Origin of the sequence: Oscillibacter sp. MSJ-31, from assembly GCF_018918025.1 — a bacterium.
Taxonomy (GTDB): Bacteria; Bacillota; Clostridia; order Oscillospirales; family Oscillospiraceae; genus Hominicoprocola.
This window is the reverse complement of the sequence record NZ_JAHLPT010000002.1, coordinates 1-110,553: the sequence shown is the minus strand read 5'-3', so window position 1 is coordinate 110,553 and position 110,553 is coordinate 1. Positions and strand designations below refer to the sequence as shown.

The 110,553-nt window shown below is 60.8% G+C and carries 115 protein-coding genes, 1 tRNA gene, 2 pseudogenes and 1 other annotated feature (1 of these 119 only partly in view); of the genes and pseudogenes, 70 read left to right on the top strand and 48 right to left on the bottom strand.

Annotation, left to right across the window (positions count from 1 at the left end; translation table 11 throughout):
• The 12 genes and pseudogenes from KQI17_RS02360 to KQI17_RS02305 all read right to left on the bottom strand — a co-directional run.
• A protein-coding gene (locus KQI17_RS02360) for a hypothetical protein (RefSeq protein WP_253285647.1) crosses the window boundary here: on the bottom strand, positions 1–427 show its 5' portion. It extends 119 nt beyond the left edge of the window; 427 of the gene's 546 nt are visible here — the first part of the coding sequence; the start codon lies at positions 425–427; its stop codon lies beyond the left edge, outside the window.
• Positions 428–542: 115 nt separating this feature from the next.
• Positions 543–707 carry a cysteine-rich KTR domain-containing protein gene (locus KQI17_RS02355; RefSeq protein ID WP_216494782.1) on the bottom strand — a complete coding sequence of 55 codons (165 nt, stop codon included), beginning with the start codon at positions 705–707 and terminating at the stop codon, positions 543–545.
• Between the two features lie 25 nt (positions 708–732).
• Entirely contained in the window at positions 733–1,365 is a 633-nt protein-coding gene (locus tag KQI17_RS02350) for a TetR/AcrR family transcriptional regulator (protein WP_216494628.1), read from the bottom strand.
• A 133-nt stretch (positions 1,366–1,498) separates the two neighbouring features.
• Positions 1,499–2,071 carry a TetR/AcrR family transcriptional regulator gene (locus tag KQI17_RS02345; RefSeq protein WP_216494627.1) on the bottom strand — a complete coding sequence of 191 codons (573 nt, stop codon included), beginning with the start codon at positions 2,069–2,071 and terminating at the stop codon, positions 1,499–1,501.
• 300 nt (positions 2,072–2,371) lie between these two features.
• Positions 2,372–2,473: pseudogene (locus KQI17_RS13840) on the bottom strand (nucleotidyl transferase AbiEii/AbiGii toxin family protein); the annotation flags it as partial.
• Positions 2,470–3,063, bottom strand: coding sequence for a type IV toxin-antitoxin system AbiEi family antitoxin domain-containing protein (locus tag KQI17_RS02335; protein WP_186908355.1), 594 nt, complete (start codon positions 3,061–3,063; stop codon positions 2,470–2,472). The gene KQI17_RS02335 and the pseudogene KQI17_RS13840, both read right to left, overlap by 4 nt.
• A gap of 211 nt (positions 3,064–3,274) precedes the next feature.
• Positions 3,275–3,592 (bottom strand): hypothetical protein, encoded by a 318-nt coding sequence (locus KQI17_RS02330; RefSeq protein ID WP_253285646.1) that lies wholly within the window; start codon positions 3,590–3,592, stop codon positions 3,275–3,277.
• A gap of 113 nt (positions 3,593–3,705) precedes the next feature.
• The gene (locus KQI17_RS02325) at positions 3,706–3,858 is read right to left on the bottom strand and encodes a hypothetical protein (protein ID WP_216494626.1); all 153 of its coding nucleotides are present in this window, start codon (positions 3,856–3,858) and stop codon (positions 3,706–3,708) included.
• Between the two features lie 342 nt (positions 3,859–4,200).
• Positions 4,201–4,515: a type II toxin-antitoxin system RelE/ParE family toxin gene (locus KQI17_RS02320; RefSeq protein ID WP_216494625.1), complete on the bottom strand. Its 315-nt coding sequence runs from the start codon at positions 4,513–4,515 to the stop codon at positions 4,201–4,203.
• Positions 4,499–4,771: a type II toxin-antitoxin system Phd/YefM family antitoxin gene (locus KQI17_RS02315; protein WP_118603933.1), complete on the bottom strand. Its 273-nt coding sequence runs from the start codon at positions 4,769–4,771 to the stop codon at positions 4,499–4,501. Before KQI17_RS02315 ends, KQI17_RS02320 begins: the two co-directional genes overlap by 17 nt.
• A gap of 418 nt (positions 4,772–5,189) precedes the next feature.
• Positions 5,190–5,265 (bottom strand) — tRNA-Pro (locus tag KQI17_RS02310).
• Positions 5,266–5,494: 229 nt separating this feature from the next.
• The gene (locus KQI17_RS02305) at positions 5,495–5,671 is read right to left on the bottom strand and encodes a hypothetical protein (RefSeq protein ID WP_216494624.1); all 177 of its coding nucleotides are present in this window, start codon (positions 5,669–5,671) and stop codon (positions 5,495–5,497) included.
• A 228-nt stretch (positions 5,672–5,899) separates the two neighbouring features.
• Between KQI17_RS02305 and KQI17_RS02300 the strand changes: the two genes are divergently transcribed.
• The 4 genes from KQI17_RS02300 (at position 5,900) to KQI17_RS02285 (ending at position 10,585) form a co-directional block, all read left to right on the top strand.
• Positions 5,900–6,613, top strand: coding sequence for a response regulator transcription factor (locus KQI17_RS02300; RefSeq protein ID WP_216494623.1), 714 nt, complete (start codon positions 5,900–5,902; stop codon positions 6,611–6,613).
• A complete protein-coding gene (locus tag KQI17_RS02295; RefSeq protein ID WP_216494622.1) occupies positions 6,600–8,486 on the top strand; it encodes a sensor histidine kinase KdpD in 1,887 nt (628 codons plus the stop codon). Before KQI17_RS02300 ends, KQI17_RS02295 begins: the two co-directional genes overlap by 14 nt.
• A gap of 106 nt (positions 8,487–8,592) precedes the next feature.
• Entirely contained in the window at positions 8,593–9,825 is a 1,233-nt protein-coding gene (locus tag KQI17_RS02290; protein ID WP_216494621.1) for a glycosyltransferase family 2 protein, read from the top strand.
• Positions 9,826–9,916: 91 nt separating this feature from the next.
• A complete protein-coding gene (locus tag KQI17_RS02285) occupies positions 9,917–10,585 on the top strand; it encodes a hypothetical protein (RefSeq protein ID WP_022018063.1) in 669 nt (222 codons plus the stop codon).
• Between the two features lie 65 nt (positions 10,586–10,650).
• Here KQI17_RS02285 and KQI17_RS02280 read toward each other — a convergent pair whose 3' ends face one another.
• On the bottom strand, positions 10,651–11,826 hold the full coding sequence (locus KQI17_RS02280; protein WP_216494620.1) for a macrolide family glycosyltransferase: 1,176 nt from the start codon (positions 11,824–11,826) through the stop codon (positions 10,651–10,653).
• Positions 11,823–12,032 carry an AbrB/MazE/SpoVT family DNA-binding domain-containing protein gene (locus KQI17_RS02275; RefSeq protein WP_216494619.1) on the bottom strand — a complete coding sequence of 70 codons (210 nt, stop codon included), beginning with the start codon at positions 12,030–12,032 and terminating at the stop codon, positions 11,823–11,825. Before KQI17_RS02275 ends, KQI17_RS02280 begins: the two co-directional genes overlap by 4 nt.
• A 157-nt stretch (positions 12,033–12,189) precedes the next feature.
• Here KQI17_RS02275 and KQI17_RS02270 point away from each other — a divergent pair, with 157 nt between their 5' ends.
• Positions 12,190–12,804, top strand: coding sequence for a DUF1643 domain-containing protein (locus KQI17_RS02270; protein ID WP_216494618.1), 615 nt, complete (start codon positions 12,190–12,192; stop codon positions 12,802–12,804).
• Positions 12,805–12,868: 64 nt separating this feature from the next.
• On the opposite strand, the gene KQI17_RS02265 is transcribed toward KQI17_RS02270, so the two are convergent.
• The 6 genes from KQI17_RS02265 to KQI17_RS02240 form a co-directional block, all read right to left on the bottom strand.
• On the bottom strand, positions 12,869–13,315 hold the full coding sequence (locus KQI17_RS02265) for a hypothetical protein (protein ID WP_216494617.1): 447 nt from the start codon (positions 13,313–13,315) through the stop codon (positions 12,869–12,871).
• Positions 13,316–13,461: 146 nt separating this feature from the next.
• Entirely contained in the window at positions 13,462–14,823 is a 1,362-nt protein-coding gene (locus KQI17_RS02260; RefSeq protein ID WP_216494616.1) for an MATE family efflux transporter, read from the bottom strand.
• A gap of 165 nt (positions 14,824–14,988) precedes the next feature.
• Positions 14,989–16,908: an ABC transporter ATP-binding protein gene (locus tag KQI17_RS02255; RefSeq protein WP_216494615.1), complete on the bottom strand. Its 1,920-nt coding sequence runs from the start codon at positions 16,906–16,908 to the stop codon at positions 14,989–14,991.
• Complete coding sequence (locus KQI17_RS02250) at positions 16,901–18,643, bottom strand: ABC transporter ATP-binding protein (RefSeq protein ID WP_216494614.1); 1,743 nt, start codon at positions 18,641–18,643, stop codon at positions 16,901–16,903. The genes KQI17_RS02255 and KQI17_RS02250 overlap by 8 nt, the downstream gene beginning before the upstream one ends.
• Positions 18,640–19,131, bottom strand: coding sequence for a MarR family winged helix-turn-helix transcriptional regulator (locus KQI17_RS02245; protein ID WP_216494613.1), 492 nt, complete (start codon positions 19,129–19,131; stop codon positions 18,640–18,642). Before KQI17_RS02245 ends, KQI17_RS02250 begins: the two co-directional genes overlap by 4 nt.
• A gap of 162 nt (positions 19,132–19,293) precedes the next feature.
• The gene (locus KQI17_RS02240; RefSeq protein ID WP_216494612.1) at positions 19,294–20,031 is read right to left on the bottom strand and encodes a YwaF family protein; all 738 of its coding nucleotides are present in this window, start codon (positions 20,029–20,031) and stop codon (positions 19,294–19,296) included.
• 244 nt (positions 20,032–20,275) lie between these two features.
• On the opposite strand from KQI17_RS02240, the gene yvcK reads away from it, so the two are divergent.
• The 3 genes from yvcK (at position 20,276) to KQI17_RS02225 (ending at position 22,617) form a co-directional block, all read left to right on the top strand.
• A complete protein-coding gene (gene yvcK, locus KQI17_RS02235) occupies positions 20,276–21,316 on the top strand; it encodes a gluconeogenesis factor YvcK family protein (RefSeq protein WP_253285644.1) in 1,041 nt (346 codons plus the stop codon).
• Positions 21,317–21,610: 294 nt separating this feature from the next.
• Positions 21,611–22,162 (top strand): DUF3793 family protein, encoded by a 552-nt coding sequence (locus tag KQI17_RS02230; protein ID WP_022017779.1) that lies wholly within the window; start codon positions 21,611–21,613, stop codon positions 22,160–22,162.
• A 32-nt stretch (positions 22,163–22,194) separates the two neighbouring features.
• Positions 22,195–22,617 carry a flavodoxin gene (locus KQI17_RS02225; RefSeq protein ID WP_216494611.1) on the top strand — a complete coding sequence of 141 codons (423 nt, stop codon included), beginning with the start codon at positions 22,195–22,197 and terminating at the stop codon, positions 22,615–22,617.
• A gap of 195 nt (positions 22,618–22,812) precedes the next feature.
• On the opposite strand, the gene rpoD is transcribed toward KQI17_RS02225, so the two are convergent.
• Positions 22,813–24,195 (bottom strand): RNA polymerase sigma factor RpoD, encoded by a 1,383-nt coding sequence (gene rpoD, locus KQI17_RS02220; protein ID WP_253285643.1) that lies wholly within the window; start codon positions 24,193–24,195, stop codon positions 22,813–22,815.
• Positions 24,188–25,975, bottom strand: coding sequence for a DNA primase (dnaG, locus tag KQI17_RS02215; RefSeq protein WP_216494610.1), 1,788 nt, complete (start codon positions 25,973–25,975; stop codon positions 24,188–24,190). The genes rpoD and dnaG overlap by 8 nt, the downstream gene beginning before the upstream one ends.
• Before the next feature lie 191 nt (positions 25,976–26,166).
• Between dnaG and KQI17_RS02210 the strand changes: the two genes are divergently transcribed.
• A complete protein-coding gene (locus KQI17_RS02210; RefSeq protein ID WP_216494609.1) occupies positions 26,167–26,766 on the top strand; it encodes a 4'-phosphopantetheinyl transferase superfamily protein in 600 nt (199 codons plus the stop codon).
• Positions 26,767–26,806: 40 nt separating this feature from the next.
• Here the strand turns inward: KQI17_RS02210 and KQI17_RS02205 are convergent, their stop codons facing one another.
• Both KQI17_RS02205 and murC read right to left on the bottom strand, forming a co-directional pair.
• Entirely contained in the window at positions 26,807–27,349 is a 543-nt protein-coding gene (locus KQI17_RS02205; RefSeq protein ID WP_216494608.1) for a prolyl-tRNA synthetase associated domain-containing protein, read from the bottom strand.
• Positions 27,350–27,372: 23 nt separating this feature from the next.
• Positions 27,373–28,743 (bottom strand): UDP-N-acetylmuramate--L-alanine ligase, encoded by a 1,371-nt coding sequence (gene murC / locus KQI17_RS02200; protein WP_253285642.1) that lies wholly within the window; start codon positions 28,741–28,743, stop codon positions 27,373–27,375.
• A gap of 189 nt (positions 28,744–28,932) precedes the next feature.
• Here murC and KQI17_RS02195 point away from each other — a divergent pair, with 189 nt between their 5' ends.
• The 4 genes from KQI17_RS02195 (at position 28,933) to csaB (ending at position 36,495) form a co-directional block, all read left to right on the top strand.
• Entirely contained in the window at positions 28,933–30,297 is a 1,365-nt protein-coding gene (locus tag KQI17_RS02195; protein WP_253285641.1) for a CCA tRNA nucleotidyltransferase, read from the top strand.
• 6 nt (positions 30,298–30,303) lie between these two features.
• Positions 30,304–31,488 (top strand): Mbeg1-like protein, encoded by a 1,185-nt coding sequence (locus tag KQI17_RS02190; protein ID WP_216494606.1) that lies wholly within the window; start codon positions 30,304–30,306, stop codon positions 31,486–31,488.
• Positions 31,489–31,673: 185 nt separating this feature from the next.
• Positions 31,674–33,860, top strand: a complete 2,187-nt coding sequence (locus KQI17_RS02185) for a DUF5693 family protein (RefSeq protein ID WP_216494605.1) — start codon at positions 31,674–31,676, stop codon at positions 33,858–33,860.
• The gene (gene csaB / locus KQI17_RS02180; RefSeq protein ID WP_216494604.1) at positions 33,853–36,495 is read left to right on the top strand and encodes a polysaccharide pyruvyl transferase CsaB; all 2,643 of its coding nucleotides are present in this window, start codon (positions 33,853–33,855) and stop codon (positions 36,493–36,495) included. The genes KQI17_RS02185 and csaB overlap by 8 nt, the downstream gene beginning before the upstream one ends.
• Before the next feature lie 72 nt (positions 36,496–36,567).
• Here csaB and ruvX read toward each other — a convergent pair whose 3' ends face one another.
• The gene (gene ruvX, locus KQI17_RS02175) at positions 36,568–36,987 is read right to left on the bottom strand and encodes a Holliday junction resolvase RuvX (RefSeq protein WP_022019310.1); all 420 of its coding nucleotides are present in this window, start codon (positions 36,985–36,987) and stop codon (positions 36,568–36,570) included.
• Positions 36,988–37,230: 243 nt separating this feature from the next.
• Between ruvX and rpmG the strand changes: the two genes are divergently transcribed.
• The 9 genes and pseudogenes from rpmG to KQI17_RS02130 form a co-directional block, all read left to right on the top strand.
• Complete coding sequence (rpmG, locus tag KQI17_RS02170) at positions 37,231–37,380, top strand: 50S ribosomal protein L33 (protein ID WP_022019311.1); 150 nt, start codon at positions 37,231–37,233, stop codon at positions 37,378–37,380.
• A gap of 21 nt (positions 37,381–37,401) precedes the next feature.
• A complete protein-coding gene (gene secE / locus KQI17_RS02165) occupies positions 37,402–37,611 on the top strand; it encodes a preprotein translocase subunit SecE (protein WP_216494603.1) in 210 nt (69 codons plus the stop codon).
• A 13-nt stretch (positions 37,612–37,624) separates the two neighbouring features.
• Complete coding sequence (nusG, locus tag KQI17_RS02160) at positions 37,625–38,152, top strand: transcription termination/antitermination protein NusG (protein ID WP_022019313.1); 528 nt, start codon at positions 37,625–37,627, stop codon at positions 38,150–38,152.
• Between the two features lie 125 nt (positions 38,153–38,277).
• Positions 38,278–38,703 (top strand): 50S ribosomal protein L11, encoded by a 426-nt coding sequence (gene rplK / locus KQI17_RS02155; protein ID WP_022019314.1) that lies wholly within the window; start codon positions 38,278–38,280, stop codon positions 38,701–38,703.
• 15 nt (positions 38,704–38,718) lie between these two features.
• A complete protein-coding gene (rplA, locus tag KQI17_RS02150) occupies positions 38,719–39,408 on the top strand; it encodes a 50S ribosomal protein L1 (protein ID WP_216494602.1) in 690 nt (229 codons plus the stop codon).
• A gap of 48 nt (positions 39,409–39,456) precedes the next feature.
• Positions 39,457–39,590 (top strand) — a sequence feature (ribosomal protein L10 leader region).
• Between the two features lie 59 nt (positions 39,591–39,649).
• Complete coding sequence (gene rplJ / locus KQI17_RS02145) at positions 39,650–40,177, top strand: 50S ribosomal protein L10 (RefSeq protein WP_216494601.1); 528 nt, start codon at positions 39,650–39,652, stop codon at positions 40,175–40,177.
• 54 nt (positions 40,178–40,231) lie between these two features.
• The gene (gene rplL / locus KQI17_RS02140; RefSeq protein WP_022019317.1) at positions 40,232–40,603 is read left to right on the top strand and encodes a 50S ribosomal protein L7/L12; all 372 of its coding nucleotides are present in this window, start codon (positions 40,232–40,234) and stop codon (positions 40,601–40,603) included.
• Positions 40,604–40,748: 145 nt separating this feature from the next.
• Entirely contained in the window at positions 40,749–41,636 is an 888-nt protein-coding gene (locus tag KQI17_RS02135; protein WP_216494600.1) for a DMT family transporter, read from the top strand.
• 106 nt (positions 41,637–41,742) lie between these two features.
• Positions 41,743–41,862, top strand: a pseudogene (locus tag KQI17_RS02130) (helix-turn-helix transcriptional regulator); the annotation flags it as partial.
• Positions 41,863–41,981: 119 nt separating this feature from the next.
• Here the strand turns inward: KQI17_RS02130 and KQI17_RS02125 are convergent.
• Entirely contained in the window at positions 41,982–42,830 is an 849-nt protein-coding gene (locus KQI17_RS02125) for a helix-turn-helix domain-containing protein (protein WP_216494598.1), read from the bottom strand.
• A 602-nt stretch (positions 42,831–43,432) separates the two neighbouring features.
• Here KQI17_RS02125 and KQI17_RS02120 point away from each other — a divergent pair.
• From KQI17_RS02120 to KQI17_RS02060, 13 genes are all read left to right on the top strand, one after another.
• Positions 43,433–43,654: an LLM class flavin-dependent oxidoreductase gene (locus KQI17_RS02120; RefSeq protein ID WP_216494597.1), complete on the top strand. Its 222-nt coding sequence runs from the start codon at positions 43,433–43,435 to the stop codon at positions 43,652–43,654.
• 70 nt (positions 43,655–43,724) lie between these two features.
• On the top strand, positions 43,725–44,606 hold the full coding sequence (locus KQI17_RS02115; protein ID WP_216494596.1) for a hypothetical protein: 882 nt from the start codon (positions 43,725–43,727) through the stop codon (positions 44,604–44,606).
• Between the two features lie 69 nt (positions 44,607–44,675).
• Positions 44,676–45,005, top strand: a complete 330-nt coding sequence (locus KQI17_RS02110; RefSeq protein ID WP_216494595.1) for a hypothetical protein — start codon at positions 44,676–44,678, stop codon at positions 45,003–45,005.
• The gene (locus tag KQI17_RS02105; RefSeq protein WP_216494594.1) at positions 45,002–45,610 is read left to right on the top strand and encodes a winged helix-turn-helix transcriptional regulator; all 609 of its coding nucleotides are present in this window, start codon (positions 45,002–45,004) and stop codon (positions 45,608–45,610) included. Before KQI17_RS02110 ends, KQI17_RS02105 begins: the two co-directional genes overlap by 4 nt.
• Complete coding sequence (locus KQI17_RS02100) at positions 45,607–46,791, top strand: MBL fold metallo-hydrolase (protein ID WP_216494593.1); 1,185 nt, start codon at positions 45,607–45,609, stop codon at positions 46,789–46,791. The genes KQI17_RS02105 and KQI17_RS02100 overlap by 4 nt, the downstream gene beginning before the upstream one ends.
• Positions 46,788–47,789, top strand: coding sequence for a PolC-type DNA polymerase III (locus KQI17_RS02095; protein WP_216494592.1), 1,002 nt, complete (start codon positions 46,788–46,790; stop codon positions 47,787–47,789). The genes KQI17_RS02100 and KQI17_RS02095 overlap by 4 nt, the downstream gene beginning before the upstream one ends.
• A 311-nt stretch (positions 47,790–48,100) precedes the next feature.
• The gene (locus KQI17_RS02090; protein WP_216494591.1) at positions 48,101–48,400 is read left to right on the top strand and encodes a DUF3847 domain-containing protein; all 300 of its coding nucleotides are present in this window, start codon (positions 48,101–48,103) and stop codon (positions 48,398–48,400) included.
• 2 nt (positions 48,401–48,402) lie between these two features.
• Positions 48,403–49,878 carry a MobQ family relaxase gene (gene mobQ / locus KQI17_RS02085; RefSeq protein ID WP_216494778.1) on the top strand — a complete coding sequence of 492 codons (1,476 nt, stop codon included), beginning with the start codon at positions 48,403–48,405 and terminating at the stop codon, positions 49,876–49,878.
• 14 nt (positions 49,879–49,892) lie between these two features.
• The gene (locus tag KQI17_RS13505; protein ID WP_253285640.1) at positions 49,893–50,279 is read left to right on the top strand and encodes a hypothetical protein; all 387 of its coding nucleotides are present in this window, start codon (positions 49,893–49,895) and stop codon (positions 50,277–50,279) included.
• Between the two features lie 99 nt (positions 50,280–50,378).
• Positions 50,379–51,995, top strand: coding sequence for a recombinase family protein (locus tag KQI17_RS02075; RefSeq protein ID WP_216494590.1), 1,617 nt, complete (start codon positions 50,379–50,381; stop codon positions 51,993–51,995).
• Between the two features lie 9 nt (positions 51,996–52,004).
• Positions 52,005–52,448 carry a helix-turn-helix domain-containing protein gene (locus KQI17_RS02070; protein WP_216494589.1) on the top strand — a complete coding sequence of 148 codons (444 nt, stop codon included), beginning with the start codon at positions 52,005–52,007 and terminating at the stop codon, positions 52,446–52,448.
• A complete protein-coding gene (locus KQI17_RS02065; RefSeq protein WP_216494588.1) occupies positions 52,435–52,758 on the top strand; it encodes an MGMT family protein in 324 nt (107 codons plus the stop codon). The genes KQI17_RS02070 and KQI17_RS02065 overlap by 14 nt, the downstream gene beginning before the upstream one ends.
• A gap of 128 nt (positions 52,759–52,886) precedes the next feature.
• Positions 52,887–53,774 carry a helix-turn-helix transcriptional regulator gene (locus tag KQI17_RS02060; RefSeq protein ID WP_216494587.1) on the top strand — a complete coding sequence of 296 codons (888 nt, stop codon included), beginning with the start codon at positions 52,887–52,889 and terminating at the stop codon, positions 53,772–53,774.
• 42 nt (positions 53,775–53,816) lie between these two features.
• Here the strand turns inward: KQI17_RS02060 and KQI17_RS02055 are convergent, their stop codons facing one another.
• From KQI17_RS02055 to tsaE, 6 genes are all read right to left on the bottom strand, one after another.
• Positions 53,817–54,503 carry a DUF554 domain-containing protein gene (locus KQI17_RS02055; protein WP_371821938.1) on the bottom strand — a complete coding sequence of 229 codons (687 nt, stop codon included), beginning with the start codon at positions 54,501–54,503 and terminating at the stop codon, positions 53,817–53,819.
• A complete protein-coding gene (locus KQI17_RS02050; protein ID WP_216494586.1) occupies positions 54,500–55,228 on the bottom strand; it encodes a ThiF family adenylyltransferase in 729 nt (242 codons plus the stop codon). Before KQI17_RS02050 ends, KQI17_RS02055 begins: the two co-directional genes overlap by 4 nt.
• Positions 55,229–55,293: 65 nt before the next feature.
• Positions 55,294–56,742 carry a peptidylprolyl isomerase gene (locus KQI17_RS02045; RefSeq protein ID WP_216494585.1) on the bottom strand — a complete coding sequence of 483 codons (1,449 nt, stop codon included), beginning with the start codon at positions 56,740–56,742 and terminating at the stop codon, positions 55,294–55,296.
• 251 nt (positions 56,743–56,993) lie between these two features.
• Entirely contained in the window at positions 56,994–57,638 is a 645-nt protein-coding gene (gene upp / locus KQI17_RS02040) for a uracil phosphoribosyltransferase (RefSeq protein WP_022019325.1), read from the bottom strand.
• Between the two features lie 26 nt (positions 57,639–57,664).
• A complete protein-coding gene (gene tsaB, locus KQI17_RS02035) occupies positions 57,665–58,369 on the bottom strand; it encodes a tRNA (adenosine(37)-N6)-threonylcarbamoyltransferase complex dimerization subunit type 1 TsaB (RefSeq protein WP_216494584.1) in 705 nt (234 codons plus the stop codon).
• On the bottom strand, positions 58,366–58,794 hold the full coding sequence (gene tsaE / locus KQI17_RS02030; protein WP_216494583.1) for a tRNA (adenosine(37)-N6)-threonylcarbamoyltransferase complex ATPase subunit type 1 TsaE: 429 nt from the start codon (positions 58,792–58,794) through the stop codon (positions 58,366–58,368). Before tsaE ends, tsaB begins: the two co-directional genes overlap by 4 nt.
• 188 nt (positions 58,795–58,982) lie before the next feature.
• On the opposite strand from tsaE, the gene KQI17_RS02025 reads away from it, so the two are divergent.
• The 23 genes from KQI17_RS02025 to KQI17_RS01915 all read left to right on the top strand — a co-directional run bounded on the left by KQI17_RS02025 (position 58,983) and on the right by KQI17_RS01915 (position 85,717).
• Positions 58,983–60,167: an FtsW/RodA/SpoVE family cell cycle protein gene (locus tag KQI17_RS02025; RefSeq protein WP_216494582.1), complete on the top strand. Its 1,185-nt coding sequence runs from the start codon at positions 58,983–58,985 to the stop codon at positions 60,165–60,167.
• 108 nt (positions 60,168–60,275) lie between these two features.
• Positions 60,276–61,280: an Ig-like domain-containing protein gene (locus KQI17_RS02020; protein ID WP_216494581.1), complete on the top strand. Its 1,005-nt coding sequence runs from the start codon at positions 60,276–60,278 to the stop codon at positions 61,278–61,280.
• A gap of 310 nt (positions 61,281–61,590) precedes the next feature.
• The gene (locus KQI17_RS02015) at positions 61,591–62,649 is read left to right on the top strand and encodes a D-alanine--D-alanine ligase (protein WP_216494580.1); all 1,059 of its coding nucleotides are present in this window, start codon (positions 61,591–61,593) and stop codon (positions 62,647–62,649) included.
• On the top strand, positions 62,646–64,001 hold the full coding sequence (gene murF, locus KQI17_RS02010) for a UDP-N-acetylmuramoyl-tripeptide--D-alanyl-D-alanine ligase (RefSeq protein WP_216494579.1): 1,356 nt from the start codon (positions 62,646–62,648) through the stop codon (positions 63,999–64,001). The genes KQI17_RS02015 and murF overlap by 4 nt, the downstream gene beginning before the upstream one ends.
• Complete coding sequence (gene abc-f, locus KQI17_RS02005) at positions 63,998–65,899, top strand: ribosomal protection-like ABC-F family protein (protein ID WP_216494578.1); 1,902 nt, start codon at positions 63,998–64,000, stop codon at positions 65,897–65,899. Before murF ends, abc-f begins: the two co-directional genes overlap by 4 nt.
• 50 nt (positions 65,900–65,949) lie before the next feature.
• A complete protein-coding gene (locus tag KQI17_RS02000) occupies positions 65,950–66,735 on the top strand; it encodes a YdcF family protein (protein ID WP_216494577.1) in 786 nt (261 codons plus the stop codon).
• Between the two features lie 2 nt (positions 66,736–66,737).
• Positions 66,738–67,232, top strand: a complete 495-nt coding sequence (locus tag KQI17_RS01995) for a flavodoxin domain-containing protein (RefSeq protein ID WP_216494576.1) — start codon at positions 66,738–66,740, stop codon at positions 67,230–67,232.
• 4 nt (positions 67,233–67,236) lie between these two features.
• A complete protein-coding gene (gene prfA / locus KQI17_RS01990; protein ID WP_216494575.1) occupies positions 67,237–68,307 on the top strand; it encodes a peptide chain release factor 1 in 1,071 nt (356 codons plus the stop codon).
• A 31-nt stretch (positions 68,308–68,338) separates the two neighbouring features.
• The gene (locus KQI17_RS01985) at positions 68,339–69,976 is read left to right on the top strand and encodes an L-threonylcarbamoyladenylate synthase (protein ID WP_253285639.1); all 1,638 of its coding nucleotides are present in this window, start codon (positions 68,339–68,341) and stop codon (positions 69,974–69,976) included.
• A 3-nt stretch (positions 69,977–69,979) separates the two neighbouring features.
• Positions 69,980–71,380: an aminopeptidase gene (locus tag KQI17_RS01980; protein WP_216494574.1), complete on the top strand. Its 1,401-nt coding sequence runs from the start codon at positions 69,980–69,982 to the stop codon at positions 71,378–71,380.
• Positions 71,381–71,515: 135 nt separating this feature from the next.
• Positions 71,516–72,376, top strand: a complete 861-nt coding sequence (locus KQI17_RS01975; RefSeq protein WP_216494573.1) for a DegV family protein — start codon at positions 71,516–71,518, stop codon at positions 72,374–72,376.
• Positions 72,377–72,467: 91 nt separating this feature from the next.
• On the top strand, positions 72,468–73,217 hold the full coding sequence (locus KQI17_RS01970; protein ID WP_216494572.1) for a ClpP family protease: 750 nt from the start codon (positions 72,468–72,470) through the stop codon (positions 73,215–73,217).
• Between the two features lie 145 nt (positions 73,218–73,362).
• Positions 73,363–76,938: a chromosome segregation protein SMC gene (gene smc, locus KQI17_RS01965; RefSeq protein WP_216494571.1), complete on the top strand. Its 3,576-nt coding sequence runs from the start codon at positions 73,363–73,365 to the stop codon at positions 76,936–76,938.
• Between the two features lie 4 nt (positions 76,939–76,942).
• On the top strand, positions 76,943–77,812 hold the full coding sequence (ftsY, locus tag KQI17_RS01960) for a signal recognition particle-docking protein FtsY (protein WP_216494570.1): 870 nt from the start codon (positions 76,943–76,945) through the stop codon (positions 77,810–77,812).
• Positions 77,813–77,839: 27 nt separating this feature from the next.
• On the top strand, positions 77,840–78,211 hold the full coding sequence (locus KQI17_RS01955) for a PF20097 family protein (RefSeq protein ID WP_216494569.1): 372 nt from the start codon (positions 77,840–77,842) through the stop codon (positions 78,209–78,211).
• A 1-nt stretch (position 78,212) separates the two neighbouring features.
• Complete coding sequence (locus KQI17_RS01950; RefSeq protein ID WP_216494568.1) at positions 78,213–78,809, top strand: XTP/dITP diphosphatase; 597 nt, start codon at positions 78,213–78,215, stop codon at positions 78,807–78,809.
• Positions 78,810–79,136, top strand: a complete 327-nt coding sequence (yhbY, locus tag KQI17_RS01945) for a ribosome assembly RNA-binding protein YhbY (protein WP_022018950.1) — start codon at positions 78,810–78,812, stop codon at positions 79,134–79,136.
• Positions 79,137–79,161: 25 nt separating this feature from the next.
• Positions 79,162–80,394: a nicotinate (nicotinamide) nucleotide adenylyltransferase gene (nadD, locus tag KQI17_RS01940; protein ID WP_216494567.1), complete on the top strand. Its 1,233-nt coding sequence runs from the start codon at positions 79,162–79,164 to the stop codon at positions 80,392–80,394.
• Complete coding sequence (locus KQI17_RS01935; RefSeq protein WP_216494566.1) at positions 80,360–81,763, top strand: LCP family protein; 1,404 nt, start codon at positions 80,360–80,362, stop codon at positions 81,761–81,763. The genes nadD and KQI17_RS01935 overlap by 35 nt, the downstream gene beginning before the upstream one ends.
• Before the next feature lie 19 nt (positions 81,764–81,782).
• Positions 81,783–82,154 (top strand): ribosome silencing factor, encoded by a 372-nt coding sequence (gene rsfS / locus KQI17_RS01930; RefSeq protein WP_216494565.1) that lies wholly within the window; start codon positions 81,783–81,785, stop codon positions 82,152–82,154.
• 46 nt (positions 82,155–82,200) lie between these two features.
• The gene (gene leuS / locus KQI17_RS01925; protein ID WP_216494564.1) at positions 82,201–84,705 is read left to right on the top strand and encodes a leucine--tRNA ligase; all 2,505 of its coding nucleotides are present in this window, start codon (positions 82,201–82,203) and stop codon (positions 84,703–84,705) included.
• A gap of 138 nt (positions 84,706–84,843) precedes the next feature.
• Positions 84,844–85,029 (top strand): 30S ribosomal protein S21, encoded by a 186-nt coding sequence (gene rpsU / locus KQI17_RS01920; protein ID WP_021859008.1) that lies wholly within the window; start codon positions 84,844–84,846, stop codon positions 85,027–85,029.
• Positions 85,030–85,345: 316 nt separating this feature from the next.
• Complete coding sequence (locus KQI17_RS01915; protein ID WP_216494563.1) at positions 85,346–85,717, top strand: DUF3783 domain-containing protein; 372 nt, start codon at positions 85,346–85,348, stop codon at positions 85,715–85,717.
• On the opposite strand, the gene KQI17_RS01910 is transcribed toward KQI17_RS01915, so the two are convergent.
• Positions 85,707–86,465: a hypothetical protein gene (locus KQI17_RS01910; RefSeq protein WP_216494562.1), complete on the bottom strand. Its 759-nt coding sequence runs from the start codon at positions 86,463–86,465 to the stop codon at positions 85,707–85,709. The two genes, KQI17_RS01915 and KQI17_RS01910, sit on opposite strands and share 11 nt — an antisense overlap.
• Before the next feature lie 80 nt (positions 86,466–86,545).
• On the opposite strand from KQI17_RS01910, the gene KQI17_RS01905 reads away from it, so the two are divergent.
• The 3 genes from KQI17_RS01905 (at position 86,546) to KQI17_RS01895 (ending at position 88,250) form a co-directional block, all read left to right on the top strand.
• Positions 86,546–87,055, top strand: coding sequence for a YqeG family HAD IIIA-type phosphatase (locus KQI17_RS01905; RefSeq protein ID WP_253285638.1), 510 nt, complete (start codon positions 86,546–86,548; stop codon positions 87,053–87,055).
• A 142-nt stretch (positions 87,056–87,197) separates the two neighbouring features.
• Positions 87,198–87,764 carry an elongation factor P gene (gene efp, locus KQI17_RS01900; RefSeq protein WP_022018612.1) on the top strand — a complete coding sequence of 189 codons (567 nt, stop codon included), beginning with the start codon at positions 87,198–87,200 and terminating at the stop codon, positions 87,762–87,764.
• A gap of 51 nt (positions 87,765–87,815) precedes the next feature.
• On the top strand, positions 87,816–88,250 hold the full coding sequence (locus KQI17_RS01895; protein WP_216494560.1) for a CD1247 N-terminal domain-containing protein: 435 nt from the start codon (positions 87,816–87,818) through the stop codon (positions 88,248–88,250).
• A gap of 53 nt (positions 88,251–88,303) precedes the next feature.
• On the opposite strand, the gene KQI17_RS01890 is transcribed toward KQI17_RS01895, so the two are convergent.
• The 7 genes from KQI17_RS01890 to serC form a co-directional block, all read right to left on the bottom strand.
• A complete protein-coding gene (locus tag KQI17_RS01890; protein WP_022018614.1) occupies positions 88,304–89,200 on the bottom strand; it encodes a LysR family transcriptional regulator in 897 nt (298 codons plus the stop codon).
• 114 nt (positions 89,201–89,314) lie between these two features.
• Positions 89,315–89,503 carry a DUF6472 family protein gene (locus KQI17_RS01885; RefSeq protein WP_022018615.1) on the bottom strand — a complete coding sequence of 63 codons (189 nt, stop codon included), beginning with the start codon at positions 89,501–89,503 and terminating at the stop codon, positions 89,315–89,317.
• 12 nt (positions 89,504–89,515) lie between these two features.
• Positions 89,516–91,216 (bottom strand): [FeFe] hydrogenase, group A, encoded by a 1,701-nt coding sequence (locus tag KQI17_RS01880; protein WP_216494559.1) that lies wholly within the window; start codon positions 91,214–91,216, stop codon positions 89,516–89,518.
• Positions 91,209–92,003 carry an NADH-ubiquinone oxidoreductase-F iron-sulfur binding region domain-containing protein gene (locus KQI17_RS01875; protein ID WP_216494558.1) on the bottom strand — a complete coding sequence of 265 codons (795 nt, stop codon included), beginning with the start codon at positions 92,001–92,003 and terminating at the stop codon, positions 91,209–91,211. The genes KQI17_RS01880 and KQI17_RS01875 overlap by 8 nt, the downstream gene beginning before the upstream one ends.
• A gap of 241 nt (positions 92,004–92,244) precedes the next feature.
• Positions 92,245–92,862 carry a single-stranded DNA-binding protein gene (locus KQI17_RS01870; protein ID WP_216494557.1) on the bottom strand — a complete coding sequence of 206 codons (618 nt, stop codon included), beginning with the start codon at positions 92,860–92,862 and terminating at the stop codon, positions 92,245–92,247.
• Positions 92,863–92,972: 110 nt separating this feature from the next.
• Positions 92,973–93,878, bottom strand: coding sequence for a D-2-hydroxyacid dehydrogenase (locus tag KQI17_RS01865; RefSeq protein ID WP_253285637.1), 906 nt, complete (start codon positions 93,876–93,878; stop codon positions 92,973–92,975).
• 35 nt (positions 93,879–93,913) lie between these two features.
• Positions 93,914–95,002, bottom strand: a complete 1,089-nt coding sequence (gene serC, locus KQI17_RS01860; protein ID WP_216494556.1) for a 3-phosphoserine/phosphohydroxythreonine transaminase — start codon at positions 95,000–95,002, stop codon at positions 93,914–93,916.
• 290 nt (positions 95,003–95,292) lie between these two features.
• Here serC and KQI17_RS01855 point away from each other — a divergent pair, with 290 nt between their 5' ends.
• Together KQI17_RS01855 and KQI17_RS01850 are read left to right on the top strand one after the other, a co-directional pair.
• Positions 95,293–96,141 (top strand): hypothetical protein, encoded by an 849-nt coding sequence (locus KQI17_RS01855; RefSeq protein WP_216494555.1) that lies wholly within the window; start codon positions 95,293–95,295, stop codon positions 96,139–96,141.
• A 69-nt stretch (positions 96,142–96,210) separates the two neighbouring features.
• A complete protein-coding gene (locus KQI17_RS01850) occupies positions 96,211–96,657 on the top strand; it encodes a zinc ribbon domain-containing protein (protein ID WP_216494554.1) in 447 nt (148 codons plus the stop codon).
• 40 nt (positions 96,658–96,697) lie between these two features.
• Here the strand turns inward: KQI17_RS01850 and KQI17_RS01845 are convergent, their stop codons facing one another.
• Positions 96,698–98,155: an FAD-dependent oxidoreductase gene (locus KQI17_RS01845; RefSeq protein ID WP_216494553.1), complete on the bottom strand. Its 1,458-nt coding sequence runs from the start codon at positions 98,153–98,155 to the stop codon at positions 96,698–96,700.
• Between the two features lie 162 nt (positions 98,156–98,317).
• On the opposite strand from KQI17_RS01845, the gene safA reads away from it, so the two are divergent.
• The 3 genes from safA (at position 98,318) to KQI17_RS01830 (ending at position 101,087) form a co-directional block, all read left to right on the top strand.
• Positions 98,318–98,917: a SafA/ExsA family spore coat assembly protein gene (safA, locus tag KQI17_RS01840; RefSeq protein WP_216494552.1), complete on the top strand. Its 600-nt coding sequence runs from the start codon at positions 98,318–98,320 to the stop codon at positions 98,915–98,917.
• Positions 98,918–99,048: 131 nt separating this feature from the next.
• On the top strand, positions 99,049–100,299 hold the full coding sequence (locus KQI17_RS01835) for a chloride channel protein (RefSeq protein WP_216494551.1): 1,251 nt from the start codon (positions 99,049–99,051) through the stop codon (positions 100,297–100,299).
• Positions 100,300–100,352: 53 nt separating this feature from the next.
• The gene (locus KQI17_RS01830; RefSeq protein WP_216494550.1) at positions 100,353–101,087 is read left to right on the top strand and encodes a DUF421 domain-containing protein; all 735 of its coding nucleotides are present in this window, start codon (positions 100,353–100,355) and stop codon (positions 101,085–101,087) included.
• Between the two features lie 37 nt (positions 101,088–101,124).
• Here the strand turns inward: KQI17_RS01830 and obgE are convergent, their stop codons facing one another.
• From obgE to KQI17_RS01800, 6 genes are all read right to left on the bottom strand, one after another.
• A complete protein-coding gene (gene obgE / locus KQI17_RS01825) occupies positions 101,125–102,405 on the bottom strand; it encodes a GTPase ObgE (RefSeq protein ID WP_216494549.1) in 1,281 nt (426 codons plus the stop codon).
• Positions 102,406–102,538: 133 nt separating this feature from the next.
• Positions 102,539–102,820, bottom strand: coding sequence for a 50S ribosomal protein L27 (rpmA, locus tag KQI17_RS01820; RefSeq protein WP_022018285.1), 282 nt, complete (start codon positions 102,818–102,820; stop codon positions 102,539–102,541).
• Positions 102,821–102,872: 52 nt separating this feature from the next.
• Positions 102,873–103,202 (bottom strand): ribosomal-processing cysteine protease Prp, encoded by a 330-nt coding sequence (locus tag KQI17_RS01815; protein WP_022018286.1) that lies wholly within the window; start codon positions 103,200–103,202, stop codon positions 102,873–102,875.
• Between the two features lie 3 nt (positions 103,203–103,205).
• Complete coding sequence (gene rplU, locus KQI17_RS01810) at positions 103,206–103,517, bottom strand: 50S ribosomal protein L21 (RefSeq protein ID WP_216494548.1); 312 nt, start codon at positions 103,515–103,517, stop codon at positions 103,206–103,208.
• A 157-nt stretch (positions 103,518–103,674) separates the two neighbouring features.
• A complete protein-coding gene (locus KQI17_RS01805; protein WP_216494547.1) occupies positions 103,675–104,358 on the bottom strand; it encodes a CPBP family intramembrane glutamic endopeptidase in 684 nt (227 codons plus the stop codon).
• Positions 104,359–104,367: 9 nt separating this feature from the next.
• Positions 104,368–105,201, bottom strand: a complete 834-nt coding sequence (locus tag KQI17_RS01800; protein WP_216494546.1) for a pantothenate kinase — start codon at positions 105,199–105,201, stop codon at positions 104,368–104,370.
• 167 nt (positions 105,202–105,368) lie between these two features.
• Between KQI17_RS01800 and KQI17_RS01795 the strand changes: the two genes are divergently transcribed.
• From KQI17_RS01795 to KQI17_RS01785, 3 genes are all read left to right on the top strand, one after another.
• Positions 105,369–106,823, top strand: coding sequence for a nicotinate phosphoribosyltransferase (locus tag KQI17_RS01795; RefSeq protein ID WP_216494545.1), 1,455 nt, complete (start codon positions 105,369–105,371; stop codon positions 106,821–106,823).
• Between the two features lie 30 nt (positions 106,824–106,853).
• Positions 106,854–108,413, top strand: coding sequence for a cardiolipin synthase (gene cls / locus KQI17_RS01790; RefSeq protein ID WP_216494544.1), 1,560 nt, complete (start codon positions 106,854–106,856; stop codon positions 108,411–108,413).
• 295 nt (positions 108,414–108,708) lie between these two features.
• A complete protein-coding gene (locus tag KQI17_RS01785) occupies positions 108,709–109,080 on the top strand; it encodes a TnpV protein (protein WP_253285636.1) in 372 nt (123 codons plus the stop codon).
• Between the two features lie 783 nt (positions 109,081–109,863).
• Here the strand turns inward: KQI17_RS01785 and KQI17_RS13500 are convergent.
• Positions 109,864–110,052 carry a hypothetical protein gene (locus KQI17_RS13500; protein ID WP_253285666.1) on the bottom strand — a complete coding sequence of 63 codons (189 nt, stop codon included), beginning with the start codon at positions 110,050–110,052 and terminating at the stop codon, positions 109,864–109,866.
• Here KQI17_RS13500 and KQI17_RS01780 point away from each other — a divergent pair.
• Positions 110,005–110,553, top strand: a 549-nt coding sequence (locus KQI17_RS01780) for an IS110 family transposase (protein WP_253285658.1), incomplete at its 3' end; no start/stop codon positions are given. The genes KQI17_RS13500 and KQI17_RS01780 overlap by 48 nt on opposite strands.

Sequence of the window (110,553 nt, the reverse complement as noted above, 5' to 3'; positions counted from 1 at the left end):
AAACAAGTACGATTCCAGTGCCAATGATTTTAGGAAACAATCCCCACTCTTTTGTCATCCATGCGAAATACGCCATGACCGGCGACAGAAAGGCGAATATCGTCCAGCCGATAACAAACGTCCAGCCGTAGACACCTTGGGTAAGCATGGCTGTCGCATAATAGGTGAGCAACATCCCGATGCAAAACGGAAGGATGTTCCGCATTGCGGCTTTCTTTGTCGGGCTGTAAATAGCGATCAGCGTCCCCAACAGAATCCAAACCGACATCTGAGAAAAGATTTCTCCCAAATTCGGATAATACATATCGAATAATCTTGACAGCGCGCCGAGGAAAAGGCCGACGAAGAACAGAGAGAGCGGGTTCAGAAGTTTATTTTCAACGCAGTGCTTTGTGTTTCCGGTTCCACTCAGATATATCCCCATCATTTATGCTTTTTCTCCCTGTAAATCCCAATATCGGCTTGTGGTTCGGTCGGTCAATTCCCATTCCCCTAAAACAAAAAGACGCAGCACAAACCGATCATCTCGGATTGCACTGCGTCTAAGCGTCTGGCATTTTGATTTCTTCAATTTTCCCGTCCTTGAAACGGATCACACAGGTATATTTGCACTTCGGGCAGAATAGCGGAAAATCCTCCAACACCGTATGTGGCCGTATCTGTGTCCTTGTTTTGCCGCCGCATCTGGGGCAGCAAAGCCAGTCCATTTTTGATTTCAGAGCTTCTACCAATTTATATCACCTCTGTTTCCTTGCTGACCAATGCTCGAAACTCAGCATCACGGTCAAAGGTACCTGCCGCAAATCCGGGGATTTCTTTGATGGATTTGCAAATGCTGATACTGAAGCCCGTTAGGATATGCCCAATCTCTTGGTCGGAGTAGGGGCAATCGCCGGTCACGATCAGCGTGGACAGGCTATGAACAACGAACCATAAATTGCGGAAATAAAGGTCTGCTTCTTCGGCGGTGATATGGTAAATGTTCATCAGGGTCGGACGGACAAGTAACTGTAAATGCTGCATCGAATTTATGGCGCTGTACTCCGGTGACCGAGTCAGGAACAGGAGCCAATAAAGCTCCGGTTCTTCACGCGCAAAACGGATATAGCTCTTTCCGACGCCGAGAAACGGGATTTTCTCTTTTAAGCCCGCTTTGGTGTAGCTGTCATATACACGCACCGCAGCAGCATAGACCGCCTGCTTAACTTCGTCCATAGAGCCAAAGTAAGTAAAGATCGGGCGCGTGGATGTCCCAAGTTCATCCGCTATTGCCTTTGCCGTCAGACAGCCGATCCCTTTCGCCTGCACGACCCGCAGTGCCGTCTCTACCATTTCTTCCTTTGTGAATTTGTTTTTCGGAGCCATATCCCGCATCCTTTCATTATAAAGTGCATTTCCTGATGTGCATTATCCAATGCATATCAGGCGTCAGTATGTTATGATTTTCGGACGGAGCGACATGGGGAAAAAGCGGATTACATTGCCCTGTATTGCTCTTTCATGTCGCTTCTTCCTGCGCGGCCAATATTGCGCCTCTGTATGCCCGCTCCAAATGGGAATTGATCGTGTCCTCATCGTATTTCAACGAATTGTTGGCGATCATGCTTGCATACCCGTGGGCAAACAGAAACACCGTGATAAAAACCGTTTTCGTCTGCTCCATGCCAATTTCTAAGGATCTCTGCATCGCTGAAAGAACGGGGATAAGTTCCTCCGCATCGATCAGTTCAAGCAAAGTCTTTCCGTTAAAATAATCCGACTGGAAAAGGAAGCGGAACAGGTGGGGTTCTTCGATGGCAAAGCGGATATAATTCATTCCGATTCCAAGGGCAGCACCCTTTGGCGGTTTCTTCATGGTCATAAGGTATTCCGAATGATAAAGGTCTGCCTTCGCATAGACCGTCCTTTTCAGTTCTTCAATCGTTGCAAAATGATACATGACGGGCTGTGTGGAGCAATGTAGCCTTTCCGAAACAGTTCTTGCGTTAATATTTTCCACACCGGTTTCGCGTGCGACCGCAAAGGCTGCGTCAACAATCATTTCTTTTGTGACTTTTGCTTTTGCGGGCATACGCACACCTCCAATTTATAACTTGCATTATGTATAATCAAGATTATACAACGTGCAATGCACATTGTCAATCCGTCTGGAGTAAAATTTTCAAATAAATACCTCAACTGGTTTCGCTGCCTTGGCCTTGAAGATCACGGTTTTGGTGGGGCTGCGAACGGGGGCAAGAAAGCGGCAAGCAATGCAAAGCGGTACCCACTTTGCGAAAACAGGCGGATTCCGTTTACACGGAGCCCGCCTGTTTCATGCTTGTTGGGGCGCTGCCCCAATCCCCGCAGAACACAAAAACTGTGTTCTGGAACGATGGATCATGTAATTGCGCATCAGGATTTGCGCATCTGCGGATTTGTCCTTGGAGAGATTGCGGATCAAGTCTTTGAGCTGTCGTGCAGTTTTTATCACAAGAGTACCTCCAAATACTGCCGAAGGAGTTTTTCAACACGGAACATCTGTGCATAGCGCATCAGCTTCCGTAAGTCCTTGTCTTTTCGTTTTGCGTATTGCTTGAGTGCATCCTGAAAGGTCTGCATCTCGATCCCACTGCGGCTGCGGATCAGATCGCAGATGGTGCGATCCATATCATAGACGGGAACGGGATTCCCGAACGGCGTGTTCATCGTGACGATCCCCACATCATGCAATTCCTTCTTGATGGTGTAGACCTTGATGCCATCCGCTTGCAGGCTGGCAGGATTGTAGCCGGTCTTGACGGTGATGGAATACGGACTCGGCTCCCGGTCGGTCAGGTCATGGAAAAACAATGCGCTTTCATGGGAGAATACGGCCTGCGCACAGCGAAGGTGCAGCAGGTACATGGCGTCCGTCCATGCGTCGGGCGAAACATAAACGCCGTGCGCTACCTGCTCCACGCCGCGCTGCTTGGCATAAGCGTAAAACGTGGACTTGGCAATACCGATTTCCAAAACCTGCGCGGTCTTGACGATCCCATTGTTTTGCTGAAAAAGCAGGTCAAGCCGTTCATAGGCGGTCATGTTATCACTTCCTTCTTGCTAATATTATATTCGATATTAGCAAGAAAGTAAACAACGATTTTAGGAAAGCAAGCCGAGGCGTTCGCCCCGGCTTGCGCTTTAACTATGGATGAAGTTTTTCATAGCGGTGTTCACGCCTTGCAGTTTGCCCAGCCCCTGCACAGCCAAACGAACAGGGACAGGATAAGCGACAGCGGCGCAAAGAGAATTTTCAGGATGAACATTTTGCGGCCTCCTTTTCACAAAGTGCGGTCAGCGCGTCACGCTCTTTGGCAAGCGTTGCTTCTTCCTTTTCGGTCAAATCACGATCACCACCCGTGATCTCCAGCTCGCGGAAGCTCTCATAGGCGTTCAACAGAGAGTCCCGCAGCGCTTCGGGCGTAGGGCAATAGTCCACGGTGTTCCAGTCCTGACGGTGGTTGTCAAAACCCATGACCGTGTAGCCTCTGCTGGTCAGGATAACTTCAAAATCCGCATCGCGGTTGAGGTAGTCAGAAAATACCTTCAGCACAATTTCGTTTGTCAGCATACGTTCCGCAGCTCCTTTCATTACACAACAAATCATTAACGCATTGGTAATGCTAAGACACTGTCAGGCATTCTTGGTCATACCAATGCTTCTTTTACGCTGGACACCTATACTCATGTTACAGGAGATATGCATCGTCCTGCGTCGGTCTGCGTTGTGGTACATGCAAGGAACTCCCGGTCCTCCTCTGTCATCGGTGCAACCCAGCCGTTTTCGGCACCATGGGCTTCGATTTTCTCTAACTCTGCCATACGCTCTTTATCCATGTCAGTTGCTCCTTTCAAAGTAATCGATCAGTTCTCGCGCAGCATCCTCCCAAATCACCAAGCGGAAAGGATCATAGGAACCCGCATGACTTGCGCCGAACTCGCGGATATGGATAGTATACCACCAATTCCTACATTTTTGCCTTAAAAAAGCGTCGATAAAAAGTGACGATAAGAAAAACGACGATAAAATCTGTGCTACAAAAAAACCATCACTTGTAGGCTATTGCCTGAGTATCTTTTGGGGTTGCTGAATTCACCTCCGGAGACGCAGAAAGCCGCCGCCCAGATGGGCGACGGCCTTTCATATAGAGTATTTTGTTTTGCATCTGACTGCAGCGCTTACTTGAGCAGCCGCGGATAATCTGTTGTGCCATTGACGATCGCATAAATGTAGACGGTGTCCCCAATCAATTTGTAGATGGCAACATAAGTCTTCGTCAGCACAAGTTTACGGTAACCGCTTGCCGCAAGGATTGGGTCCGGATGCGTTTGCCCCATCAGCGGAAAATCTCGCAGACGGTTAATGGTCGTTTTCATCGTACTGTAGATTTTCCGCGCGTAGGGAGTTCCTGCCTCGGTAATGTGATACTTTACGATCTCCTCGAAGTCGTGTTGAGCAGGAGGAAGATAGACCAGTTTACTTTTCGTAGGCACGGAACAGCTCCTCCATTCTTTCGTCAAGCTCCTCCGGCGTGCAGACAGGCTCTCCGCTCAGTCTGCTGAGTTCCGCAGCATAAATTTTGTCGCGGTGTCGGAACATTTTTTCCCGTTCCTCGTATGCTGCCATGCTCATATAAACACCATCATCTTCACCCTTATTCGTGATGAAGATCGGTTCACCGGATGCCTTTGCCAGCTCAGAGATCTGCGTGTACTCATTCCGCAGGGCGGAGGATGGTCTGATTTGCATAGAAAGCCCTCCTTATCAATTTCTTGATAGTATTATATCAAGATAACGCCTTTTATGCAAGCCTATCTTTGTGAGGCGTGAAGGTGACTTTATAGGCCTATATCATTCGCCGGCAAAGCAACCATAGGTGAACAGAGAACGGGATTCCTATGTGAATGCGATGCATAATATCTCGATTAAACAAACGGTAATCACTGGTGGAAGAGTGATTATAATTGTGGTCAAGCTATATTTGATAAAAAATTATTAAAGTAGTTGAAAGTGCGAAAAAAACGAGCGTGATTATATACAAAAAGTACTGACAATAGCATTAAATGGAATTGATTCAAATGTGGTATGCTAAAAGAAAGTGCAGAGCGAATATGGTGGAAAAAGTTGCAAAAACAGGCTATTTTCTAATAAAATAGCCTGTTTTTGGTGGTCGGAGTGCAGGGACTCGAACCCTGGGCCTCCTGCTCCCAAAGCAGGCGCGCTACCAACTGCGCAACACCCCGATATTCAATAAAACCCCATTATATTATAGCATTATGGGGCGGTTTCGTAAAGCATTTCTAGTTATGGTCAAAATTGTGGGTTGGCTTCAAAAACGTGTAAATTTCAGAAAAACAGAAACCCGCAAACCCTTGTGCCGCAAGGCTTTGCGGCGATTTCAAAAAATGGGTTTAACAAAGTCCTACTATGTCCCAAACCAGGCGCGATACCAACTTCGCTATACCCGGATATTCATTTTTCTGCCATGATACCATGGCGAGGGGTAAAAATAAAGATTTTTCTGTCTGTGGTCATTCCTGTGGTCAAAGCCACTTTTATGCCGTTTTCGGCAACCGGGGGAAATCCCGAAAATGCAGGCGTTGCAAGGCTTTGTGGCGTTTCGCCTTGTCCCGTCCCGGATACCGCCACGGCACTCCCAAACCAGGCGCGATACCAGCTTCGCTATACCCGGATATGCGCGTGAGTGCGGATAAGCACTTTGCTATTATAGCGAAAGCGGCGGAGGAGTGCAAGCATTTTCTGATATTAAAGAAAAATTAAGGCTTTCCCCCTTTTCCTTTTAAGGCTGCGGTGGTAGAGTAAGCTCAGGAAAGCCCGAGAGGCGGCGCCGCGTCGGGCAGGGAGGGAAGGAAAGCAATGCACAACATTTTAGTCTGCGACGACGACCGCGATATTGTCGCCGCGCTGAAGATTTATTTATCCGGCGGAGAGTACCGCGTCTTTGAAGCCTACAACGGCGCGGAGGCGGTCGAGGCCGTGCGGAAGAATGACATCCACCTTGTCCTCATGGACATCATGATGCCGGAGCTGGACGGCATTGCCGCGACGGCGGCGATCCGGCGCGAGAGCAACGCGCCCATCATCCTGCTCACGGCGAAGAGCGAGAGCAGCGACAAGGTGCTCGGACTGAACGTCGGCGCGGACGATTACATCACCAAGCCCTTTGACCCTGTGGAGGTGCTGGCCCGCGTGAAATCACAGCTTCGGCGCTATACGCTGCTCGGCGCAAAGCCGGAGACCGCGCCGGAGCGCGGCATCTACACCGTCGGCGGCGTGACGCTCAACGAGGACGCCAAGAGCGTGACGGTGGACGGCGAGAGCGTTTCGCTGACGCCGCTGGAATTCAACATCCTGCAGCTCCTTATCCGGTCGCCCGGGCGCATCTATTCGAGCAGCCAGATCTACGAGCTGGTGTGGAACGAAAATTCCCTCGGCGCCGAAACGAGCGTGGCGGTACACATCCGCCACCTGCGTCAGAAGATCGAGATCAACCCCTCCGAGCCGCGCTACCTGAAGGTCGTGTGGGGCCTGGGGTATAAAATGGAGGACCTTCGACATGAAAAGGAATGATTGGGCGGGCGGCTTCTGGGCCAAGGCGGCGGCCTTTTTCCTCGCCGTCGCGCTCGTGCCGGTGCTTTTGAGCTACGGCGCAGCGCTCGCATTCAACTACAGCGGCGATCTGCGCGGAGACTTTTATGAAAGCAGCATCTGCTCGAGCGCGGTCTACCGCGAGATGAGCCATGTTTACGACAGCTACCACTATTATGCAGAGAACGGGCAGGCGGAGGTGCTGGCGAAGTATGACAGCTGGTATCCTGCCGACGACCGCTCCACAAATGTCCGTTTTTCGATCGAGGACGAGGCGGGCACCATCCTCTTCGATAACCACCGCACAGGCGACGTTCCCGTGACGGGCTGGTGGGGTGAGATGGCGCAGGACGGCGTTGTGTTCCGCAGCTACATCGCCGTGGACTATCCCGCGCAGGACAGCGTCTACCGGGCGCGGGACTTCTACTACACAATGACACGCCTTGCGCCGCACGCAGCGGCGGTCGTAATTGCCTGCGCAGCTGCGGAGCTGTTCCTCTTCATCTTCCTCGCCCGTGCCGCGGGCCGCAGGCCGGGGCGCGAGGAGGCGGTCGCCGGCTGGCAGGAGAAGCTCCCCTTTGATCTCTATGCGCTGCTCCTTCTCGGCGGAGGCGGGGTGCTCATTGTTGCTGCGGTGGAGAGCGCGGAGAGCCGCGTTGACCGCTATGATCCGATCGTGCTCGCCCTTTTGCTTGCCTTTGCCGCGCTCGCCTATGCGCTTTTCCTTGCGTTCTGGACGACGCTCTGCGCCCGTATCAAACTGGGGAAGTGGTGGGAGAATACCGTCTGCTGTTGGCTCCTCCGGCTCTGCCGACGGATTTTGAGGTGGTGCTGGCGCGTGCTCTGCCGCGCGTGGGGAGCGCTGGCCGGCTTCGTGCGCGGTATTCCGCTCGTGTGGCGCACAGCGGTCGGCTGCTGCGTGATCGGCGTGCTGCTCTTTGCGCTTGAGAGCAATCACGCGGACGGGCTGCTGCTGATGCTGATCGCGGTGCTGTCTGTCGCGGCGTGCCTGCTTTCGATGCAGCTGCGGCGGCTGCAGAAGGGCGGCGAAGCCCTCGCTGCGGGCGACCTCACCTCGCAGGTCGATACCTCGCATATGTACTTCGATCTCAAGCGCCACGGCGAAAACCTCAATGCCATCAGCCGCGGCATGAGCATCGCGGTGGAGCAGAGGCTCAAGAGCGAACGGCTCAAGACGGAGCTGATCACCAACGTATCGCACGACATCAAAACGCCGCTCACGAGCATTGTGAACTACGTCGATCTGCTTCAGCGCGAGCACACGCCGGAGCAGGAGCGGGAATACCTCGCCGTGCTCGACCGGCAGGCGCACAAGCTCAAGAAGCTGACGGTGGACCTGGTGGAAATGTCCAAGGCGTCGACGGGCAACATTCCCTGTCACATCGCGCGGCGGAGCGTGCGCGAGCTGATCGACCAGACGGTGGGCGAGTACGCCGAAAAGCTGTCCGCCGCGCGGCTCGAGCCGGTGGTGACGCTGCCGGACGAGGAGCTTTACTGCCTGTGCGACGGCGCGCTGATGTGGCGCGTGCTGGACAATCTCCTCTCAAACGCCTGCAAGTATGCCTGCGCGGGCACGCGGCTTTACATCGCAGCGAGGCGCGAGGGCGAGACGGTGGCGTTCTCGTTCAAGAACATCTCGCGCGATGCGCTCAACATCGACCCCGACGAGCTGCTGGAGCGCTTCGTGCGCGGGGACAGCTCACGCACGACCGAGGGCAGCGGACTTGGGCTGAACATCGCCAAGAGCCTTGTCGAGCTGCAGAAGGGCACGTTCTCCATCGCCATCGACGGCGACCTGTTCAAGGTCGGCTTCGCCCTGCCGCGCACGGAGTAACGATTTCGACACAAAGTCTTAAAAAACGCTTAAAGAAAATCAAAGCACAAAACAAAAGACCGTCTGCTATGCTTGGCTCATCCCAAGAGAGAGGCGGTCTTTTCTTATGCTTAATATGTGGATCGTGATTTTAACGCTGCTGCTGAAGGCGGCGAGCCTGTGGTTCCTCGCCGTGGCGCTCTTTGGGCTGCGAAAGCCAAAGCGCTATGCAGTGTGCGCGCCGCGCACGCGCTTTGCCTGCCTCGTTGCCGCGCGCAACGAGGAGGCTGTCATCGGCGCGCTCGTGGAGAGCCTGAAAAAGCAGGACTATCCCGACGCGCTCTACGATATTTTTGTGATCCCCAACAACTGCACGGATGACACCGAGTCGGAGGCTCTCTGCGCGGGCGCGAAGATCTTCCGCTGCTTTGAGCCGGTGCGCTGCAAGGGCGACGCGCTGCACGAGGCGGTCGCGTGGCTGCTGCCGCAGCGCTATGACGCCTTCTGCGTCTTTGACGCGGACAACGTCGCGGACGAGCAGTTCCTCGCCCGCATGAACGACGCCTTCTGCGCGGGCGCGCAGGTGTGCAAGGGCGCGATGCGCGCGAAGAATCCCTACGACTCCTGGCTCTCCGGCTGCTATGGGCTGTACTTCACGCTCTTCGACACCTTCTTCTCCCGCGCCCGCATGAGCTGCGGTCTTTCCTCCAAGCTGGTCGGCACGGGCTTTGCCGTCCACCGCGCGGTGCTTGAGCGCTTCGGCGGCTGGAACACCTCGACCATCGCCGAGGACGCGGAGTTTGCCGCGCAGTGCGCGGCAAACGGCGTGCGCGTCTGCTTTGTCCCTGGCGCGCTGACCTACGACGAAGCGCCGAACGACTTCGCCGTATCGCTTCGCCAGCGCCGCCGCTGGTGCAGCGGCATCATGGACGTGGCGGTGAGGATGGACGCGCCGCTTGTCTCTGCGCTGCGGGGGAATGCGCCCCTGCGCGCGCTCGACGCGCTGCTGATTGTCAACGCGCCGTTTTTGCAGGCGCTGACGCTCCTGCCGCTCACGCTCACAATTCTCTCTTCGCTCGTGCAGGGGACGGCGGGGACTCTTGCGCTGACCGGCGCGGTCTCGCTGACCCTGAGTACGCTCGGCCTGATGGCGCTTGCCGCGCTGCTGGCCTACCTCGGCGGCTACCGCGACCGCCGCATTGTGCGGACGGTCGCGGGCTTCCCGCTCTTCATGGCGGCGTGGCTGCCGCTGCAGCTCGTTTCGCTCGTCAGCCGCACGCGGAGCTGGCAGCCCATCGCGCACACCCGCGCCGTCCACGCGGAGAGCCTGCGCGGCGCAGGTTTCTTGACGACGATTTAACAAAAGTTCACAATTTATTCATGGCCTCCCATACGGATTTTTGTATAATATAATCCTATCATAAAGCAAAGAACGGTATGGGAGGTGCAGCATGAGAAAATATGTGCCGAGCTACAGCGGAACGCTGCGCAGCCATGGGCTGACGCTGCCACACTGCATCAGCGAGTGCAGCGGCATCCGCATTTTCGGAAAGCGCATCAAGTCGATCGCCTTTTCCACGGACGCTGCCATCATCAAAAACATCAATGCCGACGCGATCATTGCGGTCTATCCTTTCACGCCGCAGGCGTCGATCTCACAGGCGGTCATCAACGTGGCCGACGTGCCGGTGTTCGTCGGCGTAGGCGGCGGGTACACCAACGGCAGCCGCAGCGTGCGTCTTGCCATGCAGGCCGAGCATCAGGGCGCCTACGGCGTGGTCGTCAACGCGCCGATGCCGAACGAGGTCATCGCGGAGATCAAATCCGTGGTGGATATTCCGGTCATCGCGACGGTCGTGTCCGACCGGTCGGACATTAAGGGCCGCATCGAGGCGGGGACGGATATCTTCAATGTTTCCGGCGCGGCGGAGACCGCGAGCATCGTCCGCCACATCCGCGAGCAGTACCCGCACGCAGCCATCATCGCTACCGGCGGGCCGACGGAGGAGAGCATTTTAGAGACCATCCGCGCGGGCGCGAACGCCATCACCATCACGCCGCCGACCACCGGCGAGCTGTTTGCGGGCATCATGCACGACTACCGCGAGAAGAAGCTGTAAGAGTTTACATAACATAAAAAACACGCTCCCGCTGTCGGCGGGAGCGTGTTTTTGCATGGAATCACTTAGTTCGCCGCGTGCTCGATGGCATCGGCTGCCTCGACCGCGCCGCCGCAGCGGCGGAAGCCGTCGGCGAGCTTCTGCGCGTTTTCGCGGTAAGAGGGATTGGTGAGCGCGGTCTCGACCGCGCGGCGGATGCCGTCTGCGGAGGGGTCCGTGAGCGGAACGCCCGCGCCGAGCGCGGCGACGCGGTTCGCCACGCCGTGCTGCTCCGGCGTCTGCGGGTAGAGGACGAGCGGCAGACCGTGCCACAGCCCTTCGCTCGCGCTGTTCATGCCGCAGTGGGTGAGAAAGACGTCGGCGCAGTCGAGCACCGCCATCTGGTCCACGCTCGCGCGGACGGTGCAGCTTTCCGGAATGGGGCCGAGCGCCGCGAGGTCTGTCTGCGTGCCGGCGGAGAGCACGAGCTGAAAGCGCGGATCGCCGCCGAAGGCGGCAAGACAGGCACAGTAGAAGGGGAGCGCATCGTTGTTGACCGTGCCGAGCGAGATGTAGATGAGGGAGCGTCCCGGCAGCTTTTCAAAGGACGACTGCGCGGGGCGCAGGAGGGGACCGACGAAGTGGTATTTTTCCGAAAAGGTGTCGGCGCAGGGCTGGAACTCCGGCGAGGTGTAGACGACAGTTTCCGTCTCGTTGTCGTTGGCGATGATGTCAAACACGCTCTTGACCGCGTAGCCCGCCGCGCGCAGGCGCTTGAGCTGGCGGTTGATCCTCGGCTGTGCGAGCAGGAATTGCAGGAAGCCCGCGCCGTTCTGCCCGATGACCTTGGCGCTGAAGCGGTTGAAGGCAAAGGTCGTGGTGGAGCTGACAAAGGGGATGCCGTGCTTTTTCGCGGCGAGCTTCGCCCAGAACGCCATCGAATCGCCCACGATGACGTCGGGGCGGTGGACGGTCAGCTCACGGCTGAGCCAGTCGTCGGCGGCGAGCGTGAGGTCGACGATGAGCTTGGTGGAAAAGGTGAGGTCGCTGCCCAGACGTGCGCCGTCGGCGGCGGTCATGCCGGGGCGCGCGGCCTCGGCATCAAAGGGGACAAAGACCGCGCCTGCGGCCTCGACCTTCGCGCGGAAGGCTTCGGTCGTGTAGTAGCGGACGGTGTGCCCGCGCGCGGTCAGCTCGCGCACGACGGCGAGCGTCGGGTTCGTGTGCCCGTGAGCGGGGATGCAGAAAAAGGCAATGTTCATTCCGCTTTCCCTCCGAAAATGAGATCAAACAGGCGGGCGAAGTCGGCCTTGGGCGGGATCGCCATGCCTTGCGCCTCGTCGGCGAGGAAAAGCAGCGTATCGCCGGGCTGAATGTGGAAAAGGTCGCGCGCCTCCTTGGGGATGACGATCTGACCCTTGGCGCCGACCGTTACGGTCCATGCGTGTCTGCCGTTCGGAGCGTTCATATTATTCACCTCAAAAGTATGATTTGTTATACAAATCATACCATTGAGACGAAAAAAGTCAAGCCCCCAAATGCGGGCTTGCCGAACGGCGCCGGATGAGGTAAAATGTCGGAAAACGGTTGCCGCCCCGCGGGCGCGGCAGAACGGAGGAACGACCATGCCGCACATCCCGAGCGCTCCGACCGCGGAGCTTTCCATCCTGCCCTTTGCCGAGGCGATGGCGCGCAGCGGACAGTCCGGCGGCTACGACGCGGAGAAATGGCTCTATGTGCCGGATTTTTACACGGAGTACCGATATCTTCTCGGCACGCGCGGGGAAAAGCCGCTCGTGTGCATCGGCATCAATCCCTCGACCGCCGAGCCGGATCGGCTCGACCCTACGCTTCAGTCGGTGGAGCGCGTGGCGAAAAACAACGGCTACGACAGCTTCCTCATGTTCAACGTCTATGCCCAGCGGGCGACGCGCCCGAACGACATGGAGCGCGTGTGCAACGAGGCGCTCCACCGCGCAAACATGGAGGCGTTCGACTACATCCTCTCGCTGTCCGAGCAGCCCGCCGTGTGGGCGGCGTGGGGAAACATCATCGAGCAGCGCGCGTATCTCAAGGACTGCCTTGCCGACATGATCGCCATCGGCGAGCGGCACGGCGCGCAGTGGTACACGGCGGGGCGGCGCTCGGTCAAGGGACACCCGCACCACCCGCTCTACCTCAAGGCGACCAGCCCGCTGGACGCGTTCGACATCCGCGCCTACTGTGCCGAATGCCTGTAGGCGAAAACGCAAAAAATGTCCGTCCTCTCGGAGAACGGACATTTTTCTATGTACCGCGCGGCGGTCACTTTCTCCTTGCGATGAGCTTTACCACCAGCATGACCGCGCCGAAGAGCACGCCCGCGACCGCCCAGATGAACCAGCTGTATTTCGGCTGTCCGTTGCCCATGGGGCCGAAGGTGCAGAAGAGGTAAACGGCGGTGACGAGCAGCCAGTAGATGCCGCTGACCGCGCCGACGATGGGGCTTTTCGCCTTGTTCTCGCGGGTGTAGTCCTCCTCTTCCAGAAGCGCCTGCATGGTGCTGTGGTTCACGCCGCCGAGCACGAAGGCGAAGCAGCCGACGCTGACGATGGCGAGCAGCAGGCAGACCGCGCCGATGTAGAAGAGTCCGGAGGCGGAGACGCACATGGCGGCGAAGAGCGGCACGGCGGCAAGAATGCACAGCACGGTGCCGGTGATGTTCAGGCGGGCATAGGTGGGGGCGTACTCCCTCTGCCGCTCACGCACCATGCCGGCGACGCCGTACTCCGTTTCAAAGGCGCCTGTTTGATGGGCAGAGCATACCGCTTTTTGCGGTTGCGGACAAGAAAGACGGGCAGGAAATTTGTCAATCGACGGTTGCGCGCAGGGCCGAAAACGGCTCTGCGCGCAGTTTTTCAGAAATGGAAGCCCTTGGGCATCCATTTGCGGGACTTATAGTAAAGGAGAAAGGCGATGCTGGTGAGCACCCAGGAGATGGGGTAGATGACGGCAATGGTGAGGTTGGAGTTGTGCGAGAAGGCGTAGCCCCAGAGGTAGATGAGACGCACGATGCAGGTAAAGACCATCGTGATGGCGGCGGGGACCACCGCGTCGCCGACGCCGCGCATGGTGGCGGAGAGGACCTCGACGAGCGTGAAGAGCACATAGCAGGGAGCGATGAGCGCCGTCACCTGCGCGCCGATGGCGATGACCGTCGGATCGTCGCCGACGAAGAGGTGCATCATCGGGTAACGACCCGAGAAGATGATGACGGAGAAGAGCGCGGAGGTCGTCAGGTGGATGAGCAGCCCCTTGTGGATCGACTCGTGCACGCGCTCGCGGTCGCCCGCGCCGAAGTTCTGCCCGACGTAGGTCATGACGGCGATGCCGATGGCGTTGGAGATGGGCCAGTAGTAGTCGTCGAACTTGTTGAAGGCGGTCCAGCCCGCCATGGAGTCCGTGCCGAGCATATTGATGCCGACCTGCAGGACGATGTTGGCGACGCCATACATCGAGCTTTGAAGGGCAGCGGGGATGCCGACGTGGAGCATCCGGCGGAGAATGCCGCGGTCAAGCTCCTCACGGTCGTAGAGCAGACGCTGCTCCTCGGGCAGCCGCCGCAGGGCGCGCACGACCAGCGCCGCGCACACGACCTGCGAAAGAGCGGTCGCGGCGGCGGCTCCCTCGATGCCCCATTGGAAAACGATCACAAAGAGCAGGTCGAGCGCAATGTTGGCTACGACGCAGACGAAAAGGTAGTAAAGCGGACGCTTGGAGTCTCCCATCGCGCGCAGGATGCCGCTGCCCATGTTGTAGAGCATGGTCGGCACCATGCCGAGGAAGAAGATGCGCAGATAGGAGGCGGAGGCGTCGAGTGTCTCGGGGGTGGTCTGCATCCACACGAGCAGCTGCCGCGCGGAGGTAATGCCGAGGACCGTGAGAAGAATGCCACAGACTACCGAGAGCAGCATGGCGGTGCAGATGCTCCGGCGCACGCGCTGCGTGTCCCTTGCGCCGAAGTGCTGCGCGACGATGACGCTCGCGCCCGACGAGAGCGCGACAAAGGCGTTGACGAGCAGATTCGTGATGCGGCCCGACGAGCCGCCGACCGAGGCGAGCGCGGCCTTGCCGAGCGCGCGGCCGACGATGACGGCGTCGGCGGTGTTGTAGAGCTGCTGGAGCAGCGAGCCGAGCATGATCGGCAGCGCGAAGAGCAGCATTCCCTTCCAGATGCAGCCCTCCGTGATGGGATTGCGGGCGGTGACTTTATTTTCCATAAGCGTAGCAGGCTCCTTATTCCGTGAGAGAAAGCAGCGCCCCGACAGAGAGCCTGACGGGACGTTCGTAGAAGTCATTATAGCGTATCCGCGTGAAAAAGCAAGAGCCTTTCGGGCAAAGAAACGAAAAAACGGGGGCGGCCCGTGCCACCCCCGATTTTCTGCTTATTCCAGCTCGAATGCGCCGGTGTAGAGCTGATAGTAGGTGCCCCTTTCGGCGATGAGCTTTTCGTGGCTTCCGCGCTCGATGATGCGGCCGTGGTCGAGGACCATGATGACGTCGGAGTTCTTGACGGTGGACAGGCGGTGCGCGATGACGAACACCGTGCGGCCCTCCATCAGCTGATCCATGCCGCGCTGCACGATGGCCTCGGTGCGCGTGTCGATGGAGCTGGTCGCCTCGTCGAGGATCATCACCGGCGGGTCGGCGACCGCCGCACGGGCAATGGCGATGAGCTGGCGCTGGCCCTGCGAGAGGTTCGCGCCGTTGTTGGTCAGCAGCGTGTCGTAGCCCTGCGGCAGGCGCGTGATGAAGTCGTCCGCGCCGGCGAGCCTTGCCGCCGCGCGGCACTCCTCGTCCGTCGCGTCCAGACGGCCGTAGCGGATGTTCTCCATCACCGTGCCGGTGAAGAGGTTCGTCTCCTGCAAAACAAGACCGAGGGAGCGGCGCAGATCCGCCTTCTTGATCTTGTTGATGTTGATGCCGTCGTAGCGGATCTTGCCGTCGGCAATGTCGTAAAAGCGGTTGATGAGGTTCGTGATGGTCGTTTTGCCCGCGCCGGTCGCGCCGACAAAGGCGACCTTCTGGCCCGGCTCGGCGTAAACGGATACGTCGTGCAGCACGTCCTTGCCCTCGGTGTAGGCAAAGTCCACATCGGTGAGGCGCACGTCGCCGCGCAGCTCGGTGTAGGTGAGGGTGCCGTCGCCGTGCGGGTGCTTCCACGCCCAATGACCGGTGCGGCGGTCAGATTCGGTCACGGTGCCGTCGGGCGCGACCGCGGCGTTCACAAGCGTCACATAGCCGTCGTCCGTCTCGGGCTTTTCGTCGATGAGGGCGAACACGCGCTGCGCGCCCGCGCCCGCCATGACGACCGCGTTGATCTGCTGGGAGAGCTGGTTGACGTTGCCGGTGAACTGGCGCGCCATGTTGAGGAAGGGCACAAGGATGGAGATGTCCAGCGCCTTGCCGGAGAGCGACACGTTCGGCAGCCCGATGAGCAGGAACACGCCGCCGACGAGCGCGAGCGTCACATAGAGGATGTTGCCGATGTTGCCGATGATGGGGCCGAGGACGCTGGCATAGGCCTGCGCGCGGAAGCTGTCCTCAAAGAGGGCGTCGTTGAGCCGGTCGAAGTCCTCGATGCTCTTCTGCTCGTGGCAGAAGACCTTGACGACCTTCTGACCCGCCATCATCTCCTGAATGAAGCCCTCGGTGGAGGCGACCGCCTTCTGCTGGCGGACGAAGTATTTCGCGCTGCCGCCGCCGATCTTCTTCGTGACCGCGACCATGGCGATGATGCCGAGCACGAGCACCAGCGTCAGCCAAAGGCTGAAGTAGAGCATGATGGAGAACACCACGAGCACGATCGCGCCGGACTGAATGAGCGCGGGCAGCGCCTGCGAGACGAGCTGGCGGAGCGTGTCGATGTCGTTCGTGTAGTGGCTCATGATGTCGCCGTGCTGGTGGCTGTCAAAGTAACGGATGGGCAGCTTCTGCATCCCGCCGAACATCTCGCAGCGCAGCTTATGCAGAAAACCCTGCGTCATATACGCCATGAGCTGCGTGTAGACCGTCATGGAGAGAATGGAGAGCGCGTAGAGCACGACGAGCAGCGTGAGATAGGGCACGATCTCCGCCTTGGCGGCGGCCCAGTCGCGGCTGACATACCACTTTTCGATGATCTGGATGATGTTCTGCGTGAAGAGCGAGGGAACGGAGGATACGATGGAGGAGAACAGAATGCAGACAAAGGTGACGGGGGCGAGCACGGGATAATAGGAAAAGAGCTTCTTCACCGTGCGCCCCAGCGCGGCGGGGCCGAGATCGCGCCGCGTGGGATCGGCGTGCGGATTCACTTTAGGCATTCTCGTCGCCTCCGTTCGTCTGGGATTCGTAGACCTCGCGGTAAATCCCGGAGGTCTTGAGCAGCTCCTCGTGCGTGCCGGAGGCGGCAATGGCGCCGCCGTCCATCACGAGGATGAGGTCGGCGTCCTGCACGGACGCGACGCGCTGGGCAATGATGATCTTGGTCGTCTCGGGGATATAGGACTTGAAGCCCTCGCGGATGAGCGCGTCGGTGCGCGTATCGACCGCGGAGGTCGAGTCGTCGAGGATCAGGATCTTCGGCTTCTTGAGCAGCGCGCGGGCGATGCACAGGCGCTGCTTCTGTCCGCCGGAGACGTTCGTGCCGCCCTGCTCGATGTGGGTGTCGTAGCCGTCGGGGAAGGAGCGGATGAAGTCGTCCGCCTGCGCGAGGCGGCAGGCCTCCTCAAGCTCCGCGTCCGTGGCGTTCTCATTGCCCCAGCGGAGATTTTCTTTGATGCTGCCGGAAAACAGCTCGTTCTTCTGCAGCACCATGCTTACGGCGCTGCGCAGCGCGTCGAGATCGTACTCACGCACGTCCACGCCGCCGACCTTCACGCTGCCATCCGTCACGTCGTAGAGGCGGGGGATGAGCTGCACAAGGGTCGATTTGCTTGAGCCGGTGCCGCCGAGGATGCCGACGGTCTGGCCCGAGGCGATGTGGAGGTCGATGTCCCGCAGCGCGTATTTCTCCGCGCCGGCGGAATACTTGAAGCTCACGCCGTTGAAGTCGATGGAGCCGTCCGCGACGGTCGTGACCGGCGCGGCGGGATCGGTGAGCGCGGACTCCTCGCTCAAGACCTCGCAGATACGCTTGACGGATTCGGCGGACATGGTGAGCATCACATAGATCATGGAGACCATCATCAGCGACATGAGCACCTGAATGCCGTAGGTGAGCATGGCGGAGAGCTGGCCGACGTCGATGGTCGTGCCGCCGTTCGTGATGATGAGCTTCGAGCCGACGAAGAGCACGAACACCATATTGAAGTACACGCACAGCTGCATGAGCGGGGAGTTGAGCGCGACCACGCGCTCGGCGTGCGTGAAGTCGCCGCGGATGTTGTCGCTTGCGGCGGTGAACTTCTTCGTCTCGTAGCTCTCACGCGCGAAGCCCTTCACCACGCGCACCGCGCGCACGTTTTCCTCCACGGATTCGTTGAGCTTATCGTACTTGCGGAACACCGCGCGGAACGCGGGCATGGCCTCGCGCGCGATGAAGAACAGCCCGACGACCAGCACCGGCACGATGACCACGAAGGTCAGCGCGAGTCTTCCACCCATGATAAACGCCATGATGATGGAGAAGATCATCATCAACGGCGCGCGCACGGCGATGCGGATGCACATCATGTACGCCATCTGCACATTCTGAATGTCGGTGGTCATGCGCGTGACGAGCGAGGCGGACGAGAACTTGTCAATGTTCTCGAACGAAAAGCTCTGTACCTTGGTGAAGAGGTCATGGCGCACGTTTTTGGCAAAGCCGGACGCTGCCTTGGAGCCGGTAAAGCCCGCCGCGCCGCCGCACACGAGCGAGATCATCGCCAGCAGCACGAGCACAAGACCCACGCGCATGATGCCGCCGAGCTCCGCGCCGGCCTTGACCTCGTTGATGAGGTTGGCGGTCTCAAAGGGAATGATAACGTCGATGGCGACCTCGGCTAAAATGAGCACGAGCGTCCAGATCGTCGGGGCTTTGTATTCGCGGATACATTTTGTGAGCTGTCGGATCATTCGGCATCACATCCTCTCCCGCACGGGAAAGGCTCCCGCGCGTCGTTCATATTTTTTGCGTTTTCCAGCATCACATCGGTGATGCGTAAAAATTCCGCAATCTCGCCCTCGCTCAGTCCGCGGCAGAGCGCCGTGAACACGCGATCGTCGAAAACACCGATGGCATGATGCAGCTCGTGCGCCCTCTCGGTGGCGGAGACGACCTTGCAGCGGTGGTCCTTTTCGCTGGTGCGGCAGGTGACAAAGCCCTTTTTCTCCAGCTTTTTCAGAAGCTCCGTCATCGTCGGATGCGTGACGTGCGCCGCCGCCTCCAGCGCCTTCTGCGTCACCTCACCCGCGCTCTCGCGCTCCAGACGGCCAAGCTCGCCGAGCACGCCGACCTGCGTGCCGGTCAGCCCCGTCCCGCGGACGTATTCGTCCATCTGCCGGCGTATGGTTTTTTGCAGGATCGCAAAGCGCAGTCCCCTGGGGACGGATCGTTTGCACATGGTTCCTCACCTCGGAAATAAAATTACGTCGTATGCGACCTATTGACCTGCGTATTGTAGCCGAAACATTTTTTCTTGTCAAGCGGGAAAATGAAATGATACAGAAAGTTCACAAATGAAACAACCCGTCCCCTGCGGGACGGGTCGGATCGGCGGAGGGCTTTATTTGCCGGCGGGCACGGCGGTGCGGCGGCGCAGCGCGCGCAGCAGCAGATACATCACGGCAAAGACCGCGGCGAGGAGCACGGGGTAGCCGAGCAGATGGCTGCCGAAGCGCTCAAAGAGCTTGAGCGGGTTGCCCTCGTCGGCGCGCATGAGGAACATGAAGTTCGTGCCGAACGCACGGTTGAAAAACCAGATCGGCACAGCCATCGCCGCGAGCAGGGCAAAGCAGCGCGGGAACGCGCGCGGCTGCGGGTCCATGTCGCCGCAGAGGGTCAGCGCAAGGGGATAGAGCGCGAGCAGGAAATGCACGGTGAAGCTGTGGATCACCATGAAGTTGAGCGGCGGCAGCGGGGCCCACGTCGGAAAGAGCAGCGCCGCGCAGGCGGCGGGCAGGCAGACGAAATACAAAAAGGTGTCGAGCAGCTTCGGCCGCCGCCAGGCGTGCAGGGCGATGAGAAAGATATTGATGGAGCACAGGTGCAGCGGCAGGTAATCGAGGCTGAAATTGCCGCCGTAGAGCAGCCCGAAGTCCTTGAAAAGCTCGTCCGCGACGAGCAGCAGCGCGACCGTGCGCCGCCAGCGGCGCCGCTTGTCCGTGTCCATGCCGCAATAGCCGCGGCAGAGCACGGCGCCGAGCAGAAGAAAAACGGCGAGCACGGCGAGATGGAAGGGGCCGAAATGCGGCCAGCCGAGGCCAGGCGCGATGGTGTCAACGGTTTCCCAGAAATAGGTCATAGCACAGCGATCTGCCTTTCTTTGCGACTTCTGAACAGTACGCCCTGAGTGTAGCACGCGGCGGTGAAAAAAACAAGGGTGCTTGTGCAGTCTTAAAGAAAGTGGTATAATCTTAAGGCATCGCCGCGCAATTGCGTCTGCGCGCTTCGCCGGATCGGCTTGCCAAATTGTGCGGTGCTGCCTTAAAAATCGAAAAGTCTTTTGCGCCGGTCCGCTGTGGGCGGCGCGGAAACGAGGACTGCGTATGAGCGCGATGCTTCCGAGCCGTCAGCTGTGGGCGCAGGGACCGCATATCGTCGCCATCGGCGGCGGCACGGGCCTTTCCACCATGCTGCGCGGGCTGAAAAAATACACGAAAAATCTGACCGCCATCGTCACCGTGTCGGACGACGGCGGCGGCAGCGGTATGCTGCGGCGGGACATCGGGATGCTGCCGCCCGGCGACATCCGCCACTGCATGGAGTCGCTCGCGAACACCGAGCCGGTCATGCAGCAGCTCCTGACCTATCGCTTTGAGAGCGGAACGCTGCGCGGGCAGTGCTTCGGCAATCTCCTGCTCGCGGCGCTCAACGGCGTCACCGGCTCGTTTGACGAGGCGGTGCGCAGCATGGGGCAGGTGCTTGCCATCAGCGGCACGGTCATTCCGGTCACGACGACGGACGTGCGATTGACGGCGACCTTTGAAAACGGCGCCTACGTTGTCGGCGAGAGCAATATCTTCGGCTTCAAAAAGCAGCAGGACTGCCGCATCGACCACGTCGAGCTTCTGCCGGCGCACCCGAAGGCGCTCCCCGATGCGCTCGACGCCATCGCGGCGGCGGACCTCATCCTCCTCGGGCCGGGGAGTCTGTACACGAGCATCATCCCGAACCTGCTGGTGGACGGCGTGGCGGAGGCCATCGCCGCGTCCGACGCGCAGAAGATCTATGTCTGCAACATCATGACACAGGACGGTGAGACCGAGGGCTACACCGCCGCCGACCATCTGGCGGCGCTGCTGCGCCACGGTACGGCGGACATGGTGGAGCTGTGCCTTGCCAATTCCTCTCCCATCCCGCCGGAGTTGGCGGAGCGCTACCGCGCCGAGGGCGCGGAGGCGCTGACGGTCGACCGTGAACGCATCGCGCAGATGGGCGTCGAGCTGGTCGAGCGGCCGCTGGCGTCGCCGTCCGGCGACTTTGCCCGCCACGATCCCGACGCGCTGGCGAGCGCCGTTCTGGACATCTACCGCGCCCGCGCGGTACACATCTACGGCGGAAGGGAAAGCTACCGCATCGAAAAATAACAGAACTGCCCGGAGCGGGACTGCCGAAGCGGCGGTCCTGCTCCGCCTGCCGGCAGGAATAATTTTCTCATCCGCGAAAAAAAGACTTGCAAAGGCGGCGGGAGTATGCTATGGTATAGCTGTAAACCGCCGGTGCGGTTTTTCAAAAGAACATTGGTTAGAGCGCCTTAACCAACAAAACGTGAAAGAGGTCGGAATCGACGCCTTTTCTTTTTTACCATACGGTTAGAGTGGCTTAACTGATGGAATGAAAGCAGCCGTCGTGTGAAATACTACCGGAGGAGGCGAGAGCAAATGTCTGAAGAAATTCTGATCCGTCAGGGCGCGCCGACGCTCGCTGGCATCAAGACGGGGAGTCTTTTTCCCTGTCCCTGTGAGGACCGCGAGGACCTGCTGGCTGACATCCGGCGGCTGAACCGGCTGCTGGTGCCGAAGGGCCTGTGCCTGCTGCCGATCCGCTTTCTGGAGGGGCAGGCGCTCCTTTACCTCTACCGTCCCGCCGAGCTGCGGCGCGACCTGCAGGACGCGCTGGCGTCCGAGCTGCTGCGCCAGGCGGGCTACGCCAATGAGAGCTGTGCGCGCTGCGTGGCGCAGCTCATCCGCCGCTTCCGCGAGAGCGGAGAGTTCCCGCACGAGGTCGGACTGTTCCTCAGCTATCCGCCCGAGGACGTCAAGGGCTTCATCGACCACCGCGCGAACGGCTTCAAATGCGCGGGGCTGTGGAAGGTCTACGGCGACGAGGCCAAGGCGCAGGCCCTGTTCGCGAAATTCAAGAAATGCACGGAGATCTACTGCGCACTCTGGCAGACCGGCTCGAAGCTCGAGCAGCTTGCCGTCGCAGTTTGATACTATATCATCATCGAAAGGAACATACGAATATGAAAACTGCTGTTGTTTACTGGAGCGGTACGGGCAATACGGAGGCCATGGCGAAGGCTGTGGCCGAGGCCATGACCGCCGCAGGCGCGGAGGCTGTGCTGCTCACGCCCGACAAGGTACAGCCCGGCGATCTGAACGCCTACGACGCCATCGCCTTCGGCTGTCCCGCCATGGGCAGCGAGGTGCTGGAGGAAATGGAATTCCAGCCGATGTTCGACGCGTGCAAGCGCAGCCTCGGCGGCAAGCGCGCGGCGCTGTTCGGCTCCTACGGCTGGGGCGACGGTGAGTGGATGCGCAGCTGGGAGAAGGACTGCGGCGACGCGGGACTGAACCTCGTGTGCGAGAGCGTCACCTGCTGCGACGCGCCCGACGATGCGGCGCTCGAGGCCTGCCGCGAGCTCGGCAGGGCGCTGGCGAAGTAAGGAAGCGGCAATGGACAGCGCGCGCAAAAGGCTTCGGCGCAAGCTGCCGGTCCTTATGCTGACTGCGGCCGTTCTGCTGCGTCTTGCCATCGGCGGATCGGTCGGATAAAGCCCGCAGAGCACGCGGGCAGGGGAAAGAAAATACCGTCGGGGATCGCTCCCCGACGGTATTTTTTCGCTGTTTGATTCAGTTTCTTAATTCAGGAAGTCCTTGAGCTTCTTGCTGCGGCTGGGATGGCGCAGCTTGCGCAGCGCCTTGGCCTCAATCTGGCGGATGCGTTCGCGCGTGACGTTGAACTCCTTGCCGACCTCCTCGAGCGTGCGGGGACGGCCGTCCTCGATGCCGAAGCGGAGCTTGAGGACCTTCTCCTCGCGCGGGGTGAGGGTGGAGAGCACGTCCACGAGCTGCTCCTGCAGCAGCGTGAACGACGCGGCCTCGCTCGGCTCGCTCGCGCCCTCATCGGGAATGAAGTCGCCGAGATGGCTGTCCTCCTCCTCGCCGATGGGCGTTTCGAGGGAGACGGGCTCCTGTGCGATCTTCAAAATCTCGCGCACCTTGTCCACGGGCATCCCCATCTCGGCGGAGATCTCCTCCGGCGAGGGGTCGTGGCCGAGGGACTGGAGCAGCTGGCGGGAGACGCGGATGACCTTGTTGATGGTCTCGACCATGTGGACGGGAATGCGGATGGTGCGCGCCTGGTCGGCGATGGCGCGGGTGATGGCCTGACGGATCCACCACGTCGCGTAGGTGGAGAACTTGTAGCCCTTGGTGTAGTCGAACTTCTCGACCGCCTTGATGAGACCCAAATTGCCCTCTTGAATGAGGTCAAGGAAGAGCATTCCGCGCCCGACGTAGCGCTTGGCGATGGAGACGACCAGACGCAGGTTCGCCTCGGCGAGCTTCTGCTTGGCCTTTTCGCCGTCCTTGATTGTCTTTTTGAGCGCGGTCATTTCCTCCTCGGGAATGGTCTCGCCGGACTCCTCGGCGGCCTTGATGCGCGCCTCGGCGTCGTTCTTTGCGTTCATCCTGGTCGCGAGCGCGATCTCCTCGTCAGCGGAGAGCAGGGGCACCTTGCCGATCTCCTTGAGGTACATACGCACCGGATCGTCGATGGAGAAGCTGTCCACCAGATCATTGGGGTCGACCAGCTCCTCCTCCTCGATCTCGGCGATGGCCTCCAGCGGCGGCTCGTCCAGATCGTCCGGCTCGATGACGCCGCTGATGTAGTCGACGCCGAGAGCGTCGAGCGAGTTGTAGACGCGCTCGCGCCCGTCGTCGTCGAGGTCGAGCTCGTCGAGGACCTCGGTGATCTCGTCGGAGTCGAGCTTGCCCTTCTGCTTGCCCTTGGCAAAGAGGTCGCGGAGCTTTTCGCTCTTTTGCAGCTGCTCGGCGGCGGGCAGTCCAGCGAGGACCTTTTCGTCCAGCGGCGGGGCCTTCTTCTCGGGGGCCTCGTCCTCGGCCTTCTTGCGCTTGCTCTTGCCCGTGTCCGCGGGCAGCAGCTCCTCCATCTCGTCGGCTGCGGCGAGCAGGGCGTCGGCCTGCGCTTCGAGATCCTGAATGGTGAGTTCCTTATCCATGTTGCTTTCCTCCGTGACCCAGTTGGGCTTTGTATTTTTCGGTGGCGGCAGCAAGGGGATCGAGCCCCGCGCCGCTGCGCTTTTGGTATTCTTCCTGAATGATGCGGATGTAGTCGCGCAGGGCCTGCGGCGCGTTTTTCAGCGACTCCGGCTTCTGCACGATGGTGGAGAGGTGGCTGACCTCGTCGGGCGTAAAGCTCTCGGCGAGGAGGGGGAGAGAAATGCGGCCCGACTCCTGCCGCTGCTGCCACAGCCGCGCGAAAAGGCGTCCGAGCAGGGGAGAGGAAAATTCCTCCTCCCGCAGCGGCGGCGCATCGCCGAACACGCTGTCGTCCGTGCAGAGGAGCCGCAGCACGCCCTCCTCCGCCATGGCGGAGCGGAGATTGTCGTAGCGGATGGCGCGCTCCTTCGGCTGGACCTGCGCGGCGACGTTGAGGTCGCGCTTTTCCTGCTCCCGCCGCTGGCGGTAGCCGCGGCGCTTGATGCTGCGCTGCACCTCCAGCTTGAGGGCGTCGGGCGAGATGCCTGCGGACGCCGCGGCGCGGGTGGTGTAAATTTCACGCTCCACCGCGTTCGGCAGCTCCGCAAGGAGATCTGCCGCTGCGGCGGCGTAGTCGATGCGGCCCTGGTCGCTCGTGAGGTCAAAGCCCGCCGCAAGCCGCGCCATGCGGAAGTCCATGCCCGTTTCGCTGCCGCTGAGCAGCCGCTCGAAGGCGTCGGGCCCCTGATTCTTGATAAAGTCGTCCGCGTCCTGCTTGACCGGCTGCCCGTCCACGATGCGGTTGGGAAGCTCGAGCACGCGCACGGAAAAATCGGTGTCGTTGAGCAGCTCCAGCGCCTTCTGCGTGGCGATGCGTCCGGCGTTGTCGTTGTCGTAGCAGAGAATGAGCTCCTTCGTGTAGCGCGAGAGCAGGCGGATCTGCTCGGTCGTGAGCGCCGTGCCCATCGAGGCGCAGGCGTTGTCGAAGCCCGCCTGATGGAGCATCACCACGTCGATGTTGCCCTCGACAAGGATGATGTTCTCCCGCTTGCTCTTCTTGGCGAGGTTCAGCCCGTAGAGTACGCGGCGCTTGCTGTAAATGATGGTCTCGGGCGAGTTCATATATTTTGCGCCTGGGTCGTTTTTATCCACGATGCGCCCGCCGAAGGCGACCACGTCGCCGCGTACGTCGATGACGGGGAAAATAAGACGCTTGCGGAATTTGTCGTACACGCTGCCGCCCTTGCCCTGCACGACCAGTCCCGCGGCGAGCAGCTCGGCTTTGGAGTAGCCCTTTCTGGCCATCGCCGTGAGCAGACCGTCCCACTCATCGGCGCTTGCGCCGAGCCCGAAGTTGACCGCCGTCCTGCGCGTGATCCGCCGCTGGTTCAGGTATTCCGCGCAGGCCTCGCCGCGCTTATCGTGCAGCAGCTCGTAGTAGAAGCGCGCCGCGTCGCGGTTGAGCTCCAAAAGCCGCGCGCGCAGGCGGCTGCCCTCGCCCTGCTCCTCCTCGGGAACGGGCAGATTCGCGCGCTTGGCGAGAAAGCGGACTGCGTCGGGGAAGGACAGGTTCTCCTCCTCCATGATGAAGCTGATGACGCCGCCGCCCTTCTTGCAGCCGAAGCAGTGATAGATCTGCTTGTCCGGCGAGACGGAGAACGAGCCCGTCTTTTCGTTGTGAAAGGGGCATAGCCCGAAGTAGTTCGCGCCCTTTTTCGTCAGCGCCACATAGCTGCCGACTACGTCCACGATGTCGCTGCGAGCGACCAGCTCGTCCAGAAAGCTCTGGGGAAACGCCATGGCTCGTCCTCCTTTCCGGCAAAATAGCACGATCTCGTACAACTCTATTTATACGCCGCCGATCGGTCCGTTCCTCTTTTTGCGGCAAAAAATTTGCGATGTGCAAAAAACCGCGCAAAAGGTGTCCTTCGCGGTTTGACAGGATGGAACCGCCGCGCTATACTGGATAAAAATGGGAGGGGGACGCGGCGATGCAGATACAGCTTATTTCCATTCGTCTGGAGCGCCCCTTTACCGATGCGGAGGTCGAGCGGCTGCTGCGCCTTGTCCCGCCGGAGCGGCGGCAGCGCCTTGCACACCTGAAGGACCCCATGGTCGGTCATGAGCCGATCTGCGCCTACGCGGCGCTTTGGCTCGGGCTCAACGCTCTTTACGGCTGGCGTGAGCTGCCGGCGCTGACCTATAATAAGTATGGCAAGCCCGAGTTTGCGGAGCATCCCGAGGTGCAGTTCAACCTCAGCCACACGCGCGGCGCGGTGCTCGTGGGCATCCACGACCGGCCCATCGGCGTGGATATCGAGCGTATCCGGCCCGTAAGCGAGCGGACGATGCAGCGTCTTGCGGGTGCTGTGACCGAGCGCGAATTTTTCGAGAGCTGGACGCGGCGCGAGAGCCGTGCGAAGTGGGGCGGCGCCGGCCTTGCCGCGATGAAGCGGGAGGCCTCGCCCACGATGCTCGGCGAGCGCTTTGAGTACATCGAGACCTTCCCCGGCTACGTCGCCTGCGTCTGCACACACACGGACGACGCGCTCGCTCCGGTGCGCCGCTTCACGCTGGGAGACATCACATAACAGAAAAAACGTCTGCCGGCGGCAGACGTTTTTTGCTTGCTTATTCCCTCGGCAGGTCCACGACGATGGGCTCGTGGCCGACGTGGGGAAGAAATTTTGTGAGCAGGTCGCTCGTTTTGATCTTCAGCGAGCCGTGGTTGTCGCAGGGGTGACAGCAGAAATACTCTGCGTCGTACACGTCGCGGTCCATCACGAGCTGCACCCGATGCTCCGTGTCGAACAGCAGCCCCATCACCGAGGCGGAGCCGGGGTGCGTGTTGAGCAGCTCCTCCATCTTCTCCGGCGGGGCGAAGGACAGGCGGGACGAGCCGATCTGCGCGGAGAGATCCTTTGTGTGGAACGGCTTGTCGCCGGGCATGGTGAGCAGATAAAACGCCGTCTGCTGGCGGTTGCAGAGAAAGAGGTTCTTGCAGATGGTGCCGTGGAGTGCTTCGCCGACGGCGGCGCAGTCCTCCATCGTGGCGGTGGCGTCGTGCTCAAAGCGGATGTAGGGGATACCGAGGGAGTCGAGCGCGGCAAAGACCGCGCCGACGCGCTCGTCGGCAACGGCGGGAGCAGCCGTGTAGACGGGGGAGAGGTACATGAGGAAGCCTTCTTTCTGTCTCGTTAGTTCTCACGCAGCAGCTTTTCGCCGGCCTTGTAAATGTCGCCCGCGCCGACAGTAATGATCAGGTCGCCGGGCTGCGCGGCGGCGCGCAGCGCCTCCGTCACCTTGTCGAGCGTTGGGCAGTAGATCGCGCCGGGGATGCGCCTGGCAAGGTCGTTGGACGAAATGCCGATGTCGTTCTGCTCGCGCGCGGCGTAAATTTCCGCGAGAATGAGCACATCGGGGAGCTTGAGCTCCTGCACGAACTCCTCAAAGAGCGCCTTTGTGCGCGTGTAGGTGTGCGGCTGGAAGGCGCAGACGATGCGCCGGTAGGGCAGCGCCTTCGCCATCGTCAGCAGGGCGTGCAGCTCGCCGGGATGGTGGGCGTAGTCGTCGTAAACGTCCGCGCCGTGATAGCTGCCCTTTTTCTCGAAGCGGCGGCCCGCGCCGGTGAAGGTGGCAAGGCCGCGCTCCACGGCTTCGCCGCGGATGCCGAGGACGTAGGCGGCGCTCGCCGCGGCGAGCGCGTTCATCACATTGTGCTCGCCGCCGACCTCGAGGGCGACGTGGGCATATTTTTGCCCCATGCAGATGACGTCGAACGAGGGCAGGCCGTTGGTGTAGACAAGGTTTTCCGCGTGGCAGTGCGCGTCCGCGCTGCGCTCGCTGAACGTGAAGAGCGAGCCGGTGTAGCCCGCGAGCGTCTCGCGCACGCCGGCGTCGTCCCAGTTGGCGACCACATGGCCGTCGGCGGGAACGAGCTCCGCGAAGCGGCGGAAGGAGTGCTCAACGTCGTGCAGGTCCTTGAAAAAGTCCAGATGGTCGGCCTCGACGTTGAGAATGACCGCGACGGTGGGGAAGAAGCTCAGAAACGAGTTGCAGTATTCGCAGCTCTCGGCGATGATGGTGTCGCCGTGGCCGACGCGGTAGCCGGAGTGGAGCAGCGGCAGCGTGCCGCCGATCATCACGGTGGGGTCGGTGTCCGCAGCCATGAAGATGTGCGTCGCCATGCTGGTGGTGGTCGTTTTGCCGTGCGTGCCGGAGATGCACAGGGCGTTGCGGTAGCCGTGCATGATCGCGCCCCACGCCTGCGCCCGCTCAAAGACCGGGATGCCGCGCGCGACCGCGCCGGAGATCTCGGGATTGTCGTCGTGGATGGCGGCGGTGCGGACGACAAAATCGGCATCGCCGAGATTGTCCGCCGCGTGACCGATGGCGACGGGAATGCCCAGCGCGCGCAGGTGCTCCACGGCGGGGGAGTCGTTCATGTCGCTGCCCTGCACGGAGAGTCCCATGGAATGCAGGACCTCGGCGAGAGGGCTCATCGACACACCGCCGATGCCGGCGAGGTGCGCCCGCTTGCCGGGTACGAGATAGGAATTGATATCCATAGCGTTTTCCTTCCCAAAAGCACACATTCCGACAGCCTTCGGCATTTGCTGAAATCGGCGCGGAAGTGAATTGCAAAAATTTATCCCATATAGTATAATACGAACCGGCGTAAAGTACAATGCTGATTTTTGAGCGGCGAAAAAATTTTTTCGCCGGCTTTTGACCGATTTTTTCGGGGAGGTGGGCGCATGATGGAAAGGGCCCCGCAGCCGGTGCGGGAAATGCTGGCGCTGCTGCGCGAAAGCGGCCATACGCCCTACCTCGTCGGCGGCTGCGTGCGCGACCTGCTGCGCGGCGCGGAGCCGGACGACTACGACATGACGAGCGATGCGCGGCCGGAGGAGGTCATGGCCCTCTTCGGCGCGGACGCGCACCCGACCGGGCTGATGCACGGAACGGTGACGCTCGTGCGCGGCGGGTTTGCCGTCGAGCACACGACCGAGCGCTGCGACGGAGCCTACCGCGACAGCCGTCACCCCGAGAGCGTGCGCTTTACAAGCAGCATCGAAGAGGACCTTGCCCGCCGCGATTTTACAGTGAACGCCATCGCGCTCTCACCGGAGGGAACGCTCGTCGATCCCTTCGGCGGGCAGGCGGACCTGAGAGCCAGCGTCCTGCGCTGCGTCGGCGACCCGGCGCGGCGCTTTGCCGAGGATGCGCTGCGCATTCTGCGCCTGCTGCGCTTCGCGTCCGTGCTGGGCTTTTCGGTCGAGGAAAACACGGCGCGTGCCGCGCGGGAACAGAGGGACGGCCTGCGCGCCATCGCGCACGAGCGTGTGTATGCGGAGCTGAATAAGCTGTTGTGCGGGGAGTACGCCGCGGCGGTGCTGCTGGAGTACCCGGATATCCTCGGCGTGGTGCTGCCGGAGATCCTGCCCTGCGTGGGCTTTGACCAGCGCAATCCGCACCATTGCTACAATGTGTGGGAGCACACGGCGCGCGCGGTCGGCGCGGCGCCGCCGACGACGCGGGTGCTGCGCTGGACGATGCTCCTACACGATCTTGGCAAGCCAAAATGCTTTACACAGGATGCAAACGGCATCGGACACTTTTACGGACACACCGCCGCTTCCGCGGAAATGGCGGAGGAGATCATGGCGCGGCTGCGCTTCGAGCACGCGCTCGCGCAGGGCGTGCGGGCGCAGCTTGCCTGCTTCGACGAGATGTTTCCGCCCGAGCGCGCGGCGGTGCACCGCATGATGGCGCGCTATGGGCGCGAGACGATGTGGAACCTTTTGCAGACCAAGCTCGCGGACAACGCCGCTAAGGCGCCCGACGGACTGGAGCGGGCACAGAAGCCTTGGTGTGAAGCACTTTTGCTTTACAATGAATTGCTGGCGGAAAACGCCTGCTGCTCGCTCGCAGAGCTGCACATCGGCGGCGGGGAGCTGCTGGCGATCGGCTTTTCGGGCCGCGCGGTCGGGCGGGCAAAGCAGCGCCTGCTCGACGAGGTGGCCTCGGAGAGGCTGGCGAATGAACACGGCGCTCTTGTGCGCCGCGCGGAGCGGCTGTACCGCAGCGGCTGGCGCGGAGAGACAGACGGAAGGGAGTAAGAAACGATGGCGAACATCATGGATTATCTGGACTGGCGCGGCGACCTGCCGCTGACGGTCTCACCGTTCAACGAGGTGGACGGCCTGATCCTGGCGGAGCTGAGCTTCATCAACTTCGAGGGCATCGTGCCGCCGCCGGAGCTGGGGCGCGGCGTGCCGCTGCGCGACGCGGCGGGAACCTACTTCGCCCGCCATAACGGGCAGGAGATCGACATGGGCGTGCTGGTCCCGGGGCGCATCCCCGACCTCATGTGCCGCATGGCGCACTCCGTGCGCTTCGGCGGGATGCTGCTGAACGGCTACTGCGAGCTGATGGACGACGCGCGCGAGCAGCAGTTCGCGGCGCTGACGGTCGAGCTGGGCGACGGCAGCATCTATCTTTCCTACCGCGGCACGGACGATACCATCGTCGGCTGGAAGGAGGACCTGAACATGGGCTACCTCGAGGTCATCCCCTCCCAGACGCGCGCGCTTGAATACCTTGGCCGCATGACGCGGCAGTATCCGGACGCGAAGCTGCGCATCGGCGGACACTCCAAGGGCGGCAACCTTTCGGTCTATGCCGCGGTAAAGGCCCCGGCCGCCGTGCAGGACCGCATTCTTCGGGTCTACAACAACGACGGCCCCGGCTTCGCCAAGCCGCTCGTCGGCACGCCGGAGCACACGCGCGTGGCCGACCGCATCCTGACGGTCGTGCCGCAGTCGAGCGTGGTCGGGCAGCTTCTGGAGCATGAGCAGAATGTGGAGATCGTGCGCTCGGACGCCGAGGGGATGCTGCAGCACGACGGCTTTTCCTGGCAGGTCGTGGGCGATCATTTCATCCATCTCGACGGCTTCTCCCGCGAGGGAAAGGTCATCGACGAAACGCTCGAGTCGTGGGAGGGATCGCTCAGCCCCAAACAGCGCGAGGCGTTTGCCGACGCGCTCTATACGGTGCTCACCGCCTCGGGCGCGAAAACGCTCTCCGACCTCAACGGCGACAAGCTCAAAAGCGCGGTGACGATGCTCAAGACCTACTCGAACCTCGACCGCGAGACGCGTCAGCTCCTCTCCGGCTCGCTGCGGGCGCTCGTGGGCTCGTACGCGAAGAACGTGGCGGACGACGTGCAGAAAAACGATCTCGAGCCGCTGCGCCGCAAGCTCGAGCGGCAGCGCAAAAAGGCGGAAAAGCGCGGCGCGAAAAAGAAATGAGGAAGCAACGGCGGCTCCGGCCGCCGTTGTTTTTATGTTTACAAAACGCCGCACGCGTGTTATAGTAGAGGATATTCTGGCGCAGTATGCGAACGGAAAGCAAAGCCTGCGGCTGCGGGAACGCAGCTCCCGAGCGGGAAGGACCCGACGGAGCGTGCACGCCGCCGCGTAAAGGAGAAGCACAGATGAAGAGCATATTGAAGAAAGACCGTATTCTTGTGTTTGTTGCCCTGCTCGGGCTGCTGGCCTCGCTGGCGCCGCTTGCGGCGCGCACGAAGGCGGAGCAGAGCAACCGGTATTACGATTACATCCTCGATTATTCGAGCCTGCGCTATATGGCGAGCCAGTCCACGCAGTCGGAGGGCGAGTGGCTGGACCGGTTCGCCTCGCTCGGCATCGACAAGGCCACGGTCGCGGAGGCGACCGCGCTCGGCCTGAGCGGAAGCGCCGGCATCCCCATCCACGCCATGACGGTCAAGACTGCGACGGGCGTGTTCGGCTGGGAGTCGGACTATCCCGACGAGGTCATCGGCTGGATGCGCGCGAGCAAGGATGTAAGCGACGCGATCATCTGCACCGATACGGCGGAGGCGTTTGACTGGGTCATGGACGCCTTCAACGCCCGCGTGGAGAATTTTACCGCCAAGACCTGCTGCGACGGGGAAAAGGGCTTCATCTTCCTTTCCCAGCAGCCCGACGGCCTGAAGGGCGAGAAGCTGCTGAACCTGCGCCTCGGCATCTGGCCGGACATCACGGCGCTGCTGGAGGAGCACGGCTATCAGATCGTGCCGCGCACCGAGACGATGAAGGACATGAACGGCACGCGCTTCGCGCAGGCGTACATCGAGGTACTCGAGCAGTATGCTTCGCCGTACTTTATGAACAACGGCGACGAGCTGATCGGTTATGAGAGCGACGAGGGCAGAGAGCTGCTCACGCAGTACCTCCGCGAGAGCGGCGCGAGCCTTGCGATGGTCGAGCAGAACGACCAGAGCCAGAACATCACCTGGCCCGGCACGGTGGAGCTGCTCAACAGCATTGATTACCACGGCATCCGCGTGTTTAATGAGTGGGGCTACATCCAGAACCGCTACGCCTACTGCGGCTATACCGGCCCCGAGGAGATCACCAACTCCTTCTTCCGCGCCATCGTGGAGCGCAACTGCAAGGTGATCTGGCTCAAGATGATCCTGGAGCCGGACAATGACGTGAGCTGGGACGCGGATCAGACGGAGTGGACCTACATCACCGATCCCGCAGCCTATGAAAAGATGATCCTGGATCTCGACGCGCGGCTCGAGCCGATGGGCTATACGCGCACCACGGTCCCGCCGATGGAGATGGAGACGCCCTCCGCGGCTCTGCACATCGTGCAGGGCATCGGCACGGCGGCGCTTCTGGTGCTGCTCTTTGACCTGTTCTTCCTCGTCAGCCGCCGCACGAGCCTGCTCCTGCTGGTGCTGGCCGCGCTCGGCATGACGGGTCTTGCGGTGCTCAAGCCCGCATCCTACCCGCTGCTGCTGTCGATGGCGGGCGGCATTGTGATGCCGTCCATCGCGGCGGTCGGCCTTTGCCGCGTGATGCTGGAAAAGCGCCGGCAGGCGCCGCGCCCGGGGCTTGGACGGCTGCTGGGCGATGCCGCGGTCACGGCGCTGGCTGCCATCGCGACGGCGCTCTGCGGCTCGCTGCTTGCCTCCGCCGCGCTCTCGCAGCTTTCCTACATTCTGGAGATCGACCTCTACCGCGGCGTGAAGCTCATGCAGCTCATTCCCATCGGATTGTTTGCGCTGGCCTATCTGCTGGTCTTCGCCTATGAGGAGACCGGCGCGCGCGACGCCGTGCTTGCCCACGTCGGGCCGCGCGGGGAAAAGGGACGCATCAAGCGCTTCAATGCCTACTTTGCGGAGCTGATGAAAACGCCGATGCAGCTCGGCTGGTTCCTCGCGGTCGTGGTCATCGCCGTCGCGGCGGTGTTCCTGCTGGCGGTGTTCGTCTACTATATTTACCGCACCGGCAATTCCGCCACGACCTCCAGCGCCGAGCTGGCGTTCCGCAATTTCCTGGAAAATACGCTCGTCATCCGCCCACGCACCAAGGAGATGATCGTCGGCTGGCCGATGCTGCTGCTGTTCATCTGGTCGCTGCGCCGCGGCATGAAATTCCTGCCGATGGTGTTCGGCCTCGGCATGACCATCGGCCTGGTCAGCGTCGTCAATACCTTCCTGCACATCCGCACGCCGTTCCTCATCAGTCTCCTGCGCACCGGCTGGGGCGTGCTGTTCGGTCTGCTCATCGGCCTTGCGTTCGTGCTGCTCGGCGAGCTCATTTATCGCGCTGTGCGCCATTTCTGCGGGGTGGAGAAGCATGTATAACATTCTCATTTCCGGCTATTACGGCTTTGATAACATCGGCGACGAGTCCATCCTGCGCACGCTCGTCACCTCGCTGCGCGAGCGCATTCCGGACTGCTCGCTGACGGTCCTCTCGCACGATCCCGCCGCCACCCGCGAAAAATACGGCGTGGAGGCGGTGGAGCGTATGTCGCCCCTTGCCATCGCGCGGGCGGTGCGGCGCTGCGATATGCTCATCTCGGGCGGCGGCAGCCTGCTGCAGGACGTGACGAGCAGCAAGAGCCTGCACTACTACCTTGCCATCATCCGCTTCGCGCAGCTACTGGGCAAGAAGGTTTTCATCTATTCGCAGGGCATCGGCCCGATCGAGAAGGACGCCGACCGCCGCGCCACGGCGCGCGCGCTCAGGCGCGCGGACGGCATCGTGGTGCGCGACGAGCGCTCGGCGGCGCTGCTTGCGGAGATCGGCGTTCCGGCGGAGCGGGTCGTCATCACGGCGGACCCGGTCATCCGCATGAAAAAGACGGACAAGGCGGTGGGGGAGACCATCCTCCGCCGCGCGGGCGTGACGCAGGACGGCCGCCCCGTGGTCGGCTGGGCCATCCGCGAGCGGAACCGGGACAGCCGCTTTGTCGCGGAGGTCCTGCGCTCGATCCGATGGCTGAAGGAGACCTACAACGCGCAGTCGGTGCTCATCCCATTCCACTATGAGGAGGACGGCGAGGTCTGCCGCCACATCGCCTCGCAGCTTCCCGACGATACGGCGGTCTGTCTGGATGAAAAGTATCTTTCCGAGGATATGCTCTCGATCATCGGCTGCATGGATCTGCTCGTGGGCGTGCGGCTCCATTCGCTGATTTACGCCGCCATCATGGGCGTGCCGCTCATCGGCATCTCCTACGACCCCAAGTGTACGGCGTTCCTCAACTCCGTGGGGCTCGACAAGCTCAGCACGCGGGACGGCTACACAGCCGAGGCGTTTGAGACGGAGGCTGCGCGCGTGCTGGAAAGCGGAGCGGAGCAGACCGCCTGCGTGAAGCGGCACATGGACGAGCTGTCCCGAAAGCTCGACACGAATGAGGAGATGATCTGCGCGATCATGAAGGACGAAAAGAAAACACAGCCGTCCGCACCGCAGAAGAACGAGAAGTCCGGCGTGCGCACGGCGGGCGCGATCAGCATCGTGTTCCTGCTGACGCTCTTTGCCAAGCTCCTCGGCGTGGTGCGCGAGATGGTGCAGGCGAACATCTTCGGCACCGGTGTGGACGCGAACCTCTATACCGCGTCCTACAACTCCACGCTCTACCTTTTCACGACCGTCTGCTACGCGCTGTGCATCGCGGCGGTGCCGATCCTCACCAAGGAATTTGCCGCCGACCGCCGGCGTGGCGAGCGCGCGGCGAACAACCTGATGACCGTGACGCTGCTCGGTGCGCTGGTCGTGGTCGCGCTCTGGCAGATCCTGGCCTCTACGCCGCTCGTCGGCGTGCTCTGGGACACCGACGCATCGGAGCTTCCGCGGCTGGTGAGCTATATCCGCATCATGACCTGCGCCCTGCCGGTCGTGGCGGCGGCGTATCTGAACGTCGCCATCTTTCAGGCGACCGACCACTACGAGCTGCAAGGCAGCATGAGCATCCCCTACAACGCCTTCCTCGCCGTGTTCCTGCTGACACTCGGCGCAAGGTGGGGCATTCTGGGCGTCGTCATCGCGAGCTCCTGCGCGTGGCTGCTCCAGCTCGGCATGAGCATTCCATACGCGAGGAAGGAGCATTATGTCTACCGACCGGTGCTCGACCGCGGGGCAGACTACGTCGGCACCTATTTCAAAACGGCGCTTGTCACCGTCCTCACGACCTCGGTGTTCCTCTTCTGCTACCTCATCGACACCTCGACCGCCGCCTCGTTCAACGACAGCGCGGTGAGCGCCTTCTACTATGCCGACAAGCTCTTCACCCCGCTCACGACGAGCGTGCTCTACAGCATCAGCGCGGTCATGTTCCCGCGCTTCAACCGCGAGTTCACCCGTGAGGACGCGAAGGGCTACCTCGGCTATATCTGGAATGTGACGGAGAATACGCTGCTCTTTATCTTCCCCGTCTGCGCGATGATGTGCGCCTTCGGCACCGACATCATCCGCGTGATCTTCGAGGGCGGCAGCTTCACCGCCGCGTCCACGGAGATGACGGGCAGCATCTTCGCCCGCTACGCCCTCGGCATGAGCGCGTTCGCCGTGCTCGACCTTTTGAACAAGGCGTACTACGCGATGAAGAAAACGCTCGTGCCGCTGCTCATCAACCTCGGCGTACTGGCGCTGAACATCGTGCTCAACCGCGTGTTCCGCACCGATACCGGCGTTGCGGCGGCGACCTCCATCGCGCTGACGATCGGCGCGCTGGCGATGATCGCCCAGCTCTTCCGCGGCACGGGCATCGTCCGTCTCATGCCGCTTCTGAAAGGGCTTGCCGCCACGGCGGCGATGTCGCTCGTGCTCTACGGCGGGCACGCGCTGCTCGTCACGGCGGACGAGAGCAAGCTGATGCTGGTCGTCAAGTGCGGCCTGACCGGCGTGGCAGGCTGCGCGGTCTATCTCGGCGTGAGCCTGCTGCTGCGTCAGACGATCATGGCGGAGACGATCCGCAAATTCAAAAAGTGATCGGAAATTCCGATAAATAACAAGAGAAAAAACGATGAAAAAAAGGAAGCGCGCCTGCGCTTCCTTTTTCCGCTATTTCTGCCGCTTTTTGAAGGTGAGATAGCCCTCGAGCATCAGGCTCGCGGCTACGGCGTCCACCGTCTTTTTGCGCTGCTTCGCGTTCTTTCCGCCGGCCATGAGGATATTGTGCGCGTCCACAGTCGTGCGCCGCTCGTCCCAAAGCGTGACGGGGAGGCCGGTCGTCTCGCGCAGCAGCGCCGCGAAGCCCTCCGCCTTTTCCGCCCGCGGGCCGCGTGTGCCGTCCATATTCAGCGGGTGGCCGAGCACCAGCTCGGTGACGCCGTGCTCGGCGATGAGATTTTGGACCTCCGCCGCGACCGCCTCGGGGCGGTAGGCGGTGATGACGGTGGTGAAGCCTGCGAGCGTCAAAAGCGCGTCGGAGACGGCGATGCCGGTATGCGCGTCGCCGTAGTCAATGGCCATAATTTTCATGCAACAACCTCTCAGCATTTGTAGTGACACCATTATAGCGAAAATTTCTCATTTTTCAAGCAATTTGTGCTTGACGGGACGCTTGCCTTGTGCTACTATTTTACTTACCTGTGAAAGAGGGCTTTCTTTTTGTGCGCTTTTTCGCTTTTCGCGCCGCGAAGGAGAGCCGCTCTTAATTCAAGAGCAGGGAGGCAATCGGCAGTCCCGCAGGACGGGAAGCTGCCATAATAAGGAGGTGCCGTTATGCGCGTGAAGGTCACTCTGAGATGTAACGAGTGCAAGCAGAGAAACTACAATACGATGAAGAACAAGAAGAATACCCCGGACAAGCTTGAGCTGAACAAGTATTGCCGCTTCTGCAAAAAGCACACCGTTCATACCGAAACCAAGTAAGTTAGGAAAGGTAGTGTAACAATGGCAGAAGAGAAGAAAAAGGATCGCGGCAAGTGGTTCCGCGAAATGAAAAGCGAGCTGAAAAAGGTCGTTTGGCCCACCGGCAAGGATACGGCGAAGAACACCGGCACGGTGCTTCTGTGCTCCCTGTGCGTGGGCGCCTGCATCTGGGTCTTTGACGCCGTGGCTATGCTGGCCGTCAAGTCTCTGCTCGGCGTGTTCGCCGGCTAAGAGGGCGCAGGAAATGGCTGATAACGCGAAGTGGTATGTTGTCCATACCTATTCCGGTTATGAAAACGCCGTCAAGACCGCCATCGAGAAGTTCGTGGCGAACCGCCATCTGGAGGATATGATCCTCGACATCCAGATCCCCATGGAAACGGTGACCGAGGTCACGGAATCCGGCGCGGTGAAGGAGGTCGAGCGCAAGACCTTCCCGGGCTATGTGATGGTCAAGATGGTCATGACGGACGACACCTGGCATCTGATCCGCAATATCCGCGGCGTGACCGGCTTTGTCGGCAGCGCCACCAACGCCATCCCCCTGACGGAGGATGAGGTCCTGGCCCTCGGCATGGAGCGCCGCGAGATCGTCGTGGCCTACAACGTCGGCGACCAGGTCAAGATCACGGACGGCCCTCTGGCCACCTTCCTCGGCACGGTCGAGGAGATCGAGCCGGAGAAGAACCGCGTGTGCGTGGTCGTTTCCATGTTTGGCCGCGAAACGCCCGTCGAGCTCGAGCTCGATCAGGTCGAAGTGGTCGAAAGATAAGCAAGAATCGCCAGAAGCGATGAGCCGGTATCCCGGCAAAGTGGGAGAGACGCTGTGCGTCTCGCCAAGGGCGGCCCGCCTCCGGGGCGGCCGTTACCACATTTATAATCAAGGAGGTGCCTAAAATGGCACAGAAAGTAGTCGGCTACGTTAAGCTGCAGATCCCCGCTGGTAAAGCAACTCCCGCGCCCCCTGTCGGCCCCGCGCTCGGTCAGCACGGCGTCAACATCGCGGCCTTCACGAAGGAATTCAACGAGCGCACCAAGAACGACATGGGTCTTATCATCCCCGTCGTCATCACGGTGTATGCCGACCGTTCCTTCAGCTTCATCACCAAGACTCCTCCCGCTGCGGTCCTGATCAAGAAGGAGTGCAACATCGAGTCCGGTTCCGGCGTCCCCAACAAGACCAAGGTCGCCACCATTTCCAAGGCCTCCGTTCAGAAGATCGCCGAGATGAAGATGCGCGACCTCAACGCCGCGTCTCTCGAGTCCGCGATGAGCATGATCGCCGGCACCGCGCGCTCCATGGGCGTCGTGGTCGAAGAGTAAGGGAGGTAAACGGAAATGTTCAGAGGTAAAAAGTATCAGGATGCTGCCAAGCAGATCGAAAAGAATACACAGTATGACGCCGCAGAGGGCTTCGGCCTGATCTGCAAGACCGCTTCCGCGAAGTTCGACGAGACCGTCGAGCTGCACGTCAAGCTGGGCGTCGACTCCCGTCACGCCGACCAGCAGGTCCGCGGCGCGATCGTCCTGCCCAACGGTACCGGTAAGACCGCGCGCGTTCTCGTCTTTGCCAAGGGCGACAAGGCGGACGCTGCCCGCGAGGCCGGCGCCGATTACGTCGGCGAGATGGACATGGTCGAGAAGATCCAGAAGGAAAACTGGTTCGATTTCGACGTCGTCGTCGCTTCCCCCGACATGATGGGTGTTGTCGGCCGTCTCGGTAAGGTCCTCGGCCCCAAGGGCCTGATGCCCTCTCCCAAGGCCGGCACCGTCACGCCCGATGTTGCCAAGGCTGTCAAGGAAGTCAAGGCCGGTAAGGTCGAGTACCGTCTCGACAAGACCAACATCATCCACTGCCCCATCGGCAAGGTCTCCTTCGGTCCCGAGAAGCTCACTGAGAACTTCAACGCTCTCATGGGCGCCATCGTCAAGGCCAAGCCCGCCGCCGCCAAGGGCCAGTATATCAAGTCCTGCGTCGCCGCCTCCACCATGGGCCCCGGCGTGAAGATGAACACCGCGAAGCTCTAAGAGCGCGCAAATGTGATATTTAGGGCTTGACATTTGTGCAGGCTCTGAATATAATAATGGAGCGTTCCAAAGACAGCAGGGGAGGGTCACACCTCGTAAGTCCTGCCGAGGATGGCAAATCGTTATGATTGCTTACACCGTCCTTGTGTCTTTCGGCATGAGGACGGTTTCCTTTTTAGAACGCCTCTTTTCCCCGGGCATAGGGAGCTATGCCGCAAATCTAACGGAGGTGAAAACAAGAATGCCTAACGCAAAAGTCCTGTCTGAAAAGCAGGCGATCGTGGCCTCTCTGACCGAGAAGCTGCAGGGCGCGGCCGCCGGTATCATCGTCGACTACAAGGGCATCACCGTCGCGGAGGACACTGCTCTTCGCGCCGAGTGCCGCAAAAACGAAGTCGATTATGCCGTCGTCAAGAATACGCTCCTTCGCTTTGCTTTCAACAACGTCGGTCTCAATGAGCTCGATGAGCAGCTCAACGGCACCACGGCTCTCGCCGTCGCGAGCGACCCCGTCGCTCCCGCCCGCGTGATCGCCGATTATGCCAAGAAGCTCAACGGCAAGTTTGAGATCAAGGGCGGCTTCATGGATGGCAAGGTCGTCGATATGGCCACCATCAATGCGCTCGCCGCGATCCCCGCACTGCCTGTCCTGCAGGCCCAGGTGCTCGGCACGATGCTCGCGCCCATCACCAGCCTTGCCTGCGTCCTCAAGCAGATCGCTGAGAAGGACGGCGCTCCCGCTGAGGCGGCCGAAGCCGCTGCCGAGTAAATCCGGCATCCAAACAACAAAACAAACAACAATCTAAATCAGGAGGATATTACAATGTCTGAAAAGATCACTGCTATGATCGAAGAGATCAAGGGCCTTACCGTTCTGGAGCTCTCTGAGCTCGTCCACGCGCTCGAGGAAGAGTTCGGCGTTTCCGCCGCCGCCATGGCCGCTCCCGCTGCCGGCGCTGCCGCTCCCGCTGCCGAGGAGAAGACCGAGTTCGACGTCATCCTCGCCGGCTTCGACGCCGCTGCGAAGATCAAGGTCATCAAGGTCGTCCGCGAGCTCACCGGTCTGGGTCTTGCCGAGGCCAAGGGCTTTGTCGAGTCCGCTCCCAAGGCCGTCAAGGAAGGCATCTCCAAGGACGATGCCGAGGCCCTCAAGAAGCAGCTCGAGGAAGCCGGCGCGAAGGTCGAGATCAAGTAATTTCACCCAACCGTTTGAAAAAAGCAGCAGCTCGCAGGAGCTGCTGCTTTTTTAGCACGGGCTTGCGTTTCGGCTGATCTTGTGTTAAAATCGCTTTGTTCGCCCGCGCCGCGGGCGTCTTTTTGACCAAATCGGAGGAATGTGTATGGACCGTCAAAGAAAAGCCGACATGATGCTGGTGCTGGCGACCGGCTTTTGGGGCATTTCCAACTGCCTGATCGCTATTTGCCTGCGCGATATGCAGCCGGTGACGCTCAACGCCTTCCGCTTTCTCTCGGCCTTCGCCGTGCTCGGCGCGGTGTTTCACAAGCGGGTGCTCCGCGCGAGCCGCGAAACATGGAGGTACAGCGTTCTCGTCGGGCTGTCGCTCGTGGCGATCTACCTCGGCGCGACCTACGGCGTTTTGTATACCAGCGTATCCAACGCAGGCTTCATCGGCGCGATGACCGTTCTCTTTACCCCGTTCTTTGAGTTCGTCGTTTACCGAAAGCGACCGGACCGCAAGCTCGGCTTTGCCTTGGCGGTGTGCATGGCAGGCATGGCGCTCCTGACGCTCAACGAGGCGCTGCGTCCCGCGCCGGGCGACATTATCTGCCTGCTCGTGCCGACCTTCTACGCCGTGGACCTGATGGTGACGGAGAAGGCGGTCGCGAAGCCGGAGGTCGACCCCATCGCCCTCGGCGTGCTGCAGACGGCGGTGGCGGGCGTGGTGATGCTCGGGTTGTCCCTCCTTCTTGAGACGCCGAGCCTGCCCGGATCGCCCAAGGTCTGGGCGGCGGCGCTGTTCCTCGGCGTGTTCTGCTCGGGCATCTGCTTTGTCATCCAGAGCGTCGAGCAGCAGTTCACCACGGCGAGCCACGCGAGCCTGATCTTCACGCTCGAGCCGGTATTCTCCGCCGTGTTCGCCTATTTCCTGCTCAGCGAGCGCTTGACGGTGCGCGGCTATTTCGGCGCGGCGCTGATGCTCGTGAGCCTGCTCATCATGGAGCTGGATGTGCCGGCTCTGCTGAAAAAGGATGAAAAAGCGCCGTAAAACGGCCCTTGCCACGTTTGGTTGCGGAAATTCCAGCGTGGGATGGTGGCACTTCGGACGAAAATTTGCTACGCTCGGGCCATCAAAACCGATGGAGGAACACGATATGACATTAGGAGAAAAGCTGCAGACGCTGCGCCGCTCCCGCGGCCTGTCGCAGGAGCAGCTGGCCGAAATACTTGAGGTGTCGCGCCAGGCGGTCAGCAAGTGGGAAAACGGGCTTTCCCTCAATTAAAGATACTTCTACAACAACCAAACCCACGCTTACAAACACTTTGCTGAAAATCATATCTGAATGACAGGAGACCATACTCGCCCGCATGGGCTGGGTATGGTCTCTTTTTGCTATCTGCGTCTCTTTTTGCCTTTTCCGTGAGGTAACTGCGGTCTTGGCTTTCCTCGCTGGTTGATGGGGCTTTTCAGGTACTTGGACAGCTTGAGTACCTCAATCAGCGAGACGAACTGCTCTTTGGTGAGCTTGTCATAATCAATACCGAACGTAGCAAGGAACGACCGAATTTGCTTTTCCTCGGAGCTGCCTTCAAAGTTCATCGCATCCTGCAACTGACCCTGTACGGTTGCTACCAATGAGCTTTCGTCCGCAGTCATGGTGTCGGGACGATGCTCGTTCCGAATGTCGCGGAGAATGCCTTTCAGATCATCCGCAATCAGACTTCCGAAATATTCATCTTCTCGGATTTGCGCCACTTCCAGCGTCCGCAGATGCAGGTCGTTTTCATCGCCGCCGTTCTTCATCAATGCCATCTGACGAACGGCTTCCAGCACGGCGTTCATATCGTTGACCCGCATATCCGCGATCCGGTCAACGTAAATCTCGGCGTCCAACATGAACCGCTGGAAATCCTCGTGGCAGATCAGCTCCGACAGCAGCCGGTGGTTGAACTTGCCCGTTCTCAATACTTCGATTGCATCATCACCCAAATGCAGAGCGTCCAGCTCTGTGTTTGGGTGATTTTTTTGTTCTGTCAGCCCCAGCAGGTAATCGGTGGACACGCCGTAGAACTTTGCCAGCTCCACCATGCTGAACGGGCTGATGTCCTTGAAATCGTCGGCTTCGTATTTTCCCAGCGCGGATTTTGAAATACCTGTTTCCGCAGATAGCTGTTCCAGCGTCAAACCGCGCTCCACGCGCAGGTCTTTGAGCCGTTCCTGAATGGTGAGTTTTGGCTGCATAGCGGCGTCCTCCCTTCAAATTTCTGCCCTTTTCCGGTCTTGTCCATAAGCGTGGAAATCCGCGATTTTCGGCGCGTTTTCCGACCTCTTGGATATACGGGAGCGGGCTATATTTTTCGCTAAAATGGTCTTGCAATCGCACCTGAACCTTGAAAATTGCATGACCGTCCGAACGGGATATGTCCCCCAGCGAAGTAACCGCCATGACCGCGAAAGTGCGAGCGTACCAACGGGGACGAAACGCCGGGAGCGATCCTCCGGGCAGGAACGACGTTCGGAAAGAGCGGCAAAATCGAATGTAAAAATCAAAGCAAGTGAAAACGGCGAAATAGTTTTCTGCTCCATGCGGTTATCTGCACGGAACAGAGTGCTATCCGACAGCGAACAAGGTTTGTTGTTCAGTTTGATATTTCACCGTTTCACGCAAAGACACATCAAACGGCAAAAGCAGAAGATGCCGCCTGTGACCAACGCATCATCGGCGGTGTTTCCAGCGAAAAGCCGTACATCAAAAACAAGCGCCCTATGGCGAACGAGTGTCACGATTTGACAAATTCATTTTACCATAGAGCGCACCAAAAAAACAGGAGGAAAGTTTGAATATGAGAAAATCTGAAACCTATCGCAATGAGATCAAGTCGTACATCGTCCGCACTGGCATGACCATGACCGAGGTGGTGGACTACCTCTCCGACGAGTACGGCTGGAGCCGCAGCGTTCCCAACCTCTCCGGCAAACTCAAGCGCGGCTCGCTTCGCTACGGCGAGGCGGTGGAGTTGGCGGACGCGCTGGGATATGACATTGTGTGGGAAAAGCGAAAATAAGACTTTTTCGCGTTGCGTATTTAGCAGCATAATCGTATAATAAGAGAAAAAGTTGCTGGAGGTAAATTGCATGAAAAAGAGACAAATTTCCGAGAAAATGTTAAACGCTTTCTTGTCCGGAGAGCTGTCTTCCTTGCTGGAGGCCGTCAAAAAAGATGATACTTTAGACTTGGAACTTCGTGGAGACTCCGTGAACATCTATTACCGTGGAGGGAGCATTTTCAAAATTGAGGAAATCAACAACTCGTTCTCGATATCTTTTGATACAAACTACTGTACAGAAGACTCCACAAGCCTTAGCAGAAATCCATCTCCCGCAGAAGCAGTCTCAAATCTTCCCTTTTATAAGCAGGCCATGGACTGGTGGTTTCACAAACATCCAAAATATGAACGAGAGTTCCAACAGGTAATCGCGCGGGAAAACAATAACCACGGCAAAATTTCCAACGGCACAGACTATTACATTGCCGACATTGAATTTGCTGACGGCAGTGCCAGATTTGACATGGTAGCACTGAAATGGCTGTCCAATGGCGCCGTACGAAAAGACACCAGCCGAATCTCTCTCGCACTGATTGAAGTCAAATATGGGGACGGTGCATTGAAAGGGACTGCCGGAATTGAGAAGCATCTGGATGATTTTCAGGCATTTCTCGGTGACTCAGAAAAAGTTAATGACTTCTGTCGGGACATGTCTCTGGTATTTTCCCAGAAGTGCCGGCTGGGACTGGTAGATGGTCTTAATGAAAGACAGTATGATGTTAAAATCAGTTCCTTGGACCCGGAAGTGATTTTTCTCTTCGCAAACCACGATCCAGAGAGCAAAATTCTTCCTGCTGTTCTAAAAGAAGTTGAGCCGGATAAGTATCCCTTCCCCATTCTGGTTGCAAATGCCTCCTATATGGGCTATGGTCTTTATGCCGAACAGATGAAGCAGATAAAAGGCAAATAATTTTTTGCACCACCACCCTGTTGTCGCGGCGGTTTGCTATACTGTCCACAAAAACAGGAGGACGATTTTATGGCAGAAGAAACACGACAGGAAAACGCTGTGCGCTCTGGCGATGATGTGACCTGCCCAAACTGCGGCAGCCATAATGTGCGCTGTATTCCCTATCCAAAGGTGGAATTTGGTATCTGGTTTGTACTGTGGCTAATCATTGCATTCGGCGGCTATATGATCTCGGTATTCATCACAATCGTCGGCATCATTTTTTGGAGCATTGCTTTGGTAATTCGCCTGAAACAGAATAAACTGGCAAGGCAATATGTCCGGATGCAGTGCATCACCTGCGGAACAGAATTTGATGTGGCAAGAAGTGAACTGATGAAAGGGGGTAGCGATAAATGAGCAAGGATTATCGTGTGAACACTTTTGGTCTAACAGGCGAAGAAAACACGCTTGTGGAAGAAAGTCTCCCAACCAGAGCGTATGAGCTCTATATCGCCGACACCCCGACGGACGTGATCGCCATCGGCTGTGATGCGATGATCGTGAATGCCATCGCATTAGACCAAGATTCTGCGGATATGATTTTTGACCTGTATTCGCAAATTGATGGCTGCACCAATGAAACGGTGATCTGGCTTGGCGAGCCGAAGCCGCCGAAGGAGTTGCGGAAGTTCTTCAAATGCTACGATTCCTTTGACGCCATCAAGGACAAGCTCAAGTATCTGCTGCTCACTGCACACAGCAAGAGCAAAAAAGCGCACGAGTACAGCGAAAAGCTGGTCAACGGACTGAAAATCCTTGCGCTCATCCGCAAGCACCCCGGCATTTCTACGCAGAAGCTATCGGAGCTGACCGAGCTGCCGCTGCGCAGCGTGCAGCGTTATATCGCCGCTCTGCAAGCAACGGGGGAATGGATCGAATATGACCGGGCGCTCCGGGGCTGGAAGCTGTTTCACGGTATTTCGATGCTTTATGGCGAGGTCTGGAAGGAGGAATGGGAGTGAACCTCTGCATTCATCGGGGAACGCACCAGATCGGCGGCATTGCTGCTGAGATCTCCACGGCAAGTACGCGCATCCTGATTGACATGGGCGACGAGCTATCTCTTGATCCCAATTTCGTTTCCACACCGCTGAATATTCCGGGCGTGACGGATGGAAACGGGCGCTGTGACGCCGTGCTGTTTACCCACTATCACGGCGACCACACCGGGCAAATGCTGCGTATCCGACCGGAGATTCCCATTTATGCCGGGGCGCTGGCAAAGGATATTATGCGCCTGTCCGCAGAGCATGGCGGGCAAAAGAACGAGGCGCTTTGCAAGCGTATTGAAACTATTCAATCCTTTTCTCCCGGCAAGCCGTTTTTCATCGGTGATATTCAGATCACGCCGTTCTGCATTGACCATTCTGCGTGTGACAGCTATATGTTTCTGATCGAAGCGGACGGCAAGCGGCTGCTGTATACCGGAGATTTCCGGCTGCACGGTGTGCGCGGCAATGTCATGGAAAAGATTCTGGATAGGCGGGTCGGAACGGTCGATGTGGTTGTCACAGAGGGAACAACCGTTTCTCGCTCTGAACATGAGGTCGTGACAGAGTGGGATCTTCAAAAACGTGTGAAAGCGTATTTGAGGCAGTACAAGTATGTCTTTGTGCTGTGTGCAACGACGAACCTTGATCGGATTTTTGCGCTGGCGCGTGCAGTGCCGCGCGGAAAATACTGCATCTGCGACGAGTACCAGAAAATATTGGTCAAAGCGGTCTCTGACCGTTGGAGCAGTCTATCGACGTTCTATCAAATGCCGAAGCTGACCACCTATGGTGACAATATTCTTCCGCGGTTTCAAGAGCGGGGCGGGCTGATGTTTGTCCGCGCCAATCGGCAATTTGAACGCATTATCCGGCAGATCGACCCAGCACAGAGCATCCTGCTCTATTCCATGTGGGACGGCTACCGAACAAAACCGGGCAGCACCATCCCGGAATTTCTGTCGCTGACCGGAACGTGGGCAGAGCTTCACACCAGTGGTCACGCTTCGCCGGATGATCTGCGCCATGTGATTGAAAAGTCAGACCCGGAAATCGTTGTCCCCATGCACACCGACGCGCCGCAGAAAATGCAGGCACTCTGCCAGAATCGAAAGGTGATTTTACTGCAAGACGGGGAGGAACTGCTGTTATGACGAATGATATTTTTTGCGTCGGTTTGACGCGGACAGAACTGCAAACGCTGGGTGTTCTCCTGCCGATTACATTCCAGATCATTCCGGTTTCACCGGAAGCACTGGATCATACTGCCGTCGAGCGTGTGATCGATCAGGCGCGCTGTATCATTCTGAATCCGAAGCGGCTTTCCGTAGATTTGCTGGATGATTTTCTGCGCGGGCAGGACTACCAGCGGTGGAACGATGCGCCTGTGCCGATCATTTTGTTTTCGGATACCATGACCAGGGAACAACGCCGCGAGGTCTTCATGCCGGAGTATCCGATCCTTGCGGTTGATCTGCACGAGCGCTTTGATCGAAATCGAAACCTGGCGGTAAAGCTGCTGCGGGAATCGGCATTTCCCTGCTGGCAGAACCGGGAAGCTATGCGCAGCAATATGCTGAACGATGCGTGGTATCTAATTGACATTGAAACGACAGGGCTGGAGAGATGGAAAGACCGCATCATTGCCATTCGCGTTGCCCGCATGGCAAATTACGAAATTAACTGGGAACGACCGACGATCTATATTCGACAAGCCGAACCGCTGCCAGAGGGTGTCGCCGAAATCACCGGCATCACAGACGAGATGTTGGCGAGCGGTGTTTCAATGGAAGAAGCATTGGAAGAACTGGACACGCTTCCTTGTGTGGATACGCCGTTTCTGTTTACCAACGAGGATTTTGCGACCGGTTTTCTGAATGCCGAGTACCTTCGCTGCGGGAAAACTTTTGACCGCCCGTATGTCGCAATCGACAAACTGGCAAGCATCCCGTTTGGCTATCTGATGCAGAGAAAGGCGTGGAACATTCCTGCGCTCATTGGCTTTGAAACTTCGGGAAAGCAGCCGTTCGATGACCAGCTTCAAAAATTATATACCTTGAGCCGATGCACCTTTGAGGCGCTGCAAACTCGTTACGATGTCCGCTGCCCCGGAGAATTTGAGAAATTGTACGCGGCGGAACTGGGTGAGTGACGAAAGAATCCCTTTGGAACAAAGGGCGCACTTCTATACTCTCCTGACGGGAGTATGTGCGCTCTGCGAGGCAGACAGCCCGGACAGCAGACTGTCCGGGCTGTTTTGCGTCACTTCGTTCCGTACAAGGAGCTGCGCACCTTGCGACGCTTGCGCGTCTATCCCAGCGCACTTTGCAGCGGAAACCGTCTGCTGGCGCAGACCATTCCCGCCGCAAAGTCTGAAAATTTCATATTATCACACAGACCGTCTACTGAAAACGTAGGCGGTCTTTTTCTATCCATTTTTATATCAGCCAGGAGGTCAAAATCATGCACGAAAAAGAAATTGAAAAGCTGCAAGCTGAGAAAGAAAAAGTTGAACGCCAGCTTGCGCAGGAGCAGCACAAAATCCAGCGCCTTGAGAACCGCGCCGCCTACTATGAAAAGGGAGATCGGCGCAAGCGGGCGCACCGGCTCATTACCCGTGGCGCAGCCATTGAGAGCATTGCACCGCAGACAAAGGATTTGAGCAAAACCGCGTTTTACGCTTTTGCCGAACAGGTCTTTGCGCTGCCAGACACACAAAGGCTGCTCACGGAAGCCATCGGCAACCATGCGGGAGGTGAATAAGTATCGCGCTTTTTCATTTTCATGTGACGCAGATCAAGCGCAGCGCAGGTCAATCCGCCGTGGCTGCTGCCGCCTACCGCGCCGGGGAAAAGCTGCACAGCGAATACTACGGTGAGGACAGCGACTACACCCGCAAGGGCGGTGTGATCTGTTCTGAAATCCTGCTGCCGTCCCACGCGCCGCCAGAATACGCAGACCGTGAAACGCTCTGGAACGCCGTGGAGAGAGCCGAGCGCGGGAAGAAAGCCCAGCTTGCCTACAGCTTTGACATTGCCTTGCAGAACGAGTTTTCCATGCAGGAGAACATTGACCTTGCAAGGCAATTTTTATTGGACAATTTTGTGAGCCGCGGCATGGTGGCGGACTTCGCCGTGCATCAGCCGGACAAGGAGGACGGCGGCATTTCCAACCCGCATGTTCACGTCATGTGTCCCATCCGTCCCATGGAGCAAGACGGCAGGTGGGGTAATAAACAGCGGCGGGAATATGTGCTGGACGAGCATGGGGAGCGCGTTCTGGACGAGGTGGGCAACTATGTGTTCAACGCCGTTCCCACGACAGACTGGGGCAAACCCGAAACGCTGGAAGCGTGGCGGCAGGCATGGGCTGAGATGTGCAACGCCAAGTTTGCCGAAAAAGGCTTAGACTGCCGCATTGACCACCGCAGCTTTGCCCGTCAGGGAATAGAACAGATCCCCACGCAGCACGAAGGTCCTACCGTCAGGGCGATGGAGGCAAAGGGTATCCGCACCGACAAGGGCGATCTCAACCGCTGGATACGCTCCGCCAACGCCAAGCTGAACAATATCCGTCAGACGATCTCAAAGCTGCTGGCATGGCTGAAAGAGGTAAAGGCAGAACTCTCCAAGCCGCAGGAGCCGCGTATTGTCGATCTGCTGGGACGGTATTTTGCGGGACGCAACGCCGGGGCGTGGAGTCAGAAAGCCAAGCTGGGCAATCTGAAAAGTTACAGCGCAGCCGTCAACTATCTGCACACCAACCACATCAGCACCCTGTCCGATCTGGAATCCCGGCTGGATGGGTACGACAAAACCGCCAGCCGCCTGAAATCCTCCCTTGCGGAGAAAGAACAGCGCATCAAGAAGCTGGACCGGCTGGTGCAGCTTGCGGACTTCTACCGGGAGGGCAAGCCCGTCTATGACAAGCTGAATGAAATCAAGTGGAAGAAGAAACGGGAGGAATACGCCGCCCGGCACGAGCGGACGCTTGACCTTTTTTACATGGCACGCAGGGAGTTAAAGCCCTTCCTTGTGGACGGGAAGAAGGTGCCGCTCAAGATCTGGCAGGAGGAAAAAGCGGCGCTGGAACAGGCATATACCGCCGAAAGGCAGCAGCTTTCCGCCATCCAGCAGGACCTTAAAAGTATCCGCCAGATCCACTACGCCATTGAGAGCATCCGCCATGAGCAGGAGCGTACTGAACAGGTGAAAAACCACAAACGCGAAATTGAGATTTGAGAAAGGAAATGCCTATGAAAAATACCGCTATTGACTATGCCAAGATCAACGACGCTGTTATGCGCAATGTGCCGCTTGACACCCTCATTGCCCTTTGCCGGGACATTGACCTTGAAAGCTGCTTTGATCCGGTTTTCGAGCCGCCCAAGAGCTTTCTGGATGTGTGCAAACGCTATTGGGAGAACTACTATGCTGAGATCATGAAATCGAAGCCAGCCGTTCCCATGTTCTACGCGCAGGGTGAGGACGGAACGCTGTACTTCTACCACGGCAAGAGCCGTATCCGGGTATCGGAGCATTTCAAGACGCAGGGCAGGACCTACGGAGAGATCGCCGCAGAGACCATCCGCTATGTGGCGCAGGCGGGGAAATCCGGGAAGATCATCGCCCCGGCAAGCTGAAAACGGATATTTGCATTGAATCCAGCCCGCGCTTATGATACACTATGCTCAGCAAAGTATTGTAAGCGTGGGTTGTTTCGACTGATAGGAGGAAGTCTTATGAAACAACCATACAATACCGCACTTTATATGCGTCTGAGCCGTGACGATGAAAGCTATGGCGACAGCGTGTCCATTGAGACCCAGCGCACGATCCTGCGTCGATTTGCAGAGGAAAACAACCTTCATGTAGTAGGCGAATACATCGACGACGGATGGTCTGGTACGAATTTTGACCGTCCCAATTTCCAGCGCATGATGCAGGATGTCGAGGCAGGAAAGGTGAACTGCATCGCCAGCAAGGACCTATCTCGCTTTGGCAGAGAGCATATCATGATGGACTATTATCTGGAGTTCGTGTTTCCGGAAAAAGGCATTCGCTACATCGCCGTTTCGGACAACGAGGACACGGAAAAAGGTCTCAGCGATTTCGTTCCTTTCAAAAACCTGTTCAACGAGTGGTTTGCCAAGGACACCAGCCGCAAGGTCAAGAACTCGCTCCACGCCAAGTTTTTAGCCGGAGAGCGCACCTTTGCCTATGCACCGCTGGGATACAAGCGAGACCCGGATGTGAAGAACCGGCTGGTGATCGACGAGGAAACGAGATGGATCGTGGAGAAAATCTTTGACCTTGCTTTTCACGGGGCTGGGGCTGCTAAAATCACAGGGATTCTTCTGGATGAGCAGGTCCCGACTCCGGGCTGGCTGAACTACACCCGCTATGGCACATTCGCCAACATCTATGCAGACGCGCCGGAAAAGAAGCGTTACGCATGGACGGTTGCACAGGTCAAGAGCATCGTCAAGAATGAGACCTACATTGGCAACAGCGTCCATGGCATTCAGACCAACATTTCCTACAAGAACAAGAAGAAAATCAGGAAGCCGCCGGAGGAATGGCTGCGGATTGAAAATACCCACGAAGCCATTATCTCCAAGGAAGTCTTTGAGCAGGTTCAGGAGCAGATTGCAAGCCGTCGCAGGAAAATGAAAACGGCAACCACGCAAATCTTTTCCGGTCTTGTGAAATGCGCTGACTGCGGCTGGTCGATGAGCTACGGCACGAATAACAGCAACAGCAAGCCGTTTCACTACTTTGTCTGCACCAACTACCGCCAGCACGGACCGAGGCATTGCGACTGCACCTCTCATTACATCCGCTATGATACGCTCTACGTCTATGTTCTGAGCCGCCTGCAATACTGGTCTGCACAGTCCGATATGGGCGAAGAACACCTGAAAAGGCAGTTACTCCATGCCAACGACCGCGAACAGCAGCGCATGGTAAAAATGCGGGATGCAGAGCTGAAACGGGCGCAGAAACGGCAGAAAGAGCTGGATAGGCTGTTTTCCAAGCTCTACGAGGACTGGGCGGCAGAACGCATCACAGAGTACAACTTCAAGGTTCTGTCTGAAAAGTACCAGACAGAACAGACGGAGTTGCTGGAAAAGATTGAGCATCTGCAAGCCGAACTTGCCACGGAGCAGCAGACTGTCGTGAACATCGACCAGTGGATCGGTCTCATTCAGCAGTACGCCCATCCGGAGGAATTGACCGCCGAAATGCTCAACGCCCTGATTGAGAAGATCGTGGTACATGAGAAGACCGTTGGCGAGGATGGCGAGAAGGAACAGACTGTCGATATTTACTACCGCTTTGTGGGCAAAATCGACTGAGAACCCAAAATGTATCTTTTTCTCAGGGAAAGGGGCGACTCCGCGCCGGACCTCGACAGGCTCCGCGCGATCTGTACTTACTTCGGCGTGACGACCGACTATCTCATCTGGGATGAGCCGGAGGACGCGCCGCGGGGCGCGGAGGAAGCGCGCTCCCGGGAGACACAGAGAAAGCCGCTGCGGGAGACGGTGCGGGAGCACAGCGAATGGGCGGGCTACGCGGTCGCCATCCTCGGCGCGGCGATGCTTTTGCGCGCGCTGCCGGGCATGATCCTGCAGATGCTCCTGCTTGGCAGCAATATTGCGCCGGGCGCGGCAACGAATGGGTCGGCGCTGGTGGGGCTTTTGTCGATGTATCTGCCGTACCTCGCGGTCTACGCGCTCGCCATTGCCGGAGGGCTGCTACTGGCCCGTTGGCTGAAAAAGAGAAAGGAAGCACATGACGACCTTTGAGAGAGTTTACGCCGCGGTGCGGCTCATTCCGCGCGGCAGCGTTGCGACCTACGGACAGGTCGCCCGCGCCATCGGCAACCCGCGGCTCGCGCGCGTGGTGGGCTACGCGCTGCACGTCAACCCCGAGCCGGGGGTGATCCCCTGCCACCGTGTCGTCAGGCGCGACGGCGCGGTGTCGCCCGCCTTCGCCTTCGGCGGCGCGAACCGACAGGTGGAGCTGCTTAAAAACGAGGGCGTGGGATTTACGGACGAGAGCCATGTGGATATGGCGCGCTTCTGCGTGCGGGCGCTGCCGTACATCGCGGAATAGAAAAACACCCTGCTTTTACGGATAAAATGAGGTCTGCAACCGTCAGTTGCTAAATTTTAAAGCCCGCTTGGTGGACTTTTCCGCAGCTTTTCGCTATGCTGGAGCCATCAAAGCAAAGGAGAACGCCTATGACCCTCGGACAAAACATTGCGCGGCTGCGCGCGCAGAAGAACCTATCGCAGGGCGACCTCGCCGACGCGCTGGAGGTCAGCCGCCAGTCGGTGAGCAAGTGGGAGACGGACGCCAGCATTCCGGAGTTGGATAAGCTCCTGCGTCTCGCGGAGTTGTTCGGCGTGACGCTCGACGAGCTGGTGAAAGGAGAGAGCGCACAGCCGGAGGCTGCGCGCGGCGAAGCGCCGGACAAGGAGAGCGCGGGAGCGTACGCCGCCGCCGCGCCCGCGGCGCGGCGGGAGACACGGCAGATCGTCGGCACGATCCTGCTGTGCTTCGGCGCGCTGATCGGGATACTCATCATGCTCTTCGCCGGAACGCTCGCCGGCTTTATACTGGCGCTGCCGCTGTTTGTCTGCGGCACCATCTGCCTGACGGTCAGGCGGCGCACGGGGCTTTGGTGCGCGTGGGCGCTGTATCTGATGGTAGAGTTGTATCTGCGCTTTGCCGCAGGTGTTGTCGCTGGAAATATCTTCCAGACATTTTCGCGCCTGATCCGTCTGAATCCAATGCGCCTTGCGATGAGCTGGTCGGTCGCACTGGCACTGCTCGCGCTGGTCGCCTGTACGCTGCGCTCCTACCGCACGCTGACGCTCCGCTGGGAGAGAAGGAGCATTGCGCTGCTCACCATCGGCTGGCTTGCGCAGCTCGGCATCCGTCAGGCGCTTGCGCTCTGGGTGCGGTGCATCGTGAATGCAGGACACGGCGACCTAACGGGCTACACTTGGAAGCTCGCGCTGAGCGGTACGCTCGATTCGCTCAATAACCTTGCCCTCGTCGTGCTCCTCGTCCTCACCGCCGCGCTCTGGCGCGGCTGGCGGCAGAGCCGAAGCAAAACAAAATAAGAAAACCCCGCCTGTCGACAGGCGGGGCTCCTTTACAGCTATTCACATAAAGGTGCAAAGCAGGATCGGGAAGAACACGGCGGGGACATAGTTCATCACCTTGATCTTCGTCATGCCGAGCATATTGAAGCTCAGACCGATGATGAGCAGCGAGCCGACGCACTTCATCTCCGCGATGACGACCTCGCTGAGAAACGGCGCGATGAACGACGCGCAGAGCGTGATGAGACCCTGATAGAGAAACACCGCGATGCCCGAGAGCGCGACGCCCGCGCCCATGGTCGAGCCGTAGACGATGGAGGTGATGCCGTCGAGCGTGGACTTGGCGTAGAGCGTCGCGTGGTCGCCGGTGAGGCCGGAGTCCAGCGCGCCCATGATGGCCATGGCGCCCACGCAGAAGAGGAGCGAGGCGTTCACGAAGCCCTCGGAGATAGAGGTCTTGGACTGCTTTTTCGCAAAGCGGCGCTCCACCCAGTCGCCGAGCGCGTGGATGCGCCCGTCGAGGTCGAGCAGCTCGCCGAGGATGACGCCGAGCACCATGGAGAGGATGGCGACGAGCGTATCGCTGCCCGCGAGCACGCCGTCGAGACCGATGTAGAACACGCACAGGGCGATGCCCTTTTCAATGGCGGAGTTGAAGCGCTCGGGGATGAAGCGCCCGAGCGTCACACCGACGAAGCAGCCGGCGAAGATGGCGAGCATATTGACAAGGCTTCCGAGCAGCATCATTTGACCTCCTCCTTTGCGCGGCGCGCGAGGTCGAGCACGGCTTCGCCGCCCATCATCAGTCCGCCGCAGCCGGGGACCCAGGTGAGGCTTGCCGGAACGCTGCGCCGTCCGGGCGGGGGCGTTTCCTTCTGCTCCGTCGCGGCGGGCAGCTCGGGGGAGAAGAGCACGCGCGTGTGCAGGATGCCGCGCGCCTTGAGCTCCTTTCGCATCACGCGCGCGAGCGGGCAGCCGTAGGTCTTGGAGATGTCCGTGATCTGAAGCTGCGAGGGGTCGAGCTTGTTGCCCGTGCCGAGCGCGGAGAGAATGGGGATGCCGCGTACAAGCGCGGTCTCGATCAGGTCGAGCTTGCAGGAGACAAGGTCGATGCAGTCGAGGATATAGTCGTATTTCGCGTCAAAGAAGCGCTCGCGGCTCGCGGCCTCGTAGCGTCCCACGATGGGGTGGAGGACGACCGCGGGGTTGATGTCGCGGCAGCGCGCGGCGATGGCCTCCGCCTTGCTCTGCCCGAGCGTGGAGTGCAGCGCCTCGAGCTGGCGGTTGAGGTTCGTCAGCGCCACGGTGTCGTCGTCGATGAGCGTCAGCTCGCCCACGCCCGAGCGCACCAGCGCCTCGACCGCGTAGCTGCCCACGCCGCCGAGACCGAACACGGCGACATGGCTGCGGCGCAGAGCGTCCATGCCGTCCGCGCCGAGCACCATTTCGGTGCGTAAGAATTGATTTTCCATAGGTATTCCTCTTGAAAAAGCAGGGACCGGCAGCCTTGCCGGTCCCTGCCGCGTTGCGGATGTGCTCAGCCGACGTACTCGATGGCGTCGAGCTGCTCGGCGGTCACGCCGTCGGTGATGGCGTCATACCAGTCGTTCACGGCGCTGCTTTTGAGCGTGTTGGTGGCCTTGTACTCCCAGTAGGGAAGCTCATTCGTTTCCACGAAGTACATCACATGGAAGCCGTATTCGCTCTCGACGATGCCCGTGTCGCCGCTCTGACGGCTGGGATCGAAGCTCCAATCCTCAAAGGGCTGAACATACGCGCCCTTGCGCATATTGCTCACAAGGCCGCCGTTGGAGGCGGTGCCGCTGTCGGTGGACTTGGTGGAGGCGAGGGCGGCGAAATCGCTCTCGGTGGCGTCGCCGGCCTTGAAGTTGGCAAGGATCTCCTCTGCGGTCGCCTCGTCCTCAACAAGGATGTGGCGGACGGTGACGGGGTGATAGTCGTCGCGGCTGCGGGAGTGGAAGAGAACGGCGACATAGCCGCTCGACTGCTCGGCGACCGTGGTATCGCCCTCCGTGCGGTCGGCGGCAAACGCCCAGGTGAGCATATCGCTCGTCACGCTGCGGTCGGCGTGCGCGAGGTGCGTATAGGTGCCGTCGCCGGCGCTTTCCTCAAAGCTCCTGCCCTCCGCGTAGGCGGCGAGGACGGCCTCGGCCTTCGCCTTGGCTTCCTCCATCGCGGCGGACTTCTCCGCGTCGGTGGCGTCGCTCGAAAGGCCGGTCGTGAAGGAGACGTACTCGATGTCCACGCTGCAATAGGCGTCGGGGTCCTCGTCATAGGCGGCCTGCAGGTCGGCGGCGGAGTAGGTCAGGCTGTCGGAATAGCTCTGCTGGTAGGCGCTCGCGAGTGCGTTGCGGCGGACGCAGCGGACAAAGGCCTCCTCGGTCATGTACTTGCCGAACATCGCGGTGAGATACTGCGCGCGGGTCGCGCCGCTGTAGGAGGCATAGAGGTCGACCATGGACAGATTGCTCTGCTCGGCGGAGTCCATCTGCTCGGCACCGTCAAAGCCGGCAGCCTCGGCAGCGTGGGCGACGGCAACGCTCTCCTTCATGTAGTCCAGCGCGGACTCCAGAAAGTAGTCGTGCCAGGTCTTGCCCTCGGTGTACTGCTGCTCGCGGGCGCTCTTGCTGCTGTCGAAGCCGAAGGAGCTGCCGTTGTTGGCGAAGGTGTTGTAAATGCTGCCATAGTAATAAGCCACATCGTTGACGCTGAAGTCCTCGCCGTCGATGGTCACGGCGCTCTCCGCACCGATGCGGGCAGTCTCCTTGGCCTCGTTGCTCGCCTGGATGCGGCCGGAGGCGAAGAGCACCACGCCGAGCAGCACAAAGGCGACGATGACGGCGGTGTAGATGCGGGTGGAGCGGCGCTCCTTTGCCTTCTCCTCGGCCTCGCGGGCCTTGCGGGGATCGACGTAGCCGGATTCGTTCAGCTCCTGACGAGCCTTCTTTTCTCTCGATGCACTCATGGTCAATGGTTTCCTTTCAAATTGCTGTTTGTGATAAAAGTCTACCGCGCAGAGCGCCGGAACGGCGCTGCGAGGTGGGGTGCTTACTTCGTGCCGAAAATGCGGTCGCCCGCGATTTCGCGCCGATGCGCGGCGCGAAACCCCTGCGGGGATCAAAACCGCAGGCCGATGACTCGCCCTGCGGCAAGGTTTTGCTGCGCAAAACGCTTGAACGCGCCTTCCGGCGCGGACGGCGCCGCGGGTGGGAGAACTTACTTCGTGCCGAAGATGCGGTCGCCCGCGTCGCCGAGACCCGGGACGATGTAGCCGTGCTCGTTGAGGTGGTCGTCGAGCGCGCCGGCGTAGATCTCTACATCGGGGTAGAGCTTCTGGATGTGCTCGATGCCCTCGGGAGCGGCGACGAGCACCATGAGCTTGATGTGCTTGCAGCCGCGCTTCTTCATCTCGCCGATGGCCTCGGCGGCGCTGCCGCCGGTGGCGAGCATGGGATCGACGATCAGCACGTCGCGCTCGGCCACGTCCTTGGGCATCTTGCAGAAGTAGGGATGGGGCTCGAGGGTCTCTTCATCGCGGTACATACCGATGTGGCCCACGCGCGCGGAGGGGACCATGCGCAGCACGCCGTCGACCAGACCGAGACCGGCACGGAGGATGGGGACGACCACGAACTTGCGGCCGGCAAGGGTGGGGGCGTCCATCTCGCAGATGGGCGTTTCAATGTGCTTGGTGGTGAGCGGAAGATCGCGGGTCGCCTCGTAGGTGATGAGCATACCGATCTCGCTGACCAGCTCGCGGAAATCCTTGACGCTGGTGTTCTTGTCGCGCATGATCGTCAGCTTGTGGGCTACGAGGGGATGGTCCATGATGTGTACCTTGCTGCCAAATTTCGATTCCATTGCTTCGTCCTCCGTAAACTATATATTTATTCTTGGGTTGCTTCCTGCTGTAATCTTGCGTTGCGCTCGCGCTCGGCCTGCGAAATGCGCAGGTAGACCGGCGCAAGCTCCTGCGCGCTCACCGGCGTGCCGTGCTCCGCGGCGAGGCCGACGCCTACGGCGTTCTGATAGAGCAGCTGCGCGGGAGCCAGCTCGCTCTCCACGCCGAGCTGTGCGAGCCCGTCGCGGCAGAGCCGTCCGCCGTCGCCGAGCACGAGAAGGCGGCGCGTTTCGCCGCGCAGCTCCTCCGCCAGCTCCGCGACCGCGATGGCGCGGTCGGGCGTGAGGCGGGTGAGGACGCCGTTTTTCGCTTCAAAGAGCGCGTTGTAGACCTGGTTGCGCCGCGCGTCCATCGCGCAGACGAGCAGACCGTCCATGTGGGCGAGATTCTGCGCCATCGCCTCGAGCGTGGAAACGCCGAAGCACGGCTTGTCCGCCGCCCAGGCGAGGCCCTTGACCGCGGCGATGCCGATGCGCAGGCCCGTGAACGAGCCGGGACCGGCGGCCACGGCAACCGCGTCCATGTCGCCGAGCGTCAGCTCGGCGTTTTTGAGCATGGCGTCCACCATCGGCATCAGCGTGCGCGAGTGGGTGAGGCCGGTGCACTGATAGGCATAGGCCAGCGGCACGCCGTTTTCGACCACTGCGGTCGAAACGGACTTCGCCGAGGTCTCGAGCGCGAGAATTTTCATAAGCCGTCCACCCCCGTGATGGTGATGACGCGCCAGCCGTCGTGCTGCGCGCCGCGCCGGAAGTCGATGCGCACGGTGGAGCCGTCGAAGGCGTCCTCCGCCCGCTCGCTCCACTCGACGGCGCACACGCCGCCGCGCGCGAGGTAATCCTCCCAGCCGATGTCAAACAGCTCGTCCGACGAGCCGAGGCGGTAGAGGTCAAAGTGGAACAGGGGGATATCCCCCTCGTATTCATTGACGATGGTGAAGGTGGGACTGGTGACGCGGCCACGGCAGCCGAGACCGCGGGCAAGCCCGCGGGTGAAGGCGGTCTTTCCCATGCCGAGCTCGCCGGTGTAGGCGATGACGGTCCCGCGCGGCAGTCTGCGGGCGACCTGCTCGCCGAGCTGCTCGGTCTCCTGCTCACTGTGTGAAAGATGCTCCACGGCAAATGCCCCCTTTCAACCCATTCTAAAAGTACAGTATAGCACACCGCCGCGCGATGCGCAATTCCTTTTTGCATGAACAGAGTGTAAACAGTGGAAGAAAGAAAAACGCGCGGTTTACAGACAGGCGGAATCGTGCTATACTGATACATCATTCCGAGAATTTTCGGCAGAGGAGGGAAGAACCGATGGGACGAGTGCGGGAAACGCTGCATGATGTGCTGCGCCAGACCGACGCGGTGCTGCTCGCGCTGTGCGTGGCCTCGACGCTCTATGGCATGGTGCTCATCGCCAGCGCGACAAGCTTTCGCGGCACGCTCAAGTACGTTGCCGTGCAGGGCCTCGGCCTGCTCATCGGGCTGGCGCTCTACCTCTTCCTCTCGAGCATCGACATATTCGAGCTGGCGAAGAAATGGAAGTGGCTGCTCGGCTTCAATGTCGGCTTTCTTCTCCTGCTCCTCACCCCCTTTGGACAGACGCGCGGCGGCAACCGTGCATGGCTCGGCGTGAACGATATCGGCTCGAGGCTCGGCGTTGGGGTTTTGAAGAGCTTTCCTGTGACGGTGCAGCCGGCGGAGGTCGTGAAGGTCTTTTTCATCGTCCTGCTCGCCTACCAACTCGCGCTGCTCAACGAAAACCGCGACCTGCGGCGCTTTGAAAACGTCATTCAGCCGACGGCGCACACCGCTTTTATGGTGGGGCTGATCGTCGTCATATCCGGCGACGCGGGCAGCGCGCTGGTGTATCTCTTCATCTTCATCTGCATGGTCTTTGCCGCGGGCATGGCAAAGCGCTGGCTGGCGCTGGGCATCGGCGGCGGCGCGGCGGCGTTCCTCGCCGTGTGGCAGCTGGACCTGCTGCCGAGCTATATGCGCGACCGTTTCCTTGCCGTCCTCGACCACAGCTATCAGCCCGACGACGCGGGCTTTCAGCAGACGCGCGGACTGATGGCGCTCGGCTCGGGCGAGCTGACCGGACAGGGACTCTTCCACGGCGCGCAGACGCAGTCGTCCAATGTGTGGAGCATCCCCGAGCGGCAGACGGACTTCATTTTCTCCGTCTGCGGCGAGGAACTGGGCTTCCTCGGCTGCGCGCTCATCATCGTGCTGCTGCTTGCCATCGTGGTGCGCTGTCTGCTCGTCGCGCGCGACGCGGCGACGCCGATGGAGAGCTACGTCTGCGTGGGCATGGCGGGTATGCTCATTTTCCAGACCATCGCGAACATCGGCATGTGCCTGTTCCTGATGCCGGTCATCGGCCTGACGCTGCCGTTTTTCAGCTACGGCGGCTCATCCATTGTCACGCTTTTTGCCGCCATGGGCATCGTCTCAGGCGTGAAAAAGCGCTCGCGGCCCGAGTGGCTGACCAACTGAAAAATTTGGAAAGGGAAGCGTCCGCGCTGCGGACGCTTCCCTTTTTGCATAAAGCTCCCTTTTTCACAAAGAATAACCGTACCACACTGAAAAAGGGAGGAACCGATTTTGAATACCGATAAGAACAGAGAGCTTTTGTGGCGCACGGTACCGTTCGTCATGGCGATGCTGCTGCTCGCGCTCACGGGCATTCCCGCCTCGGCCATCTTCGGACGGGAGAAAGCGGCGCCCGCGGCGGACGCGGGCGCGCCCATCGCGCAGAGCATCGACGTGCGTGTCTACCGCGGCATCCCCTACACCGGCACGCTCGCCGCCATCGACCGCGAGGGCGGCGAGGTGAGCTTCGCCATCGCCGAGCAGCCGTCCAAGGGCACAGTGACGCTCGACGGCGAGACCTTTGTCTACACCAGCGCGAAGAACAAGACCGGCGCGGACCGCTTCACCTACACCGCGACCGACGCCGCGGGCAGCACCTCGGTCCCCGCAGAGGTGCGCATCACCATCGCGCGCGCCAAATGCGGCGTGACCTATGACGACATGGCGGAGAGCGCTGCCTACACCGCGGCGGTGGACCTGGCGGAGCACGGCGTGTTCGTCGGCGCGCAGGTCGGCAGCCGGCGCTTTTTTGAGCCGGACCGCGCCGTCAGCCGCGGCGAGTTCGTCACCATGGCGCTTGCCTGCGCGGGCATTCCTGCGGGCGACCTCACGATGACGGGCTTCTGTGACGACGCGGAGATCCCGACCTGGGCGAAGGGCAGCGCGGTCAGCGCCCTGCAATGCGGTCTGATCCGCGGCGTGGGCACGGAGGGCGGCATGGCCTTCTGCGCGGACGAGGGCGTGACGCTCTCGGAGGCGGCGATGGTGCTCAACCGTCTTTTGCGCGTGACAGACGTGGACCTTTCCGACTACGACGCGGGCAGCGCCGACGCGTGGAGCGCACAGGCGGTGGCGAATCTTGAGTCCGTCCGCGTGATCGAAAGCGGCAGCTTCTCCGCGGGCGACTGGCAGCGCCCGCTCACGCGCGGCGAGGCCGCGCAGCTCCTCTCCGCGGCGATGACGCTTGCGGAAAAGAAGCAGGAGAGCGCGGGACTTCTTTCGGGCTTATTCAAATGACACGGAGAAAGGCCTCGCAGAGTTTCGCGTCCGCAGACGCGAAAGCGATATGATCCGTTTTCTGCCGCGACCTGTGCGTGGCAGAAAACACGTTGCGCGGAGCAAGCGTCGAATTGTCCGCTTTCAGCGGACAACCGAGGCGCAGAGCGCAGCGAAGCTTTCTCAAAAAAGTGGCTTTGCCACTTTTTTGACAAGAAAGGCGGCGGAAGGCCGCCTTTCTTTTGCTTGTAATTCGCGCGGCGTTGTGCTAAAGTATATTCTGATAAAATAGCATAGATATGTAGTTTTCGCGAATTCAGGAGGAAAAGCTATGCGCATCGTTGTATTGGCCGGCGGCTTGAGCATGGAGCGCAACGTGTCGCTCTCGAGCGGCACACGCATCTGCCGCGCGCTTCGCGCGCGCGGTCATCAGGCAGCCCTGGTGGATCTGTTTTTGGGACTGGAGGGCTATGACGGCGCGCCGGAGAGCATTTTTGACGCGCCGGACGGCCTGTGCGGCGATTTCTCCGTCGCCCCGGAGGAGCCGGATCTCGATGCGGTCCGTGCAAGCCGGAGAGACAAGAGCGCGAGCATGTTCGGCAAGGACGTTCTGCGCGTCTGCGCCATGGCGGACGTCGTGTTCATCGCGCTCCACGGCGCCTGCGGCGAGGACGGACGGGTGCAGGCGGCGTTCGACCTGCTCGGCATCCCCTACACCGGCTCGGGCTATCTCGGCAGCGCCATCGCCATGGACAAGGACCTCACCAAGCGCCTCGTCGCGCCCTACGTCACCACTGCGAAATGGCGCGCGCTGAAGTACACGGCGGACGAGATCGACGCCATCGCCGACGAAACGGAGCTGCCCTGCGTCGTCAAGCCCAACGCCAACGGCTCGTCCATCGGCGTGACGATCGCGCACACGCGCGGCGAGGTTGCCGCTGCGCTGACCGAGTGCCTGCACTTCGGCGCGCAGGTCGTCATCGAGCAGTACATCCACGGCCGGGAGCTGCAGGTCGGCATTCTCGACGGCAAGGCGCTGCCCGCCATCGAGATCATTCCCAAGACCGGCTTTTATGATTACGCCAACAAGTATCAGGCGGGAGCTGCCGAGGAGGTCTGCCCCGCGCCCATTCCCGCGGAATGGGAGGAAAAGCTCCGCAGCGCGACCGAGACCGTGTTCCGCGTGCTGAAGCTGAGCGTCTATTCCCGCGCGGACTTCATCGTCACCGAGGACGGCACGCCCTATTTCCTGGAGATCAACACCCTGCCGGGCATGACGCCGACCTCGCTCGTGCCGCAGGAGGCCGCCGCCGCCGGCATCGGCTACGGCGAGCTGTGCGAGCGCATCGTGACAAGCTCCCTGCGGGCGCGGAAGGAGGGGAGAGCATGAGAAGGCTGACCGATTCCGAGCTGCTGACCGCCACGGGCGGCACACTGCTCGCGGGCGGCGCGAGCGCCGCCGTGACCTCCGTTTCCACCGACAGCCGCAAGGCAGGCGAGGGCGCGCTCTTTATCCCGCTCACCGGCGAGCGCTTCGACGGGCACGACTACATCGACAAGGCGCTCGCGCTCGGCGCGGCGGGCTGCCTGTGCGCGAGGACGCCCGCGGCGTTCCTGCCCGATAAATTCTACATCGCCGTCCCCGATACGCGCCTTGCGCTCAAGGCGCTCGCATCGTGGTACCGCGGGCAGTTTGACATCCCCTTTGTCCAGATCACCGGCTCGGTCGGCAAGACCACGACGAAGGAAATGATCGCCTCGGTCGTATCGCAGAGGTACCGCACGCTCAAAACGGCGGAGAACTTCAACAACGACATCGGCACGCCGCTCACGCTGCTCGGCTTGGACGACACCTGTGAGGCCGCCGTCATCGAGACCGGCATGGATCATTTCGGCGAGATCCGCTATCTCGGCGAGATGGTGCGCCCGCACATCGCCGTCATCACGAACATCGGCGACGCGCATATCGAGTTTTTAGGCTCGCGCGAGGGCATTCTGAAGGCCAAGAGCGAGATCTTTGAAAACCTCGACGCCGACGGCGTCGCCATCCTCAACGGCGACGACGCGCTGCTCGACACGGTAGCCCTCCCGCAGCGCATCGTCCGCTGCGGCGAGAGCACGCACGCGGACGTCCGCGTTTCCGCGCTGCGTGACCGCGGCATTGACGGCATCGCCTGCACCGTGATCACCGAGCGCGCAGAGTATCAGCTCAATATCCCCGCCCCCGGGCGGCACATGATCTACGCCGCATCGCTCGCGGTCGCGGTCGGTGAGGAGCTGGGGCTGTCGGTCCCTGAGATCGAGCGCGGCGTCGCGCTCTATGAGCCCGCCGGCTCGCGGATGCGCGTCCACCGCCTCAGCGGCGACCGCCGCCTGCTCGACGACTGCTACAACGCCAACCCGCAGTCCATGTCTGCGGCGCTGCGCGTGCTCGCGGCGAGCGAGGGCAAGAAGATCGCCGTGCTCGGCGACATGAAGGAGCTCGGCGAGCTGACGGAGTCCGCGCACCGCGCGATGGGCGAGCTGTGCGCTCTGCTCGGCATCGACCGCGTCATCGCTGTCGGCGAGTACGCCCGCGGCATCGCGGACGCCGCGCACGAGAGCGCCGAGTGGTATCCCGACGCGGAGAGCGCGGTCGACGCGGCGAGAGCCGCGTTCACGGAGGGCAGCGTTCTGCTGTGCAAGGCGTCGCACTCCATGCACTTGGAGAAGATCGTAGAGGAATTGCTCAAGACAACATGATCGAGATCAGCGTAACGGGACTTCAAAAGTCCTTTGATTTGGAAAAGAAAATACTGGACGGACTGACCTTTCAGATCAACTCCGGCGAGCGTGTCGGTCTGCTCGGCAAGAACGGCGCGGGCAAGACGACACTCTTTCGCATCCTCACGGGCGAGATCGACTACGACGCCGGCGAGGTCGCCATCGCGTCGGACCGCCGCGTCGGGCTGATCTCGCAGATACCGGTCTACCCGGCGGGCTATACGGTGGAGGACGTGCTGCAATCCGCCTTCGAGCGCATGAGGCGCATGGCCGACGAGATGGAGCGGCTCTCCGCGCAGATGGCGAAGGGCGACGAATCCGAGGAGACGCTGCGCCGCTACGGCGAGCTGTCCGCCCGCTTTGAGGGCCTCGGCGGCTACGACACCGCCACCGCCGTCAATAAGGTGGCCAACGGCCTGTCCATTCCCGCGGATATGCGCACGCGGCTGTTCGACACGCTCTCCGGCGGCGAAAAGACGCGCGTGAACCTCGGCCGCCTGATTTTGGAGGACACGGACATTCTGCTGCTCGACGAGCCGACGAACCACCTCGACCTCCACGCCATCGAGTGGCTGGAGGATTACCTTGCCTCCTTCAAGGGCACGGTCGTCGCCATCTCGCACGACCGCTATTTCCTCGACCGCACCATCACCCGCGTCATCGAAATTCTGGACGGCCACGCGGAGTTCTACAACGGCAACTACAGCTTCTACGCCGTGGAGAAGGAACGCCGCTATCTGGAGAAAATGCGGCAGTATGAGAAGGAGCAGGCCAAGATCAGGCAGCTCGAGGCCGCAGCGGACAAGCTGCACCTGTGGGCGTTCATGGGCAACGACGCGCTGCACAAGCGCGCGTTTTCGATGGAAAAGCGCATCGAGCGGATGCGCACGACGGACAAGCCCACGCGCGAGAAGAAGATGACCGCGCAGTTCCGGAGCAGCGAATTTCTCGGCGACGAGGTACTGACGCTCAAGGGCGTCGGCAAGTCCTTCGGCGAGCGGACGCTGTTCTCCGACGTGGACCTCAAGGTCGCCGGCGGCGAGCGCATCGCGCTCATCGGCGACAACGGCACGGGAAAATCCACGCTCATCAAGATGATCATGGGCGAGGAGTACCCCGACGAGGGCCGCATCAAGCTCGGCCCCTCGACGAAGATCGCCTACCTGCCGCAGATCATTCACTTCGACGTGCCGCAGCGCAATCTTGTGGACACGATGCTTTATTCCAAGCGGGACATCACGCCGCAGAAGGCGCGCGACCGTCTGGCGGCGTTCCACTTCCGCGGAGAGGACGTGTTCAAGTCTGTTTCCGTGCTCTCCGGCGGCGAGCAGAGCCGCCTGCGGCTCTGCATGCTGATGGACGACGAGGTGAACTTTCTCATTCTCGACGAGCCGACCAACCACCTCGACATCGCCTCGCGCGAGTGGATCGAGGAGGCGGTGGAGGCCTTCGACGGGACGCTGCTGTTCGTCAGCCACGACCGCTACTTCATCAACCGCTTCGCCACCCGCGTCTGGGAGCTGGAGGAGCAGAGGATCACCGACTACCCGATGGGCTTTGCCCGCTACCGCAAGGTGAAGGCGGAGCAGCCGGCGAAAAAGGAAGAGCCGGAAAAGACTGTAAAGGAAAAGAGCCTTACGGAAAAGCCGCCGCGCGGCAATAAAAATCAGCAGGCGGCACGCCGCCAGCTGACCATCTGCGAGCGCGAGATCGCGCAGCAGGAGGAGGCGCTCGCCGCGCTGGACGCGCGGCTGGAGGAAGCCGCGTCCGACTATGAGAAATACAGCGCGCTCTACGCCGAAAAGGAGGCGCAGGAGCAGAAGCTCACAGAGCTGATGGAGCGCTGGGAGGCGCTCGCCGCCGAGGCGGGCGAATAGGAAAGAGAGAAGCGGCAGGGACGAAAACGCGCGAGCGGGGAGGTTGGGACATGAGAGAAAAATGGAAGGCGCTCACAAAGCGGGAGCGGCGGCTGTTTGCGGCGGCGCTCGTTTTCCTCGCGCTGGCGGTGCTGCTGCGCTTCGTTCCGGGACTGCGCTTTTCCGCCCTCCTCGGCCTGTGTGCCGCGGCGGTGCTGTTCGTGCTTTTCATGCTGGAGTGCGCCGCACGGCGCGGCAGCTGCGCGGCAGTATGGGGCAGGTGGGTCCTGCTCGCGCTGCTCGCCGCAGGCTTCGTCCTCTTTGCCGCATTGGAGACAATGGTCATTCGCGGCTCGCTTGCGGAGAAAACAGACGAACCGGTGAGCGCGGTCATCGTGCTCGGCGCGGGCGTGAACGGCGAAACGCCGTCGATCACGCTGCGCACGCGCATCGACGCCGCGGCAGCCTATCTGGAGGAGCACCCCGACGTGCCGGTGGTCCTCTCCGGCGGACAGGGGCCGGGCGAGGCCATCACCGAGGCTGAGTGTATGCGCCGCGCGCTGGTGCGCCGCGGCGCGGACGAGAGCCGGCTGTACCCGGAGGAGCGCTCCACCAGCACGCAGGAGAACCTGCGCTACTCGCGGGCAATACTCGAGGAGCTGGGCGTTGATCCGGCGCAGCGCGTCGCCATCGTCACCTCGGACTTCCACCTCTGCCGCGCGCGGCTGATGTGGGGCGGCGATACCGCCGCCGTGCCGGCGCATCTGCCCTCCGCGCTCTACTTTCAATGCCTGACCGTCAATTACTTTATCCGCGAGGCCTTCGGCCTTGCCGCCTATTTTGTCTACGGAGGTTAACGATGAACAAGGATATTCTGTGCTTGTATTACTCCCGCACGGGACACACAAAATTTGCCATGGAGGAGATCGCTGCCGCGCTTGACTGCGAGTGCGTGGAGATGCGCGACCGCGTGGACCGCGACGGCGCCATCGGCTGGCTGCGCTGCGGGCTGGATGCCATGCGCCGCCGTACCCGCGCGATGGAGCCGTTTGATACGCGCCGCGCCTTACAGGACTACCGGCTCGTCATTCTCGGCACGCCCATCTGGGCGGGACGCTGCTCGAGCATCGCGCGCGGCTTCCTCAAGCGCCGCGGGCTGGAGGTGCAGAACATCGCCTATGTCGTCGTCCACGGCAGCGAGGAGCTGTATAAGGATGTGTGCGACCAGATGGACCAGTACGTCGGCCACCCCCACGTGGCGGACGTTTCGTTGCGCATCGGCTCGGCGGGCTATCACTTCTGGCGCGACGAGTTCATCCGCAATGTGACGAACTACATGACGGCGGAGAACTGAAGCAATGTGGGAGAAGCTGGAACAGATCGCTCGCCGCTGCGCGGAGATCGGAGAGCTGCTGACCGTGCCGGAGATCTACGGCGACGCGAAGGAGCTGCGGAGGCTCACGCAGGAGCAGAAGGAGCTTGAGCCGGTCGCGCAGTGCTACGAGGACTATCGCCGCGCGGAGCGGACCATCGCCGAGGCGACGGAGCTGCTCTCCGATGCCGAGCTGCGCGACATGGCGCAGGAGGAGCTGCGGCAGGCGAAGGCGGACAAGGAGCGGCTTTATGAGGAGCTGCGCGTGCTGCTGCTGCCGCGCGACCCGAACGACGGGAAAAACGTCATCATGGAGCTGCGCGGCGGCGTGGGCGGCGAGGAGAGCGCGCTCTTCGCGGCGGACCTCTACCGTATGTACTCCATGTACGCCGAAAAGCACGGCTGGAAGCTCGAGCTTTTGAACTACAACGACACGGAGCTGGGCGGTGTAAAGGAAGCTGACTTTATCCTCAACGGCGCGGGTGCGTGGTCAAGACTGAAGTTTGAAAGCGGTGTCCACCGCGTGCAGCGCGTACCGGAGACGGAGAGCGGTGGGCGCGTCCACACCTCCACCGCCACGGTCGCGGTGCTGCCGGAGATGGAGGAGGTCGACGTCGACCTCCGGCCGGAGGACATCGAGATGCAGGTCTACCGCTCCTCGGGCGCGGGCGGACAGCACGTCAACAAGACGAGCTCCGCCGTGCGGCTGATCCACAAGCCGACGGGAATCGTCGTGGCGTGTCAGGAGGAGCGTTCGCAGGTGCAGAACCGCGCGAAGTGTATGCAGATGCTTGCGAGCAAGCTCTATGAAATGGAGCGTGAGCGTGTGGAGAGCGCCGTGACGAACGAGCGCCGCGCGCAGGTCGGCACCGGGATGCGCAACGAGCGCATCCGTACCTACAACTTCCCGCAGAACCGCGTCACCGACCACCGCCTGACGGGGGACAACAAGAATTTCAACATCGACGCCGTCATCAACGGCGACCTTGACCCGATCATTGACGCGCTGACCATGCAGGCGCAGGCAGAAAAGCTGCGCGAGAGCACGGAGAGCTGAGCGCTTCAGACGCACAGAAGGGGGAACCTTTTTGAACACCCGATACTTTACCATCACCGATCCTGCGCGGGAGAGCGCGGCGGTCGAACAGGCCGCGGACATTCTGCGCCGCGGCGGGCTGCTCGCCATCCCGACCGAGACGGTCTACGGCCTCGGCGCGGACGGACTGAATGCGGACGCCGTGCGGCACATTTTTGAGGCCAAGGGCCGCCCGCAGGATAACCCGCTCATCCTGCATATCCCCGATGCGAGCTGGCTCGCACGCTACTGCAAGGACGTGCCGGAGACGGCGTACCGCCTTGCCGGGCGCTTCTGGCCCGGGCCGCTGACGATGATACTGCCGAAGGCGGACTGCGTGCCGCTCGTCACCACCGGCGGACTGGAGACCGTCGGGATGCGCTGTCCCGACCACGCGGTGACGCGCGCCATCATCGCCGCCGCAGGCGTTCCGGTCGCCGCGCCGAGCGCCAACACCTCGGGCCGTCCGAGCTGCACGACCGCCGCGCACGTCCGCGAGGACATGGACGGCAGGATCGACGGCGTGGTGGACGGCGGGCCATGCCGCGTGGGCGTGGAATCGACCATCATCGACCTGACCTGTACGCCGCCGCGCCTGCTGCGCCCGGGCGGACTGCCGCTCGAGGAGCTGCGCGCCGTGCTCGGCGAGGTGGCGGTGGATAAGGCGGTCACGCAGCAGATGGCGGCGGGGGAGAGGCCCCGCGCACCGGGCATGAAGTACCGCCATTATGCGCCGAAGGCTCCCGTCACGGTCGTCACCGGCTCGCCCCGTGCGAGCGCGCGGCGGCTGCTCGCCGCGCTCGGCGAGCGGGACGGCGTGATCTGCTTCGACGAGTTCGCGCCGCTCTTTGCGGGGCACATCGTTCACCGGCTCGGCGCGAGCGGCGATAAGCTCGCGCAGTCGCAGCACGTTTTTGATGCGCTGCGCACCTTCGACGCGACGGATGTGCCCGCCATCTGGGCGCAGTGTCCCGACAGCGCGGGGCTTGGCCTCGCCGTCGGCAACCGGCTGAAAAAGGCCGCCGGCTTCCACACGGAGGAGGCGGACGGTGCCTTTGTCCTCGGCATCACCGGCGGCACCGGCGCGGGCAAGACCACGCTGCTGCGCGCGCTGGAAAAGCGCGGCGCGCTGGTGCTCGACTGCGACGCGGTGTATCACGAAATGCTCCGGACTGACGCGCCGCTGCGCGCCGACCTGACCGCTGCGTTCGGCGATGTCTTCGCCCCCGACGGCGGATTGGACCGGCAAAAGCTGGGCAATATAGTATTCGGCGACGCCGGCGCGCTTGTGCAGCTCGACGCCATCATCTTCCGCCATCTGCCCCGCGCGCTTGCGCGGCGCATGGAGGAAAGCGGCGCGCGGCTCATCGCGCTCGACGCCATCAAGCTCGTGGAGAGCGGCCTCGGCGCGCTCTGCGACGTGACCGTCGCGGTCACCGCGCCGGAGGAGGTGCGCGTGCGCCGCATCATGGCGCGCGACGGCATCTCCGAGGACTACGCCAGCGCCCGTGTGCGTGCGCAGCGCAGCGAGGAGGCGTTCCGCGCGGACTGCGACGCGGTCTTTGAAAATAACTACCCGACTCCCGCGCAGGCTGCGTTTGCCGCGGAGGAGTTTCTGGATACCATTATTAAAAAATCCAAGGAGGAATGAACCATGGCAGAGAAGAAAAAGAACGAGTGGGCGGAGAAGCTCGCTTATGCGCCGAAAAACGGCTATGAGCGCCTGAGCGCTGAGGAGGAGCGGGCAATGCACGCCTACTGCGAGGACTACAAGGATTTCCTTGACCACGGCAAGACCGAGCGGCTGTGCGTGGAGCACTGCATCGAGCTGGCCAGCGCGCGCGGCTTCGTGCCCTATGAGAAGGGTATGGCGCTCAAGACGGGCGATAAAGTCTACTATAACAACAGGGGTAAAGCAATTATGCTTGCGGTCATCGGCGAGCAGAACCTCAGCCACGGCGCGAACATCGGCGCGGCGCACACCGACGCGCCCCGCCTGGATCTCAAGCCCCGCCCGCTCTACGAGGAAGCCGAGATGGCCTATCTCAAGACGCACCACTACGGCGGCATCCGCAAGTACCACTGGGTGACCATCCCGCTCGAGCTGCACGGCGTGGTCGTGCGCGGCGACGGTTCCACGGTCGCCGTCCACATCGGCGCGGACGAGGGCGACCCGCAGTTCATCATCAACGATCTGCTGCCGCACCTCGGCCGCGAGCAGGGCAAGAAGCCGCTCAACGAGGCCATTCCCAGCGAGAGCCTGAACCTGCTCGTCGGCGGCCGTCCGCTCGCGGGCGAGGACTGCTCGGACCGCTTCAAGCTCAACGTCCTCAAGCTCCTCAACGAGAAGTACGGCATCGTGGAGGAGGACCTCATCTCCGCCGAGCTGGAGGTCGTGCCCGCCGGCAAGGCGCGCGACATCGGCTTCGACCGCAGCTTCATCGCCTCCTACGGTCACGACGACCGCGTGTGCGCCTACGCGGAGCTTGCGGGCATCTTCGACGCGAAAAGCCCGAAGCGCACCGCCGTGTGCATCTTCGCGGACAAGGAGGAGATCGGCTCCGAGGGCGTTTCCGGTATGCTTTCGCAGGCGTTCGACAAGTTCATGGCGGACCTGTGCGAGGCACAGGGCGTCGCGCTGCGCGACTGCCTGGCAAACTCCTTCTGCCTGAGCGCGGACGTGACCGCCGCCTACGACCCGAACTTTGCCGACATGTACGATAAGCGCAACGCCGCCTTTGTCAACTATGGTGTGGGCCTTTGCAAGTACACCGGCGCGGGCGGCAAGTCCGGCGCGAGCGACGCCTCCGCCGAGGTCGTGGGCCGCGTGCGTAAGCTGCTCAACGACAACGGCGTGTTCTGGCAGATGGCCGAGCTCGGCAAGACGGACGCGGGCGGCGGCGGCACGGTCGCCAAGTTCATGGCGCAGCGCAACATCGACACGCTCGACGCGGGCGTTCCCGTGCTCTCCATGCACGCGCCTTATGAGACGGTCGCCAAGCTCGACTGCTATATGACCTACAAGACCATGCGCGTGATCTTTGAGCAGAATTGACGAAAAAACGGCAGGGGAACCACCCTGCCGTTGTCATGCTGTTAGGTTAATGTAAAGAAACTGTAACTTTGCTTGTTTCCGCGCTTAGAGCGTGGTACACTGAGTGTTAAGAAATACAGAAAAGGAAGTTTTGCCATGACGAAGCTCTATACCGACACCTCGGCCAATCTGCCGCTCGCGCTGCTGCGCGAGTACGATATCGCGGTCATTCCGTTTTCCTACACGGTCAACGGCGTGGCGGAGGACTACAACGAGGAGACGGACTTCGACGGCAAGGCCTTCTACGACGCCATGCGCCGGGGCGCCGAGGTCAAGACCTCAATGGTCAACCCCGCAACGGCGGCAGCGTTCTTTGAACGCGCGCTCGCGCAGGGCGACGATGTGCTCTACGTCGGTATGTCCGGCGGCATCAGCGGCACGGCGCACGCCGCGGCGCTCGCGGCGGAGGAGCTGCGGGAAAAATATCCTCACGCCAAAATCATGACCATCGACACCTATGCCGCCTCGCTCGGCGAGGGCCTGCAGGTGCTCGAGGCGGCGGAGCTGCTGCGCGCGGGCAGGAGCTTTGAGGAGGTCGGTGACCGCATTCTCGTGCGCCGCCCCCACATGTGCCAGTTCTTCACGGTGGACGATCTGAACTACCTCAAGCGCGGCGGGCGCATCTCCGGCGCGGCGGCGCTGGTCGGCTCGGTGCTCGGCATCAAGCCCATCCTGCGCGGCGACGAGACGGGCCACATCGTTTCCTGCGGCAAGGTGCGCGGGAATAAGAAGGCCTACGCCGAGCTGGCGGACTATTTCGACAAGCGCGCGCTGGATAAGACCGTGCGCATCGGCATCGCCCACGCGGACAACCGCGAGGGGACGGATTATCTGCTCGGTCTTCTGCGCGAAAGGGGCTTTACCGGCGAATGCCTCGAGGTCTACTACGAGCCGGTCACCGGCGCGCACGTCGGCCCCGGCACGGTGGCGCTCTTTTTCTACGGCACGGAAAAATAACAGGATACATAGCGGGAAAGCATACGGCGCGCCGTATGCTTTCTCATTTTTCTGCAAATCCTACCTTGTGAGAAAAGAGGAGGGATGCGCCATGACGGAACCGACAAAGCCGAACGAGAATGAGGAGCAGAGGTCTGCGCCCGAGCAGACGCCGCCCATGCAGCCCATCGTGGATATGGGAGCCGTGACCACGCGCACCGCGCGCGGCACGGTCTACTGCCTGACGGTCATCGGGCAGATTGAGGGCCACAGCCTTCTGCCCAATACCGTGAAAACGACCAAGTATGAGCACGTTCTGCCGCTGCTCGCGGCGCTCGACGAGAGCGAGGAGATCGACGGCGTACTCTTCCTGCTCAACACCTGCGGCGGCGACGTGGAGGCGGGGCTTGCCATCGCCGAGTTGATCGCGGGCATGAGGAAGCCGACCGTTTCGCTCGTGCTCGGCGGGGGACACTCCATCGGCGTGCCGCTGGCCGTTGCGCCGAAGCGCTCGCTCATCGCGCCGAGCGCGTCCATGACCGTCCACCCCATCCGCACGAACGGCACGCTCATCGCCGCGCCGCAGACCTATCACTACTTCGACCGCCTGCAGGAGCGCATCGTGCGCTTCGTGACGAAGAATTCCGGCATATCCGAGAAAAAGCTGCTCGCGCTCATGCTGGCCGCCGAGGACATGGCCGCCGACGTCGGCAGCATCCTCTACGGCGAGGAGGCGGTGGCGGACGGCCTCATCGACCGCGTCGGCACGCTCGCCGACGCCTACGAGGAGCTTTACGCGCTCATCGCCGCATCCCGTGCGGCGACGAAGCCGCGGCGGAGACGCGCAGCGCAGGAAAAATGAAGCGAAAAGACGCCCGTCGGGCGTCTTTTTTACACTCTGTTCATCATTCGCTCTTGAAAAACGAGGGGGAAAATGGTATAGTACATAAGTTAAAATATGTCTTATTCTGCCCATTTTTACTCCCTTGCACAAAGGAGAACACGGAATGTACTTAAAAGCGCTCGAAATTCAAGGATTTAAGAGCTTCCCCGATAAAACCGTATTGAACTTCGGTGAGGATATCACCGCCATCGTCGGCCCCAACGGCAGCGGCAAGTCCAACGTGTCGGACGCGATCCGCTGGGTCATGGGCGAGCAGTCGAGCAAATCGCTGCGCGGCGCGAAGATGGAGGATGTCATCTTCGGCGGCACGGAAAAGCGCAGCCAGATGGGCTTCGCGCAGGTGACGCTCGTGCTCGACAACACCGAGCACATCTTCCCCCGAATGGAGGAGAGCGAGGTCGCCGTTACCCGCCGGTATTACCGCAGCGGCGAGAGTGAATACTACATCAACAAGCAGAGCGTGCGCCTGCGCGACGTGAACGAGCTGTTCATGGATACCGGCATGGGCCGCGAGGGCTATTCCATCGTCGGTCAGGGCAAGATCGACGAAATTTTGTCGGTCAAGAGCGCCGACCGCCGCGAGATCTTCGAGGAGGCGGCGGGCATCTCCAAGTTCCGCCACCGCAAGGAGGAGACGGAGCGCAAGCTCGAGCGCACGGAGGAAAACCTCGTGCGCATCAACGACAAGATCGCCGAGCTGGAGCTGCAGGTCGGGCCGCTGCGCTCGCAGGCGGAGAAGGCGAAGAAATACCTGATCCTCCGCGACGAGCTGCGCACACTGGAGATCTCCGTCTGGCTCGAAAACCTGGACAAGATCAAGACCGATTCCATCAAGCTCAACACCGACTATGCTCTTGCCCAGCAGGAGCTGGAGCGCGCGAACGCCGCGCTGGACGAGCTGTACGCCGCCTCCGAGCAGTTTGCGGAAAAGGCACACGCGAACGACATGGAGCAGGAGCGCCTGCGCACCGAGTGCGCCGAGCTGGACGCGAAGCGCAGCGAGGAGGACGCCGCCGTGGCGGTGCTGCGCACGGGCATCGAGCACAACCGCGCGAGCATCGAGCGCGTGGAGAACGACCTGCGCGACCAGTCGGGCCGCGCGGAGAGCCTGACCGCGCAGATCGCTGCGAAGCACGCGCGCATCGAGGAGCTTGCCGCGCAGACGGCGGAGCTGGAGGAGGAACTTCGCGCCTTCCTCGCGCAGGCGGAGGAGCTTGCCCGCACGGCCGGCGAGGCCGGCAGCGAGGTCGAGGCTCTGCGCGCGAGGGAAGCGCTGGCGGCCTCCGACGCGGCGGACTGCCGCGCGGACATGAGCGCGATGAACGCGGGTCTTGCCGAGCTCTCCGAGCGCTGCACGGCGCTTGAAGCGGAGAGCGAGAGCGTGGACGGTCAGCTGACCGAGAAGCGCAGGGCTGCGTCCGCGTCCCGCCGCGCCCTTGAGGAGGCGCAGGAGGAGGCCGACGCCGTGCGCAACATCATCTCCGGCCATACCCTCAAGATGGAGGGGCGCGTCAAGCGCGAGGAGACGGCGCGGCAGAAGAGCATCGACCTCACCATGGAAAAGAACAACCTTGACTCCCGCATCCACCTTCTGAGCGAGATGGAGAAGGAGTACGAGGGCTTCAATAAGGCGGTCCGTCTGATCATGCAGGCGGCGGAGAAGAACACACTGCGCGGCGTGCATGGGCCGGTCGCCAACCTGATGACGACCGACAAGCGCTATGCCGTCGCCATCGAGATCGCCCTCGGCGCAGGGATGCAGAACGTGGTCGTGGACCGCGAGGAGGACGCCAAGAGCGCCATCAACTTCTTAAAGCAGCGTGACGGCGGCCGCGCGACCTTCCTGCCGCTGACCGCCATCCGCGGCGACGTGCTGCGCGAGGCGGGCGTCGAGCGCGAGTACGGCTACGTCGGCGTCGCGTCGCAGCTCGTGCAGTTCGATAAGCGGTACGCGGAAATTTTCAACAATCTGCTCGGCCGCACCGTCGTGGTCGAGGATATGGACTGCGGCATCGCCATCGCGAGAAAGTACGGCAGCCGCTTCCGCATCGTCACGCTCGACGGGCAGGTCTTGAACCGCGGCGGCAGCATGACCGGCGGCTCGGTGAGCCGCAGCGCGGGCATTTTGAGCCGCGCCAACGAGCTCAAGGAGCTGACTGCCCGGCGGGAAGCCTTAACGGAAAAGCTCGATGCCGCGCTCCGTGAGGCAGACGAGGCCAAGCGCGACCTGAACGCCGCGCAGTATGAGCTGGACGTCGCGCGCGAGCAGCAGCGCGGCGCGGAGGACGCGGTGCTCCGCCTGACGGGCGAAAAGAAGCAGTACGATATGCTGCTCGAATCGCTTCGCGCGCGGGAGAGCGACATCGCCGCCGAGCTCGAGAGCATTACCGCGCGCACGGCAGAGCTGAAAAAGGCAGCTGCCGCCCGCGAGGAGGAGATCAAAAAGCACGAGGCCGAGGCCGCACGCTGCCGTGCGGAGAGCGAGGAAAAGCTCGCCGGCCAGAACGAGCTCCAACGCGACAGTGCGCACCTCGGCGACGAGATCGCCGCGCGCAAGAGCACGCTTGCGGGCTTTACCGCCGAGCGGGAGACGACCGAACGTGCGCTGGGCGACCTCGAGACGCTCGCCCAGCAGATGCGCGGCGACGAGGACGGACGCCGTGCGCTCATCGAGGACTACCGCGCGAAGATCAAGGCCGCGGAGGAGGAGATCGCGCAGCATGACGCGGTGACCGCTTCTCTGCGCGCCGACGCCGAGAAGCGCAGGGCGGAGCTGGCGGAGCTGGCGGAGGCCAAGCTGGCGCTTGAGGGCGAGCGCAGCGCGAACGACCGCAGATACCGCGAGTGCAATGAGCTGCTCTCTCAGACACAGGCCGCCGCGGGCAGGCTCGAGCAGAAGCGCGTTACCGCCGCGATGGAGGAAAAGCAGATATTGGATAAGCTCTGGGAGAGCTACGAGCTGTCCCACTCCGCGGCGCAGGAGCAGCGCATCGAGCTGGAGAGCGTGCCGAAGGCGAGCCGCCGCATCAATGAATTGAAGCGCGAGATCAACGGCCTCGGCAATGTCAACGTCGGCGCCATCGAGGAATTCGACCGCGTGAACACGCGTTATACCTACCTCACCGGACAGCGCGACGATGTGGAAAAGGCCAAGGAGGAGCTGCTGGGCGTCATTGAGAACATCACGAGCGAGATGACGGTCATCTTCAAGGAGCAGTTCGCTCTCATCCGCGAGAGCTTTCAGGAGACCTTCCTCGAGCTCTTCGGCGGCGGTAAGGCCACGCTCGAGCTGGAGGACGAGAACGCCGTGCTCGACTGCGGCATCGAGATCAAGGTCCAGCCGCCGGGCAAGGCGCTCAAGACGCTCTCGCTGCTCTCGGGCGGCGAGAAGGCGTTCGTCGCCATCGCGCTCTACTTCGCCATTCTCAAGGTCCACCCCACGCCGTTCTGCGTGATGGACGAGATCGAGGCGGCGCTCGACGAGCCGAACGTCATCCGCGTGGCACACTATATGCGCCGCATCTGCGACAAGACGCAGTTCATCGTCATCACCCACCGCCGCGGCACGATGGAGGCCGCCGACGTGCTCTACGGCGTGACGATGCAGGAGCGCGGCGTGAGCAAGGTGCTGACCATCAACATGAACGACATGGCGAAAGAACTGAACATCAAGGGGTAAGACGATGGGTATTTTTGCAAGGATCAAAAAGGCGTGGTACGACAGCATCATCTGGGAGACCATCGACGAGGATTTCTACGACGAGCTGGAGGAGAGCCTGATCATGGCAGACCTCGGCGCGTCGGTCGCGGCGGACGCCGTGAAGGAGCTGCGTAAGGTGGTATACGAAAAGAGCATTCAGCGCGGCGACGACGTCAAGCAGGCGCTGCGCGATATTTTGGAAAAGAAGCTCGAGGTCGGCGATACGAGCCTCGACCTCTCCACAACGCCGAGCGTCGTGCTCATCATCGGCGTGAACGGCGTGGGCAAGACCACGAGCATCGGCAAGCTCGCCAACCGCTACAAAAAGCAGGGCAAGCGCGTGCTGCTGTGCGCGGCGGATACCTTCCGCGCGGCGGCGGCGGACCAGCTCGAAATTTGGGCAGACCGCGCGGGCGTGGAGATCGTGCGCAGCCGCGAGGGCGCCGATCCCGGCGCGGTGCTGTTCGACTCGCTCGCCGCGGCAAAGGCGAGAAATGTGGACGTCGTGTTCTGCGACACGGCGGGCCGCCTGCACAACAAGGCGAACCTGATGCAGGAGCTGGCAAAGCTGCGCAAGATCATCGACCGCGAAACGCCGGATGCCGCCAAGGAGACGCTGCTCGTGCTCGACGCGACCACGGGGCAGAACGGCTTGCAGCAGGCGAAGGTGTTCCGCGAGACGGCGGGCCTGACCGGCATCATTCTCACGAAGCTGGACGGCACCGCTAAGGGCGGCATCTGCGTCGCCATCGCGCAGGAGCTCGGCGTGCCGGTGAAGTTCGTCGGCCTCGGCGAGGGCATCGACGACCTGCAGCCCTTTGACGCGAAGGAGTATGTCAACGCGCTCATCTGAGAGAGAAGCCGACAGGAGGAAAGCCGTATGGAGATCACGAATGTATGCCCCTATTGCGGAAAGGAAATGCACGAGGGCGCGCTCCCTGCGTACAAGTACGCGCTTCGTTGGTGTCCGAGCGATGAGCGCGGCGGCATCGAGGAGGAGAAGAGCGTTCGGCTGAGCGGGATGCCTGTGATCGAAAGCGTCTATGCGCCCGCGCATTACTGCGAGAGCTGCCGCGTGGTGATCGTTCCCGTGCCGGAGATCGAGACCTTTTCAGACAAGGCCGGCAAATGGCTGGATAAAACGCTCGGCTCGCTCGGCGACCGGATAGACCGCGCGGCGGAGCGCCGCGAGGAGGAGAAGGCCGCGCGGGAGAGAGAAGAAAAATGGAACAAGGACCCGTGGGAGGTATAGCATGAAGCTGGTATTGGCAACGCAGAACCCTAAGAAATTAAAGGAAATGAACGAGATCCTGAGCCATCTCGGCGTGGAGGTCGTGAGCGAGGCGGAGCTGGGCGTGAGGATCGAGGTCGAGGAGACCGGCGATACCTTCACCGACAACGCCCGCCTGAAAGCGACGGCGGTGATGCAGGCGACCGGCCTGCCCGCTGTGGCGGACGACTCCGGCCTCTGCGTGGACGCGCTCAACGGCGGCCCCGGCGTGTACAGCGCGCGCTTCGGCGGCGAGGGACTGGATGACAAGGGCCGCTACACGCTGCTCCTCGAGATGCTGCGCGGGCAGACCGACCGCGCCGCGCACTTCCACACCTCCATCGTCTGTGCGTTCCCGAACGGCGACGAGCTGGTGTGCGAGGGTGAGTGCCCGGGCACCATCGCGTTCGCGCCGATGGGCGAGGGCGGCTTCGGCTACGACCCCGTATTCTTTGTGCCTGAGCTGCGCAAGACCTTCGGCCAGCTCACGGCGGAGGAAAAGGCGTCCGTCTCGCATCGCGGGAAAGCGCTGCGCGCCTTTGCCGCGGCACTCGACGACTATCTGAAAGGAAACGAATAAATGGAACTGACCGGAAAGCAGCGCGCCCAGCTGCGCGCCATGGCGAATGAGCTGGAGCCCATCGTCCACATCGGCAAGGACGGCATCGGCGAAAACCTTGTCAAGCAGGCGAACGACGCGCTTGAGGCGCGCGAGCTCATCAAGTGCCGCGTGCTCGATAACAGTATGCTCACCGCGCGCGAGGCGTGCGACGAGCTCAGCCGCCTCACCCGCTCCGAGCAGGTGCAGGTCATCGGCACGAAATTCGTGCTCTATCGCGAGACGCACGCCAAGCCCAAGGAAAAGCGCATCGCGCTCGTGAAGGATAAGAAGAAAAAGACCGTCTGAACAGGACGATAAAGAGGGATTTTCATTGAAGATCGGAATTTACGGCGGCAGCTTCAACCCGCCGCATTTGGGGCACCAGAACGCCGCAGTCGAGGCGGCGGAGAAGTGCGCGCTGGATAAGCTCCTGCTCATTCCGGCGGGCATCCCGCCGCACAAGGTGATGGAGCAGGGAAGTCCCGCGAACGAGCACCGTCTCGCCATGACGCGGCTCATGGGCGGACAGGCCGCGCTTCAAAGCGGCGTCGAGGTCGAGGTGCTCGACCTCGAGATGGCGCGCGAGGGCAAGAGCTATACCGTCGATACGCTCCGCGCCCTGCGCCGGCAGTACCCCAACGACGAGCTGCTGCTCTTTATGGGGACGGATATGTTCTTCTCCTTTGAGAGCTGGTGCGCGCCGGAGGAGATCGCGGAGCTTGCGAAGATCGTCGCCTTTTATCGGAATGAAAGCGACAGCGCCGCGGCCTTTGCCGCGCAGGCAGAGAAGCTCCGCGCGCGCTTCGGCGGCAGCTTTGAAGCGTTCGCACTCGACCGCGTGATCGAGGTCTCCTCGACCGCGCTGCGCGCGGGCATGGCGAGCGGCGCGAGCGAAGCGATGCTCGAGCCGCAGGTCTACGGCTATATCCTGCGCGAGCATTTATACGGAACAAATCTTGATCTCAAGCGTCTAACGGTACAGCAGCTCCGCCCCATCGCGCTGAGCTATCTCAAGGCGAAGCGCTGCGCCCATGTGCTCGGCACGGCGGCGACGGCGGTGAAGCTGGCAGAGAAATACGGCGCGGACGTTCACCGTGCGGAGGTCGCGGGACTGCTGCACGACTGTACAAAGAAGCTCTCGATGCCGGAGCAGCTCGCGCTGTGCGAGAAGTACGGCATCGCGCTCGACGCGCTGGAGAAAAAGGCGCTCAAGCTGCTCCACGCCAAGACCGGCGCGGCGCTCGCGCGGGACGTGTTCGGCGTGGACGATGAAATTTACAATGCGATCCTTTGGCACACGACCGGAAAGCCGGACATGACGGTGCTGGAAAAGGTCATCTACCTCGCGGACTTCATCGAGCCGACGCGCGATTTTCCGGGTGTGGACGCGCTGCGGAGGACCGTGTGGGAGGATCTGGACCGCGGGCTTCTGATGGGCCTTGAAATGACGGTCGAGGAAATGGAGGAGATGGGGAACCCCATCCACGTCAACACCCTGGCGGCACGTGATTATCTGAAAGGAAAGACAAATGAAGGGAAAGCGGGAAGCGGACAACAACTTTAACTCCAATTTCAAATCGGAAAAGCTCGACGAGCTGCGCTCCCGCGTGGACGCGGCCTTTGACGAGCACGGCGACGAGGCGTGGGAGCAGATCAAGGGCATTTTCACCCACCCCAAAAGACTGCTCGTCGCCGCGCTGGCGGCGGTGCTGCTCGTCGGCGTGATCACCGTCGGCGGCTATCTGCTGAAGATCCGTGCGCCGGAGCTGCCGAACAAGGACAATACGCAGAAGGATCCCAACCGGCCGCAGGTCGATGAGATCGACTACGGCGACGGCGTGCGCCCGCGCGTGAGCGGCGAGCGGAAAAGCAAGGACTTCTACACGGTCCTTGTGCTCGGCCGCGACACGGGCGGAGGCGGCAACACCGACACGATGCTGCTCGCGAGCTACGATGTGACGAACCAGAAGGCGACGGTCATGTCCATCCCGCGCGACACGATGGTGAACGTCCCATGGGATGTGAAGAAGATCAACTCCGTCTACAACTACTACGGCGGGGGCGATAAGGGCATCAAGGCGCTCTATAAGGAGATCTCCCAGCTCGTCGGCTTTGAGCCGGACTATCAGGTGGTCGTGGAGTGGGAGGCCGTCGGCGCGATCGTGGAGGCCATCGGCGGCGTGTACTTCGACGTGCCCTACAACATGGACTATCACGACCGATATCAGGATCTTGTCATCGAGCAGGAAAAGGGCTACCGCAAGCTCAACGGCGACGACGCCATGCAGGTCATCCGCTGGCGCAAGAACGACTCCAAAAGCCCCTACGGCAACCCGCAGATCGGTGACAGCGGGCGTATGCAGATCCAGCAGGATTTTCTCAAGGCGGTCATCAAGCAGCTTCTGCAGCTCGAGAACGTGCCCAACCTCGGTAAGCTCGCCGAGGTGTTCCGGGAGAATGTGGAGACCGACCTCTCCTTTGAAAACATCCTCTGGTTCGGCAAGCGGGCGGTGATCGGCGGCCTTTCGCTGGAGGACGTGAGCTTCATGACCATGCCGTGGACGGGCGTATACGTCTACAGCCGCACGCTCAGCGCCGAGTACGGCAGGACGATGAAGCTCGACTATGTGGTGCCGCAGGCCAACGCGCTGCTGGATCTGGTGAACGATTCCCTCAGTCCGTTCACGGAGAAATTCACGCTGCGCGATCTGGATATCATGTCCGTCAACGCGGACGGCTCGCTCGCCTCCTCCACCGGACGGGTGGAGGACAGCAAGGCGGCGGCCGCGCCGCCGGTGTTCGTTGATCCGTACACGGGAAGGATCGCGAACAGCTCGGAGAGCACGGGCGGCGAAACGGAAGAAAACGATCCGCCGGCAGAGGTGACCTCGGGGAGCCTGACGGTCATCGGCGAGGCGACGGGAAACGAATAAATCGGAAAGGGAAGAGAGAATGGTAAACGCAAAGGAAATGGCGCTTGCGGCCGCCAAGGCGCTCGACAGCAAGAAGGGCCGCGACATCAAGGTGCTGGAGATCGACAAGATCACCACGCTGGCGGATTATTTCGTCATCTGCTCCGGCGGCAGCAACACGCAGATCAACGCGCTGTGCGACGAGGTGGAAAAGGAGCTGGACGAGCTCGGTGAGCAGCCGCTCCACCGCGAGGGCTATCGCGGCGGCACCTGGGTGCTGCTGGACTACGGCTGCGTGGCGGTCCATGTGTTCAACGAGGAGGCCCGCGCGTTCTATGGGCTGGAGCGTCTGTGGAGCGACGGCCACGCGCTGGACCTCACCGGCGTGCTGACGCCGGACGCGGCAAAATAAAAGCGTAAAAATAGAAGCGACTATGGAAATACAGAAGGAGAAAGTCATGAAGTACGATTTCGCAGCCATTGAGAAAAAATGGCAGGACAAGTGGGAGCAGGAAAAGCCCTACGCCGCCGTGACCGGCGACCCGAGACCGAAATTCTACGGGCTCATCGAGTTCCCGTACCCTTCCGCCGCCGGATTGCACGTCGGCCATCCGCGCCCCTTTACGGCAATGGACATCATCTGCCGCAAGAAGCGGATGCAGGGCTACAACGTCCTCAACCCCATCGGCTTTGACGCCTTCGGCCTGCCGACCGAGAACTTTGCCATCAAGAACCACATCCATCCCGCCATCGTCACGCAGCAGAACATCAAGAACTTCACCCGCCAGCTCAAGATGCTCGGCTACAGCTTCGACTGGGACCGTGTGGTGGACACCACCGACCCCAATTACTACAAGTGGACGCAGTGGATCTTCCTGCAGATGTTCAAGCATGACCTGGCCTATAAGACCACCATGCCCGTCAACTGGTGCACGAGCTGCAAGTGCGTGCTGGCAAACGAGGAGGTCGTCGAGGGCGTGTGCGAGCGCTGCGGCAGCGAGGTCATCCGCAAGGAAAAGAGCCAGTGGATGCTGCGCATCACGAAGTACGCCGACCGCCTGATCGACGATCTGGACGATGTGGACTTCATCGAGCGCGTCAAGACCCAGCAGCGCAACTGGATCGGCCGCTCCGCCGGTACGGAGGTCACCTTCAAGACCAACACCGAGGACGACATTACCGTCTATACCACCCGTGTGGATACGCTCTTCGGCGTGACCTACACGGTCATCTCTCCCGAGCACCCGCTGCTCAAGAAGTGGCAGCCCCTTATCAAGAACTGGGACGAGGTCGCCGCCTATCAGGAGGCTGCCGCCCGCAAGAGCGACTTCGAGCGCGGCGAGCTCAATAAGGACAAGACCGGCGTGCGTCTCGACGGCATCGAGGTCGTCAACCCCGCCAACGGCAAGGTCGTGCCGATGTTCGTCTCCGACTACGTTTTGATGGGCTACGGCACCGGCATCGTCATGGGCGTTCCGGGCCACGACCAGCGCGACTGGGACTTCGCCACCGCGTTCAACATCCCCATCGTCGAGGTCGTCGAGGGCGGCGACATCACCAAGGAAGCCTTTACCCTCAAGGACGATACGGGCATCATGGTCAACTCCGGCTTCCTCAACGGCATGACCGTCAAGGAGGCCATCCCCGCGATGAAGCAGTATGCCATCGAGCAGGGCTGGGGCCATGAGAAGGTCAACTACAAGCTGCGTGACTGGGTGTTCTCCCGCCAGCGCTATTGGGGCGAGCCCATTCCTCTGGTCAACTGCCCGACGTGCGGCTGGGTGCCCGTTCCCGAGGAGGAGCTGCCGCTCGTTCTGCCGCAGGTCGAGAGCTACGAGCCGACCGACGACGGCGAGAGCCCCATCTCCAAGATGACCGACTGGGTCAACACCAAGTGCCCGAAGTGCGGCGGCCCCGCCAAGCGCGAGACCGACACCATGCCGCAGTGGGCGGGCTCGAGCTGGTACTTCCTGCGCTATATGGACCCGCACAACGACAAGGCGCTCGTCTCCCACGAGGCGGAGAATTACTGGGGCCCCGTGGACTGGTACAACGGCGGCATGGAGCACACCACGCTCCACCTGCTCTACTCCCGCTTCTGGCATAAGTTCCTGTACGACATCGGCGTCGTGCACACCAAGGAGCCCTACGCCAAGCGCACGAGCCACGGCATGATCCTCGGCCAGAACCCGCACTACGTCGGCAACGTCTCCACGCAGGAGGAGAAGGACGCTCTCATTGCCAAGTACGGCAATCAGGCGCTGCGTCCGGCGGTGAAGATGTCGAAGTCCCTCGGCAACGTCGTCAACCCCGACGATGTGGTCAAGGCCTACGGCGCGGACACCATGCGCCTTTATATCATGTTCATCGGCGACTTCGAAAAGGTCGCGACATGGTCCGACGACGCGGTGAAGGGCTGCAAGCGCTTCCTCGACCGCGTGTGGAACCTCGCGGAGATGGCAACGGCGGACAAGGCCGTTTCCGAGAAGAACGAGCCCATCATCCACAAGACCATCAAGAAGGTCACGGACGACATCGACACGCTCAAGATGAACACCGCCATCGCCGCGCTCATGACGATGGTCAACGAGTTCTACGCCAACGGCCTCACCCGCGGCGATTTTGAGAAGCTGCTGCTCATGCTCTCGCCCTTCGCGCCGCACATGGTCGAGGAGCTGTGGGAGCAGCTCGGCTGCGCCGCTGAGTACGGCAAGATGGCCATGCAGATGCCCTGGCCGGAGTACGACGAGAGCAAGACCGTCGCCGCCCACACCGAGATGGCGGTGCAGGTCAACGGCAAGCTCAAGGGCACCGTCACCGTGGCGATGGACAGCGAGCAGGATGCCGCCGTCGAGGCTGCCCGTCAGGTCGAGAAGATCGCCAAGGCGCTCGATGGGATGCAGATCGTCAAGGTCATTTTCGTCAAGAATAAGCTCATCAACCTGATCGTCAAGCCGCAGTGAGCGAATTTCTGCGAAAAAACGAAAAAGGATATTGACAAGCCGGCGGTTTTTCAATATAATACCCACGTTAGTCATGTCAATGACTCTTAAAGAGCACTCAGGAAATAGCCGGGTGCATCGGAGGGAGGGAAAACATAAATGTCCGAGGTCCATGTCAAGGAAGGCGAGAGCCTGGACAGCGCTCTGAAGAGATTCAAGAGAAGCTGTGCCAAGGCCGGCGTTCTGGCGGAGGTCCGCAAGCGCGAGTGCTATGAAAGCCCGAGTGTGAAGCGCCGCAAGAAGAGCGAGGCTGCCCGTAAGAACCGCAATAAGCGCTATTACTAATTTTGCTTCAAAAAGAAAGAGCATCACAACGTGATGCTCTTTCTTTTTGATTTTTGGATCACGCTGCGCTCTGCGCCTCGGTTGCCCGCAGGAAGCGGACAATTCGACGCTCGCTTCGCGCAAAGAGTTTTTTACCACGCGCAGGTCGCGGCAAAAAACGATTGGATTTAATTTGCCGCCTGCGGGCGGCAAATCAGCGCAGGTCGTCCTGCGCGACGGATTTCGTTTGGTTTCGCGCCGTGCGGCGCGAAATGACGCAGGTCGCTTGCTATCCTGCGCGGGGCGTGCTATACTCGTGCCAAAGGGAGTGGATACGATGAAGGAACACATTCTGGCCTTTGGCTGCGAGACGATCGCGCCGCTGCTGACGCAGACCTTCGCACCGCGCAAAATGGCGGTGAAGGCCGTGCCGCTTGCGGATTACGCGCAGACGGTCGGCGCGCTCGCGGGCGCGGCGGATTGCCCGCGCACGGAGGAGGTCTATGCCGGGCTGCCGCTGGGCGAGCCGATGCTCGTGTTCTGCGGCTTCTACGGCGACCGCATGAATCAGGCGCTGAACGCCATGCGACGCACCGGACTGCGCATTCCGTATAAGGCGATGCTGACCGCGGCGAACCGCGGCTGGAGGCCCGCGGAGCTGTTTGCGGAGCTTCAGAAGGAGCACGCGGCAATGACCGCTAAGCGTTGAGCAGCTCCGGCAGGAGGTCGCTGACCTCGGGATACATGAAAAAGGCGGTCTCCATGCCGCGCTCGCGCCCAAGCCGGAGCTTGCGCCGCAGCGTTTCGGCGGTGTCGAAGAGAACGAAATGCGCCCGGCCCTGCGCGGTGTAGCTGAAATAATTCGCGCACAGCTCCTCGGAGAAAAAGACCGCCGCGCCGCACTTCTCCCGCCGTGCGGACAGCTCCTCCGGGGTGAGCGGCATTCCCTCGCCGCTGCGGCAGGGGAGAACGAAGTCCATCGCAAGGCGCTGACAGTCGAGTGCGATGCGCTGCGTGCCGTAGCGCGCGGCGGCGTCCGAGAGCCGTTCGCGCAGCGTCCCGCCGGAAAGCGCGGTGCAGACGAGGACGCTCGCCTCCGGCACGGCGAAGGCTTCTGGCACATAGAGCCGCCGTCCGCTCTGCGTGAGCATCGCGCCGAGCCGCGAGAGAAAGGGAAGACGATCCTCCCACGCGCCTCCCTCAAAGTCCGCGAGCACGCCGCCGAAGCGGCGCGCATGGCACTCGCCGAGGATGGCGCGGCAGAGCATGGGCAGCTCCGGCAGAGGGCCATTGCAGCGGTCGGAGAGACCGAGCAGGCCGCCCTGCGCTCCGCGCGGCAGCTCGCTGCGCAGCAACCGCCCGCCGTCGCCGACGGCGTAGGCGATGTGGACGAGCGGCACACGGTAGCCGCGGCAGCTTGCGGCCTCCGCCGGCGTGACCGCGAGAAAGACAGACACAGGCGATACCCCCTTGCAGAAAACGGGAAAAATTGGTAGACTACCAATATAGATATGCACCCGGAAAGGAAACCATGCCGATGCTCCTGACACCTCATTGGGTTTTTGACGATTATACTGCCGTGACGCCGGACTTCCTGCGCGCGCATGGCGTGACGCTGCTGCTCACCGACCTCGACTATACGCTCGCGCCCAAGTCCGTCCGCGAGCCGGACGACGCGGTGCGCGCGTGGCTCGCCGCGCTGGCGGCAGCGGGCGTCACCGTCGCCGTTTTGTCGAACAACCGCAGCCCGCGGCGCGTGCAGCGCTTCTGTGCGGGGCTGGGCATCGACTTCGTGGGCCACGCGCAAAAGCCCTCGCGAAGGGGCTACCGCCGCGCGCTGGAGAAGTTCAAAACGCCGCCGGAGCATACGGCGATGCTCGGCGACAAGCTGCTCACGGATATCCTCGGTGCAAAGCGCAGCGGTGTGCTGGCGCTGATGGTGGAGCCGAAGGGCGGCGCGCGCGGTCCGTGGCAGAAGGTGCTCCATGCCCTGCAGGAGCCGTTCAAGCGCACGAGCGCGCACGACGAGCGCACAGCGCGGCAATAATTTTGCAAAATTTGGCGCAAGATAGAGAAAACTACTTGCAATGAGGCCCTATATGCGGTAAAATACCATAGGTTAAAAACCGATACTTTATGAATTTGAGGAAGTCCGTAGTGATTTCCTCGGGAATATGGAGGAAAAAACTATGGCAACCATTACAGCCGGTGATTTCAGAAACGGCAAGACCTTTGAGATGGACGGCAAGGTCTATCAGGTCGTCGAGTTCCAGCACGTCAAGCCCGGCAAGGGCGCGGCGTTCGTCCGCACCAAGATGCGCAACGTCGAGACCGGCGCGGTCACCGAGACCTCTTTCAACCCCACCGCGAAGTTCGACGAGGCGTTCGTGGAGCGCAAGGACATGGAGTACAGCTACAACGACGGCGATCTCTACTACTTCATGGATCAGGAGACCTACGATATGGTCCCCCTGAACCGCGAGCTGCTCGGCGATGCGTTCCGCTTCGTCAAGGAAAACACCATGTGCAAGGTCCTGTCCGTCAAGGGCCGCGTGTTCGGCATCGAGCCGCCCAACTTCGTTGAGCTGGTCGTTACCAAGTCTGAGCCGGGCGCCAAGGGCGACACCGCCACCAACGTGACCAAGCCCGCCATCGTCGAGACCGGCGCCGAGATCAAGGTCCCCCTGTTCATCAACGAGGGCGACAAGATCCAGATCGACACCCGCACCGGCGAGTACATGGGCCGCGCCAAGTAAAAAAACAAGTCAGCAGGGAACCGTTTGATCTGATCTGAAAGGAGAAGCATTATGGGTATTTCTGAAAAGATCGCTTATCTCAAGGGCCTGATGGAAGGCATGAACGTGGATACGGAGTCCAACGAGGGCAAGCTCTTTGCCGCCGTCGTGGACGTGCTCGATGAGATCGCCCTCGAGGTCGAGGACCTGACCGATGAGGTCATGGAGCTCGGCGACGGGCTGGACGTCATCAGCGACGACCTCTCCGATGTGGAGGACATCGTCTACGACGAGTGGGACGATGACGACGATGATGACGAGGACGACGAGGACGACGAGGAAGAGGAGTGCTACGCCACCACCTGCCCCGAGTGCGAGGAGGAGATCTTCTTCGACGACACCATGCTCGAGGACGGCGAGATCATCTGCCCGAACTGCGGCGCGAAGCTGGAGTTCGACCTCTCCGATCTGGCCGATGCCGCGGACGAGGATAAGGACGAGGAGTAAATCCGCAAAACGAAACGCGCAGCCCTTCGGCTGCGCGTTTTTCTATGCTTTTTTCAGAACGGCCGCTTGGCGACCTCGACGATGGTATCCAGCATCCCCTGAATCTGCGGGGTGAGAACCTTGTTCTTGTGATAGATGACCTGACGGAACTGCGACATTTTGCAGTCCTCGACGCGCACCGCAGCAAGGCTCTTTTCATGGATGCTCTTTTTCACGGTGTAGAGCGGCAGGACGGTCATGTACGCGGGATTCTCATACAGCAGGCGCAGGGCGAGCACGTCGTCCTCCAGCTCGAGGAAGGGACGGATCTCCAGACCCTGACGGGCCAGCTCGGTGTCGAACAGGTCGCGGTAGGCGTTCGTGCGGTTCATCAGGATAAAGGGATGGTCGACCAGCTCGGCCAGACGGACGCTCTCGCGCGCGGCGAGCGGATTATCGCGGTTCGTGACCACCACGACCTCCTCCTCGGCCTCAAAGACCTTGACGAACTGCGGGTCGAGCACCTGAGAATCGAGCGTGTAAATGAGGTCGAGCTCGTTTTTGAGCAGCTTGTCCTTGAGCGAGGCGACCATGTCGGCGTGCAGGCGCATCATCACATGGGGAAAGCGTTGGCGGAAGGCCGGGACAATGTCGGAGAACGACGCGGTCATAAGGGAATTGAGCGTGCCGACCTGCACCATGCCCGTCAGCTCCGTTTCCTCGGAGGCAAAGACCTGCGCGCGGGCGACGGCGCTGACAATATCGCGGGCATAGGAGATGAAGTTCTTGCCGTACTGTGTGATGGAGACGTTCTTCCCGATGCGGTCGAACAGACGCACGCCCAGCTCGCGCTCGAGCTGCTGGATCTGCACGGTGACGGCGGATTGGGAATAGTCCAGCGCCTCGGCAGCCTTGGAGAAGCTGTTGAGCTCGGTGACCTTCAGAAATGTGACAAGATTGCGGATCTCCATGTGCGTGTATCTCCGGTTTCAAAAAATTTAAATGATTCTTCAAATATACTAATAAAAAGAATGGATGTTGTCAAGACCATTCCGAAAAGAAAAAAGGGCTCCTGCCCTTTTTTCTTACTGCTTGGAGGAGAGATAGTAGTCGCTCTCGCCGGGATGGTAGAACGGACAGGCGGGGTAGTCCCCACGCAGGAATTGGGCCATTTCGTCCTCGTCCAGCTCGGCGCCCTGCTCGCAGGTGTAGCAGTCGTACTCCTCGTCATAGACGTAGTTCATGCAGTCCTCGCAGCGGCTCTGCTTCGCCATCGCGCGCCCTCCTCAGTCCTTGTACTCGATGTGCAGCAGCTCGTGCGCGCGGTCGGCGAGACCGTTTGCGTACATCGCGTCGATGACCGGATTGCGCTCGCTGCGCTTGAACATGGCGCTGCGGTCGATCTCGTAGAGCCCCTGCGCGCGCTGGAGCTTTTTCGCCATCAGGGCGTAGGGCTGGCCCGCGCCGCCGACGCAGCCGGTGCGGCAGGACATGACCTCGACGAGGTCCGCCTGCACCTCGCCGCTCCGGATCTGATCGAGCAGCTTTGCGGCGCTGCCGAGCCCGTGGACGATGGCGGCGCGCACCTTGCGGCCGTTGATCGTGACCTCGGCGAAGCGAACGGCGTCCGTGCCGCGGATGCCGCTGTGCTCGATGGTGCGCAGGGCATTCTTGCTCTTGTCGGGGGTGCAGCAGCGGATGACTGCCTCAGCCACGCCGCCGCTCGTGCCGAAGATCTCCGCCGCGCCGGAGCCCATGCCGTAGGGCAGGTCGGGGGATTCCTTCTCCAGCATCTGGAAGCGGATGCCGGACTCCTTCATCATCTGCACGACCTCCTGCGTGGTGAGCACAAGGTCGACGTAGGGGACGCCGTAGGCATCGCGGAACTCCTCGCGCCGCGCCTCCATCTTCTTGGCGGTGCAGGGCATGATGGCGATGTGGAAGGTCGTGCGGCCGTCCTCGGCGTCCTTCTTGCGGTAGTTTTCCTTGAGCACGGACGCAAACATCTGCATGGGGGAGCGGGCGGTGGAGAGATTCTTCAGAAATTCGGGCCGCTCGTTTTCCACATACTTCACCCACGCGGGGCAGCAGGAGGTCATCAGCGGCAGGTTCTCGCCGGTTTCGAGCCGGCGCAGGAACTCGGCGGATTCCTCGCGCACGGTGAGATCCGCGCCGAAGATGGTGTCGTACACCTCGTCCGCGCCCATGATTTTGAGCGCGGTGACGAGCTTATCGAGCACATTTTCGCCCGCGGGGAGGCCGTAGGCCTCGCCGATGGCGACGCGCACGGCGGGCGCGATCTGAATGACGACTCGCTTTTGCGGGTCCTGTAGGGCTTTCCACGCGGGGCCGATGTCGTTCTTGATGGTGATGGCGCCGGTGGTGCACACGGCGGAGCATTGTCCGCAGCTGACGCAGTGCGTCTCGCTCAGCGGCTTATTGTCCGCCGTGGCGATGTGCAGGCCCGGGCCACGGCCGGCAAAGCGCAGATTGCTGATGCCCTGCACCTCGTGGCAGACGCGCACACAGTCGCCGCAGAGGATGCACTTGTTGAGGTCCATCGTAACGGCGGGGCTGGAGAAGTCCATCTTGATGTGCTCGCGCGTATCGTCGAAGCGGACGTGGTGGATGCCGAAGCGGACCGCCATCTCCTGCAAACGGCAGGCGCGGTTCTTCTCGCAGGTGGTGCAGTCGCGGCAGTGCGCGGAGAGCAGCAGCTCGATGATCATGCGGCGGTACTTGAGCAGCCGCGCCGTGTTGGTGCGGATGTGCAGCTCGTTTTTCGGCGGCATGGTGCAGGCTGCGTCGATCTTTCCGGTGCCCTCCTCCTCGACCATGCACATACGGCACGCGCCGTAAACGGACAGATCGGAATGGAAGCAGAAGTTGGGGATCTCAACGCCGGCCTTGCGGCAGACCTCGAGCACGTTGGGTTCGTTGTCATATTCCACGCGGATGTTGTCCACGTACATAACGCCCTTAGACATCGAGCTCCACCTCCTTGATCGCGTCGAAGGGGCAAGCCTCGATGCAGGTATAGCATTTCACGCACTTTTCCGGGTCGATCGAAAACGGCGAGCGGACGACGCCGGTGATGGCATTCGCATGGCAGTTGCGCGCGCACTTGCTGCACCCGCGGCAGATGGCGGGATCCACGACCAGACAGATGCGGTTGTAGGGCAGATCGCCTGGCTGGATGGGATAGCGGTAGTCGTTCTCGCACAGCGCGCAGTGACCGTCCAGATGGCCGCGAAACTCCTCGGGGAAGTATTTCACGGCGCTTTGCAGCGTCGAGAACGAGCCGCGCCCGAGGTTGCAGAAGGCGGTGACGGAGATCATCTCGCCGAGATCCATGAGCAGGGAGAAGTCCTCCTCGCTCAGCCGGTAATTGCGCAGCGCCCACAAAAGCTCGTTCATGCGCTTGGTGCCCTCGCGGCAGGAAACGCATTTGCCGCAGAACTCCGTCTGCGTATACTGCATGAAGCGGCAGGCGACGTCCACCATGCAGCGGTCCTCGTCGAGGACGGTGATGACGCTGTCGCCGCGGCGGATGCCGTAGGGCTTGAGCTGCTGGAAATGCAGCGGCAGGTCAAGCTGCTCGGCGGAAAGAAGTCCGCCGCTGGGGCCGCCGATCTGCACGGCCTTGCACCTTTTTCCGTTCGCCATGCCGCCGCCGAGCTGCTCCACGACCTCGCGCAGCGTGGTCGATTCCTCGGGGATGTCCACATGACCGGGGCGGTTGATGTCGCCCTTGAGCATGAAAATTCTTGCCATTCGATCCACTCACTTTTTCTTGCGTTTGCGTATAATACACAACAGTATAACACTCTATCACTATACGGAAAAAATGTAAAGAGAAGCATTCATAAATAATCTGAATAGGTCGAAAACCGTGACGAAAAAGGCATAAAGACCGATCGGAGAAGCGTCCTGCAAAGCTCTTAGCGCCGTGCAGGAGCCGGCGCGGCAGGCCAAAAGACAAAGAAAGCGGGGGACGCGCAGCGTCCCCCGCTTTTCAGATCAGCTCTGTTTCCTCGTCGTCCAGCAGCTGCATCACCGACACCTCGTAGGCGGTGCGCTCCTCGCTGCCCGCGTCGGTCTGCTTGATGTAGGTGCGGCTCTGCACGCGGCCCTCAAGCGTCAGGCGGTCGCCCACCTGCATTTCTGCGATCTTGGCGGCGACCTTTCCCCACGCGATGCAGGGCAGATAGTCCGCGCGCCCGTAGCGGCGGTTGACCGCCAGGATCATATCGCAGATGCTGCGCCCCAGCGGCGTGCGCCGCAGCGTCGGCTGCTTGCACAGCACGCCCGAGAGCAGGATGCGGTTGAAGTGCCCGTCGTCGCACGGCTCGAGGGACTGGGCGAAGGTGGAGATGACAAGGCGGCTGCCGTGCCCGCTGCGGTTGTTGAACGAGCGGAGCTGTCCGGTCACACGCAGGGGCGTGCCCTCTGCAATGTCGATGCCCTCCAGCAGAGTGGAAGGGGCGAGGATGAGAGGCAGGTCACTCTGCCCGGACAGACGCTCCACGCGCAGCGGAAAGCGGTAAAAGCTCTCGCCGTGATTCTCGTGCGAAAAGGAGGGAGCCGCGCCGGCTGTGCCCCAAAGCTCCACATAGTTCTGACTTTTTTCCATAGCGTACACCTCAAAGTATGTTGTTGGTGCAGTCTATGAAAGGAGCCGCGCGAGTATGACAAAAGGGAAGCCCCTGCGGGCTTCCCTTTGCTGCGATTGGAGAGAGGAGCTTACATCTTGGAGATGATGTCCACGATCTCCGCGCCGATGCGCTTCTGAGCCTCGACGGTGGCGGCGCCGATGTGCGGCGTGCAGGAGACCATCGGGTGAGAGTAGAGCGCCTTGTTGGTGGCGGGCTCGTCGGCGTACACGTCCAGACCGGCGGCGCGGACCTTGCCGCTCTCCAGACCGGCGAGCAGGGCGGCCTCGTCGACGTTGGTGCCGCGGGAGGTGTTGATGATGACGACGCCGTCCTTCATCTTGGCAATGCGCTCGGCATTGATGAGCGCGCCGCCGTCGACCGCGGGAGCGTGGACGGAGATGAAGTCAGCCTTCGCCAGCAGCTCGTCCATCTCGACGTAAGGGATGCCCAACTGCTCCTCGATGCCGGGGATGTGGAAAATATCAAAGGCGATGACGTTCATGCCGATGGCCTTGGCCATCACGCCGAGCTTCTGGCCGATGCGGCCGAAGCCGACGACGCCGAGGGTCTTGCCGCACAGCTCGATGCCCTTGCCGTAGGCCTTCTTTTCCCACTGGCCGTTGCGCATGGTGTAGCCGGCGTGGGAGATGTAGCGGGCACAGGAGAACATATGAGCCATCGCCAGCTCGGCGACGGACTCGGAGGAAGCGCGCGGGGTGTTCTTCACGTCGATGCCGGCGGCCTTGGCATAATCGACGTCGATGTTGTCAACGCCCACGCCGCCGCGGATGATGAGCTTGAGATTGCTGCCCTTGGCCTCGTCGATCTGTGCGGCGCGGACCTTGGTCTTGGAGCGGACGACGACCACGTCGAAGTCACGCAGGGCCTTGCCCAGCTCGGCGGGCTCGTAGAACTGCTCGACGACCTCGTGACCCTGAGCCTTCAGCTCGGCCATCGCGGTCTTATCCATACCGTCAGTAACAAGAATACGCATGATAACTTTCTCCTTGTAAATGTTTTAAAATGGTTTTACTTGTGCTCGGCCTCGAACTTCTTGAGGAAGTCGACCAGCGCCTGAGCGCCCTCGATGGGCATGGCATTGTAAACGCTCGCGCGCAGACCGCCGACGGACTTGTGACCCTTGAGGTTATCGTAGCCCGCAGCCTTGGTGGCGGCGACGACTTCGGCATCCAGCTCGGCGGAGTCGGTGACGAAGGGGATGTTCATGAGAGAGCGGAACTCCGGCTCGACCGTGCCGTGGAACATCTTGGAGGAATCCAAGAAGTCATAGATGACCTTGGCCTTGGCGATGTTGCGCTTGTGCATCTCCTCGAGACCGCCGATGCTCTTGAGATACTTGAAGACCTTGCCGCAGCAGTAGATCGCCCAGCAGTTGGGGGTATTGTACATGGAGCCGTTCTTGGCGTGGGTGTCGTAGCGCATATAGATGGGCATCTTGGGGTCGAGGTCCTCGCGGATGAGGTCCTCGCAGATGATGACGATGACCATGCCGGCAGGGCCGACGTTCTTCTGCACGCCCGCGTAGATCATGCCGTAGTCGCTGACGTTGCAGGGCTGGGAGAGGAACATGGAGCTCTGGTCGGAGACGAGGATGTGGCCCTTGGTGTTGGGCAGCTTCTGCCAGGTCACACCGTGGATGGTCTCGTTCTCGCAGATGTAAACGTAGTCGGCGTCGTCGGGAATATCGAGATCGGAGCAGTCGGGAATGTAGCTGTAGTTCTTATCCTTGGAGGAAGCGGCAACGATGACCTCACCGTACTTCTTGGCTTCCTTGATGGCCTTGCTGGACCATGCGCCGGTGTCGATGTAGACGGCCTTGCCGTTCTTCATCAGGTTCCAGGGAACCGCCGCGAACTGGAGGGTGGCGCCGCCCTGAATGAAGAGGACCTTATAGTTGTCGGGGATCCCCATCAGGTCGCGCAGGTCGGCGTCGGCTTCGTCGATGATCTGCTGGAAGACCTTGGAGCGGTGGGACATTTCCATGACGCACATGCCGCTGCCGCGGTAGTTCATCATCTCGTCACGGATCTCCTCCAGCACGGGCTCGGGCATCATGGCGGGACCGGCGGAGAAGTTGTAGGTGCGATTGTACTTCATTGTTGTTTCCTCCTGATCGTTGTTATTTTAAGGTAAAATGACGGTTTTTGCCTGATTTGACAAGTACAGTATAGTACAGCTTATTTGGATAATCAATAGAAAAAAAGAAATGACCTGAATGATTTTTTGTCAACTAAACAAAAAGTAAGATTTTTGCGCTTCGGCTTGAAAAAGCAAAGCGGGGCGGCGGTCTTAAAAAAGATGTAAGAAAGTCGTAAAAAGAAAAACATTGCATATTGCGTTAAGAACGTATAAAATATTCGCAAAGAACCGTGAAAGAAGGTATTGCCATGCGTCCGGACGGAACCAGAGTCAAGAATGCCAGCGCCATTGTTTCGGCGCTTCCCTATATCATGCCGCGCCGCTATGACGCGCACGATTACATCACCGAGTATGCCGAGATGGAGCCGATGCGCCGCTACATCCAGAGCAAGCGGCGGGAGGGCGTGCGCATCTCCTACATGGCGCTGATCCTCGCCGCCTACTTCAAGGCGTATCAGCAGCACCCGAAGATCAACCGCTTCATCATGAACTCGAAGATCTACCAGCGCAACCACTTCTGCGTCAGCTTCGTCATTCTCAAGACGCGCGCCGACGGCACGCCCGACGAGACGAGCGTGAAGATCTTCTTTGAGGACGGGGACGACGTCATTTCCATCAACCGCAAGATCGAGGACGCGGTCGCGCTCAACCAGAAAAAGGAGCATAACAACAACACCGACCGCTTTGCGAACTTCATGTTCTCGCTGCCGGTGCTGCCGACGCTCGTGGTCGGCCTCGTCAAGCTCCTCGACCGCCTGGGCCTGCTGCCGCGCTTCGTCATCGACCTCAGCCCGTTCCACACGAGCCTTTTCATCACCAACCTCGCCAGCATCAACACGGAGGCCATCTACCACCACTGCTACGAGTTCGGCACGACGGGCGTGTTCGTCTGCATGGGCAAGCCCGTCCCCAACTTCCTCACCGGTGAATACAACAAGAAGATCATGCCGCTCGGCATCGTGATGGACGAGCGCATCTGCACGGGCCACGAGTACGCGCTCTTCTGGCAGACGCTCCGCCGCTATCTCAAGCACCCCGAGCTGACGGAGAACGGTGCGGAGGAGCGTGCGGAGATGCCGGAGGCGGTCGAGGCGTAAGGGGGCAACCGCGCGTTGCTTGCTTTTCCGACGGAAAGAGGGTATGCTGTCCGACATGGAGGTGATCGCATGGAAACTAAGAATGTGATCTACGAGCTGCGCACGGGAAAGGGTATGTCGCAGGATGAGCTTGCCGAGAGGCTGTTTGTGACGCGGCAGGCGGTCTCGCGCTGGGAAAACGGCGAGACGGTGCCGAACACGGAGACGCTCAAGCTGCTCTCAAGGCTCTTCGACGTGTCGATCAACACGCTTTTGGGCTCGCCGCGGCAGCTGATCTGCCAGTGCTGCGGGATGCCGCTCGAGGAGGCGTCGCTCAGCCGTGAGCCGGACGGAGCCATCAACGAGGACTACTGCAAGTGGTGTTATGCCGACGGCAAATTTGCCTATACGAGCATGGACAAGCTCATCGACTTCTGTGCGGAGCACATGGCAAGCGAGCAATGGCCTGCCGGGCAGGTGCGCGCCTATCTGGCGGGACTCCTGCCGACGCTCAAGCATTGGCAGGCGGCGGAATAAGAAAATACCGGTAAAAAAGCGAGCCGTGCGGCTCGCTTTTTCATATCTCCTGCGGGAAGTCCTTGCAGGGCTTGAGCGCGGCCTTGGCCGGCTCGCTGAGCCGATGGCCCGTATAGTCGAAACGCGAGCCGTGGCAGGGGCAATCCCACGATTTCTCGTCGTCGTTCCACGTCAGCTCGCAGCCGCGGTGCGGGCAGCGGATGTCCACCGCGAACAGCGTGCCGTCCGTGTGGCGGTAGACGCCGTATTTCTTGCCCTGCCATTGCACGATGCCCGCGTGAGTGCGGGCAATGTCCGCCGCCGCGGTCTGCGCGGGCACGAACAGCCGCCGTCCGATGCCGCGCACGGCGTAGCCGGCGCCCTCCCAGAAGGCGGAGATGGACGCGGAGGGGAAGAAGCGCTGGGGCGAGAAAATGTCGGCGTAGGGGTAGTCCTCGCCGGTGAGGCGGGCGGTGAGCAGCGTGGCAGCGACCATGCTGCCGGTCATGCCCCACTTGCCGAAGCCGGTGGCAACGTGCAGGAACGGCGCGGACGAGGAATAGGGGCCGATGTACGGCACGCCGTCGAGCGTCATGCAGTCCTGCGAGGACCAGGCGAACGCCTCCTGCGCCGCGGGAAAGAGTCGCTGCGCCTGCGTGCGCAGACGGTCGTAGCTGTCGCCGAGGTTTTCGCCGCAGCGGTGCCCGCCTCCGCCGAGGAGCAGATAGCGCCCGCTGCGCCGCAGGCTCCAGCCCTCCTCACCCGCGTCGAGCCACATCCCGGGGAGCGGCGGCGCGCCGGTCAGCGCAAGGAGATACGAGCGCTCCTGCCGCAGCCGCAGGTCGTAGAGCCCGAAGCGCTCGAGCATGGGGAAGTGCGTGGCGACAACGATCTGCTCCGCCGTGACCGTGCCGCCGTCGCAGCGGACGGCGTGGCCGCGGATGTCGCGCACGGGGGAGTGCTCATAGACCGTCAGCTCCGGCAGCAGCGCCGCGAGGAACGGCAGCGGCGAGAGCTGCGCCTGCCGCTCGAAGCAGAGCGTCTCACGCACCGGAAAGGGCAGACCCTCGGGCTTCACCAGCCGCGCGGGCGCGCCGAGGGACAGGGCATATTCCAGCTCGCGCGTAAGGGAGGGGCCGTCCGGCGCGGCATAGACGAAGGAGCTTTCGTCCGAGAAGCCGCAGTCGATGCGCTTCTGCCGCACGAGCGCGCGGAACTGCCGCACGGCGCAGAGATTGGCCCGCAGGTACTGCTGGGCCAGATGGAAGCCGAAGTCATGCACCAGCCGCTCGCAGAACCGGCCGTGCTGCGCGGTGATCTTCGCCGTCGTGTGCGCGGTCACGCCCGAGGCGAGGCGGCTGCCCTCCAGCAGCACGACGCGCAGGCCCCGCGTGTGCAGGGCGTAGGCGGTCAGGATGCCGGCCATGCCGCCGCCGACCACGGCGGCGTCGGCGTGCAGGTCCTCCCGCAGCGGTGGATAGGCGGGGAGTGTATCACGGCTGTTCCAAAGCGTTTGCATAGGCGTGCCTCCGAAGCGTTTTTGCTATTGTCTGCCGCCGCGCCGTTTCCTATTCCTGCCGGAATTGGGAAATAGTTGGACTTGCAAAAATAGTTACAAAATGTAACCATTAGAGGACGGAGGGAGCAAATCCCTTGAAAAGCACGAAAAGGAGAATGTACCATGAAAAAACTGCTTTCCCTATCGCTGGCGCTGCTGGCAGCCGCGGCCATGACCGTCCCGACACTTGCCGCGTCCCACACCGTGCAGCGCGGCGACACGATGTGGAAGCTCGCCGTGCAGTATCAGGTCGGCACGAGCGAGATCATCGACGCGAATCCGCAGGTCGCAAATCCGAATCTCATCTACCCCGGCGACGTGCTGACCATTCCCGAGACGGATGCCTCCGTCCGCGCCTGCGAGCAGGAGGTCGTCCGCCTTGTGAACGCCGAACGCGCGAAGCACGGCCTTGCCGCGCTGACGGAGGACTGGGAGCTTTCCCGCGTCGCGCGCTACAAGTCGCAGGATATGCATGATAACCGCTACTTTGCGCACAACAGCCCAACCTACGGCACGCCCTTCCGGATGCTCCGCGCCTTCGGCCTCAGCTACCGCACGGCGGGCGAGAACATCGCCATGGGCTACGCCGCGCCCGCCGCGGTCGTCGCGGGCTGGATGAACAGCGAGGGCCACCGCGCCAACATCCTCAGCAGCGCCTACACGAAGATCGGCGTCGGATACGTCGCCGACGGGCATTACTGGACGCAGCAGTTCATCGGCTGATACGATGAATTTCATCGGATAAAACGATGAGCCTTTTCACCGCTTGACTTTTCCGCCGACTCGTGTAAAATCACCTTGTTCAGACGATGTGAAATTGCCGTAAAGAAATGGGACGGAAAGGGGAACGGGCGATGGAGAAGCTGCAGGGATTTACCGACCATGTGATGCTGTATGTGAAAACGCTGGTCAAATGGCTGCTGGCCGCTGCGCTCATCGGCACGGTCGGCGGCGCGGTCGGCTCGCTCTTTCACCTCGGCGTGGAGTATGCCACCGAGTTGCGGACGGAGGTCCCTGCGCTGCTTTACGCGCTGCCGCTCGCGGGCGTGCTGATCGTCGCGCTCTACCGCTTCCTGCGCACGCAGGGCGTGGGCACCAACGCGGTGCTCGACGCGGTGCATCAGGGCCGCGAGCTGCCGATCCTGCTCATTCCCGCCATCTTCCTCGCCACGCTCCTCACACATCTGGCGGGCGGCAGCGCGGGACGCGAGGGCGCCGCGCTGCAGATCGGCGGCGACCTCGGCGAGCACTTCGGCAAGATGCTGCGCATGGACGATAAGGACTGCCGCCTGGCGACGCTGTGCGGAATGAGCGCACTGTTCTCCGCGCTGTTCGGCACGCCGCTCGCGGCGGTGTTCTTCGCGCTCGAGGTCGTGAGCATTGGTGTGTTGTACTATTCCGGCCTCATTCCCTGCATCACCTCGTCGCTGGTAGCCTACGCCGTATCGCTGCGCTTCGGCATCGAGCCGATGCGCTTCGCCGTTGCCGCACCGGAGACCGACGCGCTCACGCTGGCGCGCGCGGCGGCGCTGGCGCTCGGCTGCGCGCTGGTGAGCATCCTCTTCTGTGAGGCGCTCCACCGCACGGAGCATCTGGCGGAGCGGCTGGTCAAAAACGATTATCTGCGCGCCTTCCTCGGCGGCTGCCTTGTGATCGCGCTGACGCTGCTCGCCGGCTGCCGCGACTACAACGGCGCGGGCGGCCATGTCATCACCGCCGCGCTCGGCGGCACGGCGAAGCCGGAGGCGTTCCTGCTCAAGATCGTCTTTACCGCCGTTACGCTCGGCTGCGGCTTCAAGGGCGGCGAGATCGTGCCCACGCTCTTTGTCGGCTCGACCTTCGGCTGCGCGGCGGGAGCGCTGCTCGGCCTGCCCGCGGGCTTTGCCGCGGCGCTCGGCATCACGGGCCTTTTCTGCGGCATGACGAACTGCCCCCTCACCTCGCTGCTCATCAGCGTTGAGCTGTTCGGCGCGGACGGACTGCTGTGCTACGCGGTCGTGTGTGCGGTGAGCTATGTCTGCTCGGGCTACCGGGGACTGTACTCCAGCCAGACCATCCTCTACTCCAAGCTGCGCGCGGAATTCATCAACGTCCACACGAAGTGAATAAAACGACACTTCCCGCGGCAAACTGCAAAAAATGCCGCGGGAGGATTTTTATGGATAATGTTCAGCCGACGGACGGACTTGATTTTCTGAGTCTCGCCGTCACAGCGGTCGTTTCGTATCTGGTTCTGTTTTTGCTCACGAAGCTGGTAGGCAACAAGCAGATCTCGCAGATGACAATGTTCGACTACATCTCCGGCATCTCGGTCGGCTCCATTGCCGCCGAGATGGCGACCGAGCCGGAGTCGCCGCTGCGTCCGCTCACCGGCATGGTGGTCTACGGGCTTCTGGCCTGGGGCGTCGCGCTGTGGACGAACAAGTCTCTCGCCGCGCGGCGGGCCTTTACGGGCAAGCCGCTCATCCTCTACGACGGAGGAACGCTCTACCGCGAGCACCTCAAGCGCGCGAAGCTCGACCTGAGTGAGTTTCTTACGCTCTGCCGCGCGGGCGGCTGGTTTGACCTCTCCCAGCTCGAGACGGTCGTCTTTGAGCACAACGGCAACCTGAGCTTTCTGCCCAGGGAGGCCTACCGCGCCGCGCAGCCGACTGATCTTTCGCTCTCGCCGAAGCAGAGCGTGCTCATGACGCCGGTCATTATGGACGGCGAGGTGCTGCCGGAGAATCTGCGGTCCGTCGGCAAGGACGAGGTCTGGCTCACGCGGAAGCTGCGCGAGCAGGGCTATTCTGCCTTCGGGGAGGTCTTCCTTGCCCTCTGCGGCGGAAGCGGCGAGGCCCCGCAGCTTTATCCGATCGAGACGAAAAAAACGCCGAGGGAAGACGGCAAATAACGAACAGGCGGCGCTCCCGAGAGGAGCGCCGCCTGACTTAGTGCTGGTATTCAAATTCGAGGTTGTAGAGGCTGACGATGTCGCCGTCCTGAATGCCCATCTCCTCAAGGCGGGCAAAGAGGCCGCTCTCGCGCAGCATCTTGTCGAAATACATCCGGCTTTCGTAGTCGGAGAAGTTGACGTTCGCCATGAGCCGCTCGAGCCACGGGCCTTCGACGATGTAGGTGTTGTCGTCCACCGTGATGTTGAGCGGGGCGGAGGTGTCGAGCTTCGGCGGGCGCGGGACGTACTCCGGCTCGTAGACCGTGACCGGCGGGAGCGTGGAGAGCTTTTCGGCGATCTTCAGCACCAGCTCGCGCGTGCCGGTGTGGGATGCGGCGGAAAGGGCGAAGAGGGGATAGCCCGCCTCCTCGACGTGCGCGCGCAGCTTTTCCAGCAGCGCTTCGTCCTCCATAATGTCGGTCTTGTTCGCGACCACGATCTGCGGGCGCGTTGCCAGCTCGGGGGAATACTGCGCCAGCTCGGCGTTGATGGCGTCGAAGTCCGCGACGGGGTCGCGCCCCTCGCTGCCCGAGACATCGACCACATGAACGAGCAGGCGGCAGCGGTCGATGTGGCGCAGGAAGTCGTGGCCGAGGCCCGCACCGTCCGCCGCGCCCTCGATGATGCCGGGAATGTCCGCCATCACGAAGCTCACGCCCTCGTCGACATACACGACGCCGAGGTTGGGGTAGAGCGTGGTGAAGTGGTAGTTGGCGATCTTCGGCCGCGCCTTGGAAACGACCGAGAGCAGCGTCGATTTGCCGACGTTCGGGAAGCCGATGAGGCCCACGTCCGCGAGCAGCTTGAGCTCCAAAATGACGTCGTGGCTCTCGCCGGGCAGGCCCGCCTTGGCAAAGCGCGGCACCTGACGGGTGGGCGTGGCGAAGTGGCAGTTGCCCCAGCCGCCCTTGCCACCCTTGCAGAGGACGTAGGGCTCGGACGAGGACATATCCTTGATGATCTCGTTCGTCTCCGCGTCGCGCACGAGCGTGCCGCGCGGCACGCGGATGGTGAGCGGCTTGCCGCTTTTGCCGAACTTGCGGCTGCCCTGACCGTCCATGCCGTTCTCGGCGGTGTATTTGCGCTTGTAGCGGAAGTCCATCAGCGTGGACATATTATCGTCCACCTGCAGAATGATGTCGCCGCCGTTGCCGCCGTCGCCGCCGTCGGGACCGCCGGCTGCGATGTATTTCTCACGGTGGAACGCGACCGCGCCGTTGCCGCCCTTGCCGGCGGAAACGGAGATGCGCGCCTTATCAATGAATTCCGTTGCCATATCGAAAAACCTCCTTCGGGGGTATTATTCTCTAACTTTACTATTTTACCCGCTTTTGCGTGCTCCGTCAAGGAAAAGCACAAAAAAGGAAGCGCAAGCCGTCGGCTTGCGCTTCCTTTTTCAAACCACTCAATTACTCAGCGGGATACACGCAAGCCTGCTTGCGATCCTTGCCGAGCTTCTCGAAGCGGAGCACGCCGTCCGCCTTGGCGAACAGGGTGTCGTCGCTGCCGATACCGACGTTGACGCCGGGATGGATGTGGGTGCCGCGCTGGCGAACAAGAATGTTGCCCGCGAGAACGAACTGACCGTCGGCGCGCTTGGGACCAAGGCGCTTGGACTTGGAGTCGCGGCCGTTCTTGGTCGAGCCCATACCTTTTTTATGAGCGAAGAACTGAAGACCAATGTTCATCATAATTCGTAGTCCATCCTTTCTGTAGAATGATGCGTGGGGGGGGAGAGGAGGCTCACGCCTCCATTACTTCGATGTTTTCGGGGTACTCGTCGTGCAGCTCCGTGAAATAGAGCATCAAGCCGGCCAAAAGAGACTGGCAGGTGCTCTCCGCTGCGGCGCTCAGACCGCCGGGGAGACGGAACTCGATGGAACCCGATCTTTCATGGACCTTGACGGAGGCCGCGAGACCCAGCACGTCGTTCACGGTCGCGTCCACGAGACGCACGGCGCTCGTGATGGCGGCGCAGACGATGTCGGAGCCTGCCTCGGCATAGCCGCTGTGGCCCTTCGCGTCGAAGCCGATGATGCGCTTTCCCTCGGTGAGGAAGGTAACGGTCGTCATGGCTCAGAAGCTGATCTTGCCGATCTCAACCTTGGTATAAGGCTGACGATGACCCTGGCGTTTACGGTAGCCCTTCTTGGGGTTGTACTTGAAGATACGGATCTTCTTGCCCTTGCCGTTCTTGACGACCTTGGCATCAACCTTCGCGCCCTCCACCACGGGAGTGCCGAACTTGGTGTTCTCGCCGTCCACGATGGCCAGAACGGTGTCGAAGGTAACGGCCTCGCCGGCCTCGACGTCCAGCTTCTCGATGAACAGAGTGTCGCCCTCGCTGACATTGTACTGCTTACCGCCGGTAACGATGATCGCTTGCATGTGTGCACCTCACTTTCCTTTATTACGGACTCGCTGTCGGGGGTGATCGGACGAGCCGATGCTTTATACCCATTCAAAGCGGCTCACCAATTATAACAGGGAAAAACGGGAAAGTCAAGCGTTATTTGCCTGACTTTCCCACCAAATTTCACTTATTTTATAGGATCTTGAAAAGAATAAAGCCGACCGTGTTGATGGCAAGGTTTGCGAAGATGTGAACTGCCCAGGAGGGGAAGATCGTCCCTGCTCTCGCGTCGAGAAGATTAAAAAGCACGCCGCCCGCAGTAAGTCCCGCGAGCGCGAGAAGGAAGAGAAGCGGAGGGAACCACCCGAGCATCATCGCCGTGTGGTAGAGCGCAAAGCTCAGCGCACTGAAAACACAGGCGAAGCGCTCGCCCGCATACCTGCGCAGAACAAGAAAGGCAAAGCCGCGGAAGAAGAACTCCTCCAGAAGCGAATTGACGAAGGAGATGTAGAGTGATACCCACAGGAAATTCTCCGCCGTAACGCCGGCATTCTTGCCGAGAAGCGCGGTGACAGCAGAAAAATCAAAGACGCTGCGCAGCGCAAAATAAGCGCCGAGAATGAGCGCGAATACGCCAAACCCAAGAGCGAGCACACGCAGCAGCGCGCGCCGCTGTATACGGAAAAGAGCGCGGTAACCGTCCTTGCCCGCAGCATACCCATAGAGCAGGGGAGCAAGCAGAAAGAGTGCGAGCTTAACGGCGGATTTGACTGCGTAGGGAGGGCGGAGTACGCCGTCAACAAGCGTCATTGCCGCGCAGCCGAGCAGTACGAGCGCGCAGATAGCAAGCGCATTTTTCCTTTTAACAGAGATCATTGGTCCGTCTCAGCCCTCCGCTCTCATGCTGTAGAGCGCCGCGCCGATGGCGGTGGCAAAGGTGGCGTTCTCGGGGATGATGTACTCCACGCCGTAGAGCTGTGTGAAGAGCTCAAAGGTCTCGTGCGCGGGCGGGAGCATCGTGAGCGCGCCGGTGAGCACGACCGTGTTCGTGCCGCAGGTGCGGCAGGCGAGCACGGACATCGTGCCGATGGCCTGCAGGACAAGATTCACGAGACCGCGCATCTTGTCGGCGCTCGTGGCGTCCTCGGCGAGCTTGGCGAAGTTCGCCGCCGTCGCCTCCGGCGGCAGCGTGCCGACCTTGCCCTTGGACATATCGCCGATGGTGAGGTCGATCTGGGAGAGGTCGCCGTCCTGACAGAGCTTGCGGATGAGCGCGTACTGGTGCACGCCCGTGATGAGCTCGCTGAGGCCCGAGAGCGTACCGCCGCCGATGCCGCTGCCGATGATGTGGCGGATCTCGCCGCCCTTTTCCGCCCAGAGCAGCGAGGTGCCGGTGCCCATGCTCACCACGACCGCCCGCTCCTTCCGGCTCAGCGCCAGACCGCCCACGCCGACGGAGGGGAACTCCTCGACCTTGACCGTGCGCACGCCGTAAATGTCGCCGTCCACATACGAGGCGCCCACGCCGGTGAGCGCGATGTGGCCGATGTCCGTGAGCTTCAGGCTGTGCGTGGCGAGGAAGTTGCCGAGCGCGCCGTAGAGCGAGGTGAGCGGGTCCTCCGCCTTCACGCGCAGCATATCAATGACTGTGCCGTTCTCGTGCAGCCCCACGATCTTCGTGCTGCTGCCGCCGATGTCAATGCCCAGAATAACGCCCATTTTGCGCTCCTCCAATGAAGTAAATTCATGCATATCATAGGAGACTTGCAGGGCAAAGTCAAGCAAAAGCCTTGAAAAGCCTTGCTTTATCCGTAAAAGCGGGCTATAATGAGGGCATCATAAGGCCGTGGTGAGCGTACCGCGGCCGAGTTTATATGAGGTGTTCCATGAAAACGGAAGAAAAACTGAACATGACCATGCTCTGCGATTTCTACGAGCTGACCATGGGCAACGGCTATTTCCAAACTGGCTTCAAAGATCGCATCACCTATTTTGACGTTTATTTCCGCTCGGTCCCGGACGGAGGCGGCTTTGCCATCGCGGCGGGCCTCGAGCAGCTCATCGAATACATCGAGGATCTGCACTTTGACGAGCAGGACATTGCGTACCTGCGCGGCAAGGGCATTTTCTGTGAGGAATTTCTGGAATATCTGCGCACCTTCCGCTTCACCGGCGATATTTACGCCGTACCGGAGGGGACGCCCGTGTTCCCGAAGGAGCCGATGGTCATTGTGCGCGCGCCCGCCATCGAGGCGCAGCTCGTCGAGACCTTCGCGCTGCTGACCGTCAATCACCAGAGCCTGATCGCCACGAAGGCCAACCGCATCGCCCGCGCGGCCAAGGGCCGCGGCGTGATGGAGTTCGGCTCCCGCCGCGCGCAGGGCACCGCCGCCGCCATCGTCGGCGCGCGCGCCGCCTACATCGGCGGCTGCATCGGCACGGCCTGCACCATCACGGACGAGCTCTACGGCGTGCCCGCGCTCGGCACGATGGCCCACGCCTGGGTGCAGATGTTCGACACCGAGTACGACGCCTTCAAGACCTACTGCGAGCTTTATCCCGGCAACGCCATCATGCTGGTGGACACCTACGACACGCTCCACTCCGGCATCCCCAACGCCATCCGCGCCTTTGACGAGGTGCTGCGCCCGAAGGGCATCACCAAGTGCGGCATCCGCCTCGACAGCGGCGACATCGCCTACCTTTCCCGCAAGGCGCGCGAAATGCTCGACGAGGCCGGCTGGGAGACGGCGACTATCACCGTTTCCAACTCGCTCGACGAGTATATCATCCGCGATATGTGGATGCAGGACGCGAAGATCGATTCGTTCGGCGTCGGCGAGCGGCTCATCACCGCGCGCAGCGAGCCGGTGTTCGGCTGCGTCTACAAGCTCGTCGCCGTAGAGGATAAGGACGGCAATGTAGTCCCCAAGATCAAGATCAGCGAGAACGTCGGCAAGATCACCACGCCGCATTTCAAGAAGCTCTACCGCTTCTACGGCCGCGACACGGGCAAGGCCATCGCGGACTACCTGTGCGTTTACGACGAAACGGTGGACGACAGCGACAAAATGACCATCTTCGACCCCGAGGCGACCTGGAAGCGCAAGGAGGTCTATCACTTCGAGGCGCGCGAGCTGCTCGTGCCGATCTTCAAAAACGGCGAGCTGGTTTACAAGCAGCCCTCGCTCGAGGAGATCCGCGCCTACTGCGCCGCACAGGTCGATACGCTCTGGGACGAGGTCAAGCGCTTCGACAACCCCCACCGCTACTATGTGGACCTGAGCCAAAAGCTCTATGACATCAAGCAGGAGCTGCTGACGAAGAACGGCAGCCATTAAAGAGACCGACGAGAGGGAAGGAGAGGACGGATGAAAAAGCCGCGGTTACAGCAAAGGGGAGAGCGCCGCATCGCTGCGGCCCTGCGCATCGCGCTGGCGGCGGCGCTGCTGGCGGTGCAGGTCCTGTTCGTTGTGCTCACAACGCGCTACCTCAAGGATCACTTTGCGCTCATCTACGGCGCGCTGGAGGGCATTGCCCTGATTACGGCTTTGTATATCTACAATAAGCCGGGCGACCTTTCCTACCGTGTGGCGTGGATCATTCCCATCCTCTTTGTGCCGGTGGTCGGCCTGATCCTCTACCTTCTTTGGGGCGGCGACACGCAGCGCAAGCGCTTACAGCGTCAGACGGTGCCGAAGCTCCCGCCGGAGGAGCCGGAGAGTTTGCGAAACCGCAGCGCGCTCAACGCGGACCGTCTGCAGCGCGCGCTGCCCGGCTGGTCGCGAGTATCTCAGTATCTGAGCAGCCGCGGCTTTTACCTCTATCAGAACACGAAGGCGGTCTATCTTCCCGAGGGGGCGCTGCTGCTGGAGGATATTCTCGGTCGCATCAAAGCGGCGGAGCGCTTCATCTTCATGGAGTATTTTATCCTCGCCGAGGGAAAGCTCTGGGACCGCATGAGCGCGGCCCTTTGCGAGCGCGCCCGCAGCGGCGTGGAGGTCAAGATCATCTTCGACGACTTCGGCAACATCAAGCGTTTCAGCGCGGAGAGCCTGCAGACGCTGCGCGACGCGGGCGTGGAGGTCATCGTCTTCAACCCCGTGCACGAGTATGTCAACCGCCTCTATTTCAACTACCGCGACCACCGCAAGATCACGGTCATCGACGGCGAGACCGCCTACACCGGCGGCGTAAACATTGCCGACGAGTACGCGAACCTCATTGACCGCTTCGGCTACTGGAAGGACAGCGGCATCCGCCTGGAGGGCGAGGGTGTCTGGGGCCTGACCGCGGCGTTCCTCAATATGTGGAGCTTTCTCGGCGGCGAGCTGCACGAGGAGCGGGACTACTACCGTCCTCACACCTCGCCGGCAACGGACGGCTTTTGTCAGCCGTTTCTCGACGGTCCGCAGAACAATCCCGACAACCCCGCCGAGGATACCTTTTTGCAGCTCATCGGCAGCGCGCGCCGCTTCCTTTATATCACGACGCCGTATTTTATCCCGGACGAGAATATCATGCGCGCGCTGTGCATCGCCGGCGACGGCGGGGTGGACGTCCGGCTGATGCTGCCCGGTACGCCGGATCACTGGTACGCCGACGCGGTGGCGGACTCCTACATCGGCGAGCTGCTTGAGCACCATGTAAAGGTGTACCGCTATACACCAGGCTTTCTGCACGCCAAAAGCATCATGGTCGACCGCGAGACGGCCTTTGTCGGCTCAGTCAACTTCGACTATCGCAGCTTTGAGCTGCACTACGAGTGCGGCGTCATGCTCTACGGCGCGAGCGCCATCGAGAGCCTGCTGGAGGACATGGACGGCATTCTGGATAAAAGCCATGCCGTCACGCCCGAGGAGTGGGCGCACCGCGGCCTGCTGCGGCGGATGTTTGAACCCATCCTGCGCGTCTTTTCCATCTGGATGTGAGGACGGCCGGCCTGCTTTTAAAAGCGATTCCGCGGGCTGCAAGCTAATAGATAAAGCATGGCCACCGGTCTACCGGCGGCCATGCTTTCTTCATACGAAATAAAGGTCCCGAAGCCTTATGGCTTCGAGACCTTCTTTGGCAGCGGGAGAAGGATTCGAATTGCGGCGTGAGTGTTTTTAGTAACTTTTTTCGTACAATTTTGTGTCAAACAGTCTGAATCATAAAACAATCTGTACCAGTCAGTCCGATTGTTTTATAAAGTTCAAACTTATAAAGGGTAAAAGCAAGGGTAAATTGGAAAACAGAAAGGAACGCAAAATGGAAATTACATATAGCAAATACGGAGATTACTACCTGCCGGATTTGGCGATACTCGAGGAAGAATCCGCAACCTACGGACGCTTTGGCCGTATGCGGCTCAAGTACCTAAAAGAGCACCACAGAGCAACCTACATCAACTTGAAAACCTCCGGCCAACTGACGCACCATCTCAACGAGATTGACCACGAGGCAAACGAAATGTTGCGGCTTTTGATCGAGCAGATGGCGCAGGCACAAGGCGTCACAGAGCAGTTAAAAGAAGATCAAATGGCGTGGGTCGGAGCCATGAACAACATACGCAGTGCAGAGGAGGAGGTTGTGATGCAGGACGTCATATTTGCTTAAATCTTTTCTTTGTTGAAAATGGAAACGGCTATAATCGCTATCAGTTACAAGTAAAACCTGTGAGTGGCAAAACGCCCCCGCCTAAAGCGGAGGCGTTTTGCCATGGTTGGCTTCGTCGCATCAGATTTACACTCCACGGATAACTGCGAGCGCCTTGAGAAAATAGATGCTGCCCAAGATGGCGAGCAGTTCGAGCGTTGTTGTGAGCATTTGTCCCGCCTCCTTTCTGTTCTGTCTCCAACATAACAGGAAGGAGATAAAAAGTAAAACTGTTAAATAAGATAAATGTTACAGTTTTGTATTGTATATCAATTTGTCCGCATCATGGTGATGGATGCATCTGCCAGAAACCTTCCCTCTTTGCTAAAAGTCTGAACATGGATCAGCACAGTCTTTCTCTCTTAACGGTTTCTGATTCTACGATAAGCATTCCTTCCCTCACATTGGAAAGAAAACTCACAAAGATATTCTGCGTCACTTACTGCCCATCGTCGGCCATTGCGGTCTGGCTGGCGGCCACATCAATGAGCAGCATCAAAAGCCCGCTGTGTACAAAGCCCACTGCATTGCAGCTTTCCGGTTGTATCTCAACACGCACATTTCGTAGTTTGGTACAAAATAAGCATAGCACCCGAAGCGTATAGGAAGCCTCGGAAGCTATGCTTATTTTTGTTATAATGGGAGGGCAATGGATGGACGGTTTCTTTGGTGAGCCAAGCGCTCGAGCTGTAAACAGTCCTCCGCCCTCTTGTTATAAAGATTCGATTGAGCAGGTTGCTCCGGCTATGCCGCGTGCGCGTCACGAACCAAATTGAATCGTAATAAGCCGGTGCGGAAGCATTGCAATATTTTATCAGGAAAGAAGGAATGCCCATGCTCAGTATCGGGATCGATGTGTCCAAAGGAAAAAGCACCGTGTGCGGAATGAAGCCAGGGGGAGAGATCGTGTACGCTCCGTTTGAAGTTCAGCATACAAGGGAAGGAATGTCGGAGCTCGTATCACTGCTGCACAACAGCGGCGAAGAGGTTCGTGTCGTTTTGGAAAGCACCGGCAGCTACCATTGCCCAGTGGTGGCTGCTTTGTTGGAGAACAGAATATTCGTCTCCGTCGTCAATTCGCTGCGGATGAAGCGGTTTTGCTCACAAAGTATCCGCAAGGTGAAGACCGATCGAATCGACGCCATGCAGATCGCTTTGTACGGTCTGGCCTATTGGCAGGAGCTTCAACCGACCAGACTGCCGGAGGATACATATCGGGAGCTTCAGCTTCTGGCGCGGCAGTATTACCAGATGACCTCCCTCCTTATCAAGGCAAAGGTCGATTTTAACGCCATCTGTGACCAGGTTTTGCCCGGTATGCAGGAGCTCATGAACGACCATGCAGGGCGGCACAAGCTTTCGGACTTTGTCCTGCGCTATCATCACACCACTCACATCCTCGAAATGGGAGAAACGCGCTTTCGGAAGGATTAT

Bases quoted from the DNA above. Each gene is read 5' to 3' on its own strand.
- cls (WP_216494544.1), top strand. From the start codon at position 106,854: ATGAAAAAGCCGCGGTTACAGCAAAGGGGAGAGCGCCGCATCGCTGCG.
- KQI17_RS01995 (WP_216494576.1), top strand. From the start codon at position 66,738: ATGAACAAGGATATTCTGTGCTTGTATTACTCCCGCACGGGACACACA.
- safA (WP_216494552.1), top strand. From the start codon at position 98,318: ATGAAAAAACTGCTTTCCCTATCGCTGGCGCTGCTGGCAGCCGCGGCC.
- KQI17_RS02345 (WP_216494627.1), bottom strand. From the start codon at position 2,071: ATGCCCGCAAAAGCAAAAGTCACAAAAGAAATGATTGTTGACGCAGCC.
- KQI17_RS02335 (WP_186908355.1), bottom strand. From the start codon at position 3,063: ATGACCGCCTATGAACGGCTTGACCTGCTTTTTCAGCAAAACAATGGG.
- KQI17_RS02185 (WP_216494605.1), top strand. From the start codon at position 31,674: ATGAAGAGCATATTGAAGAAAGACCGTATTCTTGTGTTTGTTGCCCTG.
- KQI17_RS01915 (WP_216494563.1), top strand. From the start codon at position 85,346: ATGAAGGAACACATTCTGGCCTTTGGCTGCGAGACGATCGCGCCGCTG.
- abc-f (WP_216494578.1), top strand. From the start codon at position 63,998: ATGATCGAGATCAGCGTAACGGGACTTCAAAAGTCCTTTGATTTGGAA.
- KQI17_RS01975 (WP_216494573.1), top strand. From the start codon at position 71,516: ATGACGAAGCTCTATACCGACACCTCGGCCAATCTGCCGCTCGCGCTG.
- prfA (WP_216494575.1), top strand. From the start codon at position 67,237: ATGTGGGAGAAGCTGGAACAGATCGCTCGCCGCTGCGCGGAGATCGGA.
- KQI17_RS01870 (WP_216494557.1), bottom strand. From the start codon at position 92,862: ATGGAAAAAAGTCAGAACTATGTGGAGCTTTGGGGCACAGCCGGCGCG.
- rpmG (WP_022019311.1), top strand. From the start codon at position 37,231: ATGCGCGTGAAGGTCACTCTGAGATGTAACGAGTGCAAGCAGAGAAAC.
- KQI17_RS02000 (WP_216494577.1), top strand. From the start codon at position 65,950: ATGAGAGAAAAATGGAAGGCGCTCACAAAGCGGGAGCGGCGGCTGTTT.
- murC (WP_253285642.1), bottom strand. From the start codon at position 28,743: ATGGATATCAATTCCTATCTCGTACCCGGCAAGCGGGCGCACCTCGCC.
- yhbY (WP_022018950.1), top strand. From the start codon at position 78,810: ATGGAACTGACCGGAAAGCAGCGCGCCCAGCTGCGCGCCATGGCGAAT.
- KQI17_RS01880 (WP_216494559.1), bottom strand. From the start codon at position 91,216: ATGTCTAAGGGCGTTATGTACGTGGACAACATCCGCGTGGAATATGAC.
- KQI17_RS02280 (WP_216494620.1), bottom strand. From the start codon at position 11,826: ATGAACATTGCCTTTTTCTGCATCCCCGCTCACGGGCACACGAACCCG.
- rpmA (WP_022018285.1), bottom strand. From the start codon at position 102,820: ATGATGAACATTGGTCTTCAGTTCTTCGCTCATAAAAAAGGTATGGGC.
- KQI17_RS01865 (WP_253285637.1), bottom strand. From the start codon at position 93,878: ATGCGTATTCTTGTTACTGACGGTATGGATAAGACCGCGATGGCCGAG.
- KQI17_RS02055 (WP_371821938.1), bottom strand. From the start codon at position 54,503: ATGATGCTGCTCGGAAGCCTTGTCAATATGCTCGCCATCTTCGCCGGC.
- KQI17_RS01805 (WP_216494547.1), bottom strand. From the start codon at position 104,358: ATGATCTCTGTTAAAAGGAAAAATGCGCTTGCTATCTGCGCGCTCGTA.
- KQI17_RS02070 (WP_216494589.1), top strand. From the start codon at position 52,005: ATGTATCTTTTTCTCAGGGAAAGGGGCGACTCCGCGCCGGACCTCGAC.
- KQI17_RS02325 (WP_216494626.1), bottom strand. From the start codon at position 3,858: ATGGATAAAGAGCGTATGGCAGAGTTAGAGAAAATCGAAGCCCATGGT.
- rpsU (WP_021859008.1), top strand. From the start codon at position 84,844: ATGTCCGAGGTCCATGTCAAGGAAGGCGAGAGCCTGGACAGCGCTCTG.
- KQI17_RS02090 (WP_216494591.1), top strand. From the start codon at position 48,101: ATGCACGAAAAAGAAATTGAAAAGCTGCAAGCTGAGAAAGAAAAAGTT.
- KQI17_RS01795 (WP_216494545.1), top strand. From the start codon at position 105,369: ATGAAAACGGAAGAAAAACTGAACATGACCATGCTCTGCGATTTCTAC.
- KQI17_RS01970 (WP_216494572.1), top strand. From the start codon at position 72,468: ATGACGGAACCGACAAAGCCGAACGAGAATGAGGAGCAGAGGTCTGCG.
- KQI17_RS01905 (WP_253285638.1), top strand. From the start codon at position 86,546: ATGCTCCTGACACCTCATTGGGTTTTTGACGATTATACTGCCGTGACG.
- yvcK (WP_253285644.1), top strand. From the start codon at position 20,276: ATGAGCGCGATGCTTCCGAGCCGTCAGCTGTGGGCGCAGGGACCGCAT.
- KQI17_RS02350 (WP_216494628.1), bottom strand. From the start codon at position 1,365: ATGGCTCCGAAAAACAAATTCACAAAGGAAGAAATGGTAGAGACGGCA.
- KQI17_RS02255 (WP_216494615.1), bottom strand. From the start codon at position 16,908: ATGCCTAAAGTGAATCCGCACGCCGATCCCACGCGGCGCGATCTCGGC.
- KQI17_RS02125 (WP_216494598.1), bottom strand. From the start codon at position 42,830: ATGCAGCCAAAACTCACCATTCAGGAACGGCTCAAAGACCTGCGCGTG.
- KQI17_RS01830 (WP_216494550.1), top strand. From the start codon at position 100,353: ATGGATAATGTTCAGCCGACGGACGGACTTGATTTTCTGAGTCTCGCC.
- KQI17_RS01885 (WP_022018615.1), bottom strand. From the start codon at position 89,503: ATGGCGAAGCAGAGCCGCTGCGAGGACTGCATGAACTACGTCTATGAC.
- rplU (WP_216494548.1), bottom strand. From the start codon at position 103,517: ATGCAAGCGATCATCGTTACCGGCGGTAAGCAGTACAATGTCAGCGAG.
- rplA (WP_216494602.1), top strand. From the start codon at position 38,719: ATGTTCAGAGGTAAAAAGTATCAGGATGCTGCCAAGCAGATCGAAAAG.
- rpoD (WP_253285643.1), bottom strand. From the start codon at position 24,195: ATGGATAAGGAACTCACCATTCAGGATCTCGAAGCGCAGGCCGACGCC.
- KQI17_RS01815 (WP_022018286.1), bottom strand. From the start codon at position 103,202: ATGACGACCGTTACCTTCCTCACCGAGGGAAAGCGCATCATCGGCTTC.
- rplJ (WP_216494601.1), top strand. From the start codon at position 39,650: ATGCCTAACGCAAAAGTCCTGTCTGAAAAGCAGGCGATCGTGGCCTCT.
- efp (WP_022018612.1), top strand. From the start codon at position 87,198: ATGGCAACCATTACAGCCGGTGATTTCAGAAACGGCAAGACCTTTGAG.
- KQI17_RS02290 (WP_216494621.1), top strand. From the start codon at position 8,593: ATGCTTAATATGTGGATCGTGATTTTAACGCTGCTGCTGAAGGCGGCG.
- KQI17_RS01855 (WP_216494555.1), top strand. From the start codon at position 95,293: ATGCGTCCGGACGGAACCAGAGTCAAGAATGCCAGCGCCATTGTTTCG.
- obgE (WP_216494549.1), bottom strand. From the start codon at position 102,405: ATGGCAACGGAATTCATTGATAAGGCGCGCATCTCCGTTTCCGCCGGC.
- rplL (WP_022019317.1), top strand. From the start codon at position 40,232: ATGTCTGAAAAGATCACTGCTATGATCGAAGAGATCAAGGGCCTTACC.
- KQI17_RS01800 (WP_216494546.1), bottom strand. From the start codon at position 105,201: ATGGGCGTTATTCTGGGCATTGACATCGGCGGCAGCAGCACGAAGATC.
- KQI17_RS01890 (WP_022018614.1), bottom strand. From the start codon at position 89,200: ATGGAGATCCGCAATCTTGTCACATTTCTGAAGGTCACCGAGCTCAAC.
- KQI17_RS02105 (WP_216494594.1), top strand. From the start codon at position 45,002: ATGAGCAAGGATTATCGTGTGAACACTTTTGGTCTAACAGGCGAAGAA.
- leuS (WP_216494564.1), top strand. From the start codon at position 82,201: ATGAAGTACGATTTCGCAGCCATTGAGAAAAAATGGCAGGACAAGTGG.
- secE (WP_216494603.1), top strand. From the start codon at position 37,402: ATGGCAGAAGAGAAGAAAAAGGATCGCGGCAAGTGGTTCCGCGAAATG.
- KQI17_RS02355 (WP_216494782.1), bottom strand. From the start codon at position 707: ATGGACTGGCTTTGCTGCCCCAGATGCGGCGGCAAAACAAGGACACAG.
- KQI17_RS02295 (WP_216494622.1), top strand. From the start codon at position 6,600: ATGAAAAGGAATGATTGGGCGGGCGGCTTCTGGGCCAAGGCGGCGGCC.
- KQI17_RS02050 (WP_216494586.1), bottom strand. From the start codon at position 55,228: ATGGAAAATCAATTCTTACGCACCGAAATGGTGCTCGGCGCGGACGGC.
- KQI17_RS02285 (WP_022018063.1), top strand. From the start codon at position 9,917: ATGAGAAAATATGTGCCGAGCTACAGCGGAACGCTGCGCAGCCATGGG.
- tsaB (WP_216494584.1), bottom strand. From the start codon at position 58,369: ATGAAAATTCTCGCGCTCGAGACCTCGGCGAAGTCCGTTTCGACCGCA.
- KQI17_RS02315 (WP_118603933.1), bottom strand. From the start codon at position 4,771: ATGCAAATCAGACCATCCTCCGCCCTGCGGAATGAGTACACGCAGATC.
- csaB (WP_216494604.1), top strand. From the start codon at position 33,853: ATGTATAACATTCTCATTTCCGGCTATTACGGCTTTGATAACATCGGC.
- KQI17_RS02195 (WP_253285641.1), top strand. From the start codon at position 28,933: ATGATGGAAAGGGCCCCGCAGCCGGTGCGGGAAATGCTGGCGCTGCTG.
- KQI17_RS01980 (WP_216494574.1), top strand. From the start codon at position 69,980: ATGGCAGAGAAGAAAAAGAACGAGTGGGCGGAGAAGCTCGCTTATGCG.
- KQI17_RS01835 (WP_216494551.1), top strand. From the start codon at position 99,049: ATGGAGAAGCTGCAGGGATTTACCGACCATGTGATGCTGTATGTGAAA.
- KQI17_RS02095 (WP_216494592.1), top strand. From the start codon at position 46,788: ATGACGAATGATATTTTTTGCGTCGGTTTGACGCGGACAGAACTGCAA.
- KQI17_RS02265 (WP_216494617.1), bottom strand. From the start codon at position 13,315: ATGGTGCGTGAGCGGCAGAGGGAGTACGCCCCCACCTATGCCCGCCTG.
- murF (WP_216494579.1), top strand. From the start codon at position 62,646: ATGAGAAGGCTGACCGATTCCGAGCTGCTGACCGCCACGGGCGGCACA.
- KQI17_RS02120 (WP_216494597.1), top strand. From the start codon at position 43,433: ATGAGAAAATCTGAAACCTATCGCAATGAGATCAAGTCGTACATCGTC.
- KQI17_RS02230 (WP_022017779.1), top strand. From the start codon at position 21,611: ATGTCTGAAGAAATTCTGATCCGTCAGGGCGCGCCGACGCTCGCTGGC.
- KQI17_RS01895 (WP_216494560.1), top strand. From the start codon at position 87,816: ATGGGTATTTCTGAAAAGATCGCTTATCTCAAGGGCCTGATGGAAGGC.
- rsfS (WP_216494565.1), top strand. From the start codon at position 81,783: ATGGTAAACGCAAAGGAAATGGCGCTTGCGGCCGCCAAGGCGCTCGAC.
- KQI17_RS02065 (WP_216494588.1), top strand. From the start codon at position 52,435: ATGACGACCTTTGAGAGAGTTTACGCCGCGGTGCGGCTCATTCCGCGC.
- KQI17_RS02190 (WP_216494606.1), top strand. From the start codon at position 30,304: ATGGCGAACATCATGGATTATCTGGACTGGCGCGGCGACCTGCCGCTG.
- KQI17_RS02210 (WP_216494609.1), top strand. From the start codon at position 26,167: ATGCAGATACAGCTTATTTCCATTCGTCTGGAGCGCCCCTTTACCGAT.
- KQI17_RS02075 (WP_216494590.1), top strand. From the start codon at position 50,379: ATGAAACAACCATACAATACCGCACTTTATATGCGTCTGAGCCGTGAC.
- nusG (WP_022019313.1), top strand. From the start codon at position 37,625: ATGGCTGATAACGCGAAGTGGTATGTTGTCCATACCTATTCCGGTTAT.
- ruvX (WP_022019310.1), bottom strand. From the start codon at position 36,987: ATGAAAATTATGGCCATTGACTACGGCGACGCGCATACCGGCATCGCC.
- KQI17_RS02205 (WP_216494608.1), bottom strand. From the start codon at position 27,349: ATGTACCTCTCCCCCGTCTACACGGCTGCTCCCGCCGTTGCCGACGAG.
- KQI17_RS13500 (WP_253285666.1), bottom strand. From the start codon at position 110,052: ATGCTGAACTTCAAACGGAGCGTACACGATCTCTCCCCCTGGCTTCAT.
- KQI17_RS02015 (WP_216494580.1), top strand. From the start codon at position 61,591: ATGCGCATCGTTGTATTGGCCGGCGGCTTGAGCATGGAGCGCAACGTG.
- KQI17_RS02300 (WP_216494623.1), top strand. From the start codon at position 5,900: ATGCACAACATTTTAGTCTGCGACGACGACCGCGATATTGTCGCCGCG.
- KQI17_RS01935 (WP_216494566.1), top strand. From the start codon at position 80,360: ATGAAGGGAAAGCGGGAAGCGGACAACAACTTTAACTCCAATTTCAAA.
- serC (WP_216494556.1), bottom strand. From the start codon at position 95,002: ATGAAGTACAATCGCACCTACAACTTCTCCGCCGGTCCCGCCATGATG.
- KQI17_RS02330 (WP_253285646.1), bottom strand. From the start codon at position 3,592: ATGCTGACAAACGAAATTGTGCTGAAGGTATTTTCTGACTACCTCAAC.
- KQI17_RS01845 (WP_216494553.1), bottom strand. From the start codon at position 98,155: ATGCAAACGCTTTGGAACAGCCGTGATACACTCCCCGCCTATCCACCG.
- KQI17_RS02135 (WP_216494600.1), top strand. From the start codon at position 40,749: ATGGACCGTCAAAGAAAAGCCGACATGATGCTGGTGCTGGCGACCGGC.
- KQI17_RS02045 (WP_216494585.1), bottom strand. From the start codon at position 56,742: ATGAGTGCATCGAGAGAAAAGAAGGCTCGTCAGGAGCTGAACGAATCC.
- KQI17_RS02275 (WP_216494619.1), bottom strand. From the start codon at position 12,032: ATGAACGCTCCGAACGGCAGACACGCATGGACCGTAACGGTCGGCGCC.
- KQI17_RS02060 (WP_216494587.1), top strand. From the start codon at position 52,887: ATGACCCTCGGACAAAACATTGCGCGGCTGCGCGCGCAGAAGAACCTA.
- KQI17_RS02240 (WP_216494612.1), bottom strand. From the start codon at position 20,031: ATGACCTATTTCTGGGAAACCGTTGACACCATCGCGCCTGGCCTCGGC.
- KQI17_RS01950 (WP_216494568.1), top strand. From the start codon at position 78,213: ATGAAGCTGGTATTGGCAACGCAGAACCCTAAGAAATTAAAGGAAATG.
- KQI17_RS02250 (WP_216494614.1), bottom strand. From the start codon at position 18,643: ATGATCCGACAGCTCACAAAATGTATCCGCGAATACAAAGCCCCGACG.
- KQI17_RS02245 (WP_216494613.1), bottom strand. From the start codon at position 19,131: ATGTGCAAACGATCCGTCCCCAGGGGACTGCGCTTTGCGATCCTGCAA.
- KQI17_RS02110 (WP_216494595.1), top strand. From the start codon at position 44,676: ATGGCAGAAGAAACACGACAGGAAAACGCTGTGCGCTCTGGCGATGAT.
- ftsY (WP_216494570.1), top strand. From the start codon at position 76,943: ATGGGTATTTTTGCAAGGATCAAAAAGGCGTGGTACGACAGCATCATC.
- KQI17_RS02270 (WP_216494618.1), top strand. From the start codon at position 12,190: ATGCCGCACATCCCGAGCGCTCCGACCGCGGAGCTTTCCATCCTGCCC.
- rplK (WP_022019314.1), top strand. From the start codon at position 38,278: ATGGCACAGAAAGTAGTCGGCTACGTTAAGCTGCAGATCCCCGCTGGT.
- smc (WP_216494571.1), top strand. From the start codon at position 73,363: ATGTACTTAAAAGCGCTCGAAATTCAAGGATTTAAGAGCTTCCCCGAT.
- KQI17_RS02115 (WP_216494596.1), top strand. From the start codon at position 43,725: ATGAAAAAGAGACAAATTTCCGAGAAAATGTTAAACGCTTTCTTGTCC.
- dnaG (WP_216494610.1), bottom strand. From the start codon at position 25,975: ATGGCGTTTCCCCAGAGCTTTCTGGACGAGCTGGTCGCTCGCAGCGAC.
- KQI17_RS01850 (WP_216494554.1), top strand. From the start codon at position 96,211: ATGGAAACTAAGAATGTGATCTACGAGCTGCGCACGGGAAAGGGTATG.
- KQI17_RS13505 (WP_253285640.1), top strand. From the start codon at position 49,893: ATGAAAAATACCGCTATTGACTATGCCAAGATCAACGACGCTGTTATG.
- upp (WP_022019325.1), bottom strand. From the start codon at position 57,638: ATGGAATCGAAATTTGGCAGCAAGGTACACATCATGGACCATCCCCTC.
- KQI17_RS02025 (WP_216494582.1), top strand. From the start codon at position 58,983: ATGGGACGAGTGCGGGAAACGCTGCATGATGTGCTGCGCCAGACCGAC.
- KQI17_RS02225 (WP_216494611.1), top strand. From the start codon at position 22,195: ATGAAAACTGCTGTTGTTTACTGGAGCGGTACGGGCAATACGGAGGCC.
- KQI17_RS01875 (WP_216494558.1), bottom strand. From the start codon at position 92,003: ATGGCAAGAATTTTCATGCTCAAGGGCGACATCAACCGCCCCGGTCAT.
- KQI17_RS02260 (WP_216494616.1), bottom strand. From the start codon at position 14,823: ATGGAAAATAAAGTCACCGCCCGCAATCCCATCACGGAGGGCTGCATC.
- KQI17_RS01955 (WP_216494569.1), top strand. From the start codon at position 77,840: ATGGAGATCACGAATGTATGCCCCTATTGCGGAAAGGAAATGCACGAG.